General features: G+C 68.4%; 106 protein-coding genes, 1 tRNA gene and 3 pseudogenes (2 of these 110 running past the window's edge). 60 read left to right on the top strand and 50 right to left on the bottom strand.

Annotation, left to right across the window (positions count from 1 at the left end; all coding sequences use genetic code 11):
- The 5 genes from addB to hslU all read left to right on the top strand — a co-directional run.
- Positions 1-1,988 carry the 3' portion of a double-strand break repair protein AddB gene (gene addB, locus LOKHON_RS03480; protein ID WP_017927790.1) on the top strand. 970 nt of this gene lie to the left of the window's left edge, so the window shows 1,988 of its 2,958 coding nt (coding positions 971-2,958); the start codon falls outside the window, past its left edge; it ends in the stop codon at positions 1,986-1,988.
- Positions 1,985-5,356, top strand: a complete 3,372-nt coding sequence (gene addA, locus LOKHON_RS03475) for a double-strand break repair helicase AddA (protein WP_017927791.1) — start codon at positions 1,985-1,987, stop codon at positions 5,354-5,356. The genes addB and addA overlap by 4 nt, the downstream gene beginning before the upstream one ends.
- Positions 5,357-5,413: 57 nt before the next feature.
- On the top strand, positions 5,414-5,734 hold the full coding sequence (trxA, locus tag LOKHON_RS03470; protein ID WP_017927792.1) for a thioredoxin: 321 nt from the start codon (positions 5,414-5,416) through the stop codon (positions 5,732-5,734).
- Positions 5,735-5,939: 205 nt separating this feature from the next.
- The gene (gene hslV, locus LOKHON_RS03465) at positions 5,940-6,494 is read left to right on the top strand and encodes an ATP-dependent protease subunit HslV (protein WP_017927793.1); all 555 of its coding nucleotides are present in this window, start codon (positions 5,940-5,942) and stop codon (positions 6,492-6,494) included.
- A gap of 74 nt (positions 6,495-6,568) precedes the next feature.
- Positions 6,569-7,867: an ATP-dependent protease ATPase subunit HslU gene (hslU, locus tag LOKHON_RS03460; protein ID WP_017927794.1), complete on the top strand. Its 1,299-nt coding sequence runs from the start codon at positions 6,569-6,571 to the stop codon at positions 7,865-7,867.
- On the opposite strand, the gene LOKHON_RS03455 is transcribed toward hslU, so the two are convergent.
- Entirely contained in the window at positions 7,864-8,652 is a 789-nt protein-coding gene (locus LOKHON_RS03455; RefSeq protein WP_033315439.1) for a metallophosphoesterase family protein, read from the bottom strand. The genes hslU and LOKHON_RS03455 overlap by 4 nt on opposite strands.
- On the bottom strand, positions 8,649-9,587 hold the full coding sequence (locus LOKHON_RS03450; RefSeq protein WP_017927796.1) for a diacylglycerol/lipid kinase family protein: 939 nt from the start codon (positions 9,585-9,587) through the stop codon (positions 8,649-8,651). Before LOKHON_RS03450 ends, LOKHON_RS03455 begins: the two co-directional genes overlap by 4 nt.
- Positions 9,588-9,707: 120 nt before the next feature.
- On the opposite strand from LOKHON_RS03450, the gene LOKHON_RS03445 reads away from it, so the two are divergent.
- The gene (locus tag LOKHON_RS03445; protein ID WP_017927797.1) at positions 9,708-10,955 is read left to right on the top strand and encodes an MFS transporter; all 1,248 of its coding nucleotides are present in this window, start codon (positions 9,708-9,710) and stop codon (positions 10,953-10,955) included.
- Here LOKHON_RS03445 and LOKHON_RS03440 read toward each other — a convergent pair.
- The 3 genes from LOKHON_RS03440 to LOKHON_RS03430 are packed head-to-tail and all read right to left on the bottom strand — an operon-like array spanning position 10,952 to position 13,238.
- Entirely contained in the window at positions 10,952-11,551 is a 600-nt protein-coding gene (locus LOKHON_RS03440; RefSeq protein WP_017927798.1) for a Smr/MutS family protein, read from the bottom strand. The two genes, LOKHON_RS03445 and LOKHON_RS03440, sit on opposite strands and share 4 nt — an antisense overlap.
- Positions 11,551-12,582: a murein transglycosylase A gene (gene mltA, locus LOKHON_RS03435; RefSeq protein ID WP_017927799.1), complete on the bottom strand. Its 1,032-nt coding sequence runs from the start codon at positions 12,580-12,582 to the stop codon at positions 11,551-11,553. The genes LOKHON_RS03440 and mltA overlap by 1 nt, the downstream gene beginning before the upstream one ends.
- Positions 12,579-13,238: a Tim44/TimA family putative adaptor protein gene (locus LOKHON_RS03430; protein ID WP_017927800.1), complete on the bottom strand. Its 660-nt coding sequence runs from the start codon at positions 13,236-13,238 to the stop codon at positions 12,579-12,581. Before LOKHON_RS03430 ends, mltA begins: the two co-directional genes overlap by 4 nt.
- Before the next feature lie 141 nt (positions 13,239-13,379).
- On the opposite strand from LOKHON_RS03430, the gene LOKHON_RS03425 reads away from it, so the two are divergent.
- Positions 13,380-13,877 carry an FxsA family protein gene (locus tag LOKHON_RS03425; protein ID WP_017927801.1) on the top strand — a complete coding sequence of 166 codons (498 nt, stop codon included), beginning with the start codon at positions 13,380-13,382 and terminating at the stop codon, positions 13,875-13,877.
- Positions 13,878-13,931: 54 nt separating this feature from the next.
- A complete protein-coding gene (secB, locus tag LOKHON_RS03420) occupies positions 13,932-14,477 on the top strand; it encodes a protein-export chaperone SecB (protein WP_017927802.1) in 546 nt (181 codons plus the stop codon).
- Positions 14,478-14,480: 3 nt separating this feature from the next.
- Here the strand turns inward: secB and dnaQ are convergent, their stop codons facing one another.
- The 4 genes from dnaQ to LOKHON_RS03400 are packed head-to-tail and all read right to left on the bottom strand — an operon-like array spanning position 14,481 to position 17,179.
- Positions 14,481-15,170 carry a DNA polymerase III subunit epsilon gene (gene dnaQ, locus LOKHON_RS03415; protein ID WP_017927803.1) on the bottom strand — a complete coding sequence of 230 codons (690 nt, stop codon included), beginning with the start codon at positions 15,168-15,170 and terminating at the stop codon, positions 14,481-14,483.
- Positions 15,163-15,756: a dephospho-CoA kinase gene (gene coaE, locus LOKHON_RS03410; RefSeq protein WP_017927804.1), complete on the bottom strand. Its 594-nt coding sequence runs from the start codon at positions 15,754-15,756 to the stop codon at positions 15,163-15,165. Before coaE ends, dnaQ begins: the two co-directional genes overlap by 8 nt.
- Positions 15,753-16,583, bottom strand: a complete 831-nt coding sequence (locus LOKHON_RS03405; protein WP_017927805.1) for a shikimate dehydrogenase — start codon at positions 16,581-16,583, stop codon at positions 15,753-15,755. The genes coaE and LOKHON_RS03405 overlap by 4 nt, the downstream gene beginning before the upstream one ends.
- Positions 16,580-17,179, bottom strand: coding sequence for a Maf family protein (locus LOKHON_RS03400; RefSeq protein ID WP_017927806.1), 600 nt, complete (start codon positions 17,177-17,179; stop codon positions 16,580-16,582). Before LOKHON_RS03400 ends, LOKHON_RS03405 begins: the two co-directional genes overlap by 4 nt.
- 419 nt (positions 17,180-17,598) lie before the next feature.
- Between LOKHON_RS03400 and hemJ the strand changes: the two genes are divergently transcribed.
- The 7 genes from hemJ to LOKHON_RS03365 all read left to right on the top strand — a co-directional run bounded on the left by hemJ (position 17,599) and on the right by LOKHON_RS03365 (position 24,932).
- Positions 17,599-18,048 carry a protoporphyrinogen oxidase HemJ gene (hemJ, locus tag LOKHON_RS03395; RefSeq protein WP_017927807.1) on the top strand — a complete coding sequence of 150 codons (450 nt, stop codon included), beginning with the start codon at positions 17,599-17,601 and terminating at the stop codon, positions 18,046-18,048.
- Positions 18,049-18,191: 143 nt separating this feature from the next.
- Positions 18,192-19,466, top strand: a complete 1,275-nt coding sequence (rho, locus tag LOKHON_RS03390) for a transcription termination factor Rho (RefSeq protein ID WP_017927808.1) — start codon at positions 18,192-18,194, stop codon at positions 19,464-19,466.
- Positions 19,467-19,491: 25 nt separating this feature from the next.
- Positions 19,492-20,778 (top strand): tRNA uridine-5-carboxymethylaminomethyl(34) synthesis GTPase MnmE, encoded by a 1,287-nt coding sequence (gene mnmE / locus LOKHON_RS03385; protein WP_017927809.1) that lies wholly within the window; start codon positions 19,492-19,494, stop codon positions 20,776-20,778.
- 12 nt (positions 20,779-20,790) lie between these two features.
- The gene (gene mnmG, locus LOKHON_RS03380; protein WP_026147395.1) at positions 20,791-22,647 is read left to right on the top strand and encodes a tRNA uridine-5-carboxymethylaminomethyl(34) synthesis enzyme MnmG; all 1,857 of its coding nucleotides are present in this window, start codon (positions 20,791-20,793) and stop codon (positions 22,645-22,647) included.
- Positions 22,648-22,673: 26 nt separating this feature from the next.
- The gene (gene rsmG / locus LOKHON_RS03375) at positions 22,674-23,267 is read left to right on the top strand and encodes a 16S rRNA (guanine(527)-N(7))-methyltransferase RsmG (RefSeq protein WP_051059637.1); all 594 of its coding nucleotides are present in this window, start codon (positions 22,674-22,676) and stop codon (positions 23,265-23,267) included.
- Complete coding sequence (locus LOKHON_RS03370) at positions 23,260-24,042, top strand: ParA family protein (RefSeq protein ID WP_017927812.1); 783 nt, start codon at positions 23,260-23,262, stop codon at positions 24,040-24,042. The genes rsmG and LOKHON_RS03370 overlap by 8 nt, the downstream gene beginning before the upstream one ends.
- An 8-nt stretch (positions 24,043-24,050) precedes the next feature.
- The gene (locus tag LOKHON_RS03365; RefSeq protein WP_017927813.1) at positions 24,051-24,932 is read left to right on the top strand and encodes a ParB/RepB/Spo0J family partition protein; all 882 of its coding nucleotides are present in this window, start codon (positions 24,051-24,053) and stop codon (positions 24,930-24,932) included.
- A gap of 6 nt (positions 24,933-24,938) precedes the next feature.
- On the opposite strand, the gene hemW is transcribed toward LOKHON_RS03365, so the two are convergent.
- From hemW to rph, 3 genes are read right to left on the bottom strand one after another with little or no spacing between them, the layout of a single operon-like run.
- Entirely contained in the window at positions 24,939-26,102 is a 1,164-nt protein-coding gene (gene hemW / locus LOKHON_RS03360; RefSeq protein WP_017927814.1) for a radical SAM family heme chaperone HemW, read from the bottom strand.
- Positions 26,092-26,700, bottom strand: coding sequence for a non-canonical purine NTP pyrophosphatase (locus LOKHON_RS03355; protein ID WP_017927815.1), 609 nt, complete (start codon positions 26,698-26,700; stop codon positions 26,092-26,094). Before LOKHON_RS03355 ends, hemW begins: the two co-directional genes overlap by 11 nt.
- On the bottom strand, positions 26,700-27,407 hold the full coding sequence (gene rph / locus LOKHON_RS03350; protein WP_017927816.1) for a ribonuclease PH: 708 nt from the start codon (positions 27,405-27,407) through the stop codon (positions 26,700-26,702). Before rph ends, LOKHON_RS03355 begins: the two co-directional genes overlap by 1 nt.
- Before the next feature lie 135 nt (positions 27,408-27,542).
- Here rph and hrcA point away from each other — a divergent pair, with 135 nt between their 5' ends.
- Positions 27,543-28,607, top strand: a complete 1,065-nt coding sequence (gene hrcA / locus LOKHON_RS03345) for a heat-inducible transcriptional repressor HrcA (RefSeq protein ID WP_026147397.1) — start codon at positions 27,543-27,545, stop codon at positions 28,605-28,607.
- Positions 28,608-28,623: 16 nt separating this feature from the next.
- The gene (locus LOKHON_RS03340; RefSeq protein ID WP_017927818.1) at positions 28,624-29,184 is read left to right on the top strand and encodes a nucleotide exchange factor GrpE; all 561 of its coding nucleotides are present in this window, start codon (positions 28,624-28,626) and stop codon (positions 29,182-29,184) included.
- Between the two features lie 115 nt (positions 29,185-29,299).
- Here LOKHON_RS03340 and mutS read toward each other — a convergent pair whose 3' ends face one another.
- Positions 29,300-31,954, bottom strand: coding sequence for a DNA mismatch repair protein MutS (gene mutS, locus LOKHON_RS03335; protein WP_017927819.1), 2,655 nt, complete (start codon positions 31,952-31,954; stop codon positions 29,300-29,302).
- Between the two features lie 142 nt (positions 31,955-32,096).
- On the opposite strand from mutS, the gene LOKHON_RS03330 reads away from it, so the two are divergent.
- From LOKHON_RS03330 to LOKHON_RS03305, 6 genes and pseudogenes are all read left to right on the top strand, one after another.
- Positions 32,097-34,358 (top strand): NADP-dependent malic enzyme, encoded by a 2,262-nt coding sequence (locus tag LOKHON_RS03330; protein WP_017927820.1) that lies wholly within the window; start codon positions 32,097-32,099, stop codon positions 34,356-34,358.
- A complete protein-coding gene (locus tag LOKHON_RS03325) occupies positions 34,355-35,227 on the top strand; it encodes a ribokinase (protein ID WP_017927821.1) in 873 nt (290 codons plus the stop codon). The genes LOKHON_RS03330 and LOKHON_RS03325 overlap by 4 nt, the downstream gene beginning before the upstream one ends.
- Before the next feature lie 18 nt (positions 35,228-35,245).
- Positions 35,246-36,016, top strand: coding sequence for a sulfite exporter TauE/SafE family protein (locus tag LOKHON_RS03320; RefSeq protein ID WP_017927822.1), 771 nt, complete (start codon positions 35,246-35,248; stop codon positions 36,014-36,016).
- 72 nt (positions 36,017-36,088) lie between these two features.
- Entirely contained in the window at positions 36,089-36,877 is a 789-nt protein-coding gene (locus tag LOKHON_RS03315) for a hypothetical protein (RefSeq protein ID WP_017927823.1), read from the top strand.
- An 84-nt stretch (positions 36,878-36,961) separates the two neighbouring features.
- Positions 36,962-37,789 carry a flagellar motor protein MotB gene (locus LOKHON_RS03310; RefSeq protein WP_017927824.1) on the top strand — a complete coding sequence of 276 codons (828 nt, stop codon included), beginning with the start codon at positions 36,962-36,964 and terminating at the stop codon, positions 37,787-37,789.
- A 72-nt stretch (positions 37,790-37,861) separates the two neighbouring features.
- Positions 37,862-39,088, top strand: a pseudogene (locus LOKHON_RS03305) (flagellar hook protein FlgE); the annotation flags it as partial.
- Positions 39,089-39,111: 23 nt separating this feature from the next.
- Here the strand turns inward: LOKHON_RS03305 and LOKHON_RS16425 are convergent.
- The 3 genes and pseudogenes from LOKHON_RS16425 to LOKHON_RS03295 form a co-directional block, all read right to left on the bottom strand.
- A pseudogene (locus tag LOKHON_RS16425) lies at positions 39,112-39,252 on the bottom strand (flagellin N-terminal helical domain-containing protein); the annotation flags it as partial.
- A 221-nt stretch (positions 39,253-39,473) separates the two neighbouring features.
- Positions 39,474-39,806 carry a hypothetical protein gene (locus LOKHON_RS03300; protein ID WP_017927826.1) on the bottom strand — a complete coding sequence of 111 codons (333 nt, stop codon included), beginning with the start codon at positions 39,804-39,806 and terminating at the stop codon, positions 39,474-39,476.
- Complete coding sequence (locus LOKHON_RS03295) at positions 39,803-40,075, bottom strand: rod-binding protein (RefSeq protein WP_017927827.1); 273 nt, start codon at positions 40,073-40,075, stop codon at positions 39,803-39,805. The genes LOKHON_RS03300 and LOKHON_RS03295 overlap by 4 nt, the downstream gene beginning before the upstream one ends.
- A gap of 108 nt (positions 40,076-40,183) precedes the next feature.
- On the opposite strand from LOKHON_RS03295, the gene LOKHON_RS15835 reads away from it, so the two are divergent.
- Positions 40,184-41,317: a flagellar hook-length control protein FliK gene (locus tag LOKHON_RS15835; protein WP_017927828.1), complete on the top strand. Its 1,134-nt coding sequence runs from the start codon at positions 40,184-40,186 to the stop codon at positions 41,315-41,317.
- Positions 41,318-41,327: 10 nt separating this feature from the next.
- Positions 41,328-41,993 (top strand): flagellar hook capping FlgD N-terminal domain-containing protein, encoded by a 666-nt coding sequence (locus LOKHON_RS03285; protein WP_017927829.1) that lies wholly within the window; start codon positions 41,328-41,330, stop codon positions 41,991-41,993.
- Here the strand turns inward: LOKHON_RS03285 and ubiB are convergent.
- Positions 41,990-43,516, bottom strand: coding sequence for a 2-polyprenylphenol 6-hydroxylase (gene ubiB, locus LOKHON_RS03280; RefSeq protein ID WP_026147398.1), 1,527 nt, complete (start codon positions 43,514-43,516; stop codon positions 41,990-41,992). The two genes, LOKHON_RS03285 and ubiB, sit on opposite strands and share 4 nt — an antisense overlap.
- Entirely contained in the window at positions 43,513-44,310 is a 798-nt protein-coding gene (gene ubiE / locus LOKHON_RS03275; protein ID WP_425412359.1) for a bifunctional demethylmenaquinone methyltransferase/2-methoxy-6-polyprenyl-1,4-benzoquinol methylase UbiE, read from the bottom strand. The genes ubiB and ubiE overlap by 4 nt, the downstream gene beginning before the upstream one ends.
- Before the next feature lie 30 nt (positions 44,311-44,340).
- Between ubiE and mutM the strand changes: the two genes are divergently transcribed.
- The 17 genes from mutM (at position 44,341) to ccoS (ending at position 62,914) form a co-directional block, all read left to right on the top strand.
- Positions 44,341-45,192, top strand: coding sequence for a bifunctional DNA-formamidopyrimidine glycosylase/DNA-(apurinic or apyrimidinic site) lyase (gene mutM, locus LOKHON_RS03270; RefSeq protein ID WP_017927832.1), 852 nt, complete (start codon positions 44,341-44,343; stop codon positions 45,190-45,192).
- A gap of 70 nt (positions 45,193-45,262) precedes the next feature.
- Positions 45,263-46,039, top strand: a complete 777-nt coding sequence (locus tag LOKHON_RS03265; protein WP_017927833.1) for an enoyl-CoA hydratase-related protein — start codon at positions 45,263-45,265, stop codon at positions 46,037-46,039.
- 84 nt (positions 46,040-46,123) lie between these two features.
- On the top strand, positions 46,124-46,390 hold the full coding sequence (rpsT, locus tag LOKHON_RS03260) for a 30S ribosomal protein S20 (RefSeq protein ID WP_017927834.1): 267 nt from the start codon (positions 46,124-46,126) through the stop codon (positions 46,388-46,390).
- Between the two features lie 863 nt (positions 46,391-47,253).
- Positions 47,254-48,618: a chromosomal replication initiator protein DnaA gene (dnaA, locus tag LOKHON_RS03255; RefSeq protein WP_017927835.1), complete on the top strand. Its 1,365-nt coding sequence runs from the start codon at positions 47,254-47,256 to the stop codon at positions 48,616-48,618.
- A 133-nt stretch (positions 48,619-48,751) separates the two neighbouring features.
- Entirely contained in the window at positions 48,752-49,870 is a 1,119-nt protein-coding gene (gene dnaN, locus LOKHON_RS03250; RefSeq protein ID WP_017927836.1) for a DNA polymerase III subunit beta, read from the top strand.
- A 49-nt stretch (positions 49,871-49,919) separates the two neighbouring features.
- Complete coding sequence (gene recF / locus LOKHON_RS03245) at positions 49,920-51,020, top strand: DNA replication/repair protein RecF (RefSeq protein WP_017927837.1); 1,101 nt, start codon at positions 49,920-49,922, stop codon at positions 51,018-51,020.
- Complete coding sequence (locus tag LOKHON_RS03240; RefSeq protein WP_017927838.1) at positions 51,017-51,451, top strand: VOC family protein; 435 nt, start codon at positions 51,017-51,019, stop codon at positions 51,449-51,451. Before recF ends, LOKHON_RS03240 begins: the two co-directional genes overlap by 4 nt.
- Positions 51,448-52,068 (top strand): LysE family translocator, encoded by a 621-nt coding sequence (locus LOKHON_RS03235; RefSeq protein ID WP_017927839.1) that lies wholly within the window; start codon positions 51,448-51,450, stop codon positions 52,066-52,068. The genes LOKHON_RS03240 and LOKHON_RS03235 overlap by 4 nt, the downstream gene beginning before the upstream one ends.
- Before the next feature lie 79 nt (positions 52,069-52,147).
- Entirely contained in the window at positions 52,148-54,562 is a 2,415-nt protein-coding gene (gene gyrB / locus LOKHON_RS03230) for a DNA topoisomerase (ATP-hydrolyzing) subunit B (RefSeq protein ID WP_017927840.1), read from the top strand.
- A 581-nt stretch (positions 54,563-55,143) separates the two neighbouring features.
- Positions 55,144-56,745, top strand: a complete 1,602-nt coding sequence (ccoN, locus tag LOKHON_RS03225) for a cytochrome-c oxidase, cbb3-type subunit I (RefSeq protein ID WP_017927841.1) — start codon at positions 55,144-55,146, stop codon at positions 56,743-56,745.
- Positions 56,746-56,812: 67 nt separating this feature from the next.
- Positions 56,813-57,514 (top strand): cytochrome-c oxidase, cbb3-type subunit II, encoded by a 702-nt coding sequence (ccoO, locus tag LOKHON_RS03220; protein ID WP_033315474.1) that lies wholly within the window; start codon positions 56,813-56,815, stop codon positions 57,512-57,514.
- A 10-nt stretch (positions 57,515-57,524) separates the two neighbouring features.
- Complete coding sequence (locus tag LOKHON_RS03215; RefSeq protein WP_017927843.1) at positions 57,525-57,722, top strand: CcoQ/FixQ family Cbb3-type cytochrome c oxidase assembly chaperone; 198 nt, start codon at positions 57,525-57,527, stop codon at positions 57,720-57,722.
- Positions 57,719-58,630, top strand: a complete 912-nt coding sequence (ccoP, locus tag LOKHON_RS03210) for a cytochrome-c oxidase, cbb3-type subunit III (protein ID WP_017927844.1) — start codon at positions 57,719-57,721, stop codon at positions 58,628-58,630. Before LOKHON_RS03215 ends, ccoP begins: the two co-directional genes overlap by 4 nt.
- 102 nt (positions 58,631-58,732) lie before the next feature.
- Positions 58,733-60,157, top strand: a complete 1,425-nt coding sequence (gene ccoG, locus LOKHON_RS03205) for a cytochrome c oxidase accessory protein CcoG (protein WP_026147400.1) — start codon at positions 58,733-58,735, stop codon at positions 60,155-60,157.
- Entirely contained in the window at positions 60,154-60,603 is a 450-nt protein-coding gene (locus LOKHON_RS03200) for a FixH family protein (protein ID WP_017927846.1), read from the top strand. Before ccoG ends, LOKHON_RS03200 begins: the two co-directional genes overlap by 4 nt.
- Positions 60,600-62,756 carry a heavy metal translocating P-type ATPase gene (locus LOKHON_RS03195; protein WP_017927847.1) on the top strand — a complete coding sequence of 719 codons (2,157 nt, stop codon included), beginning with the start codon at positions 60,600-60,602 and terminating at the stop codon, positions 62,754-62,756. Before LOKHON_RS03200 ends, LOKHON_RS03195 begins: the two co-directional genes overlap by 4 nt.
- Positions 62,753-62,914 carry a cbb3-type cytochrome oxidase assembly protein CcoS gene (ccoS, locus tag LOKHON_RS03190; RefSeq protein WP_017927848.1) on the top strand — a complete coding sequence of 54 codons (162 nt, stop codon included), beginning with the start codon at positions 62,753-62,755 and terminating at the stop codon, positions 62,912-62,914. Before LOKHON_RS03195 ends, ccoS begins: the two co-directional genes overlap by 4 nt.
- 309 nt (positions 62,915-63,223) lie before the next feature.
- On the opposite strand, the gene LOKHON_RS03185 is transcribed toward ccoS, so the two are convergent.
- From LOKHON_RS03185 to LOKHON_RS03160, 6 genes are all read right to left on the bottom strand, one after another.
- Entirely contained in the window at positions 63,224-64,159 is a 936-nt protein-coding gene (locus tag LOKHON_RS03185; RefSeq protein WP_017927849.1) for an N-carbamoyl-D-amino-acid hydrolase, read from the bottom strand.
- Positions 64,156-65,412 carry a Zn-dependent hydrolase gene (locus LOKHON_RS03180; RefSeq protein ID WP_110549210.1) on the bottom strand — a complete coding sequence of 419 codons (1,257 nt, stop codon included), beginning with the start codon at positions 65,410-65,412 and terminating at the stop codon, positions 64,156-64,158. Before LOKHON_RS03180 ends, LOKHON_RS03185 begins: the two co-directional genes overlap by 4 nt.
- Entirely contained in the window at positions 65,412-66,647 is a 1,236-nt protein-coding gene (locus LOKHON_RS03175; RefSeq protein ID WP_245631422.1) for a diaminopropionate ammonia-lyase, read from the bottom strand. The genes LOKHON_RS03180 and LOKHON_RS03175 overlap by 1 nt, the downstream gene beginning before the upstream one ends.
- 77 nt (positions 66,648-66,724) lie before the next feature.
- A complete protein-coding gene (locus tag LOKHON_RS03170) occupies positions 66,725-67,756 on the bottom strand; it encodes a TRAP transporter substrate-binding protein (RefSeq protein ID WP_017927852.1) in 1,032 nt (343 codons plus the stop codon).
- 58 nt (positions 67,757-67,814) lie between these two features.
- Positions 67,815-69,089 carry a TRAP transporter large permease gene (locus LOKHON_RS03165; protein ID WP_017927853.1) on the bottom strand — a complete coding sequence of 425 codons (1,275 nt, stop codon included), beginning with the start codon at positions 69,087-69,089 and terminating at the stop codon, positions 67,815-67,817.
- Positions 69,090-69,092: 3 nt separating this feature from the next.
- Positions 69,093-69,647, bottom strand: coding sequence for a TRAP transporter small permease (locus tag LOKHON_RS03160; RefSeq protein ID WP_017927854.1), 555 nt, complete (start codon positions 69,645-69,647; stop codon positions 69,093-69,095).
- Between the two features lie 174 nt (positions 69,648-69,821).
- Between LOKHON_RS03160 and LOKHON_RS03155 the strand changes: the two genes are divergently transcribed.
- The 3 genes from LOKHON_RS03155 to LOKHON_RS03145 all read left to right on the top strand — a co-directional run bounded on the left by LOKHON_RS03155 (position 69,822) and on the right by LOKHON_RS03145 (position 72,408).
- Entirely contained in the window at positions 69,822-70,685 is an 864-nt protein-coding gene (locus LOKHON_RS03155; protein ID WP_017927855.1) for a MurR/RpiR family transcriptional regulator, read from the top strand.
- 231 nt (positions 70,686-70,916) lie between these two features.
- Positions 70,917-71,999: a PAS domain-containing protein gene (locus LOKHON_RS03150; protein ID WP_017927856.1), complete on the top strand. Its 1,083-nt coding sequence runs from the start codon at positions 70,917-70,919 to the stop codon at positions 71,997-71,999.
- A 7-nt stretch (positions 72,000-72,006) separates the two neighbouring features.
- Positions 72,007-72,408 (top strand): response regulator, encoded by a 402-nt coding sequence (locus LOKHON_RS03145; protein ID WP_017927857.1) that lies wholly within the window; start codon positions 72,007-72,009, stop codon positions 72,406-72,408.
- A gap of 60 nt (positions 72,409-72,468) precedes the next feature.
- On the opposite strand, the gene LOKHON_RS03140 is transcribed toward LOKHON_RS03145, so the two are convergent.
- The 9 genes from LOKHON_RS03140 to LOKHON_RS16325 all read right to left on the bottom strand — a co-directional run bounded on the left by LOKHON_RS03140 (position 72,469) and on the right by LOKHON_RS16325 (position 80,642).
- Positions 72,469-73,491, bottom strand: coding sequence for an aspartate-semialdehyde dehydrogenase (locus LOKHON_RS03140; RefSeq protein WP_017927858.1), 1,023 nt, complete (start codon positions 73,489-73,491; stop codon positions 72,469-72,471).
- 104 nt (positions 73,492-73,595) lie between these two features.
- Positions 73,596-73,672, bottom strand: a tRNA-Pro gene (locus tag LOKHON_RS03135).
- A gap of 54 nt (positions 73,673-73,726) precedes the next feature.
- Positions 73,727-74,692: a DMT family transporter gene (locus tag LOKHON_RS03130; RefSeq protein WP_017927859.1), complete on the bottom strand. Its 966-nt coding sequence runs from the start codon at positions 74,690-74,692 to the stop codon at positions 73,727-73,729.
- Between the two features lie 106 nt (positions 74,693-74,798).
- Positions 74,799-75,905, bottom strand: coding sequence for a 3-isopropylmalate dehydrogenase (gene leuB / locus LOKHON_RS03125; RefSeq protein ID WP_017927860.1), 1,107 nt, complete (start codon positions 75,903-75,905; stop codon positions 74,799-74,801).
- Between the two features lie 201 nt (positions 75,906-76,106).
- Complete coding sequence (locus LOKHON_RS03120; RefSeq protein ID WP_342670084.1) at positions 76,107-76,883, bottom strand: endonuclease/exonuclease/phosphatase family protein; 777 nt, start codon at positions 76,881-76,883, stop codon at positions 76,107-76,109.
- Positions 76,884-77,210: 327 nt separating this feature from the next.
- Positions 77,211-78,044, bottom strand: a complete 834-nt coding sequence (locus tag LOKHON_RS03115; protein WP_017927862.1) for a hypothetical protein — start codon at positions 78,042-78,044, stop codon at positions 77,211-77,213.
- 378 nt (positions 78,045-78,422) lie between these two features.
- Entirely contained in the window at positions 78,423-79,028 is a 606-nt protein-coding gene (gene leuD, locus LOKHON_RS03110; RefSeq protein ID WP_017927863.1) for a 3-isopropylmalate dehydratase small subunit, read from the bottom strand.
- Positions 79,028-80,431: a 3-isopropylmalate dehydratase large subunit gene (gene leuC, locus LOKHON_RS03105; protein ID WP_017927864.1), complete on the bottom strand. Its 1,404-nt coding sequence runs from the start codon at positions 80,429-80,431 to the stop codon at positions 79,028-79,030. The genes leuD and leuC overlap by 1 nt, the downstream gene beginning before the upstream one ends.
- 91 nt (positions 80,432-80,522) lie before the next feature.
- Positions 80,523-80,642 (bottom strand): isopropylmalate isomerase, encoded by a 120-nt coding sequence (locus LOKHON_RS16325; protein WP_211205674.1) that lies wholly within the window; start codon positions 80,640-80,642, stop codon positions 80,523-80,525.
- Between the two features lie 75 nt (positions 80,643-80,717).
- Here LOKHON_RS16325 and LOKHON_RS03100 point away from each other — a divergent pair, with 75 nt between their 5' ends.
- The 7 genes from LOKHON_RS03100 to LOKHON_RS03070 all read left to right on the top strand — a co-directional run bounded on the left by LOKHON_RS03100 (position 80,718) and on the right by LOKHON_RS03070 (position 87,757).
- Positions 80,718-82,142 (top strand): mechanosensitive ion channel family protein, encoded by a 1,425-nt coding sequence (locus tag LOKHON_RS03100; protein ID WP_017927866.1) that lies wholly within the window; start codon positions 80,718-80,720, stop codon positions 82,140-82,142.
- 107 nt (positions 82,143-82,249) lie between these two features.
- Positions 82,250-82,666, top strand: a complete 417-nt coding sequence (gene rsfS / locus LOKHON_RS03095; protein ID WP_425412363.1) for a ribosome silencing factor — start codon at positions 82,250-82,252, stop codon at positions 82,664-82,666.
- On the top strand, positions 82,666-83,136 hold the full coding sequence (rlmH, locus tag LOKHON_RS03090; protein ID WP_017927868.1) for a 23S rRNA (pseudouridine(1915)-N(3))-methyltransferase RlmH: 471 nt from the start codon (positions 82,666-82,668) through the stop codon (positions 83,134-83,136). The genes rsfS and rlmH overlap by 1 nt, the downstream gene beginning before the upstream one ends.
- A gap of 73 nt (positions 83,137-83,209) precedes the next feature.
- Complete coding sequence (gene gpmI, locus LOKHON_RS03085; protein ID WP_017927869.1) at positions 83,210-84,724, top strand: 2,3-bisphosphoglycerate-independent phosphoglycerate mutase; 1,515 nt, start codon at positions 83,210-83,212, stop codon at positions 84,722-84,724.
- Positions 84,721-85,839, top strand: a complete 1,119-nt coding sequence (locus tag LOKHON_RS03080) for a murein hydrolase activator EnvC family protein (protein WP_017927870.1) — start codon at positions 84,721-84,723, stop codon at positions 85,837-85,839. Before gpmI ends, LOKHON_RS03080 begins: the two co-directional genes overlap by 4 nt.
- Positions 85,840-85,895: 56 nt before the next feature.
- Positions 85,896-87,278, top strand: a complete 1,383-nt coding sequence (locus LOKHON_RS03075; RefSeq protein WP_017927871.1) for a S41 family peptidase — start codon at positions 85,896-85,898, stop codon at positions 87,276-87,278.
- Positions 87,275-87,757, top strand: a complete 483-nt coding sequence (locus LOKHON_RS03070) for an RNA pyrophosphohydrolase (RefSeq protein ID WP_017927872.1) — start codon at positions 87,275-87,277, stop codon at positions 87,755-87,757. The genes LOKHON_RS03075 and LOKHON_RS03070 overlap by 4 nt, the downstream gene beginning before the upstream one ends.
- A gap of 54 nt (positions 87,758-87,811) precedes the next feature.
- Here the strand turns inward: LOKHON_RS03070 and LOKHON_RS03065 are convergent, their stop codons facing one another.
- The 9 genes from LOKHON_RS03065 to dapD form a co-directional block, all read right to left on the bottom strand.
- Positions 87,812-89,077: a lytic murein transglycosylase gene (locus LOKHON_RS03065; protein ID WP_017927873.1), complete on the bottom strand. Its 1,266-nt coding sequence runs from the start codon at positions 89,075-89,077 to the stop codon at positions 87,812-87,814.
- Between the two features lie 97 nt (positions 89,078-89,174).
- Entirely contained in the window at positions 89,175-90,689 is a 1,515-nt protein-coding gene (locus LOKHON_RS03060; RefSeq protein ID WP_017927874.1) for an FAD-dependent oxidoreductase, read from the bottom strand.
- 80 nt (positions 90,690-90,769) lie between these two features.
- Positions 90,770-93,034 carry a ribonuclease R gene (rnr, locus tag LOKHON_RS03055; RefSeq protein ID WP_026147403.1) on the bottom strand — a complete coding sequence of 755 codons (2,265 nt, stop codon included), beginning with the start codon at positions 93,032-93,034 and terminating at the stop codon, positions 90,770-90,772.
- A gap of 51 nt (positions 93,035-93,085) precedes the next feature.
- A complete protein-coding gene (locus LOKHON_RS03050; RefSeq protein ID WP_017927876.1) occupies positions 93,086-93,514 on the bottom strand; it encodes a GNAT family N-acetyltransferase in 429 nt (142 codons plus the stop codon).
- Positions 93,511-94,659 (bottom strand): succinyl-diaminopimelate desuccinylase, encoded by a 1,149-nt coding sequence (gene dapE, locus LOKHON_RS03045; RefSeq protein ID WP_017927877.1) that lies wholly within the window; start codon positions 94,657-94,659, stop codon positions 93,511-93,513. The genes LOKHON_RS03050 and dapE overlap by 4 nt, the downstream gene beginning before the upstream one ends.
- A 79-nt stretch (positions 94,660-94,738) precedes the next feature.
- Complete coding sequence (locus LOKHON_RS03040; protein WP_017927878.1) at positions 94,739-95,104, bottom strand: hypothetical protein; 366 nt, start codon at positions 95,102-95,104, stop codon at positions 94,739-94,741.
- Between the two features lie 114 nt (positions 95,105-95,218).
- The gene (locus LOKHON_RS03035) at positions 95,219-95,473 is read right to left on the bottom strand and encodes a GlsB/YeaQ/YmgE family stress response membrane protein (protein WP_026147404.1); all 255 of its coding nucleotides are present in this window, start codon (positions 95,471-95,473) and stop codon (positions 95,219-95,221) included.
- 127 nt (positions 95,474-95,600) lie between these two features.
- On the bottom strand, positions 95,601-96,629 hold the full coding sequence (locus LOKHON_RS03030) for a sodium:calcium antiporter (RefSeq protein WP_017927880.1): 1,029 nt from the start codon (positions 96,627-96,629) through the stop codon (positions 95,601-95,603).
- Positions 96,630-96,728: 99 nt separating this feature from the next.
- A complete protein-coding gene (gene dapD / locus LOKHON_RS03025) occupies positions 96,729-97,565 on the bottom strand; it encodes a 2,3,4,5-tetrahydropyridine-2,6-dicarboxylate N-succinyltransferase (protein ID WP_017927881.1) in 837 nt (278 codons plus the stop codon).
- 90 nt (positions 97,566-97,655) lie between these two features.
- On the opposite strand from dapD, the gene LOKHON_RS03020 reads away from it, so the two are divergent.
- The gene (locus tag LOKHON_RS03020) at positions 97,656-98,507 is read left to right on the top strand and encodes an LOG family protein (protein ID WP_017927882.1); all 852 of its coding nucleotides are present in this window, start codon (positions 97,656-97,658) and stop codon (positions 98,505-98,507) included.
- A 151-nt stretch (positions 98,508-98,658) separates the two neighbouring features.
- Here the strand turns inward: LOKHON_RS03020 and LOKHON_RS03015 are convergent, their stop codons facing one another.
- From LOKHON_RS03015 to serB, 6 genes are all read right to left on the bottom strand, one after another.
- The gene (locus LOKHON_RS03015) at positions 98,659-98,871 is read right to left on the bottom strand and encodes a hypervirulence associated TUDOR domain-containing protein (RefSeq protein ID WP_017927883.1); all 213 of its coding nucleotides are present in this window, start codon (positions 98,869-98,871) and stop codon (positions 98,659-98,661) included.
- 61 nt (positions 98,872-98,932) lie between these two features.
- Positions 98,933-99,727 (bottom strand): hypothetical protein, encoded by a 795-nt coding sequence (locus tag LOKHON_RS03010; RefSeq protein ID WP_017927884.1) that lies wholly within the window; start codon positions 99,725-99,727, stop codon positions 98,933-98,935.
- Positions 99,728-99,767: 40 nt separating this feature from the next.
- Positions 99,768-100,955: a dual-specificity RNA methyltransferase RlmN gene (gene rlmN / locus LOKHON_RS03005; RefSeq protein WP_033315441.1), complete on the bottom strand. Its 1,188-nt coding sequence runs from the start codon at positions 100,953-100,955 to the stop codon at positions 99,768-99,770.
- Between the two features lie 111 nt (positions 100,956-101,066).
- Positions 101,067-101,606 (bottom strand): invasion associated locus B family protein, encoded by a 540-nt coding sequence (locus LOKHON_RS03000; RefSeq protein ID WP_017927886.1) that lies wholly within the window; start codon positions 101,604-101,606, stop codon positions 101,067-101,069.
- A 311-nt stretch (positions 101,607-101,917) separates the two neighbouring features.
- Complete coding sequence (locus tag LOKHON_RS02995) at positions 101,918-102,241, bottom strand: YciI family protein (RefSeq protein WP_017927887.1); 324 nt, start codon at positions 102,239-102,241, stop codon at positions 101,918-101,920.
- A gap of 73 nt (positions 102,242-102,314) precedes the next feature.
- The gene (serB, locus tag LOKHON_RS02990) at positions 102,315-103,187 is read right to left on the bottom strand and encodes a phosphoserine phosphatase SerB (RefSeq protein WP_017927888.1); all 873 of its coding nucleotides are present in this window, start codon (positions 103,185-103,187) and stop codon (positions 102,315-102,317) included.
- A gap of 159 nt (positions 103,188-103,346) precedes the next feature.
- On the opposite strand from serB, the pseudogene LOKHON_RS02985 reads away from it, so the two are divergent.
- The 7 genes and pseudogenes from LOKHON_RS02985 to LOKHON_RS02955 all read left to right on the top strand — a co-directional run bounded on the left by LOKHON_RS02985 (position 103,347) and on the right by LOKHON_RS02955 (position 110,361).
- A pseudogene (locus tag LOKHON_RS02985) lies at positions 103,347-104,502 on the top strand (phosphoserine transaminase).
- An 87-nt stretch (positions 104,503-104,589) separates the two neighbouring features.
- The gene (gene serA, locus LOKHON_RS02980) at positions 104,590-106,185 is read left to right on the top strand and encodes a phosphoglycerate dehydrogenase (RefSeq protein ID WP_017927890.1); all 1,596 of its coding nucleotides are present in this window, start codon (positions 104,590-104,592) and stop codon (positions 106,183-106,185) included.
- 210 nt (positions 106,186-106,395) lie between these two features.
- Positions 106,396-107,448, top strand: a complete 1,053-nt coding sequence (gene mnmH, locus LOKHON_RS02975) for a tRNA 2-selenouridine(34) synthase MnmH (RefSeq protein ID WP_017927891.1) — start codon at positions 106,396-106,398, stop codon at positions 107,446-107,448.
- A 51-nt stretch (positions 107,449-107,499) separates the two neighbouring features.
- The gene (gene pncA, locus LOKHON_RS02970; protein ID WP_017927892.1) at positions 107,500-108,102 is read left to right on the top strand and encodes a bifunctional nicotinamidase/pyrazinamidase; all 603 of its coding nucleotides are present in this window, start codon (positions 107,500-107,502) and stop codon (positions 108,100-108,102) included.
- Positions 108,102-109,388 carry a nicotinate phosphoribosyltransferase gene (gene pncB, locus LOKHON_RS02965; RefSeq protein ID WP_017927893.1) on the top strand — a complete coding sequence of 429 codons (1,287 nt, stop codon included), beginning with the start codon at positions 108,102-108,104 and terminating at the stop codon, positions 109,386-109,388. Before pncA ends, pncB begins: the two co-directional genes overlap by 1 nt.
- A gap of 9 nt (positions 109,389-109,397) precedes the next feature.
- Entirely contained in the window at positions 109,398-109,637 is a 240-nt protein-coding gene (locus LOKHON_RS02960) for an Lrp/AsnC ligand binding domain-containing protein (RefSeq protein WP_017927894.1), read from the top strand.
- Positions 109,638-109,824: 187 nt separating this feature from the next.
- Positions 109,825-110,361 carry a CBS domain-containing protein gene (locus LOKHON_RS02955; protein WP_017927895.1) on the top strand — a complete coding sequence of 179 codons (537 nt, stop codon included), beginning with the start codon at positions 109,825-109,827 and terminating at the stop codon, positions 110,359-110,361.
- On the opposite strand, the gene arfB is transcribed toward LOKHON_RS02955, so the two are convergent.
- Positions 110,358-110,768: an alternative ribosome rescue aminoacyl-tRNA hydrolase ArfB gene (gene arfB, locus LOKHON_RS02950; RefSeq protein WP_017927896.1), complete on the bottom strand. Its 411-nt coding sequence runs from the start codon at positions 110,766-110,768 to the stop codon at positions 110,358-110,360. The two genes, LOKHON_RS02955 and arfB, sit on opposite strands and share 4 nt — an antisense overlap.
- 345 nt (positions 110,769-111,113) lie before the next feature.
- Positions 111,114-111,568: the 3' portion of an esterase-like activity of phytase family protein gene (locus LOKHON_RS02945; protein ID WP_110549202.1), read on the bottom strand. It continues 394 nt past the right edge of the window; only the last 455 of its 849 coding nucleotides appear in the window; its start codon lies beyond the right edge, outside the window; its stop codon occupies positions 111,114-111,116.

The following is a 111,568-nucleotide window of genomic DNA, read 5'->3' as shown; positions in this document are numbered from 1 at the left end:
CGCTGCTCGAAGCGCCATCGCCCCGGATGGAGGCCGAGACCATCGCGCTGCGGATGCGCGCCGCCATCGACGAGGGCAAGACCGTGGCGCTCGTCACCCCCGACCGGATGCTGACCCGGCAGGTCTCGGCGGCACTCGACCGCTGGGATCTCGTGGCCGATGACAGCGCGGGCGTGCCGCTGCCGCTGACGCCGCCGGGGCGGTTTTTGCGCCTGGTGGCCGAGATCATGGGCGAACGGCCCGGCCCGGCGGCGATCCTGTCGCTCCTCAAGCACCCCTTGTGCCATTCGGGCCGCGACCGCGGCCAGCATCTTTTGCGCACGCGCGAGCTGGAACTGTGGCTCAGACGCGAAGGCGCGGCCTATCCCGACGACGCGGTGCTGCGGCGCTGGGCCGAAAAGACCGGCGCGCGCGATCCGGGGCGGATGGGCTGGGCCGACTGGCTCTGCGCGGCGCTGGATCTCGTGCCGAACGGCGCGGACAAGCCGCTTTCGGAGCATCTCGCCTGCCATCTGAAGCTGGCCGAATGCCTCGCCTCCGGGCCGGGCGCAGAGGGCAGCGGCGGGCTGTGGGACGAGGCGGCGGGCCGCGCCGCGCGGCAATGCTGCGACGGGCTGGCCGAACAGGCCGACGCGGCGGGCGAGATGGGCACGCGCGACTACCGCTCGCTGTTTCTCGGCGTGATGCGCAAGGTCGAGGTGCGCAACCCCGATACCGGCCACCCCCAGGTTCTGATCCGTGGCACGCTGGAGGCGCGGGTGCAGGGGGCCGATCTCACCATCCTTGCGAGCATGAACGAAGGCGCGTGGCCCGAGGCGCCGCCCGCCGATCCGTGGCTCAATCGCAAGATGCGCGCGCAGGCCGGTCTGCTGCTGCCCGAACGCCGGATCGGCCTGTCGGCGCATGACTACCAGCAGGCGGTGGCGGTGCGCGAGGTCTGGATCACCCGCTCGACCCGGTCGTCGGATAGCGAAACCGTGCCCTCGCGCTGGATCAACCGGCTGACCAACCTGCTCGAAGGTCTGCCCGACCAAGGCGGCCGCACGGCCCTGGCCGAAATGCGCGCGCGCGGCGCCGATTGGCTGGCGCGCGCCACGGCGCTGTCGGTGCCGCAGGCGCGTGTGCCCTCCGCCCGCCGCCCCAGCCCGCGCCCGCCCCTCTCGGCGCGGCCCGACAAGCTTTCGGTCACCGCGATCCGCACCCTGATCCGCGACCCCTACGCGATCTATGCCAGCCGCGTCTTGCGGCTGCACGGCCTCGATCCGCTGACGCCGAACCCCGACGCGGCGCTGCGCGGCACGGTGCTGCACGAGGTGTTCGAGCGGTTCCTGAAGGAGGGCATCGCGCCCACCGATCCCGGCGCCAAGGCCCGGCTGATGGAGGTCACGGAGGAGGTGCTGAACGACCAGTGTCCATGGCCGACCGTGCGCCGTCTCTGGATCGCGCGGATCGCCCGGATCAGCGACTGGTTCCTGACCACCGAGGCCGCGCGCCAGACGCTCGCCGCGCCGCGTCATTTCGAGATCGACGGGGCCGCGCGGATGGAGGATCTGAACTTCACCCTGACCGCGCAGGCCGACCGGATCGACGAGGGGCCAGACGGCTTTCGGATCTACGACTACAAGACCGGCGCGCCGCCCAGCGTGGCGCAGCAGAAGGTCTTTGAAAAACAGCTCCTGCTCGAAGCGGCGATGGCCGAGCGCGGCGGGTTCGAACAAAAGGGCGCGCGTGCGGGCCGGGTCGCGGGGGCCTCTTATATCGGGCTGGCGGGCAAGGGCACGACCGTGGACGCGCCGCTCGACGAGATCCCCCCCGACCAGGTCTGGGCGCAGCTGCGCGCGCTGATCGCCCGCTGGCAGGAGCCGCAGCGCGGCTATTCGGCCCGCATGGCGATGATGAGCGACAAGGACCGCAGCGATTACGATCATTTGTCGCGCTTTGGCGAATGGGACTTTTCGCAGCCCGCCGAAGGGGAGGATGTCGGATGATCCGCGACGACGCGACCGAGCGGCAGGTCCGCGCCGCCGACCCGGCCAATTCGACCTGGCTTTCGGCCAATGCCGGGTCGGGCAAGACCCGCGTGCTCACCGACCGGGTGGCGCGGCTGCTTCTGGACGGCACCGATCCGCAGAACATCCTGTGCCTGACCTACACCAAGGCCGCAGCCAGCGAGATGCAGAACCGGCTATTCCGCCGCCTTGGCGAATGGGCGATGATGGAGGACGCGGCGCTGCGCGAGGCGCTGGAACGGCTGGGCACGCCGCAGGCGATCACGCTGCGTTCCGCGCGCACGCTGTTCGCCCGCGCGATCGAGACGCCGGGCGGCCTGCGCATCCAGACGATCCATTCGTTCTGCGCGGGGCTGCTGCGCCGCTTTCCGCTGGAGGCCGGGGTCAGCCCGCAATTCACCGAGATGGAGGACCGCACCGCGCAGCTTCTGCGCGCCGAGGTGGTCGACGCCATGGCCTCGGGGCCGGAACGCCCTCTCGTCGACGCGCTGGCGTTGCAGGCGCCCGAGGGCAATTTCGACGCGCTCTTGTCCGAGATCACGGCGCGGCGCGAGACGTTCCTGAACGATGCCGACGACGCCGCGCTGGCGGCGTATTTCGACGTGCCCGCCGGTCTGACGCTGGGGCGCTACTACGACGTCTGTCTCGAGCCGGACGATTTCGACACGCTGGGCGCGCTCAGGCTGCTGCTGCGGCAGGGCACCGCCAACGATCTCAAGGCCGCAGGCAAGCTCGACAGGGTCGACCTTCGGGCCGCGCCGGATGCGGCCCTGCTCGACCTTCTCGAAGGGCTGTTCCTGTTCGGCGCGAAGGCCGCGGCGCCGTTCGGCGCCAAGATCGGCAAGTTTCCCACCAAGAAGCTGCGCGAAAGCGACCCGGCGCTGATCGAGCGGCTCGACGACCTGATGGCCCGGATCGAGGAGGGGCACGCGACCCGGCTGGCGCTGGTGGCGCTGGAAAAGACCCGCACTCTCGACGCCTTCGCCCGTGCCTTCGTGCCCGCCTATGAACGGCGCAAGCTGTTGCGCGGCATGCTCGATTTCGACGATCTGATCGGCAAGGCGCGCCGTCTTCTGACCGATCCGGCGGTGGCGCAATGGGTGCTGTTCCGGCTCGATGGCGGCATCGACCACATCCTCGTGGACGAGGCGCAGGACACCTCGCCTGCGCAATGGGCGGTGATCGAGCGGCTGGCGCAGGAATTCGCCGCCGGCGAAGGCGCGCAGCCCGAGCGCCGCCGCACGATTTTCGTCGTCGGCGACAAGAAGCAGTCGATCTATTCGTTCCAGGGCGCCGATCCCGAGGGCTTCGACCGGATGCAGGCGCATTTCGCGGAGCGGCTGGAGGCGGCGGGGGCGGGTCTGAACCGGCTCGATCTCGAACATTCCTTCCGCTCCTCGGAAGCCATCCTGCGCGCCGTCGACGCGACCTTCGTGGGCCCGCATCGCGAGGGTCTGGGCGGCGAGGTGCCGCACCGCGCGTTCAAATCGGCGATGCCGGGCCGGGTCGATCTCTGGCCGCCGGTGGAAAAGCCGGAAAAGGACGAGGAGGCGCCCGACTGGACCGATCCGGTCGACCGTCCGGGCGACACCGACCCCTCGGTGGTGCTGGCGCGGCGCATCGCCGACGAGGTGGTGCGGATGAAGGCCGAAGAGACCATCCCGGTCGAGCGCGGCCATTCGGGCGTCTATGACCGCCGCCCCGTGAGCGAGGGCGACGTGCTGATCCTCGTGCAGCGGCGCTCGGCGCTGTTTTCCGAGATCATCCGCGCCTGCAAGGCGGCCGGGCTCAACGTGGCGGGGGCCGATCGGCTGCGCATCGGCGGCGAGCTGGCGGTCAAGGACATCGCGGCGGTGCTGCGCTTTCTCGCGCTGCCCGAGGATGACCTGTCGCTTGCCTGCGCGCTGCGCTCGCCGCTTCTGGGTTGGAGCGAGAGCGATCTCTATGCGCTTGCCCATGGCCGTCCCGGCCATCTGTGGCCCCGGCTGCGCGACGCGGGCGAGAGGTTCCCGGACACCATGGCCGTGCTCGACGACATGCGCCGCCAGGCCGACTTCCTGCGGCCCTACGACCTGATCAACCGGCTGCTGTTGCGCCATGATGGCCGCCGCCGCCTGCTCGCGCGGCTGGGCCCCGAGGCCGAGGACGGGATCGACGCGCTGCTGTCACAGGCGCTGTCCTACGAGCAGGCGGAGGTGCCGGGCCTCACCGGGTTTCTCGAATGGCTGGAGACCGACGAGCTGGAGATCAAGCGGCAGGCGGAATCCGCCGGGGACCGGCTTCGGGTGATGTCGGTGCATGGCGCCAAGGGCCTTGAGGCGCCGATCGTGATCCTGCCCGACGCGGCCAAGCGCGAGGTCCGGCTGCGCGACCGGCTTTATGACGCGGGCGCGGCGCAGCTTTGGGCCGGGCCCGCCGCCGAGATGCCCGAACCGATGCAGGCGCTGCGCGAGAGCCTGATCGACGCGCAGGAGCGTGAACGCCGCCGCCTGCTCTACGTGGCGATGACGCGGGCCGAAAGCTGGCTGATCGTCTGCGCGCCCGGCGAGACCGGCGATGCGGGGCAAAGCTGGCACGCCACGGTGGCCGAAGGTCTGGAGCGGCTCGGGGCAAAGACCATGCCGATGCCCGGCGGCGAGGGGGTGCGGCTGGCCCATCTCGACTGGGCCTGTGGCGATCTGAAACCGCCCCGCGCCGCCGCCGCCGAATTGCCGCCGCCGCCCGCCTATCCGCCCGTGGCCCTGCCCGAGGCGGAGGCCGCGACGCTGTCGCCCTCCGATCTCGGCGGTGCGAAGGTGATGCCGGGCGATGCGGAGCCGGTGGATGGCGACATAGCGCGGGCACGCGGCACGCTGATGCACCTGCTGCTCGAACACCTGCCCGCCCTGCCCGCCGATGACCGCGAGGCGCAGGGCCGCCGCCTTCTGGACAATGCCGAAGAGACGGCGGAGCTGGACGAGACAGAAACCCTGCTGGCGGACGCGCTGGATCTCGTCGCCGCGCCGGGGTTTGAGGCGATGTTCGCGCCCGGCACGCTGGCCGAGGCCGGGATCACCGCCGGGGTGCCGGCGCTGGGCGACCGGCGGCTGCATGGTGCGGTCGACCGGCTGGTGATCGAGCCCGACCGCGTGCTCGCCATCGATTTCAAGACCAACCGCGTGGTGCCGGATCGGCCCGAGGACACGCCAGAGGGCATCTTGCGGCAGATGGGCGCCTATGCGGCGATGCTGGCGCAGCTGTGGCCCGACCGTCGGATCGACGTGGCGGTGCTGTGGACGGCCCAGGCCCGGCTGATGCCCCTGCCCCACGATCTCGTGATGGCCGCCTTGCGCCGGGCCGCCCATTGACGCGCCAAGGCCGCGTCCTTACGTCTCTGATCCAACCTGAGACCCAAGGAGAGCCCGATGGCCACCGTTGCAGTCAATGACGCGAATTTCGACGCCGAAGTGCGCCAGTCCGATGTCCCCGTTGTGGTGGATTTCTGGGCGGAGTGGTGCGGCCCCTGCAAGACGATCGGCCCGGCGCTCGAAGAGCTGTCCGAGGAATATGGCGACCGCCTGAAGGTGGTGAAGGTCAACGTGGACGAGAACCCGAATTCCCCCGCCCAGCTGGGTGTGCGCGGCATTCCGGCGCTGTTCCTGTTCAAGGATGGCGAGATCGTCTCGAACCGTGCCGGCGCCGCGCCGAAGGCCGCGCTCAAGGGCTGGATCGACGAATCGATCTGATCGCCCCGACATGACGATGATCAAGGCGCCTTCGGGCGCCTTTTTCATGCGCGGATCAGGCTCTGATGCTGTCCGATCCCCGGGCAAACTTGCCCTTCGCGCCCCCGACCCCCATATCGGCCCGGACGGTGACGGGGCCCTCCCTTTCACCATTCGATAAAATACGCATGGCGCGCGGATTGCCCCGCGCCCGACAGGAGGCAAGATGAGCGACGACTTCCCCGGCTGGCATGGCACGACGATCATCGGTGTGCGCAAGGGCGGCAAGGTGGTGATCGCGGGCGACGGCCAGGTGAGCCTCGGCCAGACCGTGATCAAGGGCACCGCGCGCAAGGTGCGCAGGCTTTCCCCCGGCGGCTACGAGGTCATCGCGGGCTTCGCGGGATCGACGGCGGACGCCTTCACCCTGCTGGAGCGGCTGGAAAAGAAGCTCGAGGCGACGCCCGGGCAGCTGGCGCGCGCCAGCGTCGAGCTGGCCAAGGACTGGCGCACCGACAAGTACCTGCAAAAGCTCGAGGCGATGCTGATCGTGTCGGACGGCAAGGATCTTCTGGTCATCACCGGCGCGGGCGACGTGCTCGAGCCCGAGCATGACGTGACCGCGATCGGATCGGGCGGCAACTTCGCGCTCGCCGCGGGCCGCGCGATGATGGACACCGATCTCGACGCCGAGGAGGTGGCGCGCCGCGCCATGGCGATCGCGTCGGACATCTGCGTCTACACCAATGGCAAGCTGACGGTCGAAACGCTCGAAGCGTAAGTTTCCTCGACGAAACTCACCAGGATCCTTCGAAGGATCCTGGCGTGCATCGACCCCCGGACAAGGACCCCCATATGAGCGACCTGACCCCCCGCGAGATCGTCTCCGAGCTCGACCGCTTCATCATCGGCCAGAAGGAGGCCAAGCGCGCCGTCGCCGTCGCCCTGCGCTCGCGCTGGCGGCGCAAGCAGCTCGGCGCGGATCTGCGCGACGAGGTGTATCCCAAGAACATCCTGATGATCGGCCCCACCGGCGTCGGCAAGACCGAGATCTCGCGCCGTCTGGCCAAGCTGGCGCATGCGCCCTTCCTCAAGGTCGAGGCCACGAAGTTCACCGAAGTGGGCTATGTCGGCCGCGACGTGGAGCAGATCGTGCGCGACCTGGTCGAGGCCGCGATCTTCCAGACCCGCGAGCAGATGCGCGAGGACGTGAAGTCCAAGGCGCATGAGGCCGCCGAGAACCGCGTCATCACCGCCATCGCCGGCACGGATGCGCGCGACCAGACCCGCGAGATGTTCCGCCGCAAGCTCAAGGATGGCGAGCTCGACACCACGATGATCGAGATCGAGGTGACCGACAGCTCCAACCCGATGCAGGGCATGGACATCCCCGGCCAGCCCGGCGGCATGATGAATCTCGGCGATCTCTTCGGCAAGGCGATGGGCGGTCGCAAGGTGAAGAAGCGGGTGACGGTGGCCGAAAGCTACGACCTGCTGATCGCCGACGAGGCCGACAAGCTTCTCGACGACGAAACCGTGACCAAGGCCGCGGTCGAGAATGTCGAGCAGAACGGCATCGTGTTTCTTGACGAGATCGACAAGGTCTGCGCGAAATCCGACGCGCGTGGCGCCGATGTCAGCCGCGAGGGCGTGCAGCGCGACCTCTTGCCGCTGATCGAGGGCACCACGGTGTCGACCAAGCACGGCCCGATCCGCACCGACCACATCCTGTTCATCGCGTCGGGCGCGTTCCACGTGGCCAAGCCGTCGGATCTTCTGCCCGAGCTTCAGGGCCGCCTGCCGATCCGGGTGGAGCTGCGCGCGCTGACCGAAGAGGATTTCGTCCGCATCCTGACAGAGACCGACAACGCGCTCACCCGGCAATACACGGCGCTGATGGGCACCGAGGAGGTGACGGTCGAATTCACCGAAGGCGGCATCGCGGCGCTGGCGCGCATCGCGGCCGAGGTGAACCGCTCGGTCGAGAATATCGGTGCGCGGCGTCTCTACACCGTGCTGGAGCGGGTGTTCGAGGAGCTGAGCTTTACCGCGCCCGACCGCGCGGGCGAGACGATCATTGTCGACGAGGCTTTCGTCGAGGCGCATCTGGGCGAGCTGTCGCGTTCGACCGACCTGTCGCGCTACGTGCTCTAGACCTCGCGCCAGACCCCTTTCGCCTTGGCGAAACGGGCGGTCTGGATGATCTCGAAACGGGGCCGGTGCTCGGCCCCGTATCGCTCCACCTTGATCCGTTCGGGTTCGATGTGGAGCAGGTTGAAGTTGTTGGTCTCCTCGCGCAGACGCGACGACAGCCCCGTGCCCGCCTGCACCAGAAGCACCCCCGGCGCCGCCGTCAGCGGCGCCACGGCGGCGTTGTGCAGATGCCCCGACAGCACCACGTCGGCGCCGCAGCGCCCCAGGCAGGCCACGGCGGCGCGCGCGCCGCGCATCAATCGTTTCTCGGTGCCCGGATCATGTTCGAGCGGGTGGTGCATCATCGCCAGATGGGTGCGCCCGTTCGGCGCCCCGGCAAAGGCGTCGCAGACCCGGCGGATGGTGCGCTGGCTGATCTTGCCCGATTGCCACGCGAAGCGGTTCACCGTGTTGACCCCGAGCAGCGCCACCTCTTCATCGGTGAATTCCGGCTCCAGCTCGGGGCTGATCATGTGGCGATAGCGGTGAAACGGCTTGACGAAGCGCAGCCACGGATTGTCGATCGGCGTGTCGTGATTGCCCGGCACCGTGAGCACCGGCGGTTCCAGCCGGGCGATGAAATCGGCAGCCTGCGCGAATTGCCTTTCGCGGGCGCGCTGGGTCAGGTCGCCGGAAAAGGCCACCATGTCGGGTGCGAGCCGGTTGATCGTCTCGACCAGCGGGTCGAGCAGGTCCGCGCGGGTGCGGCCGAAATGCAGATCGGAGATGTGCAGCACGCGTCTCATGCCACGGCCTCGTCCGCGTGGTGGGGCGTGATGATGCGGAAGGCGTTGCGCACCATCTCGAACTCCAGCGGGCCCTCCATGGTGAATTTCTCGCCGTCGCAGGCGACGAGCTGGCGCCTGCGCTTGAGATGAATCGTCATCCGGTCGGTGCAGATCAGCTCGAAATCCTCGCCCAGCCGCATCTGTTTGACCGCGAGCCGCACCGCGTCCGACATCAGCCCCAGCCGTCCCTCATCGGGGGCCACGAACACCGCGAACCCGCCCTCGCGGATGCAATCGGCGCCCTGCAGCCCGAAATGGTCGAGCTGGAACGCCGAGCGCGCGGCAAAGACCAGCGGCGTGCGAAACCGCCGCCGCGTGCCGTTCGCCTCGAGCTCGACCTTGAGCGGGCGGCGAAAGCGCCAGAACGTCTTGAGCACCGACCAATGCGCCGCGATGCGCCTGCGGCCCCAGCGGCGATAGACGGTCTCGCGCTCCTTGAGGATCGCCGGGTAGACGCCGATGCTGGCATTGTTGAGAAACACCCGGCCATTGACCGTGCCGAGGTCGATAGGCTGCGAATGTCCCCCGGCGATGATGCGGGCCGCGCGCTCGGGGTCTTCGGGGATGCCGTAGCCGCGCGCGAAGAAGTTGAACGTGCCCAGGGGCAGCACGCCCAGCGCGCTGTCCGACCCCTTGAGCGCGGAGGCCACGGCCATGATCGTGCCGTCGCCCCCCGCCGCCACCACCGTGGCGCAGCCGTCGCGCACCGCCTGCCGCGCCGTCTCGGCGATGTCGCGGCCCTTCACGTGATAGAGCGCGGCCTCGGGGCCGAGCACCTTCATCGCGCGATCGATAGCCTCGGCCTCGCGGCTGTTGCGGCCCGATCGGTCATTGCAGATCACGCGGATGCCGCCCCGGTCCGGGGCGGGTCGGGCGGCGGTCGGGTCGGACATGTCCGGCGGGCTCCTGAAAGGGTTCGGGGGACAAACGCTTGGAGTCTCGGAAGGTTTCGAAGCGTATCGGCTTCCCCCCCGGCGCGATCGCTGGCACCAATGCCGCGAAAGGTATCTCTCATGTCCCTGATCCGTTTCCTGCGCGATAACGCGCCCTTTCTCGCCGCCGGCGCGCTGCTGAGCTTTGGCTCCTCCTTTGGCCAGACCTTCTTCATCTCGGTCTTCGCGGGGGACATCCGCGCCGCCTTCGATCTGAGCCATGGCGCATGGGGCGGGATCTACACGCTTGGCACCACCGCCTCGGCGCTGGTGATGATCTGGGCGGGCGGGCTGACCGACCGGTTTCGCGCGCGCGCGCTCGGCCCCGCGGCGATGGCGCTTCTGGCGCTGGGCTGTCTCGGCATGGCGGTGCTGCCGGGCGGCTGGGCCGTGGCGTTGCCGCTGGTGATCTTCGTGCTGCGCTTTGCCGGGCAGGGGATGATGACGCATATCTCGGTCGTGGCCATGGCGCGCTGGTTCGCCGCCGGGCGCGGCAAGGCGCTGTCGATCGCCTCGATGGGCGTGGCGCTGGGGCAGGCGGTGCTGCCGGTCGTGTTCGTGGCCGGTCTGGCGGTGGCCGACTGGCGCCTGCTCTGGGCCGCCGCCGCCGGGCTGTCGCTGGCGGCGATGCCGCTGGCGCTGTGGCTGCTGCGGCGCGAGCGCACGCCGCAGAGCATCGCGCAGCACAGCCAGTCGCTCGGCATGGAGGGCCGCCACTGGACCCGGAACGCGGCGGTGACGCATTGGCTGTTCTGGATGCTGGTCCCGGCGCTTCTGGGCCCGCCGGCATGGGGCACGGCGCTGTTCTTCCAGCAGGTGCATCTCGCCGAGCTGAAGCCATGGAGCCTTGGTCAATGGGTGGCGCTGATGCCGCTGTTCACCGCCGCGACGATCGGCGCGAACCTCGTCACCGGCGCGGCGCTCGACCGGTTCGGGACGGCGCGGCTGATGCCGTGGCTGATGGCGCCTTGGACGGTGGCGTTTCTCGTGCTGTCACAGGCCGACGGGCTTGGCATGGCGGCGCTGGGGCTCGCCATCGCGGGGATCGGCGGCGGGGTGCAGGCGGTGCTGCCCGGCGCCTTCTGGGCCGAGTTCTACGGCACGCGCCATATCGGCGCGATCAAATCGGCGGCGGCGGCGGTGATGGTGTTCGGCACGGCGATCGGGCCGGGGGTCAGCGGGCTGCTGATCGACCGCGGCATCGGCTTTCCCGACCAGATGCTCGGTATCGCGGCCTATCTCGGCGGGGCGGGCCTTCTCCTGGCTTGGGGCGTGCGCCGGGCCGCGCGGCTGCTGCCCGTGGCCGGCGCGGCGCGGCGGGCCGCCTAGCGGGCGCGGCGCAGATAGACGTAATAAGCGCCCTCACCGCCATGGCGGATATGGGCGGGCGTGATCTGCAGCACCGCCTGGCGCAGCGGCGACAGGCCAAGCCATTGCGGCACCTGGTGGCGCAGCACGCCGTGGCGCACCGGCATCGGCGCCTCGTAATCCCTCTCGCGGCCCTTGCCGGTGATCACCAGCACCAGCCGCCGCCCCATCGCCTGGGAGGACAGGATGAAGGCCACCAGCTCGGGATGCGCCTCCGACAATGTCATGCCGTGCAGGTCGAGCCGGGCCTCGGGCCTGAGCTTGCCGCGGGTCATCTTGCCATGCGCCTTGGCGTCCATCGCCACGGGCGCGCGGCGCAGCCGGTCGCGCAGGCCCGGCAGCAGGTCGTCGGGGCGCTTGGGATCGGCCTTCTGGCCGACCTTGAATTGCGGCAGGGGCGCGGTGCCCGCCGGGTCGGGCGGGGCGGGAGCCGGGGTCTTCGGCGCCTGTTTGGCTTCGGAGGGCGCGCGGCGCTTGTGCATCGGCGCCGCCTGACGCGCGACGCTGTCCCACAACGCCCGTTCATCGGGCGACAGATGGCGCGGCTTGCGGGGCATCAGGCCGGGTCGGCCAGGGTCTGCGGCAGCATGTCCCAGGCGCGCTGCACCGGCAGCAGCACCACCATCCGGCCGGTGTCGCGGGTCCGGCCCGCGCGCTTGCCCGCCAGTCGCCCGGTGCCGAAGAAGATATCGGCGCGCTGGGCGCCCTTGATCGCCGAGCCGGTGTCCTGCGCCACCATTAGCCGGCGAAGACGGTCCTCGCCCTCGGTCTCAATCCAGACCGGCGCGCCGAGCGGCACATGGGCCGGGTCCACCGCGAGGCTGCGCATCGGCGTGATCGACCGGTTCATCGCCCCCAGCGGCCCGCGCTCGGCCGGGACCTCGTTCACCTCGCGAAAGAACACGTAGGAGCGGTTGGTCCACAAGAGTTCCTTGCCATCGACCGGGTTGCGGCGCACCCAGGAGCGGATCACCGCCGCCGAGACCTGGTGCGGCTCGTAGATGCCGCGCGCCACCAGCTCCTGGCCGATCGAGGAATAGGGCTGGCGGTTGGCGGCGCCGTAGCCGAGCCGGATGACATCGCCATCGGGCAGCCGCACCCGGCCCGAGCCCTGGATCTGCAGAAAGAACAGGTCGACCGGGTCGACATAGGCGATCTCCAGCCCGCGGCCCGACAGCGCGCCGCCCTGATCGATCTCCTGCCGGGTGAGCCATGGCCCCTCGGGCGGCAGATCCTCGGGCACGCGGTAGACCGGCGCGACATAGCGCCCGTCGGGCACCTCGGAGCCGCGCAGCTCGGGCTCGTAGTAACCGGTGAACAGCGCCTCGCGCCCGTCCTCGATCAGCACCGGCTGGAAGAACAGCTCGAAGAAGCTGCGCGCGTCGTCGGTCTCGCGCGCGAGACCGCACAGCGCCTGCCAGTCGCGGTCGCGCAGGTCGCCGCAGGTTTCGACGAAAGCGGTCAGCGCCGCGCCATGATCATCGGTGGCCCAGCCGCGCAGCTGCTCGAAGCCCAGAAGCTTCGGGCTTGCGGCCGCCCCGAGCGGCAGCCCGAAGGCCAGCGCCAGTGCCGCCGCCAGCCGGGTCATTCCCCGGTCGCCACCAGTTTCCAGTTCGGATCGTCGCTGCCCATGATCCGGCCAAAGGTCCAGACGTCGCGCTGGCGCTTGATCTCGGTGGTCGAGCCCTCGACCACCTCGCCGGCCATGTTGCGCACCACGTAGGTCAGCTCGCCGGTGAAGCGCACCGCGATCTCGCCCTCGCGGCTGGCGGCGTCGAAGCTCGCATCGCGCACCGCGATTTCGCCAAGCCCCACGAAGGTCGCCTCGACCTTGAGCCCTTCGCGCTCGCGCGCGGCGATCACCTCGGCAAAGGCCTCGTGGACATCATCGGACAAAAACGGCTTCACGCTTTCGAGATCGCCGTTCTCGAAGGCCATCAGGATCATCTCGTAGGCGCCGCGCGCGCCCTGCAGAAAATCGTTCAGGCCGAAATCCGGGTCGGCGGCCTTCATCGCGTAGAGCGCCTTTTCGGCGTCGCTGCCCTCGGGAACGTGATCGGTGATGTCACGGTCGGGGCCGCCTTCGATCACCTCGAATTCGGGCCGGGACCGGCGTTTTTCGCCCTGTGCCGGCAGGCGCGGCTTCTCGAAGCCTTCCCGCGTTCCCAGCACGCCGCGCAGCCGCAAAATCAGGAAGATCGCGATGCCTGCGAGCACCAAGAGCTGGATGATGGGAGAGTTCATTCGGCGCCTCTTGTCAGCACGGGTCTCGCACCGGACCCGCGTGGCACCTATGTAAGCCACGCAACCGTTCAAGTCCACCGACCCCCAGGGCCACGAATCGTCGCGGGGGCGGCGCATCAACTGACCTTCGGGAGACCGCCCATGTGGCTCTTCATCGCTTTTCTTGCCGTGCCGCTGATCGAGATCGGCCTGTTCATCCAGGTCGGCGGGCTGATCGGGCTGTGGCCCACGCTCCTGATCGTGGTGCTGACCGCGATCGCGGGCACCGCGCTGGTGCGCGGGCAGGGGCTGCAGGCGATCGCCCGGCTGAAGCGCTCGATGAAAGAATTCTCGGACCCGTCGCGGCCCCTGGCCGACGGCGCGATGATCCTGTTCGCGGGCGCGCTTTTGCTGACGCCGGGCTTTTTCACCGACGCGGTCGGCTTTGCGCTGCTGATCCCGGCGGTGCGGGGCCGGGTGTTCCGGCTGCTCAAGGACAAGGTGAAGGTCGCGCGCTTTGACATGGGCCAGCCGCCGCATCCCCGCGATCCCCGTGGCCCCGCCTCGGACGCGCCGCGCGACACGGTGATCGACGGCGATTTCCACGAACTGGGCGAAGGCCGCAAGCCGACGCATCCCTCTGGTTGGACCCGGCATTGAGGGGGCCCGCGGAGGCTGCTAGATACAGGCGCAACTGACACCGGAGGACCCCAGATGACCGACACGCCCGACGCCCCCGCAACCCCCCAGCCCGAGGGGCAGGCGACGCAACAGCCCAAGGTGACGCAGCGCGTCGTGGCCCAGTACATCCGCGACATGTCCTTCGAGAACGCGCTGGCGCAGAAGGGCCTGTCGGGCGATCTGCAGCCCGAGGTCTCGGTGCAGGTCAACCTCGACGCGCGTAAGCGCGGCCAGGAAGGCCAGTACGAGGTGATCACCAAGCTCAACATCACCTCGAAAGCCAAGGAATCGGGCGATCCGCTGTTCATCTTCGAGATCGAATATGCCGGCGTGTTCCAGATTTCCGGCGTGCCGGACGACCAGCTGCACCCCTACCTGCTGATCGAATGCCCGCGCATCACCTTCCCCTATCTGCGCCGGATCGTCTCGGACGTGACCCGCGATGGCGGTTTCCCGCCGCTGAACCTCGAGCAGATCGATTTCCTGCAGCTTTATCGCAACGAGCTTCAGCGCCGCGCCCAGGCGCAGCAGGCCCAGAAGGCCGCCGAGGCCGAGCCGGGCCCGTCGGGCACCGCCTGACGCCTAGCTGAACTTCTTCCAAAGCGCGCCGTCGCCCAGACCGCCGACGAACTCGGCATGGGCGGCGGCCTCCTCCCCGGTGATCCGCGCAGGCAGCGGCGCCGGGCGCGGACGCGGGCGCCATTCAGCCTCCGCCCCGCCGCCGGAGCCGCCCTGCGCCACGTTCAGCGCGAAATCCGGCTGCCGCCCGCCGATCAGCTCCAGATAGACCTCGGCGAGGATCTCGCTGTCGAGGAGCGCGCCGTGCAGCGTGCGCGAAGCGTTGTCGATGCCGAAGCGGCGGCACAGCGCGTCGAGCGAGGCGGGCGAGCCGGGAAACCGCTTGCGCGCGATGGCCAGCGTGTCGAGCGCGCGATCCATCGGGATCTTGGGCTTCTTCACCCATGACAGCTCGGCGTTGAGGAATTTCATGTCGAAGGCGGCGTTGTGGATCACCAGCCGCGAGTCACCGATGAAATCGATGAAATCCTGCGCGATGGCCGCGAATTTCGGCTTGTCGCGGAGGAAGTCGTCGCCCAGCCCGTGGATCTCGAACGCGCCTTTCGGCATCGAGCGTTCGGGGTTGATGTATTGATGATAGGTGCGGCCCGTCGGCATGTGGTTGAGCAGCTCGACCGCGCCGATTTCGACGATGCGGTCGCCCTCGGCGGGCTCGAAGCCGGTGGTTTCGGTGTCGAGAACGATCTCACGCATCGCGCAGCTGCCTCCTGATCCGGTCGATGACCTCTCGCACGGACCTTTGGGCCGCGTCGAGGGTCACGGTCTCGATCAGGTAATCGGCCAGGCGGCGTTTCTCAACATCCGGCATCTGCCGCGCGAGGATCGCGTCGAGCTGGGCGCGCGTCATGCCGGGACGGGCGAGCACGCGGGCGGCCTGAAGCTCCGGCGGCGCGCTGACGACGACGACGGCGTCCATTTCGGCCTCGCCACCGGTTTCGTAGAGGAGGGGGATGTCGAGCACGGTGATGTCGGCGGTCTGGGCGGCGACGAACGCCTCGCGGTCTTCCTGCACCAGCGGGTGCACGATCGCCTCGATCCGAGGCAGGGCCGATGGGTCGGCGGCAATGATCCGTTTCAGGGCCGCGCGGGAAACGGCGCCGTTCTCGACCGCCCCGGGAAAAGCCGCGCGCATCGGCGCGACCGCCGCACCGCCCGCGGCATAGAGCCGGTGCACGGCGGCATCGGCATCCCAGACCGGCAGGCCTTCATCGGCGAACATCGCCGCCGTGGTCGATTTGCCCATGCCGATGGAGCCGGTGAGACCGAGCCGGAAGGTCATCCCAGCACCGCCGCGCGGGTGGCCTCCGTGACCTGTGGCGTCGCGCCAAACCAGCGCGCGAACCCCGGCACCGCTTGGTGCAGCAGCATGCCCAAGCCGTCGACCGTGCGGCAGCCGCGGTCGCGCGCGGCAATGAGCATCGGCGTGTCGAGCGGGGTGTAGACGATGTCGGTCGCCAGCGCCGAAGCGGGCAGGGCGGAGAGGTCGAGATCGAACGGGTCCGCGCCCTGCATGCCGAGCGAGGTAGTGTTCACGACCGTCGCCGCGCCGTCCAGCGCAGGCGCGGTTTCGGCCCAGTCGATGACACGGATCGCCGGGCCGAAGGCCTCGGCCAGCGCTTCGGCCCGGGCGCGGGTGCGGTTGGCGAGCCGGATCTCGGGCGCGCCCGCCTCGATCAGCGCGTCGAGCACGGCGCGCGCCGCCCCGCCCGCGCCCAGCACCACCGCCGGGCCATCGGCGGCGGCCCAGCCGGGCGCGGATTGGCGCAGGTTGGAAATGAAGCCATGGCCGTCGGTGTTGTCGGCATGGATGCCGTCATCGCGGAAGGTCAGCGTGTTGGCCGCACCGATGCGGGCGGCGCGGTCGCTCACCTGATCGGCGATGCCGAGCGCCGCGATCTTGTGCGGCAGTGTCACGTTGGCGCCGCGAAACCCCATGCGGGGCAGGGCGCGCACGACCTGTTCGAAGTCATCGGGCTCCACGTGCAGCGGCGCGTAATGTCCCTCGATCCCGAGGGTTTCGAGCCAGTGCGCGAAAAGACGCGGCGACCGGGAATGAGCGACCGGAGCGCCGATCACGCCCGCCAACGGAATGCGATGCGCGCTCATCTCTTCAGATCTCCTCTCAGCACCAGCCAGTTGATCAGCTCCACGAGCGGCAGCCCGAGAACCGTGAAGTAATCGCCCATGACCCGCACGAACAGGCGCACGCCCTCTTCCTCGAGCTTGTAGCCGCCAACGGAGTGGCGAATGGAGTCCCAGTTGCGATCGACGTAATCGCGCAGGTAGTCCTCGGAGCAATGCGCCATGTCGAGGCGGACCACACCGACATGGCGCCAGATCGGCTCTCCGTCGAGGCAGACCACCGCCGCCGACAGCAATTGATGCGTGCGGCCCGACAGCCGGGTGAGCTGGTCGAGCGCGTGCTCGGGGCTCTCGGGCTTGGAGAACACCGCGCCATCGAGCGCCAGCACCTGATCGCAGCCCAGCACCAGCGCGCCGGGGGTGCGCGACGACACCCTGAGCGCCTTCATCTCCGCCAGCTTGTCGGCGAGATCGCGCGGCGGCGCGCCCTCGGCCAGAAGCGCGGCCTTGAGCGCGGCTTCGTCGATGCGCGCCTTTTCGACCGTGAAGGGGATCGCGGCGCCCTTCAGGAGGCTGGCGCGGATCTCCGATCCTGAGGCGAGAACGAGCGATTGGGTCATGACGGGGCCTGTGGACGACTCTAGGGAGGAATCGGGCTCGAATCATGAGCACGACTCGGTGGACGGTTGTGACCGCTCCCGCGACTCGGGACAAGCGGGGTGAGTCGCCCTCGCGACTCAGCGACTTATCCACGGGGGACGAGAACAAGAGGCGGCGCGGGGGTCTTTGTGGGTAAAAGCACGAGTCAAGATTGCGACTCCGGGCTTGTCGGCGGCAAGGCGTATATTTTTTTCGTTATATATCAGTTGAGTAAGTGATGTAGCCGAGTCGTTCCAACAGGCCAGAAGAGTCGATCATCCTGTGGACGACTCTGAGGACATGTCCTCAATCCCTGCTTATCCACCTCCCTACTATCATCATCATCTTTTCTTTTATCCTTATTCATTTGAGAAGGGGCCGGTCTGAGAGAGGGACCGAGATGACCGACTTCGCCGCTTTCGCCTATCCGTGGATAAAGGCGGGACACATCGTGTCCTTCGTCGCCTGGATGGCGGGGATGTTCTATCTGCCGCGATTGTTCGTCTATCACGCGGAGCGGGCCAAACCGGGATCGGAGCTCGACCAGACGTTCCAGGTCATGGAACTGAAGCTCATGAAGCTGATCATGGGCCCTGCGATGATCTCGACCTGGGTTTTCGGGCTGGTGCTGATTTCGTTCGGCGTGGTCGACTGGTCCCAGCCCTGGCCGTGGATCAAGGCGGTGGCGGTGCTGGCGATGACGGGGATGCAGGGCTGGCTGTCGAAGCGGCGCAAGGATTTCGCCGCGGGCAGCAACAGCCGTTCGGGCCGCCAGTTCCGCATCGCCAACGAGGTGCCGACGGTGCTTTTGCTGGTGATCGTGGTCGCGGTGGTGGTCCGTCCGTTCTGACGCCTTCGGCACCGAGACCAGCGCGACGTTGACGCGCGACTTATCCACGCCTAAGACTTCTCCCCGCTTGCCCGTCCGGGCGAAGCGATTCCATTTTCACGACCCATAAGAGCGGCCCGCGGGCTGCCACAGGACCGTTTCCCATGTCCCAGGACCGCCTGAACCTCGCCGATCTCAAGGCGCAGAGCCCGAAGGATCTTCTGTCGCTGGCCGAAGAGCTGGAGATCGAGAACGCATCCACCATGCGCAAGGGCGACATGATGTTCGCCATTCTCAAGGAACGCGCCGAGGAGGACTGGGTCATCGGCGGCGATGGCGTGCTCGAGGTGCTGCAGGACGGCTTCGGCTTCCTGCGCAGCCCCGAAGCCAACTATCTTCCCGGTCCCGACGACATCTACGTCTCGCCCGACATGATCCGCCAGTTCAGCCTGCGCACCGGCGACACGGTCGAAGGCGTGATCCAGGAGCCGAACGAGAACGAGCGGTATTTCGCGCTGGTCAGCGTCGAGAAGATCAACTTCGAGGCGCCCGAAAAGGCGCGCCACAAGGTGGCCTTCGACAACCTCACGCCGCTTTACCCGGATGAGCGGCTGAAGATGGAGATTGAGGAGGAGGCCGCGACCAAGGATCGCTCGGCCCGGATCATCGATCTCGTCTCGCCGATCGGCAAGGGGCAGCGTTCGCTCATCGTGGCGCCGCCGCGCACCGGCAAGACGGTGCTGTTGCAGAACATCGCCCACTCGATCGAGAAGAACCACCCCGAGTGCTATCTCATCGTGCTCTTGATCGACGAGCGGCCCGAGGAGGTCACCGACATGCAGCGCAGCGTCAAGGGCGAGGTCGTCTCCTCGACCTTCGACGAGCCCGCGACGCGCCACGTGGCGGTGTCCGAGATGGTGATCGAGAAGGCCAAGCGTCTCGTCGAGCACAAGCGCGACGTGGTGATCCTGCTCGATTCGATCACGCGCTTGGGCCGCGCCTTCAACACCACCGTGCCGTCTTCGGGCAAGGTGCTGACGGGCGGTGTCGACGCCAACGCGTTGCAGCGGCCCAAGCGGTTCTTCGGTGCGGCGCGCAACATCGAGGAGGGCGGCTCGCTCACCATCATCGCGACCGCGCTGATCGACACCGGTAGCCGCATGGACGAGGTGATCTTCGAGGAGTTCAAGGGCACCGGCAACTCGGAGATCGTGCTCGACCGCAAGGTGGCGGACAAGCGCGTCTTCCCGGCGATGGACATCCTCAAATCCGGCACCCGCAAGGAGGATCTGCTGGTCGAGAAGACCGATCTGCAAAAGACCTATGTGCTGCGCCGGATCTTGAATCCGATGGGCACCACGGATGCGATCGAGTTCCTGATTTCGAAGCTGAAGCAGACCAAGACCAATTCGGACTTCTTCGATTCCATGAACACCTGACGCGGCGCGCGCGAGGATTTTTCCCATGGACACGATCTATGCCCTGGCCACGGCGCGGGGACGCGCCGGGGTGGCCGTCATCCGCATTTCGGGCCCGGAGGCGCGGCGCGCGGCCGAACGGATGGCCGGTGCCTTGCCCGCGCATGGGCGGGGCCTGCGGATCCTGCGCGACGGGCAGGGTGAGGTGCTCGACCAGGCGCTGGTGCTGACCTTTGCCGAAGGGCGCAGCTTTACCGGCGCGGCGGTGGTGGAGCTGCATCTGCATGGCAGCCGGGCGGTCATCAACGCCGTTCTGGCGCGGCTCTCCGAGCTTGAGGGGCTGCGGCTGGCCGAGGCCGGGGAGTTCACCCGGCAGGCGCTCGAGAACGGGCGTCTCGACCTGTCGCAGGTCGAGGGGCTTGCCGATCTCGTCGATGCCGAGACCGAAGCGCAGCGGCGTCAGGCGATGCGCACCATGGCCGGCGGGCTTGGCGAAAAGGCGGATCTGTGGAAGCGGGACCTGCTGCGAGCGATGGCGCTGCTCGAGGCGGTGATCGATTTCGCCGAAGAGGACGTGCCGGTCGACGTCACGCCGGAAGTTGTCGAGATTCTCGATCGCTGCGATGCGGCGATGCGGCGCGAAATGGACGGTGTCGGCGTGGCCGAACGGATCCGCGAAGGGTTCGAGGTGGCCATCATCGGCGCGCCGAACATGGGAAAATCCACGCTTCTCAATCATTTGGCAGGTCGAGATGCGGCCATCATCTCGGATGTGCCGGGGACCACACGCGACGTGATCGAGGTGCGTATGGAGCTGCGCGGCCTGCCCGTGACGCTTCTGGATACGGCGGGTCTGCGCGACTCCGACGACGCGGTCGAGGCGATCGGGATTGCCCGCGCGCGCAGCCGGGCGGCCTCGGCCGATATCCGGGTGCATCTGGTCGCGCCGGACGACACGGTCGAGTCGGTCGAAAGCGGGCCCGATGACATCGTGCGGATCGCGCGGGCCGACATGTTCGACGATGCGCGTCCGGGGGTGTCGGGCCGCACCGGCGCGGGCGTGTCCTCGCTTCTCGACGAGATTTCTGCGCGGCTTGACCAAAGAAGCCAGGGCGCCGGGGTGGCGATCCGCGAACGGCACCGACTCGCATTGCGCGACGGGATCGATTATATCGCGCGCTGTCGTCTGATCCTGCCGGAGGGAAGCGCCGCGCTCGACCTGGCTGCCGAAGAGCTTCGGCTCGCCGTCAGGGCGTTGGACAGCCTCGTGGGCCGTGTCGACGTCGAAGATGTGCTCGGCGAAATCTTTTCGAGCTTCTGTATCGGGAAATAGGAGTTGTTTCACGTGAAACACGAATCCTACGACGTGATTGTTGTCGGCGGCGGCCATGCCGGTGTCGAGGCGGCGGCGATCGCCAGCCGCATGGGGGCGCGGGTGGCTCTCGTCACCATGAAGATCGATACGGTCGGGGCGATGTCCTGCAACCCGGCGATCGGCGGGCTTGGCAAAGGCCATCTCGTGCGTGAGGTCGATGCGCTTGATGGTCTCATGGGGCGCGTTGCCGATGCGTCCGGCATCCAGTTCCGGCTGTTGAACCGCAGGAAAGGCCCCGCAGTTCAGGGGCCGCGGCTTCAGGCGGATCGCCGCATCTATCGCGACCGCATGCAGGCCGAGCTGCGAAAGATCGATCGTCTCGACCTGATCGAAGGCGAAGTTTACGACCTGGTGGAAACGGGAGGGCGCATCCGCGGCGTCGACCTGGCCGATGGACGTCGGCTTGGCGCGCGCAGTGTCATTCTCACGACCGGAACGTTCTTGCGTGGCGTGCTGCATTTCGGCTCGGAAACCCGACCCGGCGGTCGGGTCGGTGACGATGCGTCCACGCGGCTGGCCGACCGGATCGACGGCTTTGGCTTGAACATGGGGCGGTTGAAGACCGGCACGCCGGCGCGGCTCGATGGAAAGACGATCGACTGGGCGCGGCTCGAGGCGCAGCCGGGGGATGACGCGCCGGTCATGCTGTCTTTTCTCAACCGCGCGCCCGAGGCGCGGCAGATCTCTTGCGGGATCACGCAGACGAACGAGCAGGCGCATGACATCATTCGGGAAAACCTGAGCCGCTCGGCAATGCACAGCGGCAATATCAGCGGCTCCGGCCCGCGCTATTGCCCGTCGATCGAAGACAAGGTGGTGCGCTTTGCTGAAAAGCCGAGCCATCAGGTCTTTCTCGAACCCGAAGGGTTGAGCACCGATACCGTCTATCCGAACGGCATTTCGACCTCTCTGCCGGTCGAGGTGCAGGAAAGCTTCATCCGTTCGATGCTGGGTCTTGAAAACGTCCGCATCGAGCAACCTGGCTATGCGATCGAATACGACTACATCGATCCCCGCGCCTTGACGCGCGGGCTCGAGCTGAAGGATGTGCCGGGGCTGTATCTGGCGGGGCAGATCAATGGCACGACCGGGTATGAGGAAGCCGCTGCCCAAGGCTGTGCAGCCGGCATGGCCGCGGCTTGCGAGGTTCTCGACCGGGAGACACCGCAGTTCAGTCGCACCAGCAGCTATATCGGGGTGATGATCGACGATCTCGTGACCCGAGGTGTGACAGAGCCTTATCGGATGTTCACCTCCAGAGCCGAATTTCGGCTCTCATTGCGTGCCGACAACGCGGATCAGAGACTGACCGGGCAGGGTCGGGATCTTGGTTGCGTCGGGGATGCGCGTTGGGCGGAATTCTCGGCCAAGATGGACGCGATCGAAGCGGGGCGGCTGGCCTTGGAGAACATGCGTTTTCCGACGGCGCGGCTGGCCGCGCTCGGTGCCAATCTCAACCCGGATCGCCCGGCGAAATCCGGTCTCGAGGCCCTCGCACTCGCGGAGGTCGACATGGCGATGTTGCGGCAGGTGGAGCCGTCCTTGGCGGATATCGACGACCGCACGGCCCAGCAGTTGAAGAACGACGCGACCTACAGCGCGTATATGCAGCGGCAGGACCGGGACGCCGCGGCGATCCGACGCGACGAGGCGCGCCGGATTCCCGATGACTTGGATTACGCCTCCATCACGGGCCTTTCGAACGAGCTTCGCCAGAAACTTGAACAGGCGCGGCCCGGCTCGATCGGCGATGCCGGAAAGATCGAAGGCATGACAGCAGCCGGTCTTCTGCTCCTGATGAACGCCAGCCGCCGGGCTGCGGCGTGATGCAAAATGCGCGGAGCACCGTCCCCATGGATGTTTCACGTGAAACACGAGAGAGGCTGTCGGATTTCGCGGCGTTGGTGCGAAAGTGGTCGCCAGCGATCAATCTCGTATCGAAATCCGATCTGCCACATATCGAATCGCGGCACATCGCGGATTCACTGCAGCTGGCTCCCTATATTCCCCAAACCTCCGGGATTTGGGCGGATTTCGGGTCCGGCGGGGGCTTTCCGGGCATCGTGGCGGCGATCGTGGCATCGGAAACGGCCCCGGATCTGCGGTTCCATCTGGTCGAAAGCGATCAGCGCAAATCGACCTTCCTGAGAACCGCGGCGCGGGAGCTTTCGCTCAACGTAACGGTACATTCCGAGCGGATCGAAACGCTCGCGCCGCTGTCGGCCGACATCATCAGCGCGCGCGCGCTCGCGCCTTTGAACATGCTTCTGGGGTATGCCGCGCGGCACCTGTCCACCGGGGGAAGCTGCCTGTTCCTGAAGGGGCAGATGCACGAGGCAGAAATCGAAACGGCGCGGGAGCATTGGCGGTTCGATTGCGACAGCCAGGTCAGCCGAACGGACCCAGATGCCCGCCTCTTGCTAGTGAGCCATCTGCACCATGCCTGACACCTGCCGCATCATCGCGCTCGCGAACCAGAAGGGCGGCGTCGGCAAGACCACGACCGCCATCAATCTCGGGGCGGCGCTCGCGAAATCCGGTCGCCGCGTCCTGCTGGTCGACATGGACCCGCAGGGCAATGCCTCCACCGGGTTGGGGCTGTCCGCAGGGGACCGTCGCTCCACCACATACGACCTGTTGCTTGGAGACGACCCCGCTGCCGAGGGCATCCATGGCACGCAGGTCTACGGGCTCGACATCATCCCCGCGACGACCGATCTCAGCTCCGCGGATGTCGATCTCATGTCCTCGGGCGGTCGCAGCCGCGTGTTGCAGCGCCGGATGACCGAGCTTCTCGCCGATCGTCAGGATTACGATTACGTCCTGATCGACTGCCCCCCGGCGCTGAACCTTCTGACGATCAACGCGATGGTGGCCGCCAAATCGATCATCGTGCCGCTGCAAAGCGAATTCTTCGCGCTCGAAGGCCTGTCGCAGTTGATGCTGACCCTGCGCGAGGTGCGCGCCAGCGCCAATGACGCGCTTCGGATCGAGGGCATCGTCCTGACCATGTATGACCGGCGCAACAACCTGTCGCAGCAGGTCGAATCCGACGCGCGCGAGACGCTCGGCGACCTGGTGTTCAGGACCGTCATCCCCCGCAATGTGAGGTTGAGCGAAGCCCCCTCGCATGCCATGCCGGTTCTTGATTACGATCCAGGCTGTGCAGGCGCCAAGGCCTATCTGGACCTGGCTGCGGAAGTGATCCAACGGGAAGGATGAGGCCGAACATGGCGGAAAAGCAGAAGACACGTGGTCTCGGGCGGGGCTTGTCCGCGCTGATGGCCGATGTGACGCAAGACCAGACCACCGCAGAGCAGGCAAGGCATCCCGACATGATGGTTCCGATCGAAAAGATCCGTCCCAACCCGGATCAGCCGCGTCGACATTTCGACGAGATCGCGCTCGACGAGCTCGCGGCCTCGATCCGCGAAAAAGGCGTGATCCAACCGTTGATCGTGCGCCGCGACCCCAAGCAGGAGGGCTATTTCGAGATCGTCGCCGGCGAACGCCGCTGGCGCGCCTCACAGATCGCCAAGCTGCACGAGCTGCCGGTTCTGATCCGCGAATACAGCGACACCGAGGTGCTCGAAGTCGCGATCATCGAGAACATCCAGCGGGCCGATCTGAACGCTATCGACGAGGCCGCGGGATACCGCCAGCTGATGGACCGCTTCGGTCATACGCAGGAACAGCTCGCCAGTGCCCTTGGCAAGAGCCGCAGCCATATCGCCAACCTCATGCGTCTGCTGTCGCTTCCGGCCGACGTGCAGGAGCTTTTGACGACGGGTCAGCTCACCGCCGGTCACGCCAGGACGCTGGTCGGCAACGAACATGCTTCGTCACTGGCCAAGCAGATCATGCTCAAGGGCATGTCGGTGCGCGACGCGGAATCGCTGGTCCGCAAGCCGGGCAAGACGCCGGCGACGAAAGCCGCGCGCAAGCCCGGCAAGGATGCCGATACGCTTCAGATCGAAAGCGAATTGTCGGCGGCGCTCAGGATGCCGGTAAGCATCGACCACGATACGCAAGGCGAAGGTGGGCGCATCGCCCTGCGGTACCGGGATCTGGAACAGCTCGACGATCTTCTGCGGCTCCTGTCGGGGAACTGACCCCGCTCAGGCGAGCAATTCGCGCAGAATGCCATTCAGGATCGGTCGGCCCGCCTCGGTCGCAACCAGCCGATCCTGTTCCCGGCGCAGCAGCCCCAGCTCGACCAGCCCGTCCACCCGCCGCGCAAAACCGGCGGCGTCCGGGCAGCCTTCCATCGACACTTCGACGCCCTCGCGCAGCCGCAATCCCATCATCAGCCGCTCTTCGAACCCCTCCAGCGCGTCGAGATCCACCCGGTCCAATTCGCCGCCCTGACCGTTTTCGACCTTCGAAAGCCATGCGCCCGGCGCTTTCGGCGCCTCGGTCGCGTATCGGCGCCCCTCGAATTCAAGCCGCCCATGCGCGCCGGGTCCGATCCCGATCCAGTCGCCAGACCGCCAGTAGATCAGGTTGTGCCGGCTTTCGGCGCCGGCAACCGCGTGGTTTGAAATCTCGTAGGCCGGAAGGCCCGCGGCCGCGGTCAGCTCCTGCGTGATTTCGTACATCTCGGCCGAACGATCCTCGTCTGGCAGGCCGCGCAGACCGCCGCGGGCAAGCCTGTCGCCAAAGGCCGTACCATCCTCGACCGTCAGCTGGTACAGCGACAGGTGATCCGCGCAAAGGTCCAGAGCCTGGCGTAGCTCGGCGCGCCAATCCTCGGGCGTCTGGTCCTGCCGGGCATAAATGAGGTCGAAACTGACCCTATCAAAGGCGTTTCGCGCGATATCAAAGGCCTTCAGACCCTCATCGACACTGTGCAGGCGGCCCAGTTTGCGCAGATCCCCGTCATTGAGAGCCTGCATCCCCATGGAGACCCGGTTGACCCCGGCCTGCCTGTAACCGGTAAAGCGATCCGCCTCGATCGAGGTCGGGTTGGCTTCGAGCGTGACTTCGAAATAATTGCGCAGTCGCCAGTTCCGGCCGATCCGGTCAAGGATCGCCCCGACGATACGCGGCTCCATCAGGCTCGGTGTGCCCCCGCCGAAAAAGACCGAACCAAGGATCCTGTCGCCGGTCTGTTCGGCCAGCCGGTCAAGCTCGGACAGATAGGCGGCGGCCCAGCGATCCTGATCGATCCTCTGCGCGACATGGCTGTTGAAGTCGCAATAGGGACACTTGGCCTGGCAAAAGGGCCAATGCAGATAGAGACCGAACCCGCCCCTTTGCCAGTTTTCGACCCTATTCTCCAAGACAGGCCCGCAATTTCTCCACCGCGCGCGCCCGGTGGCTCATGCCGTTCTTCGTTTCGGCATCCATCTCGGCAAAGGTCACGTCATACCCTTCGGGCACGAAGATCGGATCATAGCCATGGCCGCGTGCCCCGCGCATCGGCCAGACGACCTGACCCTGCGCATGACCTTCGAAGACTTCTTCATGCCCGTCGGGCCAGCACAGCACCAGCGTGCAGCAGAACCGCGCGCCATGCGGGGCAGGGTGGTTGCCCGCCGTCAGCTCGCGATGCACCCGCTCCATGGCGATGTCGAAATCGCGGCCCTCGCCGGTTTCGGCCCAATCGGCGGTGTGCACGCCGGGCTGACCGCCAAGGTCGAACACCTCGAGCCCGCTGTCATCGGCCAGCGCCGGAAGACCGGTCGCCGCGACGGCGGCACGGGCCTTGATCCGGGCATTGCCGACGAAGGTGTCTTCGGTCTCCTCGGGCTCGGGCAGGCCGTGATCGGCATTGCCGGTCACGGTGACGCCGAACGGCGCCAGAAGCGCGCGAAACTCGTCGAGCTTGCCCGCGTTATGCGTGGCGACGACCAGCGATTTTTCGGTAAAGCGGCGCATCAGGCGGTGGCCCGCAGCTGTGCCTGCGCCAGCTCGGCACAGCCCGCCTCGGCAAGATCCATGAGCTGCGTCATCTGACCGCGCGAAAAGGTCGACCCCTCGGCCGACATCTGCACCTCGATCAGCTTGGCGCCGGACACGACGAAATTGCCGTCGACGCCCGCCTCGCTGTCCTCGGCATAATCGAGATCGAGCACCGGCTGCCCCGCATAGAGCCCGCAGCTCACCGCCGACACCGGATCGCCCAGCGGGTCGGTCTTGACCAGCCCGGCGCTCATCAGCTTTTGCACGGCCAGCTTCATCGCCACCCAGCCGCCGGTGATCGAGGCGCAGCGCGTGCCGCCATCGGCCTGGATCACGTCGCAATCGATGGTGATCTGCCGCTCGCCGAGCGCATGGAAATCGACGCCGGCGCGCAAGGAGCGGCCGATCAGCCGCTGGATCTCCTGCGTGCGGCCCGACTGCGCCGATTTCGCCTCGCGCCGCATCCGGCTGTTGGTGGCGCGCGGCAGCATGCCGTATTCCGCCGTGACCCAGCCCTGGCCGGAATTGCGCTTGAAGGGCGGCACCCGCTCCTCGACCGTGGCGGTGCAGATCACGTGGGTGGCTCCCATGCGGATCAGGCAGGAGCCCTCCGCGTGACGGTTGAAGCCCGTTTCGATCTCGACGGCGCGCAGCGCGTCGGGGGTCCGGCCGGAGGGGCGCATGGTGTCATCCTTTCCTGTGTCGGGCTTGCGCATACGCCTTGCAGGGCGCAAATCCAAGGCCGGCATGGACCCGCATTGACCTCGACCCGGTGCCGCTTCTAATGTGCCATGCCCCAGACAGGACCCGAACCCGCGATGTCAGACCGATCGCCCCGAATCGAGGACATGAACGACCGCTCCCGCGAGGTGTTCCGCCGCGTGGTCGAAGGCTATCTCGAAACCGGCGCGCCGGTCGGATCGCGCACCCTGACCCGGCACATGTCCGAAAAGGTCTCGGCCGCGACGATCCGCAACACCATGCAGGATCTCGAACATCTGGGCCTGCTGGGCAGCCCGCATGTCAGCGCCGGCCGCATCCCGACCCAGACCGGCCTGCGCATGTTCGTCGATGGGCTTCTGGAGGTCGGCGATCTGGAGGCCGACGACCGTCGCCGCATCGACCAGTCGATGCACGAATCCGACGGCGACGTGACCAGCCTGCTCGACCGGGTGGGCCACGCGCTGTCGGGGATCACCCATGGCGCCTCTCTGGTGCTGACGCCCAAGCACGAGGCGCCGATCAAGCACGTCGAATTCGTCTCGCTTTCGACCGACCGGGCACTCGTGGTGCTGGTCTTTGCCGACGGCCATGTCGAGAACCGCATCTTCACGCCGCCGCCGGGCCAGACGCCCTCCTCGATGCGCGAGGCGGCGAATTTCCTCAACGCCATCGCCGGCGGTCACACGTTGCGCGAACTGGCCGGCGTGATCTCGCGCGAGATCGCGGCAAGGCGGCGCGAAATCGACCGGCTGGCCGCCGATCTGGTGGAATCGGGGCTCGCCACATGGGTCAATCCGGGCGAACAGGGCGAACGGCTGATCGTGCGCGGGCGCGGCAACCTGCTCAGCGGACCGGGAGAGGAGGCCGATCTCGACCTCGTTCGTTCGCTGTTCGACGACCTTGAACGCAAGCGCGACATCGCGCAGTTCCTCGACCTCGCGGAGGAGGGCGACGGGGTGCGGATTTTCATCGGCTCCGAGAACAAGCTTTTCTCACTTTCGGGTTCATCTCTGGTCGTTTCTCCTTATATGAACGCCGACCGGAAGATCATCGGCGCCGTGGGCGTCATCGGGCCGACCCGGCTCAATTACGGGCGGATCGTGCCCATCGTGGACTACACAGCACAGCTGGTCGGACGCCTCGTCTCCGACCGCTCCTGAAGGGGAAAGACAGCATATGGCAGAACAGGACGAACCGCGCAGCCTCGACGAGCTGGCCGCAGAGGTCGACGAGAACGGCGAGGTCGGCGTCGCGCCTGAGCAGGGCTCGGACGATCTCGAAATCCTCAAGCGCGAACGCGACGAGATCCGCGACCGTTTCGTGCGCGCGCTCGCCGATGCCGAGAACACCCGCAAGCGCGCCGAGCGTGACCGCCGCGAAGCCGAGAATTACGGCGGCTCCAAGCTCGCCCGTGACATGCTGCCGGTGCATGACAACCTGCGCCGCGCGCTCGACGCCATCGCCGAGGATCAGCGCGAGGCGCAAAAGGCGCTGATCGAGGGGATCGAGCTGACCATGCGCGAGCTGCTCAGCGTCTTCAAGAAGCACGGCATCCACCCGATCGACCCGCAGGTCGGCGACAAGTTCGACCCGCAGATGCACCAGGCGATGTTCGAGGCCCCGGTCCCCGGCACCAAGGCGGGCGAAATCATCCAGGTCGCGGCGCAAGGCTTCCTGCTGCATGACCGGCTGTTGCGCCCGGCGCAGGTCGGCGTGTCTTCCTTTAAGGAAAGCTGATAAAAATCCGGAACTTCTGCCTTCCGCCTGTGTTGGGTCGGCAAGTTCGATTTGAAGAGTGCGACAAAGGCGCGGCCCTCGGTGGCCGCGCCTTTCTTTTGCCCGCGCCCCGCCGTCAGCCGCGCCCGGAGGCCTGCGGCAGCAGCCCGTGCAATTCGTAAAGCAGCTCCAGCGCCGCGCGCGGGGTCAGCTCGTCTGGATGCGTTCCGCGCAGCCGTTCCTCCACCTTTGAGGGCGCGGCGGGGGCCGTTGCGGATGCGGGCGGCATCGCCGCGAAAAGCGGCAGATCGTCGATCAGCGTCTGCTTGCGCCCGCCGCCTTCGCGTTCGCCCTGTTCCAGCGCCTGAAGCACCACCCGCGCCCGCTCCACCACCGAGGCCGGCAGCCCCGCGAGCCGCGCCACCTGCACGCCATAGCTGCGGTCGGCGGTGCCGCGCCGCACCTCGTGCAGGAAGATCACCTCGCCCTGCCATTCGCGCACCGCCACGGTCGCGGTCGCCACGCCGTCGAGCTTGGCGGCAAGCTGCGTCATCTCGTGGTAATGGGTGGCAAAGATGCCGCGGCAGCGGTTCACGTCGTGCAGATGCTCCAGCACCGCCCAGGCGATCGACAACCCGTCATAGGTGGCGGTGCCGCGCCCGATCTCGTCGAGAATGACGAGCGCCCGGTCGTCGGCTTGGTTCAGGATCGCCGCCGTCTCGACCATCTCGACCATGAAGGTCGACCGCCCGCGCGCCAGATCGTCGCTCGCACCCACGCGGCTGAAGATCTGACTGACGATGCCGATATGCGCCGAGGCCGCGGGCACGAAGCTGCCGATCTGCGCCAGCACCGCGATCAGCGCGTTCTGCCGCAGGAAGGTCGATTTGCCGGCCATGTTCGGGCCGGTCAAAAGCCACAGCGGCGCATCGCCCAGGTCGCAATCATTGCCGACAAAGCTTTCGCCCGCCCGGCGCAGGGCCTGTTCCACCACCGGATGCCGCCCCGCTTCGACGTGAAACGCCCGGCTGTCGTCGAGCGTGGGTCGGCACCAGTCGGCGCTGCGCGCCAGATCGGCGAGCCCGGCGGCAAGGTCGATCTCCGACAGCGCGCGCGCCAGCTGGCCGAGCGGCCCCGCCTGGTCGAGGATCGCGGCCCGAAGCCTGTCATGGATCCGTTTTTCCAACTCCAGCGCATGCCCGCCCGCGTTCAGGATGCGGGTTTCGATCTCGTTGAGCTCCACGGTCGTGAACCGCACCTGGTTCGCGGTGGTCTGGCGATGGATGAACCGATCCGACAGCGGCGGTGCCAGCATCTTCGCGGCATGGGTCGCCGTGGTCTCGATGAAATAGCCCAGCACGTTGTTGTGCTTGATCTTCAGGCTCTGAATTCCGGTTTCGGCGGCGTAGTCCGCCTGCATCCCCGCGATCACGCCGCGCCCCTCGTCGCGCAGGCGGCGCGCCGCGTCGAGATCCTCGTCGAAGCCCGCCGCGACGAAACCGCCATCGCGCGCCAGAAGCGGCGGCTCGGCCACGAGAGCCTGGTCCAGCAATTCGTGCAGTTCCTCCTGACCGCCGAGGTCGCGCGCGGCATCGGCCAGCGGGCCGGGCAGGTCGCGCCCGTCGGTCAGCGCCGCGATCCGGTCGGCCACGTCGAGCGTGGACCGGATCGCCGCCATGTCGCGCGGCCCGCCGCGTTCGAGCGCGAGCCGCGACAGCGCCCGGTCGAGATCATGCGCGCCGCGCAGGGCGTCGCGCAGATCCCCGCGCAGCCGGTCGTCTTCGGTCAGATGCGCCACCGCCGCCTGCCGCGCCGTGATGGCGGGCAGCGCGCAGGAGGGCGAGGCCACGCGCCGTTCCAGAAGCCGCGCGCCGCCCGCCGTCACCGTGCGGTCGATCGCCTGCAGCAACGACCCCTCGCGCCCGCCGCCCATCGCATGGGTCAGCTCCAGCGACCGCCGCGTCGCCGCGTCGATCCGCATCGCCGACATCCGCGCTTCCTGCTGCGGCGGGCGCAGGAGCGGCAACCGGCCCTTCTGCGTCAGGTCGAGATATTCCACCAGCGCCGCCATGGCCGAAATCTCGGCGCGCGAGAACGACCCGAACGCATCGAGCGAGGCGACCTTCCACAGCTTGGCAAGCCGCGCCGCCCCGCCCGCGCTGTCGAACGCGCCGCGATGCAGCGGCGTCACCGCCAGATCGAAATTCGATGTGACCTCGGCCAGCTCCTGCTCGGCGCTCTCGGCCACCAGCAATTCGCGCGGCGTCAGACGCGCCAGCTCCGGGCCAAGCGCCAGACGGTCGCAGCCCAGCACCGACAGCGCCCCGGTGGAGATGTCGACCCAGGCCAGCGCGCAATCGTCGCGCAGCTCGGAGAAGGCGGCGAGGAAGTTGTGCCGCCGCGCGTCGAGCAGGCTCTCCTCGGTCAGCGTGCCGGGGGTGACGAGCCGGACCACGTCGCGCTTGACCACGGATTTCGATCCGCGCTTCTTGGCCTCGGCCGGGTCTTCGAGCTGCTCGGCGATGGCGACGCGGAACCCCTTGCGGATCAGCGTGAGCAAATAGCTCTCGGCGGCATGCACCGGGACACCGCACATCGCGATGTCCTCGCCCATGTGCTTGCCGCGCTTGGTCAGCGCGATGTCGAGCGCCTCGGCCGCCGCCACCGCGTCGTCGAAGAACATCTCGTAGAAATCGCCCATCCGGTAGAACAGCAGCGCATCCCGATGCGCCGCCTTGATCTCCAGAAACTGCGCCATCATCGGCGTCACGGTGCCGGCCTGCGTGTTCATGCGTATCCCCCGGGAGTGCAGCGGCGCGACACTAGCTTTTGCGGGCCCCGTGCGAAACCCCGCAGCGCGCTGACGCAAGGGCGTTGCGCCGCGCCGCAGCATCCCGTTATGCCTGTCCGTCCAGATCGAGAGGGACGTAACGATGGCCAAACCCCGTTTCACGCGCGAGGACGCGCTGAGCTTTCACAAGGTGCCGCAGCCCGGAAAATGGGAGGTGACGGCCAGCGTCCCGATGACCACCCAGCGCGATCTGAGCCTCGCCTACAGCCCCGGCGTCGCCATCCCCTGCGAGGTGATCGCCGAAAGCCCCGAGACCGCCTATGACTACACCAACAAGGGCAACCTCGTCGCGGTGATCTCGAACGGCACCGCCGTTCTGGGCCTCGGCAATCTCGGTGCGCTGGCCTCCAAGCCGGTGATGGAGGGCAAGTCGGTGCTGTTCAAGCGCTTCGCCGACGTGAACTCGATCGATCTCGAACTGGATACCGAGGATCCCGACGCCTTCTGCGCCGCCGTGAAGCTGATGGGGCCGTCCTTCGGCGGCATCAATCTCGAAGACATCAAGGCGCCCGAATGCTTCATCATCGAGCAGCGCCTGAAGGAAGAGATGGACATCCCCGTCTTTCATGACGACCAGCACGGCACCGCCGTGATCTGCGCCGCAGGCCTCATCAACGCGCTGCACATCTCGGGCAAGAAGATCGAGGATGTGCGCATCGTGCTCAACGGCGCGGGCGCGGCGGGCATCGCCTGTCTCGAACTCCTGAAGGCGATGGGCGCGCGGCACGACAACTGCATCATGTGCGACACCCGCGGCGTGATCTGGCAGGGCCGCACCGAGGGCATGAACCAATGGAAATCGGCCCATGCCGCGAACACCTCGCTGCGCACGCTCGAAGAGGCGATGGACGGGGCCGACGTGTTCCTCGGCGTGTCGGCCAAGGGGGCGGTGACGCAAGCGATGGTCAAGAGCATGGCGCCCAACCCCGTCATTTTCGCCATGGCCAACCCCGACCCCGAGATCACGCCCGAAGAGGCGCATGAGGTGCGCGAGGACGCGATCGTCGCCACCGGGCGCTCGGATTACCCCAACCAGGTCAACAACGTCCTCGGCTTTCCCTACCTGTTCCGCGGCGCGCTCGACATCCACGCCCGCGCGATCAACGACGCGATGAAGATCGCCTGCGCCGAGGCGCTGGCCGAGCTGGCGCGCGAGGAGGTGCCCGACGAGGTCGCCGTCGCCTATGGCCAGAAGCTGAGCTTCGGGCGCGACTACATCATCCCGACGCCCTTCGATCCGCGCCTGATCCACCGCATCCCCCCGGCGGTCGCCCGCGCCGGCATGAAGACCGGCGTGGCGCGGCGCGAGATCGAGGACATGGAGCATTACGAGCAGGCGCTGAAGGGCCGGATGGACCCGACCGCGAGCGTGCTGCGCGGGCTCAACGCGCGCGCCCGCGCCGCGCAGGCCACCATGATTTTCGCCGAGGGCGACGATCCGCGCGTGCTGCGCGCCGCCGTGCAGTACCAGCGTTCGGGCTTCGGCAAGGCGTTGGTGGTGGGGCGCGAGACGGACGTGGCCGAAAAGCTCGCCGCCGAGGGCATGGCCGAGGCCGCGTCCGAGCTGGAGGTGGTCAACGCCGCCAACACGCCGCATCTCGATACCTACAAGTCGTTCCTCTACGAACGGCTGCAGCGCAAGGGTCACGACCAGCACGACATCCATCGGCTCGCGGGGCGCGACCGGCATGTCTTTGCGTCCCTGATGCTGGCGCATGGGCATGGCGACGGCATGATCACCGGCGCCACGCGCAAATCGGCGCATGTGATGGAGCTGGTGAACCACGTCTTCGACGCGGGCCCGCATGACGGCGCGGTGGGCGTTTCGGTCTTGATGCACAAGGGGCGGATCGTGCTGATCGCCGACACGCTGGTGCATGAATGGCCCGACGAGGAGGATCTCGCCGACATCGCGACGCAGGGCGCGCAGGTCGCACGCGAGCTGGGGCTGGAGCCGCGCGTCGCCTTCGTCAGCTTCTCGACCTTCGGCTACCCGGTCTCCGAACGCGCGACCAAGATGTACCGCGCGGCGGAGGTGCTCGACGGGCGCGGCGCCGATTTCGAATACGAGGGCGAGATGGCGGTCGACGTGGCGCTGAACGCCAAGGGGCAGGAAAGCTATCCCTTCTCGCGGCTCACCGGCCCGGCCAACGTGCTGGTGGTCCCGGCGCGGCATTCGGCCTCGATCTCGGTCAAGCTGATGCAGGAGATGGGCGGCGCCACGGTGATCGGCCCGATCCTGTCGGGCGTCGACAAGCCGATCCAGATCTGCTCGACCATCTCGACCGTGGGCGACATCGTCAACATGGCCGTCATGGCCGCCTGCAAGGCCAAGCACGCATGACCATCTGGAACCTCGGGTCGATCAACGCCGACCATGTCTATGCCGTGCCGCACATCGCCGCGCCGGGAGAGACGCTCGCCGCCAGCGCCCTGAACCGCGGCCTTGGCGGCAAGGGCGCCAACATGTCCGTCGCCGCCGCCCGCGCGGGCGCGCGGGTCGAACATCTGGGCGCGGTGGGCACGGATGGCGGTTGGATGGTCGCGCGGCTGGAGAGCTACGGCGTCTCCTGTACCCATGTGCAGCGCCGCGAGGGCCCGAGCGGCCACGCCATCATCGCCGTCGATGCCGAGGGCGAAAACGCGATCACGCTCTGGCCCGGCGCCAATCGCGAGATCGACCTCGATGTTGTGAAACGGGCTCTCGAACAGGCCAAGCAGGGCGATATCCTCGTCGCCCAGAACGAGACCAACGGACAGGTCGAGGCGGCGGCGCTGGCGCGCGCGCGCGGGCTCACCGTGGCCTATGCCGCTGCCCCGTTCGAGGCGGAGGCGGTGCGCGCGGTGCTGGGGCATCTCGACTTTCTGGTGCTCAACGAGATCGAGGCGCGGCAGCTGTCGGAGGCGCTGGGCACGCCGGTGGAGCGCCTCGAGGTGCCGAACGTCGTCGTGACGCTGGGAGCGCGGGGCTGCGACTGGATCGAAACCGCTTCCGGCGCGCGCCACCATGTCGACGCGCCGAAGGTCGAGGCGGTGGACACCACCGGCGCGGGCGACACCTTCACCGGCTACCTGATCGCCGGGCTGGCGGAGGGCAGGCCGATGCGGCAGGCGCTGGAGCGCGCCAGCCGGGCCGGGGCGATCAAGGTCGGGCGGCGCGGCGCCGCCGATGCGATCCCCACCGCCGAAGAGGTCGACCGGGCGGCGCTCTAGGCCCGCGCCGGAGCGCATATGCAGGATTTCGTCTTTTCAGATCCATGGGCGCTGCTTGCCGCCTGCCTCGCGGTGGTGCTGGTCGGGTTCTCCAAGGGGGGATTGGGCGGCGCGCTGGCGCTCTTGGGCGTGCCGATCATGGCGCTGGCGATCCCGCCGGTGCAGGCGGCGGGCATCCTGCTGCCGGTGCTGCTGGCGATGGACGCGATCAGCCTGTGGGCGTGGCGCGGCACCTATCACGCGGGCACGCTCAAGCGGATGCTGCCCGGCGCGGTGGTCGGCATCGGCATCGGCTGGCTCACGGCGGCGCTGGTCTCCGACGGGGCGGTGCGGCTGATCGTCGGGGCGCTGGCGTTGATCTTCGCCGCACGCTGGCTGCTGTCGGGCAATGTGCGCCGCGCCGCGCCGCGCGCCGAGAACACCGCGCGCGCCTCGCTCTGGGCCTCGGTCGCGGGCTATACCAGCTTCGTGGCGCATGCGGGCGGGCCGCCGTTCCAGGTCTACGCCATGCCGCTCGGGCTCGATCCCAGGGTCTATACCGGGACCAGCGTGATCTTCTTTGCCGTGGTCAACGTCATCAAGGTCGTGCCCTACGCCGCGCTGGGCCAGTTCGACCCGGCCAATCTCATCTCCGCCGCCGCGCTTTTGCCGCTGGCGGTTCTGGCGACGCTGTCGGGGGCCTTCGTCGTGAAACGGATGCGGGCGGAGGTGTTCTACCCGGTGATGTACGCGCTGGTGGTGCTGGTGGGGCTCAGGCTGTGCTGGGACGGCCTCGTTGCGCTGATATAGCGCATAAGGGGCTTTGACGGGTCGCATGGCGGCGCGCATCCTGCGGGTCAGAAGATCACGAGGTGCCCGCGCATGCAGTTTTCCGTTCAGTTCGACACCCCCCGCGACACCGGGGATGACAGCGGCCCGGCCCTCGTGGGCTGGTGCCTGACCGAAACCAAGGGCGGGATCATCTATGCCCCGCCCGAACGGGTCCGCTCGGTCGATCTCGACCGGCGCCACGCGAAATCGGCCTCGCGCTGCCCGGCGGTGATCAATCTCGAAAGCCGCTACTTCCTGATCCGCTGCCCCTTCGACATCCATGTCGGCTTCGAGCGCGACGACAAGGGCCGGCCCGCTTTGCGCAATCTCAGCGGCACGGCCAGCGCCATCCGCGGCTCCAAGCTCGGCGAGAAGCTCCGCATTGTGTCCGAACCCGAATGGCGCCACGCTGGCGTGCCGACCCTGCAGCTGTCGCTGCCCTACCTGTTTCTGAGCGACGCGCGGGTCTATCTGTCGCAGGTCGCGCCCTTCATGCATTATACTCCCGCGCCATTGCCCGGCACGATCTTCGGCGGGCGGTTTCCGATCAATGTCTGGCCGCGCCCGCTGATGTGGGCCTTCGAATGGCACGAGCCGTCGAAACCGCTCAAGATCGCGCGCGGCGACCCGCTGTTTTATGCCGGGTTCGAGACGACGCCGCAGGAACGCGGCATCGCCATGGTCGAAGCCCAGCGCACGCCCGAGCTTCTGGACTATCTCGACCTGATCTCGGGCGCGGTGAGCTATGTCAGCCAGACCTTCTCGCTGTTCGAGGCCGCCGAGGCGCGCCGCCCCGAAACGCTGGTGACGCCGGTGGCGCGGCGGCCGCGGCAGGGCTGACGGATGGCGCGGGCCGGAGGTTAAACCCCGGCTTAACCCCGCCGCGTTATCTCCTTGGGCCGGGCCTGCCCGAGGAGACGCCGCATGACCGCCCAGAACGCGCCGATCATCATCAAGCGCAAGAAGATCATCGCCGGGGGCGGCCATCACGGCGGCGCCTGGAAGGTGGCCTATGCCGATTTCGTCACCGCGATGATGGCCTTCTTCATGCTGATGTGGCTTCTCAACGCCACCACCGAACAGCAACGCAAGGGGCTGGCCGACTACTTCGCGCCGACCATCGCGATCAGCCGCACCTCAGGCGGCGGTGCCGAGCTGCTCAATGGCGACACGCTGAGCCAGAGCGAAACGCTCAGCGCCTCGGATCCCGGGGCGGCGGGGCCGCTCGGCCTGACGCCGGAGGCGGCGCTGCCGACGCCGCCGGGCGACGGCGCCGCGCTGGCCGAGGTGGCGGCGCTGCGCGACATCGAGGAGATCCTGCTGGGCCGCGGCGGCGAAAGCCTCGTCGCGCGCGAGGCGCTGCGCCACGTCGTCACCCGGCTCACCGACGAGGGGCTGGTGATCGAGATCTTCGCCCGGCCCGGCGCGCCGATCTTTGCGCCGGGCGACACCGTGCCGCTGCCCGTCACCGACGCGCTTCTGGGGCTGGTGGCGCAGGCGGCGTCACTGGTCGAGAACGAGGTCGCGGTGGCGGCGCATCTCGCGGCGCGGCCCGTGGTGCTGGCCGACAACCCGGTCTGGAGCCTGTCTTCGGGCCGGGCCGAGGCGGCGCGCCAAACGCTCGAGGCGGCGGGGCTCGCGCCCGCCCGCATGGCCCGCGTCACCGGTCTTGGCGATCGCAGCCCGGCGCCCGAAGGCCCCGCCGCGCCGCGCAGCGACCGGATCGAGATCACGTTGCTGCGGCGCCATTAGCACCGCCTTAAACCCGGCGCTGTAGGTCTGCAAAGGACAGCGCGCTTCCCGTTTCACCGAGAAAGGCCCGACATGACGATTTCCTCCTCTCTCAGCGCCGGGATCTCCGGCCTCGCGGCGAACGCGCACCGGCTGGCGACGATTTCGGACAACATCGCCAACTCGGCCACCTATGGCTATCGCCGTGCCATCACCGATTTCCATTCGCTGATGATGGGCAGCGGGCCGGGCCGCTACGTCGCGGGCGGCGTCGCCACCACCTCGCAGCGGCTGATCGACGAAAGCGGCGCGCTGTCCTCGACCTCGAACCCCACCGATCTGGCGGTGCGCGGGCGTGGCTTTCTGCCGGTCAGCGCCGCGGCGGCGGGGGGCGAGGGGCTCGATTTCCGGCTGACCACCACCGGGTCGTTCCGCGCCGACGAGGCTGGCGTGCTGCGCACCCCCGACGGGCAGACGCTGCTGGGCTGGCCCGCCGGGCTCGACGGGACGGTCGGCGCCTTTCCGCGCGACACGCCGGGCGGGCTGCAACCGGTGCGCGTGCCGGCGGGCCAGCTGTCGGGCATCCCGACCACCCAAGTGACGCTTGCCGTCAACCTGCCCGCGACCGAAACGCAGGACGGGGCGGCGGGGCTGCCCGAGGAGCTGACGGTGGAGTATTACGACAATCTCGGCACCACTCAGCAGCTTGGCCTGACCTTCATTCCGACCCTGCCCGCGGCGGGCGGCGCGCCGAGCAACCAGTGGACGATGCAGATCACCGACGGCGCCGATGGCGGCGCGCTGGTGGGGGAATACGCGCTGAACTTCGATGACGGGCGCGACATGGGCGGCACGCTGACATCGGTCACCGGGACCACCGGCGGGCCCTATGATCCCGAAACGGGGCTGTTGTCGATCGACGTGGCCAGCGGCCCGGTGTCGATGAATATCGGCGCGGCGGGCGTGCCGGGCGGCATGACGCAGCTCGCCGGCCTGTTCTCGCCCATCACGATCGCCCGCGATGGCGCGGCCACCGGCAACATGACCGCGATCGAGGTCGATCCGGGCGGGTTCGTGCATGCCTATTACGACAATGGCGCCAGCCGCCGCCTGTACCAGGTGCCGCTGGTCGACGTGCCCAACCCCAACGGGCTGGAGACACATGACGGGCAATCCTATTCGCTCACCCGCGAGAGCGGCGACATGCTTTTGTGGAACGCGGGCGACGGGCCGACGGGCGATGTCGTGGGCTTCGCGCGCGAGGAATCGACCGTCGATGTCGCCTCCGAACTGACCCAGCTGATCCAGACCCAGCGCGCCTATTCCTCGAACGCCAAGGTGATCCAGACCGTCGAGTTGTCCTTGGCCGAGGAGACCGATTTGCCGGTCGAGATCTCGGTCTGGGTCTTGGAGAGGTCGGAATTGATCCCCTTGAGGGTCTGCAGCGCGACCATCGCGCCGTTGTTGGTCAGAATGCTGGACATATATGTGGTCCCAAAGCTCGGCGGCCATCGCGCGCCGGGTTTCATCAAGGGCCCGGGCGCAAAGGCGGCGGGCGGCTGGACGCATGTTCTGGCGTCGCGCGGACCGGGATCTGCCCCGCCGCGATGCGTCCCGCATTTCGGGGACGGGTCGGTTGTCGCAGGCCGGGCTTAAGCCGGGCCTAACGCGGCGCGGAGAATGCGGCGCATTCGATGCGAATGCCTCACGCCTTGTGGCGCAGCGCGGGGGTGGCGGCGGGCGCGCGGGGGCGCCCGTCACGGCCATAGGTGGCAAAGCCACCCTGCGCGGCGCGCAGCGCCCCGGCTCGGGCGTGCCCCTCGCGCAAACCCGACAAAGCCGCCTCGAGAAGCCGCGCGTTGCGCGCGAGATCGGCGGCGAGCGTGGTGAGCGCGGTCATGTCCGGCTGTGCCGACAGCTGCTGCCATAGCGTTTCCTTGGTGTCGCGGATCGGGCCCAGCTCTTCGAACCGCCCCGACAGGAGCGCCGCGCGTTCCGCCGCGAGCAGCGCGGCCAGGCCTCTACGTTCGGCGCTCATCGCGCGTCGGCCATGGCGGCATAAAGCCTCTGTGCAAGGCCGATGCCCCCGGCTGCCACCATGCGGTCGGCCTGTGCCTCGAAGAGAAAGGAGCGAAACTGTGCCTCGCCCGCGCCACCGCCGAATCCCGCTGCGGGCGCGCCGGGGTCCGACATGCGCAGCAGCTCTGACAAAAAACCGGTTTCAAGCGCCTGCGCGGCTCGCCACAGCGGGTCGGCAGGGGGCGGGGTGGCGGGCCGTGGCGGAAAGGTGGCGATGGCGGGGGTCATGGCGAAATCCTTGGCTGGGCATCGGTCGCGATCATTCCGCGGCGCGGTAAATATTCGGTAAGCCTTCTGCCGCATGCTGGGTCCGACCGTTTTTGCGAAGGATCCCGCATGCTCGACCCGCGCCCCCCCGACAGCCGCGGCCCCGTCAGTTCGCCCGCCCGTGCCATGCCGCCGCCGGGAGGCGATGGCTTTGCGGCGCTGGTCACGGCCGCCGACGCGTCGGCGGCGTTGCGGCAGGAGGAAAAGCGTCCCGATGCCGCGGATTCCGACGGGGACGCGGCGGCGGTGCAGTTGCCGGCCTGCGAAGGCGGCATGCCCTGCGCGCGGGAGACCCTCCCGGCGGGGGCCGAGGGGCGCCTTGGAGTTGCGCCGCACATGGCGGTGACATCGACGCGGTCGGGCCGTGGCCCGGAAGAGGCGACCGGCGCGGCACGACAGGAGCCCGGCCCGGCGGAACCGGGGCTGGCGCAGCCGGTGGCGCGGACCCAGCCGGAACCGGGTCCTTTGACGGCACCGCCAGTCGCCCCGCGCGGTGCCATTGCGGATGCGGCGGGCGGCAGCGCGGCGGCGGCCATGGCGCTGGCGCAGCCGCTGGCCCCGGCACGAAACCGCGGCGCGGAATCGCCGCAGGCGGCGGGCGGTGCCCCGCCATCCACGGGTGAAACCGATGGGCGCGGCGCGGCATCACCGGCCCTGTTCCCGGTCGGCGGGGCGGGGAATGCGCCCGATCCGGGCACCGGCGGGCGGGGCGATGCGCCGATGGCGGAGGGCATCGCGGTGATGGCGCGGCAGCAGCGCGCCGCCGGCACCATGCCGGACGGCCACGCTGCCGCACCGCCGCCGCGGCCCGTGGCGCAGCAGCTGGCGCAGCCCGTGGTGGCGGTCATCACCGCCGCTTCGGAAGGACAGATCGAGCTGCGGCTCGACCCGGAGGAGCTGGGCCATGTGGCGCTCCGGATGCGGGCCGAAGGCGACCGGCTGACGCTCGTCATCGCCGCCGAGCAGCGCGACACGACGGAGCTGATCCGGCGGCACCTGCAGGAGCTGTCGCAGGAATTTCGCGCGCTGGGCTACCGTTCGATCGGCTTCAGCTTCGAAGGGGGGCAGGGCGGTCATGCGGGCGCGGGGCGCGATACGCGCGCGCCTGACCGCGCGCCCGCGCAGGAGCCGGCCGGCCCGCCGCCGATCCTCGTGCCGTTATCCGCCGGGCCGCCGCGTCCGGGTCTCGACCTTCGCCTCTAGGAGCCTGCAGATGAGCCTGATCCCCGACGCCGCCAGCGCCACGAGCCTTGCCCCCGCGCAGGGGGCGGCGCCTTTGAGCGCCTCCGGCGCTTCGGATTTCGAGATGTTTCTCAAGATGCTGACCGCGCAGATCCGCAACCAGGACCCGCTGGAGCCGATGGAGTCGGCGGATTACGCGGTGCAGCTCGCGACGTTTTCGGGCGTCGAGCAGCAGGTGAAGACCAACGACCTGCTCGCCGGGCTGGCGGCGGGGCTGGGGCAAGGCGGGCTGGGGCAGGCAGCGGGCTGGGTCGGGCGCGAGGTGCGCGCCCCGCTGACCGCCGCCTTCGACGGCACGCCGCTCGCGCTCGAATTCGAAACGCGGGCGGGGGCCGATGCCGGGGTGCTGGTGGTCAGCGACGCGGAGGGGCGCGAGGTGGCGCGGCACGACACCGGGGCGGGGCCGCAGCGGTTCGACTGGGGCGGCACGGATGCGCAGGGCGCGCCGCTGCCGCTTGGACGCTATGGCTTTGCGATCGTCAGCCGTTCTGGCGGCGAGGAAATCGGCCGCGACGTGGTCGAAACCTATGGCCTGGTGCGCGAGGTGCGGCTCGGGGCCGAGGGCGCGGTGCTGCGGCTCGATGGCGGGGGCGAGGTGCCGATGGCGGCGGTGAGCGCGCTGCGCGCGGCGTCCTAGACCAGCGAGGCGACCCAGCCCGCCGCCGCCGTCAGCGCCGCGCCGACGGCGATCCAGCCGATCGGTGGCAGGTCGCGGCGGCGCGGTTCGGGCTCGGGGTGGCTCTGCCGCACCAGCGCCGCCTCCGCGAGCGCCGGCAGGCGCGGCCCGAAGCGCGACAGCACCTGCACCGTGCGGCCCAGATCGCGGGCGACGGATTTGGGGCCGATGCTTTCGCGGATGTAATCCTCGACCACCGGGCGCGAGGCCTCCCAGATGTTGATATGCGGGTCGAGCGTGCGGGCCACGCCTTCGACCACCACCATGGTGCGCTGCAGCAGGATCAGCTCGGTGCGGGTTTCCATGCCGAAACGCTCGGTCACCTCGAACAGGTAGTTCAAAAGCCGCGCCATGGAGATGCGGCTTGCATCCATGCCGAAGATCGGCTCGCCCACCGCGCGCAAGGCGCTGGCGAAGGCGTCGACGTCGCGGTCGGCGGGGACGTAGCCGGCTTCGAAATGCACCTCGGCGACGCGTTTGTAATCCTTGCGGATGAAGCCGAAGATGATCTCGGCATAGACCCGGCGGGTGTATTCGTCGATCCGCCCCATGATCCCGAAATCGAGCGCGATCAGCGTGCCGTCGGGGCCGACCTTCAGGTTGCCCTGATGCATGTCGCCGTGAAAGAACCCGTCGCGCAGCGCATGGGCGAGAAACAGCTGCAGCACCCGCGCGGCGAGGCGTTTGCGATCATGGCCCGCCGCATCGATCTGCGCCACCTCGGCGGCGCCGATGCCGTCGACCCAGCCCATCGTCATCACCCGTCGCCCCGACAGGTGCCAGCGCAGGGTCGGCACGGCAAAGCCCTGATCCTTGGCGGTGTTGGCGGCGAATTCGGCGGCGGCGGCGGCTTCGAGCCGCAGGTCCAGCTCGCCCAGGACCACGCTTTCGAAATGCGCGATCACCTCGACCGGACGCAGCCGCCGCGAGGCGGGCGACAGCCGTTCGATCATCCGGGCGGCGAAGTAGAACGCCTCGATGTCGCGGCGGAACGCCTTCTCGATGCCGGGGCGCAGCACCTTCACCGCCACCGTCTCGCCGGTCTCGGCGAGCCGCGCGCGGTGCACCTGCGCGATCGAGGCGGCGGCGACCGGATCGGAGAACTCGGAGAACAGCTTGTCGACCGGCTGGCCCAGCTCGATCGCCACGGCACGCTTGGCCTGCGGGGTCGGAAAGGGCGGCAGGCTGTCTTGCAGCACCCGAAGCTGCACCGCCAGCTCGTCGCCGACCACGTCGGGGCGGGTCGAGAGGATCTGGCCGAACTTGATGTAGGCGGGGCCCAGCGCGGTGATGGCGCGGGTCGCGGGCGGCATTTCGGGGTCGCCCTCGTAGCCGAGCCAGCGGAAGGGGGCGGCGAACAGCCGGATCGCCACGCGCAGCGCGCGCGGCGCGTCCATCGCGTCGAGCACCACGGCCATCGCGCCGGTGCGCTCGAAGGTGGCGCCGGTGCGGATCAGCCGGATCAGGTTGTGCGGGCCCCTCAGAGCTTCCACCCCGAATGCAGGCAGGCGACGCCCATGGTCAGGTTGCGGTACTTCGCCTGTCCGAAGCCCGCCTGGCGCAGCATGCCGAGAAAGGTTTCCTGATCGGGGAAGCGGCGGATCGATTCCACGAGATACTGGTAGCTGTCGCGGTCGTTCGCGATCATCTGGCCCATCGCCGGGATGACGTTGAAGCTGTAGAGGTCATAGGCCTTCTGCATCAGATCGTTGGGGATCTGGCTGAACTCCAGCACCATCAGGCGGCCACCGGGGCGCAGCACGCGATAGGCTTCGTCGAGCGCCTTTTGCGGGCGGGTGACATTCCTGATGCCGAAGCTGATCGTGTAGACATCGAAGCTGTTGTCGGGAAAAGGCAGCGCCATCGCGTCGCCGACGACCCAGTCGAGGCTGTCTTCCAGACGTTCGGCCTCGGCGCGCTTGCGCCCCTCGACCAGCATGGATTCGGTCAGGTCGCAGACCGTGGCGTGGCCTTCGCCCGCGCGTTTCAGAAACCGGAACGACACGTCGCCGGTGCCGCCCGCCACGTCGAGCAGGCGCTGGCCGCGCCGGGGCGCCAGCCAGTCCATCATCGCGTCCTTCCACAGCCGGTGGACGCCGCCCGACATCACGTCGTTCATCACGTCGTAGCGCGAGGCGACGGAGGTGAAGACGCCGCGCACGCGGTCGGCCTTTTCGTCCTCGCGCACCGTCTGGTAGCCGAAATGGGTGGTCTGGTCGTCGCTCAAGGGTCTTGTCCCGTGCCGGTGGCGTGCCTTGATAGGGCTCAGAGGCGGCATATAGCCCGCGACGGCCGAAAGAAAGAACCCATGCCCGAATTGCCAGAGGTCGAGACGGTTCGCCGCGGGCTTGCCCCGGCGATGGAAGGCGCGGTGATCGAAACCGCCCATGTGAACCGGCCCGACCTGCGCTGGCCGTTTCCCGAACGCATGGCCGACCGGCTTGCGGGGCAGCGGGTGACGCGGCTGCGCAGGCGGTCGAAATACATCCTCGCGGACCTGGCGGGCGGCGAGACGCTGATCGTGCATCTGGGCATGTCGGGGCGGATGACCGTGTCGGGGGTCAGGCTCGGACGGTTTCACGTGGATCACCCCGCACCCGCCAAGCATGACCACGTGGTGCTGGAGATGGAGGGCGGGGCGCGGATCACCTTCAACGATCCGCGCCGTTTCGGGGCGATGGATCTCGCGGCCACGGACCGGCTCGACGCGCACCGCCTGCTGCGCGGGATCGGGCCCGAGCCCTTGGGCAACGGTTTCGACGAGGCCTATCTGGTGGAGCGGCTCCGGGGGCGGATGGTGCCGGTCAAGACCGCGCTTCTGGATCAGAAGATCGTGGCGGGGCTGGGCAACATCTATGTCTGCGAGGTGCTGCACCGCGCGGGCATCGATCCGCGCCGCAAGGCGGGGCGGATCTCGGCGGCGCGGGTGGCCGGGCTGGTGCCGATCATCCGGGTGGTGCTTGAGGAGGCGATCGCCTCCGGCGGCTCCTCGCTCAAGGATTACCGGCAAGCGGATGGCGCGATGGGCTATTTCCAGCACGGGTTCCGGGTCTATGACCGGGCGGGCGCGGCCTGCCCGACCCAAGGCTGCGACGGCGTGGTGGAGCGGATCGTGCAATCGGGGCGTTCGACCTTTCATTGCCCGCGCTGCCAGAGGTGACCGGGCAGAGGTGACTTGAACGCCGCAGCCGCGCGCGGCAGGTTTCGCCAAAGCACCCCGGAGACCGCGCATGGCCTATACCACCATTCTCGTCGAGACCGCCGACGACATCGCCACCATCACGCTCAACCGCCCCGAGGCGATGAACGCCATCAACTCGACCCTGCTGCGCGAGCTGGTGGGCGCGCTGGAGGAGGCGGACCGGTCCGACAAGGTGCGTTGCATCGTGCTGACCGGCTCGGACAAGGCCTTTGCCGCCGGGGCCGACGTGGCCGAGATGGCCGATCTGTCTTTTGTCGAGATGTATCGCCGCGCGCTCTATGCGGGCGACATGGCGCGGCTGGCGCGCATCCGCAAACCGGTGATCGCCGCGGTGTCGGGTTACGCGCTGGGCGGCGGTTGCGAGCTGGCGATGGCCTGCGATTTCATCATCGCCGCCGATACCGCCAAGTTCGGCCAGCCGGAGGTCAATCTCGGCATCATGGCGGGGATGGGCGGCAGCCAGCGGTTGACCCGCGCGGTGGGCAAGCCCAAGGCGATGGACATGCACCTGACGGGCCGCTTCATGTCGGCCGAGGAGGCCGAGCGCGCCGGGTTGGTGAGCCGGGTCGTGCCGGCCCGGCAGCTGGCGACGGAGGCGCGCGCCGCCGCCGAGAAGATCGCGGCCAAGAGCCAGCTGTCGGTCATCGCCATCAAGGACGCGGTGAACCGCAGCGAGGAGGTCGGGCTGACCGAGGGGCTCGCCTATGAGCGCCGGCTGTTCGAGGCGCTGTTCTCGACCGAGGACCAGGCCGAGGGCATGGCGGCGTTCCGCGAGAAGCGCGAACCGCAATACCGCGACCGCTGAAGGGGCGGAAGGGTTGACTGCGCGGCGACTCGGCCTTAGAGACGCGGCTTCAGAACAGTTACCCCGCAAGTGGATTCTCGACACATGGCCAACACGCCCCAGTCCAAGAAGCGCGCTCGCCAGAACGAGCAGCGCTTCGCGATCAACAAGATGCGCCGGTCGCGCATCCGCACCTTCCTGCGCAAGGTCGAAGAGGCGATCGCCTCCGGCAAGCAGGACGCCGCCCAGGCCGCCCTGCGCGAAGCTCAGCCCGAGCTGATGCGCGGCGTCACCAAGGGCGTGGTGCACAAGAACACCGCCGCCCGCAAGATGTCGCGCCTGTCGTCGCGCGTGAAGGCGCTCGCCGCCTAATATCGCCGAAAGGCGAAGGAATTCAAAAGGGTGCCCCGAAAGGGGCACCCTTTTTTCGTGTTTCGCGAGATGATTCCCGCGCGCGGCCATGGCGGTAGATCCCGCGACGGCCTGCGCGCGCGAATGGCTGTCATGCGTTTTCGGAATGACGATTCCCGGCCCCCGGCAGAGGGGGAATTCGGCCAGGCGGTCAAGGGTGGGGCGGTATCCAGGTACCCCGATGCCGTTGCGACAGGGCGGCGGAATCGATGGCCGTGACCGGCGCGGCGCTGTCAAGTTCGGGCGCGGGGACGGGCCCGGCAAATCGACGCCGATGTGACCCTTCGGCCCGGCGCACGGCCCCGGCCCTTAGGATTCAGGGGAGTCGCGAAACCCCGCCGGATTCGATTTGGTGGAGTCTTCCGTCAAGCGCGTTGTTCGGTTGATGACCTCCGAGCGCTGGCGCTAACTTACCCCTGCGATTCACATCGTTCCTGGGGGAACATGGGTGAGTCGGCACCACGGTGGTCCGAAGGCCAGCTGCACGGCCGATCAGATCGGACCCGCGAACGGGGTGCCAGCTCTCTTGAGCGTGACGGGCGCACGGCTTTGGCCGTGCCATTGGCCGTCTCGCGATTGTCTGCATTGCGGCCGCCATCCCGGCGGGCGTCACTGCCGTCATGTCCCGATCCCGGGCCGAACTGCGAGTGCGGGTCGGCGGGTTTGCCCGTCCCCCGTTCGGGCCCGGAGGTTAGGTCAGTCCGGTGCGGAACAGCGTCGGCGCATGCGCGCCGGCGGCCGCACCGGCTGTGCCCGATGGTGAATGGCAAGACCGGGCGCGGCGGGCGCGTCCGGGGACGATGAAGGCAGGTCGGGGACAGGTCATGACGAACGAAATCTGGGCGCAGGTCAGCGAAGAGCTCAAGCAGGCGGTGGGCGCCAACAACCACACCACCTGGATCGCGCCGCTGCGCTTCGAGGAGCTGGTCGACGGCGTCGCCCGGTTTCACGTGCCCACCACCTTCCACGGCAACTACGTCCTGCAGAATTTCGGCGACCAGATCCTGACGCAGCTGGCCCGCGCCGGCATCACCGTGCAGCGCCTGATCTTCGCCCAGTCGGCCAACCTCGCCGCGGCGCCCCGTCCCGCCGCCGCCACTGCACCCCAGCCGAGCGCCCCCGCGCAGGTCGCCGCCGAGGATGACGACACCCATTCGGCCACGCTCGACCCGCGCTTCACCTTCGACCGCTTCGTCGTCGGCAAGCCCAACGAGATGGCCCATGCCGCCGCCCGCCGCATCGCCGAAGGCGGCTCCTTGGGCTTCAACCCGCTGTTTCTCTATGGCGGCGTCGGGCTTGGAAAGACGCACCTGATGCACGCCATCGGCCACGAGCTGAAGGCCAGCCAGCCGCATCTCAAGGTCGTGCTCACCTCCGCCGAGCAGTTCATGTACCGCTTCATCACCGCGCTGCGCGACAAGCGCATGATGGACTTCAAGCAGCTGTTCCGCTCGGTCGACGTGCTCATGGTCGATGACATCCAGTTCCTCGGCGGCAAGGATTCCACGCAAGAGGAGTTCTTTCACACCTTCAACGCGCTGATCGACGCCGGAAAGCGGATCATCATCTCTGCCGACCGCGCGCCCGGCGCGATGAAGGACGTGGAGGAGCGGATCACCTCGCGCATGGGATCGGGGCTCGTGGTCGACCTCTTCCCGACCGATTTCGAACTGCGCGTCGGCATCCTGCAGGCCAAGGCCGACTACTACCGCGCGCAATATCCCGGCATCGTGGTCCAGCCCGGCGTGTTCGAGTTCCTCGCGCAGCGCATCTCCAACAATGTGCGCGTGCTCGAAGGCGCGCTGACCCGGCTCTTTGCCTTCGCCTCCCTGGTCGGGCGCGAGATTTCGCTCGAAATGACGCAGGATTGCCTCGCCGACATCCTGCGCGCCTCGGATCGCAAGATCACCGTCGAGGAGATCCAGCGCCGGGTGTCTGAGCATTACAACATCCGGCTGTCGGACATGATCGGGCCCAAGCGGGTGCGCAATTACGCCCGGCCGCGGCAGGTGGCGATGTATCTTTCGAAAAAGCTCACCTCGCGCTCGCTGCCCGAGATCGGTCGCCGCTTCGGCGGGCGCGACCACACCACCGTCATGCACGGGGTCCGCAAGATCGAGGAGCTGAAGGCCACCGACAGCCAGATCGCCGACGACCTCGAACTGCTGCGCCGCGCGCTCGAGGAATGAGGCCGCGACGACGCCGCCGGGAGTGACGCCGCGCGGGCTGTGCCACCGCCGCTGAAAAGGCTTGAGGACGGGCTGAAAACAGGTAGTTTTCCAGTCCCGGCCAAGCCCGGGCGACAACAGCGGAGCGATGCACATGAAACTCTCGATCGAACGCGGCGTTCTGCTCAAGGCCGTCGCCCAGGCCCAGTCCGTGGTCGAACGGCGCAACACCATCCCGATCCTCGCCAACGTGCTGATCGAAGCCGAAGGCGACACGGTGCGCTTTCGCGCCACCGATCTCGACATCGAGGTCGTGGATCGCGCCCCGGCCACCGTCGACACCGCCGGCTCCACCACCGTTGCCGCCGTGCTGCTCAACGAGATCGTGCGCAAGCTGCCCGACGGCGCGCTCGTCACGCTCACCGATCAGGGCGGCAACGGCCGGCTCACCATCGAGGCGGGGCGCTCGAACTTCCAGCTCGCGACGCTGCCGAAAGAGGATTTCCCGGTGATGGCCTCCTCGGAATACGAGGCGAGCTTTACCGCCCCCGCGCCGGTGCTGCGCCGCCTGTTCGACAAGGCCAAGTTCGCGATCTCCACCGAAGAGACGCGCTATTACCTCAACGGCGTCTACATGCATGTGGCCGAGGGCGATGGCGGCCGCGTGCTGCGCTGCGTCGCGACCGATGGCCACCGGCTGGCGCGGATCGACGCCGAGCTGCCCGAAGGGGCCGAAGCCATGGCCGGGGTGATCGTGCCGCGCAAGACCGTGAACGAGCTGCGCAAGCTCTTGGATGACGACGAGGCGCAGATCGAGGTTTCGGTCAGCGAGACCAAGGTGCGGTTCACCACGCCGAACATCACGCTCACCTCCAAGGTCATCGACGGCACCTTCCCCGATTACAGCCGGGTGATTCCGCAAAACAACGCCAAGCGGCTCGAGGTCGACGCGACCGAATTCGCCAAGGCGGTGGACCGGGTCGCCACAGTGAGCTCCGAGCGTTCGCGCGCGGTGAAGCTGTCGCTCGAAGAGGACCGGCTGGTGCTTTCGGTCAACGCCCCCGATTCGGGTGCCGCCGAGGAAGAGCTGGCCGTGGCCTATGGCGACGAGCGGCTGGAGATCGGGTTCAACGCCAAGTATCTGCAGGAGATCGCGAGCCAGGTGGACCGCGAGAACGCGGTGTTCCTGTTCAACTCCTCGGGCGATCCGACGCTGATGCGCGAAGGCGATGACCTGAGCGCGGTCTATGTCGTCATGCCGATGCGCGTGTGACGCCGTCGGGATCTGCGTATTTGAGGAATGGTGAAGGGGAGGGCCGCGCGTGAGAGCGGCCGTCACCGCTCTGGAGCTGTCGCATTTCCGGTCGCACAAACGGGCGCGGCTCGCGCTTGACGGGCGGCCGGTCGCCATCCACGGGCCCAACGGCGCGGGCAAGACCAACCTGATCGAGGCCGTGTCGCTGCTCTCGCCCGGGCGCGGCATGCGGCGGGCAGGGGCCGAGGAGATCGCCCGGCGGCCCGAGCGGCTCGGCTGGAAGGTCTGGGCCGAAATCGAGGCCGAGGGCGCACCGCACGAGATCGAAACCCGCGCCGAGGCCGGGCAGAGCCGCAGCGTGCAGATCGACGGCAAGACCGTGCCGCAGGTGGCGCTCGCGCGCGTGTTGCGGGTGCTGTGGCTGGTGCCCTCGATGGATCGGCTCTGGATCGAGGCGGCCGAGGGGCGCCGCCGGTTTCTCGATCGCGCGGTGCTGAGCTTTGATCCCGGCCATGCCGAAAGCGTGCTCGATTACGAAAAGGCGATGCGCGAGCGCAACCGGCTTTTGAAGGACGGGGTGCGGGATGCGCATTGGTACGGCGCGCTCGAGGGGCGCATGGCGCAGGCGGGCGCGGCCATCGCATCCGCACGCCGCGCCGCGATCGAACGGCTCATGGCGGCGCAGGACGAAACCGAAACCGCCTTTCCCACCGCCGATCTCGCGCTGGCCTATCCCGACGACACGCCGGAGGAGGCCGAGGCCCTGCGCGCGGGCTTTGCCGCCATGCGCGCGCGCGACATGGCCGCCGGGCGCACCCTGATCGGGCCGCACCGGGCCGATCTCGACGCGCTGTGGCGCGCCAAGGGGGTGGCGGCGCGCGATGCCTCCACGGGGGAGCAGAAGGCGCTGCTCATTTCGCTGATCCTCGCCAATGCGCGCGCGCTGGCCGCACAAGGGGGGGCGCCGCCCGTGCTGCTGCTCGACGAGGTCGCGGCGCATCTGGACACGCGCCGCCGCGCGGCGCTCTATGACGAAATCTGCGCGCTCGGGCTTCAGGCCTTCATGACCGGCACCGAGCCGGGGCTGTTCGACGCCCTGGACGACCGCGCGCAGCGCATCGAAGTCACCGAGACCGCCGGAGTCTCGCAGATCAGGAACGAGACATGACACCGCAACGCGTGACGCTCATCACCCTCGGCGTGACCGACATGGACCGGGCCAAGGCATTCTACGCAGCGCTCGGCTGGGTGCCGCATGCGTCGAGCCAGCCTTCGGTGACATTCTACCAGATGCACGGGCTCGTGCTCGGGCTGTTCGGCCTGTCGGATCTGGCCAAGGATCAGGGGCGGTCGGGGCTCGCGCTCGGCATGGGGGCGATGACGCTGGCGCAGAATTTCGAGGATCGCGCCGGCGTGGACGAAGCGTGGCAGGCCGCGCTCGATGCGGGCGCGACCGGGCTCAAGGCCCCCGAGGAGGTGTTCTGGGGCGGGTATTCGGGCTATTACGCCGACCCCGATGGCCATGTCTGGGAAATCGCGCATAACCCGTTCTGGCCGCTGGCGCCGGATGGATCGCTGACCCTGCCGGAGGCGGAGTGACGCTCGCCGCGCAGGATCTCGCGCTGTATGCGGGGGCGCTGTTCGTGCTGTTTCTCACGCCGGGGCCGGTCTGGGTCGCGCTGACGGCGCGGGCGCTGTCGGGCGGGGTGCACGCGGCATGGCCGCTGGCGCTCGGCGTGGTGGTGGGCGACGCGCTCTGGCCGCTGCTGGCGATCCTCGGGGTAAGCTGGGTGCTGTCGGTCTATGGCGGCTTTCTCGAACTGCTGCGCTGGGTCGCGAGCGCGATGTTCCTGGCCATGGGGGTGATGCTGTGGCGCCATGCCGGGGCCGCCATCGCCACCGACAACCGCCTGACCCGGCCCGGCATGTGGGCGGGATTCGCCGCCGGGCTCGCGGTGATCCTCGGCAATCCCAAGGCGATCCTGTTCTACATGGGAATGCTGCCCGGCTTCTTCGATCTTTCGGCCCTGACCCGGGCCGACATCGCCGCGATCTGCGCGATGTCCTTCGCGGTGCCACTGGCGGGGAACCTCGTTCTCGCCGTGTCGATCCACCGCGCGCGGGCGCTTTTGACCTCGCCGCGGGCGCTGAGACGGACCAACCGCGTGGCAGCCGCGATGCTGGTCGGCGTGGGGCTGCTCATCCCCCTGTCGTAGCGCAAAATATGGGGGAAAATCGTGACATCCTCCACCACGGGTCGTATATTCCGCCGGAAACGTCCCGAGGATTTCCCCCATGGCTGAACCCGCTTTGCAACCCAACGCCTACGGCGCCGATTCCATCAAGGTTCTCAAGGGCCTGGATGCGGTCCGCAAGCGTCCGGGCATGTATATCGGCGACACCGATGACGGCTCGGGCCTGCACCACATGGTCTACGAGGTGGTCGACAACGGCATCGACGAGGCGCTGGCCGGTCACGCCGACTTCGTGCAGGTCAAGATCCACGCCGACAACTCGGTCAGCGTGCGCGACAATGGCCGCGGCATCCCCACCGACATGCACCGCGAAGAGGGTGTCTCGGCGGCCGAGGTCATCATGACCCAGCTGCATGCCGGCGGTAAGTTCGACCAGAACTCCTACAAGGTGTCGGGCGGCCTGCACGGCGTCGGCGTCTCGGTCGTCAACGCGCTGTCGGACTGGCTGGAGCTTCGGATCTGGCGCGATGGCAAGGAACACGTCGCCCGCTTCGAGCGTGGCGAAACCGTGAAGCATCTCGAGGTGGTGGGCGACACAGAGCAGACCGGCACCGAGGTGCGGTTCCTCGCCTCGACCACGACGTTCTCGAATCTCGACTACGTGTTCGAGACGCTGGAAAAGCGCCTGCGCGAGCTGGCCTTCCTCAACTCCGGGGTGCGCATCATCCTCGAGGATGACCGCCCGGCACAGCCGCTGCACACCGAGCTGTTCTACGAAGGCGGCGTGCGCGAGTTCGTGAAGTATCTCGACCGCTCCAAGCACGCCGTCATGCCCGAGCCGATCTGGATCGAGGGCGAAAAGGACGGCATCGGCGTCGAGGTGGCGATGTGGTGGAACGACACCTTCCACGAAACCGTGCTGCCTTTCACCAACAACATCCCGCAGCGCGACGGCGGCACCCACATGGCGGGCTTTCGCGGCGCGCTGACGCGGACCATCAACGCCTATGCGCAGTCCTCCGGCATCGCCAAGAAGGAGAAGGTGTCCTTCACCGGCGACGACGCGCGCGAGGGGCTGACCTGCGTGCTGTCGGTGAAGGTGCCGGACCCGAAATTCTCCTCGCAGACCAAGGACAAGCTCGTCTCGTCGGAGGTGCGCCCGGCGGTGGAGAACCTCGTGGGCGAGAAGCTTTCCGAATGGTTCGAGGAAAACCCCAACATCGCCAAGCAGATCGTCGGCAAGATCATCGAGGCGGCGCTGGCGCGCGAGGCCGCGCGCAAGGCGCGCGAACTGACCCGCCGCAAAACCGCGATGGACGTGAACTTCCTCGCCGGCAAGCTCAAGGACTGCTCCGAGAAGGACCCGACCAAGACCGAGGTGTTCCTCGTCGAGGGGGATTCGGCGGGCGGCTCGGCCCAGACCGGGCGCGATCGCGGCACGCAGGCGATCCTGCCGCTCAAGGGCAAGATCCTCAACGTCGAGCGCGCGCGCTTCGACCGGATGCTCGGCAGCCAGGAAATCGGCAACCTCGTCATGGCGCTCGGCACCGGGATCGGCCGCGACGAGTTCGACATCAATAAGCTGCGCTACCACAAGATCGTCATCATGACCGACGCCGATGTCGACGGCGCGCATATCCGCACGCTGCTGCTGACCTTCTTCTTCCGGCAGATGCCCGAGCTGATCGAGGGCGGGCATCTCTATATCGCGCAACCGCCGCTCTACAAGGTGTCGCGCGGCAAGTCCGAGGTCTATCTCAAGGACCAGGCCGCGATGGACGAATACCTGATCCATCAGGGCACCGACGGCACGACGCTCCGGCTCGGCTCGGGCGAGGAGATCACCGGCAACGACCTGCGCCGCGTGGTCGAGGAGGCGCGCCAGCTGCGCCGCGTGCTCGACGCCTTCCCGACGCATTACCCGCGCCACATCCTCGAACAGGCGGCGATCTCGGGTGCCTTCGTGCCCGGCGCGGTCGATGCCGACCTGCAGGGCGTGGCCGACAAGGTGGCGAAGCGGCTCGACCTGATCGCGCTTGAATACGAGCGCGGCTGGCAGGGCCGGATCACGCAGGATCACGGCATCCGGCTCGCGCGGATCCTGCGCGGGGTCGAGGAGGTGCGCACGCTCGACGGGCCGATGCTGCGCTCGGGCGAGGCGCGCAAGACCGGCAGCTTCACGAAATCGCTGCAGGAGATCTATGACCTGCCCGCGACGCTGGTGCGCAAGGAGCGGCGCCAGCTGATCCACGGCCCGCTCGACCTGCTCGCGGCGATCTTGGAGGAGGGTCAGCGCGGCCTGACGCTGCAGCGCTACAAGGGCTTGGGCGAGATGAACCCCGACCAGCTGTGGGAAACCACGCTGGACCCCGAGGCGCGGACGCTGCTGCAGGTGCGGATCGAGGATTCGACCGAGGCCGACGATCTGTTCACCAAGCTGATGGGCGACGTGGTCGAGCCGCGCCGCGATTTCATCCAGCAGAACGCGCTCAACGTCGAGCATCTCGACTTCTGAAGCGGCCGAGGGAGCCGGAGACGGAAAACCGGGGGTTTCGGCGCGCGGTTTCCGATCCGGCGTTCGAAGCGCGCCGCGACTGGGCGGCGCGCAAAAGCATCCGCGCACCTCGTGAAGCCAGCGCGGCATTGGCTTGGTATGGCCGGGCGCGGTGACTGCCGCGTGCTCGGCCAGCGTCGCTGCATGTGAAAAAAGCCGCCACGCGACCGGCGGGATGGGGCGCGCCGGCACGACACCATGACCGCCATGGACGCCGCCCGGCCGTCCTTGCGACATCGCACAGCCCGCGACGGGCAGAGCCCCCCGCATATGGCCGGGACCCTGATCGGGCGGTGGCCAAGGGCTGTGGTTCCGTTCGGCCCGCCAGCGCCGGAAAGCGCGGCGCCCGCCGATCTGGACCCGCGCCTGCATCGGCGATCGGCCTGAACCATCCGTCGGGCGGATCCGCGCAGGGACGCACCCGCGAAAGAGCCCGGCCGATTTGATCCATGTCAAAGCCCGCCCATGGCGAAACGTGGCATCGCCCATCGGAATGCCGCGCCGCTCCCCGAGCGCGGTCGAAGCCGAGGGACACGACACGCATGGATTACCTGAAGATCCCCTTGCTGGCTCTGGTCACATTGCTGGCCGCGATCGCGGCCGACTGGGGGCGCGACCCCGCCTATAGCCTGCACGCCGCCATCGTCATGATCGTCGCGGGCGGGCTGCTGCTGCGCGCCCTGCGCCGCACCGGCGAGCCGCGGCCCGCGCCCGACCTGTCGGGCTACATGGACGGACCGGTGCGCGCCGGCGTCATCGCCACCGCCTTCTGGGGCGTCGTGGGCTTTCTCGTCGGCGTCTTCATCGCGCTGCAGCTGGCCTTTCCGGCGCTGAACTTCGACTGGTCCGAGGGGCTGGCGAATTTCGGGCGGCTCAGGCCGCTGCATACCTCGGCGGTGATCTTCGCCTTTGGCGGCAACGCGCTGATCGCGACCTCGTTCTACGTGGTGCAGCGCACCTCCGCGGCGCGGCTCTGGGGCGGCAACACCGCCTGGTTCGTGTTCTGGGGCTATCAGCTCTTCATCGTCTTCGCCGCCACCGGCTACCTGCTGGGATCGACCCAGTCGAAGGAATACGCCGAGCCGGAATGGTATGTCGACATCTGGCTCACCGTGGTCTGGCTCGCCTACCTCGCCGTCTATCTCGGCACGATCCTGAAGCGGCGCGAGCGGCACATCTACGTCGCCAACTGGTTCTTCCTCGCCTTCATCGTCACCGTGGCGATGCTGCACGTGGTCAACAACCTGTCGATCCCGGTCTCGATCTGGGGCTCCAAGTCGGTGCAGCTCTTCGCCGGCGTGCAGGACGCGATGACCCAGTGGTGGTACGGCCACAACGCGGTGGGCTTCTTCCTGACCGCGGGCTTCCTCGGCATGATGTACTACTTCGTGCCCAAGCAGGCCGGCCGGCCGGTCTACAGCTACAAGCTGTCGATCATCCACTTCTGGGCGCTGATCTTCCTCTATATCTGGGCCGGTCCGCACCATTTGCACTACACCGCGCTGCCCGACTGGGCCTCGACGCTGGGCATGGTGTTCTCGGTGATCCTGTGGATGCCGAGCTGGGGCGGCATGATCAACGGGCTGATGACGCTCGAGGGCGCCTGGGACAAGATCCGCACCGACCCGATCATCCGCATGTTCGTGGCCAGCCTCGCCTTTTACGGCATGTCGACCTTCGAGGGGCCGGTGATGTCGATCCGCGCGGTCAACTCGCTGTCGCACTACACCGACTGGACCATCGGCCACGTGCATTCCGGCGCGCTCGGCTGGAACGGGCTGATCACCTTCGGCTGCCTCTACTTCCTGACGCCGAAGCTCTGGGGCCGGGAGCGCATGTATTCCAACGCCGCGATCAACTGGCACTTCTGGCTCGCGACGATCGGCATCGTGCTCTACGCGGCGGCGATGTGGGTCACCGGAATCATGGAGGGCCTGATGTGGCGCGAGGTCGACGACCAGGGCTTCCTCGTCAACTCCTTCGCCGACACCGTCGCCGCCAAGTTCCCGATGTACGTGATCCGCGCGCTCGGCGGCGGTCTCTACCTCGCGGGGGCGCTGATCATGGTCTGGAACATGTGGATGACCGTGCGCGGCGCGCCGGCCCGCACCACCGCCCCCACCGACACCATCGCCGCGGAGTGATCCCATGACCGAGCAAACCACCCAGACCGCCCCGGCGGGCAAGCCCCGGCTGATCGACCGTCACGGCATGATCGAGCGCAACGCCACGCTGCTTCTGGTGCTGTCCTTCGTCGTCGTCACCATCGGCGGCATCGTCGAGATCGCGCCGCTGTTCTGGCTCGAGAACACGATCGAGGAGGTCGACGGCATGCGGCCCTACTCGCCGCTGGAGCTGGCCGGGCGCGACATCTACGTGCGCGAGGGCTGCTATGTCTGCCACAGCCAGATGATCCGCCCGATGCGCGACGAGGTCGAGCGCTACGGCCATTACAGCCTCGCCGCCGAATCGATGTACGACCACCCGTTCCAGTGGGGCTCCAAGCGCACCGGCCCGGACCTCGCGCGGGTCGGCGGCCGCTACTCGGACGAATGGCATGTCGATCACTTCCGCGATCCGCAATCGGTCGTGCCCGAAAGCGTCATGCCGAAATACGACTTTCTCGAACGCCGGCCGCTCTCGGCCGAGGACGCCCCAGCGCTCCTGCGCACCCACCGGCTGGTCGGCGTGCCCTACAGCGACGCGATGATCGAGACCGCCGAGGCCGATTTCCGGGCCCAGGCCGACCCGATGGGCGATCATGGCGGGCTGCTCGAGCGCTACCCGGGCGCGCAGGCCCGCGACTTCGACGGCAACCCCGGTCTGACCGAGATGGATGCGCTGATCGCCTATCTCCAGATGCTCGGCACGCTGGTCGACTTCTCCACCTTCACCGCAGATGCCAGCCGATAGGGGACGCGCGATGGACACCTACTCGATACTTCGACAGATCGCCGACAGCTGGGTGCTGCTGATGATGTTCGGCTTCTTCCTCGGCTGTATCCTCTGGGCCTTCCGGCCCGGCAGCCGGCCGCTGCATGACGACGCTGCGCGGCTGATCTTCTCGCCCGAACCGGAACAGCCGCTGCAGCGCGGCGCGAAGCGGGAGGCCGGGCAATGAGCGGGGGCGAGCGCGACGAGATCACCGGCACCGAGACCACCGGCCATGAATGGGACGGCATCCGCGAGCTGAACAACCCGCTGCCGCGCTGGTGGCTGTGGACCTTCTACGCCACCGTGGTCTGGGGCATCGGCTACATCATCCTGTTCCCGGCCTGGCCGCTGGTGTCGGGCGCGACGACCGGGGTTCTGGGCTGGTCCACACGTGGCGCGGTCGCGGCGCAGATCGGCGCGGTCGAGGCGGCGCAGACCGAAAGCTGGACGGGGCTGCTCGACGCCGATCTGGCGGCCCTGCGCGACGACGACCCCGATCTGCACCGCTTTGCCGTGCAGGCGGGGGCGGCGCTGTTTCGCACCAACTGCTCGCAGTGCCACGGCGCGGGCGCGGCAGGCGCGGTGGGCTATCCGAACCTGCTCGACGACGACTGGCTCTGGGGCGGCGAGATCGAGGAGATCGCCCACACCATCCGCCACGGCATCCGCAACGAGGAAGATCCCGAGACGCGCTTCTCGCAGATGCCGGGCTTCGGCGATTTCCTCGGCCGCGACGAGATCCGCAGCCTCGTCGCGCATGTCCGGGCGCTGCCGGAGGGCGTCGACCCGGAGGCGGGAGAGGGCGGCATGCTCTTCGCCGACAACTGTGCCTCGTGCCACGGCGCGGATGCGCGCGGCGACCGCGCGATCGGCGCCCCCGACCTCACCGACGCCATCTGGCTCTACGGCAGCGATGCCGAGACCCTGACCCGGGTGATCGCGAAAGGCCCCTATGGCGTGATGCCGGGCTGGGGCGGTCGGCTCGACGAGGCCGAACTGCGCGCCCTCGCGGCCTATGTGCACCAGCTCGGCGGCGGCGAGGCCGATGAACGGCAGCTCGGGGCTGGCCCGGCACTGAATGCCGAGCCCGGCTGAGGCGCGCCCGGGAACGACAAGGGCGCTGCCCTGAATTGATCCACGTCAATGCCGCCCCCGCTGCCGCGATGCAGAAGGGGGGCGGCAGACAGGACGGAACAGATGACGTCACGACCATCCTCACTTTACGCCGCGCGGGTGCCGATCTTCCCGCGCCGGGTCTCGGGGTTCTACCGCCGGCTGAAATGGCAGATCATGGCGGTGACGCTGGGGATCTACTACCTCACCCCGTGGCTGCGCTGGGATCGCGGACCGGACCTGCCCGACCAGGCGGTGCTGGTCGATCTCGCGAACCGGCGGTTCTACTTCTTCATGGTCGAGATCTGGTCGCACGAGTTCTACTTCGTCGCGGGGCTTCTGGTCATGGCCGGGATCGGGCTGTTTTTGTTCACCGCGGCGCTGGGCCGGGTCTGGTGCGGCTATGCCTGCCCGCAGACGGTCTGGACCGACCTGTTCATCCTGGTCGAGCGATGGATCGACGGCGACCGCAACGCCCGGCTGCGGCTGCACGCCGCGCCGTGGTCGGCGCGCAAGTGGCGGCTGCGGCTGACCAAGTGGACGGTCTGGGCTCTGATCGGCCTCATGACCGGCGGCGCCTGGGTGTTCTACTTCACCGACGCGCCGACGCTGGCGCGCGATCTGGCGCAGTTCTCCGCCCCGCCCGTGGCCTACGCCACCATCCTCGTGCTGACCGCCACCACATTCGTCTTCGGCGGTTTCATGCGCGAGCAGGTCTGCATCTACATGTGCCCCTGGCCGCGCATCCAGGGCGCGATGATGGACGAGGGCACGCTGACCGTCGCCTATCGCGACTGGCGTGGTGAGCCGCGCGGCAAGCACCGCAAGACCGCCGCCGCCGAAAGCCTTGGCGACTGCATCGATTGCAGCGCCTGCGTCAATGTCTGCCCGATGGGGATCGACATCCGCGACGGCCAGCAGATGGCCTGCATCACCTGCGCGCTGTGCATCGACGCCTGCGACGAGGTCATGGCGCGCACCGGCCGCGACCGGGGCCTGATCGATTACCTCGCGCTGTCGGACGCCCCGCGCGAGGCGGCCGGCGCCGCCCCGCGCCCGGCGCGGCAGCACGTCTTGCGCCCGCGCAACATCCTCTATGCCGCGCTCTGGGCCGGGATCGGCGTGGCGCTGGTGGCGATGCTGTTCATGCGCGCGGATCTCGAGCTGACGGTCGCGCCCGAGCGCAACCCGCTCTTCGTGACGCTGTCGGATGGCAGCATCCGCAACGCCTATGACCTGCGGCTGCGCAACAAGACCGGCACGCCGGTGGATTTCGCCCTGTCTCTGGGCGGCGAGACGGGGCTGGCGCTCTCGGTCGAGGGCGCGGCGCAGCCGGTCGTCACCGTGCCCGCCGACACCCAGGCGCTGGCGCGGATCTACGTGACCGCGCCGCCGGGCTCGGCGCCCGCCACGCACCATCGCAGCGCGCTGCGGATCTGGGCCGAGGCCGCCGATGGCGGCGCGCGCGCCTCGGTCGACACCAGCTTCAACGGGAAAGAAAAATCATGACGAAACGAGAGCTTACCGGGCGCCACGTTCTCGGGCTCTTCACGGGGGCCTTCGCCGTGATCATCGGGGTCAATCTGACCATGGCGACCCAGGCCGTGGGCAGCTTCTCGGGGCTCGAGGTCGACAGCAGCTACGTCGCCAGCCAGAGCTTCGAACGCCGCCGCGCGGCGCAGGAACGATTGGGCTGGGCCGTGCAGGCAAGCCATGCCGACGGCGCGCTGCGGCTGGAATTGCGCGACCGGGAGGGCCGGATCGTCACGCCGGCCCATCTCGCTGTCGCGATCGGGCGGCCGACGGAACGCGCCCGCCCGCTGTCGCTTGAGGCGGCGGATGGCCAGCCGGTCGCGCTCGATCTCACGCCCGGCTTGTGGCGGATCGATGTCGAGGCCGAGGCGGCCGACGGCACGCCGTTCGAGAAACGCATCACCCTGCGGGTCCGGCAATGACCGCGGCCTGCCCGGCCTGCGCGGCCGCGCCGCTGCCCGAAACCGCGCCCACGGCGACGGTCGCGCGGCCCGATCTCGTGCTGCACCTGCCCGATATCCATTGCGCCGCCTGCATCGCCTCGGTCGAGGCGGCGCTGGCGCGGCTGCCCGGCATCCGCGAGGCGCGAGTCAACCTGACCCGCAAGCGGGTGCTGTTGTGCACCGACGGGCGCGACGCGGGCGGCGTGATCGACGCGCTCGCGGCGGAGGGTCACAGGGCGCAGCTTCTGGACACCGACCTGCTGGCCGGGCGCGACAGCACCGGGCGCGACCTGATCCTGCGGATCGGGGTGTCGGGCTTCGCGATGATGAACGTGATGCTTTTGTCGGTGGCGGTGTGGTCCGGCGCGGCGCAGGCGACGGCGCAGCTGTTCCACCTCGTCTCGGCGCTGATCGCGCTGCCCGCCGTCGCCTATGCGGCGCGGCCCTTCTTCGCCTCGGCCCTGCGGGCGGTCTCGGCGGGGCGGCTCAACATGGACGTGCCGATTTCGCTGGCCATCGCGCTGGCGACGCTGGTCTCGCTCATGGGCGCGCTGGAGGGGGCGGAGCGGCCGGGCTGGTTCGATGCGGCCTTGGCGCTGACCTTCTTTTTGCTGATCGGCCGCTATCTCGACCATGCCGGCCGGCAGGCGGCCCGCTCGGCGGCGGCCGAGCTCGCGGCACTGGAGGCGCCGCAGGCCCTGCGGTTGCGCGACGGTCACGAGGAGATCGTGCGAGCGGCCGACCTCGTCGAGGGCGACCTGATCCGCATTCGTCCCGGGGACCGGGTGCCGGCCGACGGGGTGGTGACCGAGGGCGAAAGCGATCTCGACCGCTCTGCCTTGACCGGCGAGAGCCGGCCGCAGGCGATAGGGCCGGGGGGCGAAGTCTCGGCGGGCGAGACCAATCTGAGTGGCCCGCTCATTCTCGACGTGCGGCGCGCCGGGGCGGATACGCGGCTGCGGCGGCTGGCGGATCTGGTCGCCGCGGCCGAGAACCAGCGTTCGCGTCATTCCGGCCTCGCGGATCGCGCCGCCCGGATCTATGCCCCGGTGGTGCACCTGCTGGGCGCGGGGGCGTTTCTCGGCTGGTGGTGGGCCACCGCCGATGCCTGGCATGCGCTCGACGTGGCGATCTCGGTGCTGGTGATCACCTGCCCCTGCGCGCTCGGCCTCGCCGTGCCGGCGGTTTCCACCGTGACGACCGGCTGGCTGTTCCGGCGTGGCATCCTCGTGAAATCCCATACCGCGCTCGAGCGGATGTCCGAGATCGACCTCGTGGTGTTCGACAAGACCGGCACCCTGACGACCGGCGAGCTGGCGCTTGCCGGCGATCCGCCCGACCATGTCCTGGCCCTGGCAGCGGGGCTGGCGCGCGGCTCGGCGCATCCGCTGTCGCGCGCGATCTGCGCCGCCGCCCGCGCGCGCGGTCTTTCGCCGGCACCGGTGGAGCGGCTGCGCGAGCTGCCCGGTCGCGGCGTCGAGGGCGAGCATGACGGCCACAGCGTGGCCTTGGGCAACCCCGGCTGGCTCGGCCTGGCCGCCGATTCCGACGAGACACTGGTCGCGCTGCGCGATGCCAGCGGCGCGCTCTTCGCCTTTTGCTTCGAGGAGACGCCCCGCGCCGACGCGCAGGAGTGCATCGCGGAGCTGCGCGCGCTGGGCTATGATGTCGCGTTGCTTTCGGGCGACGCCCCGGCGCCCGTGACGCGGCTGGCCGATGCCCTGGGCATCGCGCGTTTCGAGGCGCGCATGTCGCCGGAGGAGAAAATGGACTGGCTGCGGGCCCGCCGGGCCGAGGGCCGGACCTGCCTGATGGTCGGTGACGGCCTGAACGACACGGGCGGCCTGGCCGAGGCCCATGCCTCGATCGCACCGGGCAGCGCGCTCGACGCGGCGCGTAACGTGGCGGATCTGGTGCTTCTTCGCGACAATCTTTCCGCGGTTCCGGACGCGCTCGGGGCGTCCTGCGGCGCGGTGCGACGGATGCGCCAGAACATCTGGCTGTCACTGCTCTACAACGCGGTCTCCATTCCCTTGGCGCTGGCAGGTTTCGCAACGCCCTGGCTGGCGGCGCTGGCGATGTCGAGCTCTTCGCTCACGGTCAGTCTCAACGCGGCGAGGCGAATTCGATGAATGTCCTGGTGGTCCTGATACCGGTGTCGCTGTTCTTGGGGGGGCTGGGGCTGCTGGGGTTTCTCTGGACCCTGAAATCGCATCAGTACGAAGACCCGGACGGGGACAAGGCCAGAATACTGAACGACAGATGGGATGCGGCGCCCGAGGACGGGTAGTCGGTCGCGTTGCCCGGCTTTGGCCGCATGGGGCCTTGGCGGCGGTGGCCGCAACGGCGCGCCGGGAGCGGCGCATCCGCGTGAAGCAGCCCTCTGGGTATCCGCGAGACCCGGCATTCGTCCGGGGCCGTGGTCTCGAAAAACCGAAGGTCTGCTGAAATCCGGCCCTGTCCGGGGGGGCGTCAACGCCGCTGCCATGCGGGGAAACGCGCGTTCTGCATGCATTATTGGGTCGCGGACGGATCTCGCGGCGCGCAGGGGCCCTGCGCGCCGTGGGGCTGTCGGCGGGCTAGACCGGCCGGAGGCCGGTCACGCGGCTGCGCTCGCGCTCTTGGGCGCGCAGATGGGGGCGTAATCCTCCGGCTCGCGGTGCAGGGCGAAGTTGAAGATGTTCTCGCGGATCTCCTTGCAGCGATCGAGATCCACCTCCGCCAGCGCCAGCTCGTCGCCGAAGCCCTGCGTCTGGGCCACGACCTCGCCGGTGGGCGCGATGATGCAGGTGCCGCCGATCAGGTCGCAGCCCTCCTCGTGCCCGGCCTTGGCCACCGCCACCACCCAGCAGCCATTCGCATAGGCGCCGGCCTGCATGCACAGGTGGTTGTGGAAGTTCTGCAGGTGGTCGTGCTCGGGCGCGAGCGGGTAGTGCAGCGGCGTGTTGTAGCCCAGCATGACCATCTCGGCGCCGCGCAGGCCCAGAACGCGGAACGTCTCGGGCCAGCGGCGGTCGTTGCACAGGCACATGCCCATCGTGCCGCCAAAGGCGTCATGCACCGGAAAGCCGAGATCGCCATGCTCGAAATAGCGCTTCTCGAGATGCTGGAACGGGCGCCAAGGCTCGTGCTCGAAATGGCCGGGCAGGTGGATCTTGCGGTACTTGCCGACGATCTCGCCGCTGCTGTCCACCAGGATCGAGGTGTTGAAGCGCCGCTTGCGGCCGTTTTCCTGCACCAGCTCGGCATAGCCGAGATAGAAGCCCAGGCCGAGCTCGACCGCCGCGTCGAACAGCGGCCGCGTCTCGTCGCTCGGCATGGCGGTCTCGTAGAAGCGGTCGAGCTCGGCCTCGTCCTCGAGATACCAGCGCGGGAAGAAGGTGGTCAGCGCCAGCTCGGGAAACACGACGACCTCGGCGCCGCGGCTCTTGGCCTTGCGCATCAGCGCGACCATCCGCGCCACGGTCGAGCCGCGCGACTCGTCGCGGGCGATCGGGCCGAGCTGCGCGGCGGCTACAACATATTGTCTGTTCATTGGTCCTGCTCCGCAAGGATGTCCGCCCCGGCGCGCGCGAGCGCCACGCGGAACAGCACGTCGACGCCGGCCCGGATCTCCTCGGGCGCGGTGTATTCGTTGATGTTGTGGCTGAGCCCGTCCTGCGAGGGGACGAAGACCATCGCCGTCGGGCAGTTCGGGGCGAACATCTGCGCGTCGTGCCCGGCCCCGGAGGGCATGCGCCGCACGCCGTGGCCCAGCTCCGCCGCGGCGGTCTCGATCGCGGCCACCAGCCCCTCGTCGAACTCGACCGGGTCGAACCGGGCCAGGCTGCGCAGCTCGACCGTGCAGCCTTCCTCGGCCGCGGCCTTGCGCGCCGTGCTGCGCAGCCGCGTCTCGGCCTCGATCAGCCGGACGTTGTCGGTGTTGCGCAGATCGACGGTCAGCACCGCCTTCTGGGGCACGACGTTGACCAGGTCCGGCTCGAGCCGGAACGCGCCCACCGTCGCCACCTGCGGCGGGCCGAACGCATCGGCGATCGCGCGCGCCTCGAGCGCGATCCGGGCCGCGACCACGCCGGCATCGTGGCGCATCGCCATCGGCGTCGTGCCGGCATGGTTGGAGACGCCCGTCACCGTGAACTCGGTCCAGGAGATGCCCTGCACGCCGGTCACCGCCCCGATGGCGATGCCCTCGCGTTCGAGCACGGGGCCCTGTTCGACATGCAGCTCGAGAAAGCTGTCGGGCTTCAGGGCGAGGGGGGGCGCGTCGCCGGCATAGCCGATGCGCCGCAGCTCGTCGCCGACGCGTTGCCCGTCGATGCCCACGGTGGCGAGCGTGTCGTCGAGATCGAGCGCGCCCTGGGCCACGCCCGAGCCCATCATGTCGGGCGCGAAGCGGGCGCCTTCCTCGTTGGTGAAGAAGCCGACCGCGACGGGGCGGCGCGTCTCGATCCCGGCGTCGTTCAGGGTCTCGACGATCTCGAGCCCGGCCAGGACGCCGAGATTGCCGTCATAGAGCCCGCCGGTGGCGACCGTGTCGATATGCGAACCGATCACGACCGGGGCGGTGTCCTCGCGGCCGCGGCGCACCCCCCAGACATTGCCGATGCAGTCGGTGGTGAGATCGAGACCGAGATCGCGCATCCAGCCGCAGACGAGATCCCGCCCGGCCTTGTCCGCGTCGCTCAGCGCGAGCCGCTTGACGCCGCCGCCGGGCAGGGCGCCGATTTCGCCCAGGGCGCGCAGCCGGCCCATCAGGCGGTCGAGGTCGATGCGAAGATCCGGCGCCATCATGCCACCTTCAGGACTTGCGCGGCGCTGCGGCCGACGAGCTGCTGGTAGAGCACGGGGTCGGTGTCGGCCTCGGTGCCGAAGACCAGCACCCGCGCATCGGGCCCGAGGTCCAGCGCGGCGCGATCCGCCTCGGAGCGCATCAGCGTGAACAGCGCGGCCAGCCCGGCCACCGCCGATTCCCCGGCGACGATCGGCGTGTCGCCGGTGTCCGGCGCCGCCAGCGCCTTCATCAGCGCGATCGCGTCGTCGTCCGACACCGTCACCACCGCGTCGCAGCTGTCGCGCAGCACCTCCCAGGCGTTGATCGAGATCTCGCCGCAGGCCAGCCCGGCCATCAGCGTGTCGAGATCGCCATGCACCGCCGTCGGCACGCCTTCGCGGATGGTCTCGGCCCAGCAGGCCGATTTGATCGGGTCGGCGAGGATGATCTTCGGCCGCGCCGCGCCGTAGCGGCGCTTGAAATAGGCCGCCACCGCGGCGGCCATGCCGCCGACGCCGGTCTGCAGCAGGATGTGGGTCGGCGGCTCGGCCAGCGCCGCGTCGGCCTCGGCCGCCATCAGCTCGTAGCCCTGCATCACGTCCTTGGGGATCTCGGTATAGCCGGGATAGGAGGTGTCGGAGACCACGAACCAGCCCTCGCGCCCGGCGGTGTGCTGCGCCTCGCGCACCGAGTCGTCGTAATTGCCGGTGGTGCGGCGGACCTCGGCGCCATAGGCCTCGATCGCGGTCTTGCGGCCCTCGCTGACGGTGGCGTGGATGAAGATCACGCAGTTGCAGCCGAAGGTCCGCGCGCCCCAGGCGACCGAGCGGCCATGATTGCCGTCGGTGGCGCAGCAGACGGTGATCCCGCGCACCACGTCGCGGTGGTCGCCGCGCAGGATCTCCTCCATCGCGGGCATCTCGCCGCCCCGGCGCGCGGCGATCTCGCGGCGCAGCAGCTGCGCCACGGCATAGGCGCCGCCGAGCGCCTTGAAGCTGCCCAGCCCGAAGCGCGGGCCCTCGTCCTTGTAGTGCAGCGCGGCGATTCCGGCCTCGCGGGCCAGCCCGTCCAGCCGGTGCAGCGGCGTCGTCGCGTAGCCCGGCCAGGCGGTGATGGCGGCGCGCGCCTGCGCGAGGCCGGCCTCGCTCAGGATCGCCTCCTGTGCCGCGCCATAGGCCGCATTCGGGTCGGCCAGCGGATTGCGGATGATCTCGCCATCACAGGCCAGTGTCACGCGACTTGCAGTCTGCACGTCGATCTCCTTCGGGTGTTGTCTTGGGGGTGGGGCCGGTCCCGGACGGCGTCGTCCGGGTCCGGGCGGAACCTTGGTCAGAACTTCGCGGCCTCGACCGAGCTCTGGATCGATTCGAGCATCTGCAGGCCCTTCTCGCCGTATTTCTCCTCGATCAGGGCGCGCACGGCGGGCTGGGTGGCGGCGGCGAACTTCGCCTGCTCCTCGGGGGTCACGACGTTGACCTCCATGCTCTCGGAGAGCTTGGCGAGGCCCTCGTCGGAGGCCTCGATGATGCGCGACATCGAGCGGCCGGCATCGGTGGCGACCTCCGAGGCCCAGTCGACGATCTCGCGATGCGCGTCGCTCAGACCGTCGTAGAAGTCCTGGTTCATCGCCCAGACATAGGGGGTGATGATGTGGTTGGTCAGCGACAGGTAGGTCTGCACCTCGTCGAAATTGGCGAAGGCGATGACCGGGACCGGGTTCATCTGGCCGTCGGCCACGCCGGTCTGCAGCGCGGTGTAGACCTCGGCCCAGGGCAGCGGCGTCGGCTTGCCGCCGAGCGAGGTCACCAGCGCCTCGTGGGTGGGCAGCGTCATCGTGCGGATGCGCAGGCCTTCCATGTCCTCGACCGTCTTGATCGGGCGTTCGCTGTTGGTGAAGGCGAAGAAGCCGCCCGAGTCGAGCAGGCCCAGCACCTTGAGCCCGGTCTCGGCCTCGAGGTCGGCGACGAATTCCTGGCCGAAGGCGCTGTCCTTGTCGATCACCCGGCTGGCGACGCCGATATTGGGAAAGGCGAAGGGGATGTCGAACACGCCGACCAGCGGGTAGTGCTGCGCCACGCCGCCGGCCGAGGAGATCGTCGATTCGACGATGCCGGCGCTGACCTGGTCGATCACCTCGTTGTCCTTGCCGAGCTGGCCGTTCGGAAAGAGCTGGACCTCGATCTCGCCGTTCGAGGCGGTCTCGACCAGCGACTTGAAGACCGAGGCCATGGCGCCGGAATGGCTCTTGAGCGGGTCTTCGGGGTTCAGGTGGGCGAGCCGCATCGTCACGTCCTGTGCCAGGGCGGGCAGGGCGACGCTGCCGGCAAGGATCGCGCCGAGGGCGAGGGTCTTCAGTTTCATGGTCAGGCTCCCAGTTGGCAGGTTTCTTGGTTTGGTTGTTATCGGGGTCGAAACGGGCTCACAGGCCGAGCAGGCGCGGGATGAACAGCGTCAGGTCGGCCCAGTAGGCGACGACGAGCAGCACCGCGAATTCGGCGAGGATGAAGGGCCACAGCGCCGAGGTGATCGCCTCGACCCTTTCCCTGGTCACCGAGGCGAGAACGAACAGGCAGGCCCCGACCGGCGGTGTCATCAGCGAGATGTTGAGCGCGAGGATGATCATGATGCCGGCATGCACCGGGTCCATGCCGATCTGCAGCGTCAGCGGCGCCAGCACCGGCGCGAGGATGATCAGCGTCGCGTTGATGTCCATGAACAGACCGATCACCAGCAGCAGCCCGAGGATGAGCGAGATCACCACGGTCGGGTTCTCGGAGACCGACAGCACCGCCTCGGCGATGGCCTGCGGGATCTGGTTGAAGGCCATCCACCAGCCCAGGATCGTGGCCGAGGCGATGATCAGGAAGATGACGCCGGTGATGCGGGTGGTGCGCACCGCGATCTCGTAGAGATCCTGCCAGCTCAGCGCGCGGTAGACGACGCCGCCGACGACCAGCGCGTAGAAGACGGCGATGGCGGCGGCCTCGGTCGGGGTGGCGATGCCGCCCAGGATCGAGCCGAGGATGAAGATCGGCAGGATGGCGGCGAGCCAGCTTTCGCGGAGCGCCGCCCAGACCGAGCGGATGCTCGGCTTCTGCGTGCCCTTGGGCAGGTTGAGCCGCTTGCCCAGCAGGGCGATCACGATCATGCAGATCGCGCAGATCAGCAGCCCCGGCAGGATGCCCGCCGCGAACAGCCCGGCGATCGAAACCCCCATCAGGGAGCCGTAGATGATCGCCAGGGTCGAGGGCGGGATGGTCGGGCCGATGATCGACCCGGCCGCGGTCACGGCGCAGGCGAAGCGGCGGGTGTAACCGGCCTTTTCCATCGCCGGGACCAGCGTGTTGCCGAAGGCGGCGGCGTCGGCGGTGGCCGAGCCGGTGATCCCGGCGAACATCACCGAGGCCACCATGTTGGAATGCGCCATGCCGCCGCGCATCCAGCCGACCAGCGAATCCGCCAGCTTGACCAGGCCCAGCGTGATGCCCGAGCGATTCATGATCTCGCCGGCGAGGATGAAGAAGGGCATCGCGAGGAAGGGGAACAGGTCGAGCCCGGCAAACAGGCGGTCCGGCGCCATCGCCATGAATCTCGGGCCCATGCTGAAGATGCCGATCATCCCCGCCACCCCGATGGTGAAGCCCACGGGCAGGCCGATGACCAGAAGGCCGAAGAAGCTACCGAGTACGAGCATGTCCTAGTTCTCCGTCGGCGCGAGCGCGTCCGCGTTCAGCCCGGCCAGCGCGTCGCCGGTCCGCTCCGGCGCCTCGCTGGCATGAAAGTCGTGAATGGCGGTGAGCAGCAGCTGGATGCAGGCCAGCGCCGCGGCGAGCGGCACGCCCATGAACGGGTAGGCCTTGGGCATGTCGAAGATCATGGTCTGGCGCTTGAAGCCGCGCTCGACGAATTCGAGCCCGTACCAGAACAGCAGCGCGAAGAAGGCGAAGGCGATCAGGTCGAAGCCGACCGCGAGGTAGCGCCGCCCCTTGGCCGGGAACCTGGCGAACAGGAATTCCACCCCGATATGCTCGCGGTAGGCGATGCCCGAGGACACCGCGAGCAGCGCCATCCAGATCATCAGGTACCGCGCGAGCTCCTCGGTGAAGGTCAGCGGGAGCGGTATGGCATAGCGCACCAGCACCCCGAGCCAGACATCGAGAACGAGCAGCACCAGCAGCCCGACGCAGGTGATCTCGACCAGCTTGTTGAGCTTGAGACTTGCGGCCCTTGCGGCCACGGCGACCTTTGGCATCCCATCCTCCCGGCAACGCGATAGCGCAGCGCTACGCGACGTTGCGGCAAGATTGGAACCAGTTTTCCAGTCTGTCAAATCTTTTGGAAAGTTTTTTCTATTGACCTCAAAAGATGGGCAGGTTTTTAAGGGAAAGGTACAGATTTTGAGCGGTATGCGAGGACGGCGGACAAGATGAAGGTCACGATCAGCAAGCCGGCCGACATCGTCGGTGCCATCCATGCCGCCTATGAGGGACTCAGCGCCCGCGAGAAAGAGGTCGCCGACCACATTCTCGCCGCGCCGGGCGATATCAGCATGTATCCCGGAAGCGAGCTGGCCGCGCGGGTGGGGGTGTCGAATTCGACGATCACGCGATTCGTGAAGCGGGTGGGGTTCGAAAGCTACGAGGAAATGCGGCTGGCCGCCCGCGAGGCACGCCAGACCGGGTCGCCGCTCTTCACCGAAAGCCAGGTGGCGGAGGCGGCGGAAAACGGCGTCGTCGGCCGCTTTGCGGATGCGGAGGCCGCCTGCCTGAGAGGCGCGCTGGCCGATCTGTCCGCGGACAAGATGCAGCAGGTCGTCGCGGCGCTTCTGGAGGCGCGGCAGGTGGCGTTCATGGGGTTCAGGAACAGCCATTTCCTCGCCAGCTATGCCCGGCGGCTGGTGTTCCAGTTTCGCGGCGGCACCAGCCTGATTCCCTCCTCTCCCGGCGAAAGCATCGCCGAGCGGATTGCCGATCTGGGCAAGGGCGACATGGCGGTCGTGGTGGCGATGCGGCGCACCGTGCGCCCCATGCGCGACTACGTCGAGGCGCTGCAGGCCTCCGGGGTGCGGATCCTGCTGGTCACCGACCCCTCGGTGCGGATCCTGCCGACCTGTGCGGAGTGGACGATCACCTGCCCGGTGGAGAACCCGCACGTCTTCGACAGCTATGCGGGCCCGATGGCCGCGCTGCGGCTGATCGCCTTCGAGGCGTTCCAGCGCTCCGGCGCCAAGGGCCGCGCCCATCTCGCCCGCATCGAGACGGTCCATGAGCGCCTCGACGAGCTGAGCTGACATCGCGGGCGCGGGGCGGGAGCGGTTTTCGCGGTGATGAACGCGGCGTGACGGAAAACGATCCGCCGCGGCGGCCCGGGCCCCATGAACGCGTCCGGCATGGCGGCGCGCGGCCCGTCCGTCCCCATTCACCGGGCAGGGGGGGTGAATTTTTTGCGCGCGGCCCTATCTGACACCGCTGAACGTGGCGCGTGGCACCGGCCCCGCCATCGAAACGAGGACGCGCAGCACATGAAAGATCAGGCCCATCGCAGCCCGGCGCAAGGCGAAACCCGCGCGCAGCAGTTCGAGAACGCCCGCAGCCAGGCCGGCCAAGTCAGCCTGAGCGGCGAATCCGGCGTGCTGTTCGAGCAGGCGATGGCCCAGACCCGCATGGCGATCACGCTCGCCGATCCGAACCGCGAGGATGCGCCGCTTGTCTTCGTCAACCGCGCCTTCCGCGAGCTGACCGGCTATTCCGAGGAGGAGATCATCGGCCGCAACTGCCGCTTCTTGCAGGGGCCGGGCACCGATCCGGCGCAGGTGCGCAAGCTGCGCGAGGCGATCGCCTCCGAAGAGGTGGTGATCGTCGAGCTGCTGAATTACCGCAAGGACGGCACGCCGTTCTGGAACGCGCTGCATCTGGGGCCGATCTACAATGACGACGGCTCGCTGCGCTACATCTTCGGCTCGCAATGGGACGTGACCGACGTGCACGCCGCGCGCGCCGACGAAAAACACGCGCGGATGATGGAGCGCGAGATCAGCCACCGCATGAAGAACATGTTCGCGGTGATCTCCTCGATCGTCACCATGACCGGCAAGCTCGACGGCGCCGAGGGGCTGGCCGAGAAGATCAACGCCCGGATCCGGTCGCTGGGCCGCGCGCATGAGGCGATGCTGGAGGTGTCCTTCACCGAGGGGCCGACCGATCCGCGCAAGCTGTTTCGCGACCTGCTCCATCCCTATGCGCCGATGGGGGCCGGGAGCGTCACGCTCGTGGGGGGCAAGGTGCCGCTCGACAGCAATGTCGTCTCGGTGCTGGCGCTGTCGCTGCACGAGCTGGCGATCAACGCGGTCAAGCACGGCGCCTTCTCGGTGCCGGACGGTCATGTCCGGCTCGACTGGAGCCTCGAAGAGGGTCCCGATGGCGAAGCGAGGCTCGGGCTCGGCTGGACCGAGACCGGCGGCCCCGCGCCGGGAAACGGCGCCGCGCGCAAGGGCATCGGCATGACGATCATTTCACGGATGCTCGCGCTCGGCGAGGGCGACATCCAGTACGACTGGCGGCCCGAGGGGCTGCATGTCGAAATCCACTTTCCGACCAGCCTGTGAGGTCCCGATGAACATGATGGACCGCCAGACCGATTCCGCAGCCTCTCCCCTGTCCGGCAAGACCGTTCTCGTGGTCGAGGACGAGGTGCTGATCGCCATGGACATCAACGAATGCCTCGAAGAGGCGGGGGCGCATGTCGTCTATGGCCGCAACCTGCGGCAGGGGATGCAGCGGCTGGAACACGAGGTCGACGTGGCGCTGCTCGACGTGTCGCTCGGTCACACCGAGACCTGCCTGCCGATCGCCCAGGCGTTGCGCGAACGCGGCGTGCCCTTCGTGCTGCATTCGGGCGATCTGCAGCGGCTGGGCGAGACGATTTCCAATATCGGCGCGCCGGTGCTGGAAAAGCCCTGCGACACCTCCGAGATCCTGCAGGCCTTACAGGGGGCGATGCAGCGCGTGGGCTGACGCGCCGGCGTCGTCAAGAAAAGGGGGGCGGCCCGCGATGCGGGGCCGCCCCTTGGCCTGTCAGCCCTTCTTCAGGGCCTTCTGGCCGAGCACTTCGGCGATCTGTACCGCGTTGAGCGCAGCACCCTTGCGCAGGTTGTCGGAGACGCACCACAGGTTCAGGCCGTTCTCGACCGTGCTGTCCTGGCGGATGCGGCTGATGAAGGTGGCGAAATCGCCGACGCATTCGACCGGGGTGACGTAGCCGCCATCCTCGCGCTTGTCGACGACCATGATGCCCGGCGCCTCGCGCAGGATGTCGCGCGCCTCGTCCTCGTCGAGGAAGTCCTCGAACTCGATGTTGAGCGCCTCGGAATGGCCGACGAAGACCGGCACGCGCACGCAGGTCGCGGTGAGCTTGATGGCGGGGTCGAGGATCTTCTTGGTCTCGACGACCATCTTCCACTCTTCCTTGGTGCCGCCGTCCTCCATGAAGACGTCGATATGCGGGATCACGTTGAACGCGATCTGGCGCGGATAGACCGAGGGCTCGACCTCCTGACCGGGGACATACATGCCCTTGGTCTGGTTCCACAGCTCGTCGATCGCCTCCTTGCCGGTGCCGGAGACCGACTGGTAGGTCGAGACGACGACGCGCTTGATCTTGGCGCGGTCATGCAGCGGCTTGAGCGCGACAACCATCTGCGCGGTCGAGCAGTTCGGGTTCGCGATGATGTTCTTCTTGGTGTAGCCGAGCACCGCGTCGGCGTTGACCTCGGGCACCACCAGCGGCACGTCGGGGTCCATGCGGTAGAGCGACGAGTTGTCGATCACCACGCAGCCCTGCGAGGCGGCCTTGGGGGCGTATTCCTTGGTCGCCTCCGAGCCGATCGCGAAGAGCGCCATGTCCCAGCCGGTGAAGTCGAATGTGGCGAGGTCCTTGGTCTTCAGGGTTTTGTCACCGAAGCTCACCTCTGTGCCGAGCGAGCGGCGGCTGGCGAGAACGGCGATTTCCTCGATCGGAAAGGCGCGCTCGTCCAGGATGTTGAGCATTTCGCGACCCACGTTGCCCGTGGCGCCGACGACGACGACCTTGTAGCCCATGATTGGGAGCCTCCTGAAAGTTCGTGCGCTGCCTACACGTTTCGCGACGGAAGGGGAAGCGCCCGGAACGCTCCGGCGCAACAAGATGTCATGAAGGGGGAAAATGGTCGGAGTGAGAGGATTCGAACCTCCGACCCCCTGCTCCCGAAGCAGGTGCGCTACCAGGCTGCGCTACACTCCGACCGTGGCGCCGACCTAACGCCTCGCGTGGGGCTTTGCAAGGGGGTCCGCGCGGTCAATCCGCGCGGAAACGCCCGGGCCGCAGGAATCGTTTCAGCACGCTGGCGCGCGGGGCGCTGCCGGTTTCGTAGCGCAGGCGGGTCTGCGAGACCGGGCGATGCGCCGAATTGCCGCCGCGCCCCTCGCGCGCCACGATATAGATCCCCGAAGCGATGATGATGCCCGCGCCCAGCGCGGTCGGGCCATCGGGCAGCTCGGAAAAGAACAGCGCGCCATAGGCGGTGGCCCAGAGAATCTGGCTGTACTGCATCGGCGCCACCACCACCGCCTCGCCGGTGGAATAGGCCGCCACCATGATCCGTCCCGCGGTCCAGCCCAGCACCGCGATCAGCGCCATCAGCCCGAGATGCTCGATCGGCATCGGTTCGTAGACGAAGGGCAGGGCGAGGCCCATCACCACGAAATTCGCGATCATCGGATAAAGCAGCAGCACGATCGGGCGTTCGTCATGGCCGATCTTGCGCACCACGATCGACGCGGTGGAGCCGCCCAGCGCGGCGCCCAGCGCCGCGAGATGGCCAAGACCCAGCTCGGTCTGGCCGGGCCGGAGCACCACCAGCACGCCGATCAGCCCGACCAGCACCGCCAGCCAGCGCCGCAGGCCGACGCTTTCGCCCAGCACCGGGATCGCCAGCACGGTGATGATCAGCGGGCTGGCGAAGATGAGCGCGTAGACCGGCGCCAGAGGCAGCACCGAAAACGCGTAGAAGGCGCAGGTCGCCGTCAGCAGCCCGGCGGCGGTCCTGAGCGCGACCCACCACGGGTGGCGCGGGCGCAGCGTGCCGGGCTCGGGGTCGCCGATGATCATGACCATCGCCAGCGGAAAGGCGAGCGTGACCGAAAAGAAGATGAGCTGGAACGGCGAATAGGCCCCGCCGAGCACCTTCACCACCACGTCATGCGTGGCAAAGACCCCAAAGGCGAGCAGGGCGAGCAGCGCCCCCTTCGCATTCTGTCCCATGCGGCATCCCTTCGTTCACGCGGCGGCAATCATGGCCAGCAATGGCCGAGCCGTGCCGGGGATGCAAGGCAGGGGCGAACGGGCTGTCCCGTCCGCCCCGGGCCGATCAGAGCGAGGCGTCGAGCGCCGCGAGGATCGCGTCGCCCATCTCGGTGGTCGAGATCGGGCTGCCGCCCTCGGGGCCGAGCAGGTCGGCGGTGCGCAGCCCGTCGGCCAGAACCTGTTCCACCGCCTTTTCCAGCCGCTCGGCTTCGGCGCCCTGGTCGAAGCTGTAGCGCAGCGCCATGGCGAAGCTCAGGATGCAGGCGATCGGGTTGGCCTTGCCCTGGCCCGCGATGTCGGGGGCGGAGCCGTGCACCGGCTCGTAGAGCGCCTTGGGGCGGCCATTGGCCATCGGCGCGCCCAGGGACGCGGAGGGCAGCATACCCAAGCTACCGGTCAGCATCGCGGCGGCGTCCGACAAAAGGTCGCCGAACAGGTTGTCGGTGACGATCACGTCGAACTGCTTGGGCCAGCGGCACAGCTGCATGGCGCCGGCATCGGCATACATGTGGCTGAGCTCCACGTCCGGGTACTCGGTCGCGTGGATCTCGGTCACGACCTCGCGCCACAGCACGCCCGATTCCATGACATTGGCCTTCTCCATCGAGCAGACCTTGTTGCCCCTGCGGCGGGCCAGTTCGAAGGCGGAACGCGCGACGCGGGCGATCTCGCTTTCGGTATAGCGCTGGGTGTTGACGCCGACGCGCTCGTTGCCCTCCTTGTGGATGCCGCGCGGCTCGCCGAAATAGACTCCGCTCGTCAGCTCGCGCACGATCATGATGTCGAGCCCGGCGACCACGTCGCGCTTGAGCGAGGAGAAATCGGCCAGCGCGTCGAAGCACTGCGCCGGGCGCAGGTTGGAGTAGAGATCCATCTCCTTGCGCAGGCGCAGAAGGCCGCGCTCGGGCTTCTGGCTGAAGTCGAGCGTGTCGTATTTCGGCCCGCCCACGGCGCCGAGCAGCACGGCGTCGGCGTTCTGGGCGCGCTCCATCGTGGCATCGGTGAGCGGCGTGCCATGCGCGTCATAGGCCGCGCCGCCGACGAGATCCTCCTCGACGTCGAAGGCCAGATCGCGCTTGGCGCCATACCAGCCGATGATCTTCTTCACCTCGTTCATGACTTCGGGACCGATGCCGTCGCCGGCGAGGATCAGAAGGGAAGGATTGGTCACGTGCGCGCTCCGGTTTGAAACGAATGGAATGGCGATGCGGTAGCCCGCAAGCGCCCTCGGGTCAAGTTGGGGCGCGGCGCTTCGGCGCCGCGGCGGCGGATGAGGCGCGCCATGCGTATTTGAAGAATGGTGAAAGGGATGCGGCGCCGTGACCTTTCACCATTCTTCAAATACGCATGGCGACCGGCCGGTGACGCGGGCTCAGTCGAAGGTCAGGTCGACCCAGACCAGCCGGTGCGCCGAGGCGCGCGCCGCGATGTCCGCGAGATCGCCCGCCGCAGGCCAGACCACGCCTGCATCCGCCACGTCGAGCCCCTCGCGCGATGGCAGGACGTAATCGACGCGCAGGTTGCCGGGCCCGTCTGGCGGGTCGTCCCAATCGGCGGTGTCGAGACCGGGATCGCCCGACTGCGCCGGGTCGGCATGCGCCCGGCCCCCGGCGCTGCGGGGCGCGGGATCGACAAGCCGCCGATCGGCAAGCAGGGCACGCATGGTCGCGCGCCGCCCCGCGCCGTCGGCGGGATCGAGATTGGCCAGCCCGATGATGGCGAAGGGGGCGGGCGGCACCGGGCCGAGATCGCCGTCGAGCAGCCGCTGCCAGAGCCGGATTTCGTCGCGGTTGCGCAGCCCGTTGAGATCCTCTGGCCCGTCGAAGACCGGCGGCGTCGCGGCAAAGGCCATCAGCGTGACCGGGCCATCCGGCGTCTTGACCGGCACCACCCAGTGGCCGGTGCTGGACAGAAGCCGCGCCGCCTGCGCCCCGGCGGAGGGAAAGGGCGCGCCGTTTCGCCGGGGCTGGGTGGCGCCGGGCAGGTCGCGCCAGAGCAGGTCGCCGAGATCGCGCGCCGCACCGATCGGATGGCGCGACAGCAGCGCCATCGCGCCGTCGCCGGTGAAGCGGCCATAGCCCTGCGCGTCCCGCGCCCGCCCGGTGCGGCCATCGCCGTCGAGATCGTGCCCCCGAGGGCAGGCCCGCATTCGAGGGCGGCGCGAAGAGGTGCGGGTAGACCGGCCCGCCCATCTCCCGCAGCAAGGCGGCAAAGGCGCTGAGCGCCGCGCCCTGCGCGTCCCAGTCGAAACCGGTGAGCAGCACGATGTCGGGGTGCGGGCATGGGCGATGATGCGGGCCGCCGTCCAGCACCTGCGCCTCGCGCGCGAGAATGTCGCGCAACAGCAGGCCGGGCCCGTCACGGCTCAGCCCCGGATCATAGGTGGCGAGGCGGAGGGGGTCGGCGGGGGCGGGCCCGGCCAGCAGGGTGGCGGCAAGGGCCACGACAAGGGCGCGGCCTGCGCGCCCCTTGCCTTTCACGCGGGCATCAGCCCGGCTTCGCGCGCCGAGGCGCGTTCGCGCTGGGCGCCGATCATGTCGGCGACACGTTGCAGCGCCACGCCGCGCATCAGCAGGCTCGCGGGGAGAAAGGCCCAGCCCGTCAGCATCCAGATCATCGTGTGCGGGTTCGACAGATCGAGCGGCCCGAGCAGAGGCACGCCGATCGAAAGCAGCGCCGGCACCACGAAGGGCAGCAGGAAGCCCAGCACGAGGTTGAACTGCCCGTCGCGGCGCAGCCGCCAGATCACGTCCGGCCCCGAGGTCGGGTCGAAGGTCGGCAGGTTGATCCAGACGTTGAAATTGCCCGACCGCATCGGCCAGCCGCGAAACCGCAGCAGCGCCGCGAAGCTCGCCAGCGAGCCCAGCGACAGCAGGTAGCTCAGCGCGGCGCCGCTGCGGACCTGGTCTGCCAGCGCGGCGGGGGTGCCGTCGGGCAGGGTCAGCATGACGAGCCGCACCGGCGAATAGGGAATGTCGAGCGCGTGGCCCAGCGGCGCGGCCAGCGCCGCGACGAGCGCGGTGAAGGTCGAGGGTTCGGTGCCGTCGCGCGCCAGCAGCGACAGCAGGAACACCGACAGCGCGATGGTGGCAAAGCGGATCCGGTTGAAGGGCGGCGCGTCGCGGAATTCAACCAGGCTCGGCGAAAGCGACGTGTATTCGACCGCCGTGAACAGCCCCGCGCCGAGCGCGATCAGCGCCACGATTTCGGGTGTGCCGGAGCCGCCCGCCTGCAGCAGCAGCGATGGTGTCGCGATCAGCAACATCACCAGCACCGCCCGCAGGATTCCCCCTGTCAGTCGCGTGACCATAGTCTGCCCATTCCTGCGCCGGGCGGCCACGTTCGAATGTCGCGGCTCTGTTCCGGCGTGTCTCGGCCCTTGTGGGCCGTTATGCCTCAATCCTGCCACTATTTGTGCCCTTTCCCATGCCAGGCGGCAACGCATGCCTCTCAGGAAGCATTTGAACTGCGGCGCTTTTGCGACGGAGTCGGTGCCGGAATGGACCCATAATGGGACCATCCCCCCGTGGTTCAGGTCTTATGGATAGCCCATCTGGTAGGCCATCGCGCCGAACCTACCAAGAAGGGTGGTAACAAGCTGACCTTACGGCATAATTCGTTCGTATATGTCACAATCGACAAGGGGCGGCCCGCCAGGCCGCCCCAATCTCGCCCGAATCCGGGTCGGTCAGACCCAGGGGCGCGCCTGTCCGGCCTGCGCTTCGAAGCTGTCGATGGCCGTGGCCTTTTCCAGCGTCAGGCCGATGTCGTCGAGCCCTTCGAGCAGGCAGTGCTTGCGGAAGGGGTCGACCTCGAAGGCGAAGCTCTCGCCCTCGGAGGTGGTCACGGTCTGGTTCTCAAGATCGATGTCGAGCCGGGCGTTGGAGCCCTTTTCGGCGTCGCGCATCAGCACGTCGATCTGCTCCTGCGGCAGGGTGATCGGCAGGATGCCGTTCTTGAAGCAGTTGTTGAAGAAGATGTCGGCGAAGGAGGTCGAGATCACGCATTTGATCCCGAAATCCTTGATCGCCCAGGGCGCGTGCTCGCGCGACGAGCCGCAGCCGAAATTGTCGCCCGCGACGAGGATCTCGGCATTGCGGTAGGCCGCGTTGTTGAGCACGAAATCCGGGTTCTCGGAGCCGTCGTCGAGATAGCGCATCTCGGCGAAGAGGTTCACGCCGAGCCCCGACCGCTTGATGGTCTTCAGGAACTGTTTGGGGATGATCATGTCCGTGTCGATGTTGACCAGCGGCATGGGGGCGGCGACGCCCGAGAAGCTTTCGAACTTGTCCATCACAGGATCTCCCGCACGTCGGTCAAATGTCCGGTGATCGCGGCGGCCGCCGCCATCGCCGGGCTCATCAGGTGGGTCCGGCCACCCTTGCCCTGCCGGCCCTCGAAATTGCGGTTCGAGGTCGCGGCGCAACGCTCGCCGGGGGCGAGCTGGTCGGGGTTCATCGCAAGGCACATCGAGCAGCCCGCGAGGCGCCACTCGAAGCCCGCCGCCTTGAAGATGTCGGCGAGACCCTCTTCCTCGGCCTGCGCCCGTACGAGGCCGGAACCCGGCACCACCATGGCGCGCATGCCGTCCTTGATCTTCTTGCCCTTCAGGATCGCGGCGGCGGCGCGCAGATCCTCGATCCGGCCATTGGTGCACGACCCGATGAAGACCGTGTCGATCTCGATCTCGCTGAGCTTCTGGCCCGCCTTGAGGCCCATGTAGTCGAGCGCGCGGCGGGCGGCGTCGACCTTGCCGCCCTTGAAGCTTGAGGGTTCAGGCACGACGTCGGTGATCGGCAGCACGTCCTCGGGCGAGGTGCCCCAGGTGACGAGCGGCGCGATCTCCTCGCCGGGGATGGTGATGACCTTGTCCCAATGCGCGTCGTCGTCGGAATAGAGCGTCTTCCACCACTCCATCGCCGCTTCCCACTGCGCGCCCTTGGGCGCATGGGGCCGGCCCTTGACGTAGTCGAAGGTGGTCTGGTCGGGCGCGATCAGGCCGGCGCGGGCGCCGCCTTCGATCGCCATGTTGCAGACCGTCATCCGGCCTTCCATCGACAGCGACCGGATCGCCTCGCCGCAATATTCGATGACATAGCCGGTGCCGCCGGCGGTGCCGGTGCGGCCGATCACCGCCATGGTGATGTCCTTGGCGGTGACGCCGGGCGCGAGTTGGCCGGTGATCTCCACCTTCATGTTCTTCGACTTCGACTGGATCAGCGTCTGGGTGGCGAGCACGTGCTCGACCTCCGAGGTGCCGATGCCATGCGCCAGCGCGCCGAAGGCGCCATGGGTGGCGGTGTGGCTGTCGCCGCAGACCACGGTCATGCCGGGCAGGGTCCAGCCCTGTTCGGGGCCGACGATGTGCACGATGCCCTGGCGCACGTCGGAAACGGGGTAGTAGTTGATCCCGAAATCGCGGGCGTTCTTGTCGAGCGCCTCGACCTGGATGCGGCTGTCCTCGTTCTCGATGACCTTGTCGCGGCCTTCGGTGGTGGGGACGTTGTGGTCCGGCACGGCGATGGTCTTTTCGGGCGCGCGCAGCTTGCGGCCCGCGAGGCGCAGGCCCTCGAAGGCCTGCGGGCTGGTGACCTCGTGCACGAGGTGACGGTCGATGTAGAGCAGGCCGGTGCCGTCCGCGTCCTGCTGGACGAGATGCGCGTCCCAGATCTTGTCGTAGAGTGTCTTGCCGGTCATGCGAGGGATCCTCTTGCGGCTGGATTGGAGTGACGGGGCGCGCAGGGACGCGCGCCTGAAGGGTCGAGCGGAGGCGAACCGCTCCGCCGCGTCAAAGCCGCGCGAGGATCGTGCGGGTCGCGCCGAAGAACCGCCAGGGCAGCCGCGCGCGATCATCCATGTCGAAGACCCGTGTCATGCCGTCCAGATACTCCGTCGGACCCTGCGGCACAAGAGGCTCGCGCGGCTGGACCGGGCGCGGGTGGCGCTACATCCTCGCGGGGATCGAGACGGGAGAGAGCGCGCGATGGAGCCGGAGACCGGGCTGGAGGAGGTGGCGGACGCCGCGGGAGAGGGGGCGGGCGAAGCCGCCGAAGACATGGCGCAGCAGGCGTCCGAGGCGCCGCAGGTCATCGCCGCCGCGGCGGGCGATCTCAGCGACCGGCTGCTGAGCGATGCCGAACGGGTGATCCACGGCGTCATGCAGCCGTGGAACGCGTGGCAGCTCGTCATCCTCGTCGGGGTCTTTGCGCTGGCGCATCTGGGCCGGGCCTGGCTCGGGCCGAAGCTGCATGACTGGATGCGCGCCCGCGAGGGCTGGCCGCGCTGGCGGATGCGTTACGCGGTGACGCTGCACCGGCGGCTGCGCGCGGTGTTGTTCGTGGGTCTGGTCTGGATCGCGGTGGCGGCGGTGCGGCAGCTCGATCCGGCGGGCGGCGCGGCGGTGCTGCGCATCGTGGCCAATCTCGCCACCGGCTGGCTGTTCGTGGCGCTGGTGGCGCGGCTGATCGCCAACCCGCTCTTGCGCGGTCTCGTGCGCTACGGCGCCTGGACCTGGATCACGCTGCGCATTCTCGACCTGACGACAGAGACGGCGCGGCTGCTCGACAGCCTCGCGGTGCAGGCCGGGGATCTGCGGATCTCGGCGCTTCTGGTGGTCAAGGCGGCGCTGGTGCTGGGCGTGGCCTTCTTCGTGGCGCGGCTTCTGGCGCAGACCTCGGCGCACCGGATCGAGACCAACCGCGAGATCAGCCCCTCGATGCAGGTGCTGGCGGTCAAGCTCAGCCAGCTGTTCTTCTACGGCATCGCGGTCTTCGTGGGGCTGCGCGCGGTGGGGGTGGACCTGACCGGGCTCGCGGTGCTGTCGGGCGCGATCGGCGTGGGCCTGGGCTTTGGCCTGCAAAAGGTGGTGTCGAACCTCGTCTCGGGGCTGATCATCCTGCTGGACAAGTCGATCAAGCCCGGCGACGTGATCTCGGTCGGGCAGACCTTCGGCTGGATCTCGACGCTGGGCGCGCGCTATGCCAGCGTCGTCACCCGCGACGGCAAGGAATACCTGATCCCGAACGAGGACCTGATCACCACGCAGGTGGTCAACTGGACCCATTCCAACAATTCGGTGCGGCTCGACCTGAATTTCGGCACCGCTTACGGCGACGACCCGCACGAGGTGCGCCGGGTGGCGATCGCGGCGGCGGCGGGCTGCGGACGGGTTCTGGCGCAGCCCGCCCCGGTCTGCCATATCACCGCCTTCGGCGATTCGAGCGTGGACTACATCCTGCGCTTCTGGATCGACGACGCGACGGCGGGGCTGACCAATATCCGCGGCGACGTGTTCCTCGCGCTGTGGGACGCGTTCAAGGCCGAGGGCATCTCGATTCCCTTCCCCCAGCGCGAGGTGCGGGTGCTCGACGGCTCCGCCCTGCGTGTCGCGCGACCCACTGCCGAGTGATCGGATGCGAGGTGCGGGATCGTTGAAAACGGCCCCCCCCCTTGTTACATTGAAGCCATGCCCGGCGCCGGGGCGAATTCGGCGGCGCGAAACCGGAGGATGATGACCTGTCCCTTTCCACCCATGCGGCCCAAGCCGCTTCCCGGGGCGCGGGCCTGATGGCCGGGGCGCCCTCCGCGACGAGCGAAAAGCTGCTGGCAGCGATCCTCGTCTCCCTCGATGACGACAAGGCCGAAGAGGTCGTGCAGATCGATCTGCGCGGGCGCTCCGAGATGGGCGATTACATGGTGATCGCCTCGGGCCGCTCCTCGCGCCAGGTCGCCGCCATCGCCGAACACCTGACCGACAAGCTCAAGCAGGAGTATGGCGTGCTCTCGAAGACCGAGGGCAAGGAAACCGGCGACTGGGTGCTGATCGACACCGGCGACGTGATCGTCCACGTGTTCCGGCCCGAGGTGCGCGAATTCTACCAGCTGGAGAAGATGTGGGCGCCCCAGGGGGCGGCCGCCGACAATTTCCGCTGATGCGCGTCAGGATCTGCGCGGTGGGCCGGATGAAATCCGGCCCCGAACGCGCCTTGGTCGATGACTACACCACCCGGTTCGACCGGACCGGGCGGGCGCTGGGCCTCGGGCCGCTCACCATTTCCGAAGTGGACGACCGCAAGGGCGGCGGCATGGCCGGCGAGGCCGCGCTGCTCGACCGCGCCATTCCGAACGGCGCCGTGATCTGCGCCATGGACGAGCGCGGGCGCGAGATGACGTCGCCCGATTTCGCCGCGATGCTCGCGGGGTGGCGCGACCAGGGCCGCTCGGAGGTGGCCTTCGTGATCGGCGGGGCGGACGGGATCGACCCGGCCCTGCGCGCGCGCACCGACGCCATGCTCTCCTTCGGGCCGATGGTCTGGCCGCACATGCTGGTGCGCGCCATGCTCACCGAGCAGCTCTACCGCGCCGCCTCGATCCTCGCGGGGTCGCCCTATCACCGGGTCTGACCCCGCGTCAGTGGACATCCCCGCCGCTTTGCCTCAGGACTGGCCACGAGATTTCCCCCAGGAGGCTTTCCCGATGGCGACACCCAAACCCGTGGTCCTGTGCATTCTCGATGGCTGGGGCCTGCGCGAGGATACCACCGGCAACGCCCCGGCGCTGGCCCGCACCCCGGCCTTCGACCGGATCATGCAGGGCCCGAACGCCACGCTCACCACGCATGGTCCCGATGTCGGCCTGCCGTCGGGCCAGATGGGCAATTCCGAGGTCGGCCACACCAATATCGGCGCGGGCCGGGTCGTCGCCATGGATCTCGGCCAGATCGATCTCGCGATCGAGGACGGCTCGTTCTTCGAGGCCGGGGCGATCGTCGATTTCGCCAAGACGCTTCAGGATTCGGGCGGCACCGCGCATCTGTTCGGCGTCGTGTCGGATGGAGGCGTGCACGGGCATCTCGACCACATCGTCGCCGCCGCGAAGGCGCTGCGCGACCGCGGCGTGGCGGTGACGCTGCACGCGATCACCGACGGGCGCGACGTGGCGCCGTCTTCGGCGGATGCCTATATCGAGGATCTGCTCGAAAAGCTGCCCGAAGGCACGCAGATCGCCACCGTGATCGGGCGCTATTTCGCGATGGACCGCGACAACCGCTGGGACCGGGTGCAGACCGCCTATGACGCCATCGTCAACGGCGAGGGGCCGACCGCCGCCGATCCGCTCTCGGCGGTGAAGGGGGCCTGGGAGGCAGGCAAGACAGACGAGTTCATCCCGGCCACGGTGATCGAGGGTTACGCCGGCATGCAGCCGCAGGACGGCTTGTTCTGCCTCAACTTCCGCGCCGACCGGGCGCGCGAGATCCTCGCCGCCATCGCCGATCCCGGCTTCGACGGCTTCGAGCGCGGCGAAGCCCCGGCGCTGGCCGCGCGGCTCGGCATGGTGGAATATTCCGATCGGCACGTGGCGTGGTACGAGACGGTGTTTCCCAAGCGCGACATCGCCAACACGCTGGGCGCATGGGTGGCGTCGAAGGGGCTTTCGCAGTTCCGTCTCGCCGAGACCGAGAAATACCCGCATGTCACCTTCTTCCTCAATGGCGGCAAGGAAGAGCCCGAGCCGGGCGAGGACCGCTTCATGCCCAAATCGCCCAATGTCGCGACCTATGACATGCAGCCCGAGATGTCGGCGGACGAGGTGACCGAGGCCTTCGTCGGCGCGATCGAGAAGGGCTACGACCTGATCGTCACCAATTTCGCCAACCCCGACATGGTCGGCCATACCGGCGATCTCGACGCCGCGATCCGCGCCTGCGAGGCGGTGGATCAGGGGCTGGCCAAGGTCTGCGCGGCGCTGGAGACGGCGGGCGGCGCGATGATCGTCACCGCCGATCACGGCAATTGCGAGGTGATGATCGACCCCGAGACGGGCGGCGCGCACACCTCGCACACGCTCAACCCGGTCCCCGTCGCGCTGTTCGGCGGGCCCGAGGGCGCGCGGTTGCGTGACGGGCGCCTGGCCGATCTGGCGCCGACGCTGCTCGATCTCATGGGGCTCGACCTGCCGCCCGAGATGACCGGGCGCAGCCTCATCGGATGAAGGCGGCGCTGGTCCTCGCATGGGCGCTGATCGCGGCGCCCGCCGCGGCCCAGGACACCGCGTCGGCGGCGCGCATGGCGGCGGCCCGGCTGGCCGAGGCCTCCGCGCAGCTCGACGCCGCCGAGGCCGCGCGCGACCGGGTCGCGGCGCTGACCGAAACGGTGCGCGCCTATGAGGCGGGTCTCGCGGCGCTGCGCGACGGGCTGCGCCGCGCCGCGATCCGCGAACGCGCCATCGCGGTCGAGCTCGACGCCAAGCGCGACGAGATCGCGGCGTTGCTCGGCGCGCTGCAATCCATGTCGCGCGCGCCCGCGCCCTTGTTGCTGCTGCATCCGGCGGGACCGCTCGGCACGGCGCGCGCGGGGCTCGTGGCGTCGGAGATCACGCCCGCGCTGCAATCGCAGGCCGCGGCGCTGCGCGCCGACCTGCAGGAGGCCGCCGATCTCGCGATATTGCAGCAAGGCGCGATCGCCACGCTGGAAGAGGGGCTCGCGGGGGCGCAATCCGCGCGCAGTGCACTGTCCGAGGCGATCTCCGAGCGCAGCGACCTGCCGATGCGCTTTACCGAGAATCCGGTGGCGACCGCGCTGCTGATCGCCTCGACCGACACGCTCGATGCCTTTGCCTCGGGGCTGGCGCAGACGGTCGATGCGGAGCTGACGGGCAGCGCGCCCGACGCCACCGATCGCAAGGGAGAGATCCCGCTGCCGGTGCAGGGGCAGGTGCTGCGCGGTTTCGGCGCGGCGGATGCGGCGGGCGTGACCCGGCCCGGACTGGTGATCGCCACCGCGCCGCGCAGCCTGGTGACCGCGCCAGTGGCCGCGACCTTGCGGTTTCGCGGCGAATTGCTCGATTACGGCAATGTCGCGATTCTCGAACCCGCCGCCGGGGTCCTGGTGATTCTCGCCGGTCTGGCCGAGGTCTATGGCCGTACCGGGGAGATCCTGCCCGCCGGGGCGGCGCTGGGGCTGATGGGCGGAGACCCGCCCGAGGCGCACGAAATCTTGACCGAAACGGCGCAGGGTGGTGGCGCGCCGCGGCCGGAAACGCTTTATCTGGAGGTACGGGAGGGGGACGCCCCCGTCGACCCCGGGACATGGTTCGCGCCGGGTTGACCGGCGCGCGCCCCATTTGGCGGCCAAGGGGGCCGCAGGCAGAGGGAAAGTTGCGCATGAGGAAACTTCTACTGGCGGCGCTTGGCGGAACCGCGCTCGGGCTCGTCGTCACGACCCAGGTCGCAGGTCCCCTCGTGGCCCAGGAAGCCGAGCGCAACGCCAGCGTCTATGAACAGCTCGACCTGTTCGGCGACATCTTCGAACGGATCCGCGCCGAATATGTCGAGGAGGTCGAGGAAGGCGAGCTGATCGAGGCCGCGATCAACGGCATGCTGACCTCGCTCGACCCGCATTCGTCGTACCTGTCGCCCGAGGATGCCGCCGACATGCGCACACAGACGCGCGGCGAGTTCGGCGGGCTCGGGATCGAGGTCACGCAGGAGGAGGGAATCGTCAAGGTCGTCTCGCCGATGGACGGCACCCCGGCCGATGCCGCCGGTATCCTCGCGGGCGATTACATCACCGCCGTGGACGGCGAGAGCGTGCTCGGGCTGACGCTCGACGAGGCGGTCGACCTGATGCGCGGGCCGGTCGGCTCCGAGATCATCGTCACCGTGGTGCGCGATGGCGAGGACGAGCCGTTCGACGTGTCGATCATCCGCGACACGATCAAGCTCAACGCCGTGCGCGCGCGCACCGAAGGGCAGACCATCGTGATGCGCGTCACCACCTTCAACGACCAGACCTTCCCCGACCTGAAATCGGGCCTGAAGGAAGAGATCGAGAAGGCCGGCGGGCTCGACAACGTCAACGGCGTGGTGCTCGACCTGCGCAACAACCCCGGCGGGCTGCTCAACCAGGCGATCTACGTCTCCGACGCCTTCCTCGAAGCGGGCGAGATCGTCTCGACCCGGGGCCGCGACGTGGTCCAGTCCGAGCGCAACAACGCCACGCCCGGCGACCTGATCGACGGCAAGCCGATGGTGGTGCTGGTCAATGGCGGTTCGGCCTCGGCCTCGGAGATCGTGGCGGGCGCGCTGCAGGATCACCGCCGCGCCATCGTCGTCGGCACCCAGAGCTTCGGCAAGGGATCGGTCCAGACCGTCATGCCGCTGCGCGGCGACGGCGCGATGCGGCTGACCACGGCGCGGTATTACACCCCCTCGGGCCGCTCGATCCAGGCTCTGGGCATTTCGCCCGACATCATCGTCGAGCAGCCGCGGCCCAAGCCGGTCGACGAGACCGAGGAGGAGACGACACCGCGCGCGCTGCGCTCGGAGGCCGACCTGCGCGGCAGCCTCGACAATGACAGCCTGTCCGAGGACGAGATCCAGCAGCTCGAAGAGGATCGCGAGCGCGCCGAAAAGGCCGCCGAGCTGCGCGAGCAGGACTATCAGCTCGCCTATGCGATCGACATCCTCAAGGGGCTTCAGGCGCTGGGACCGCGGGCGCTGCCCGATCCCGAAAAGCGCGCCGAGGCGGAGGAAACCGCGCAGTGAGGCCCGCATCGATCGCCGCCCTGCCGTTCCGCCCCTGCGTCGGGGTCATGCTGGTCAATGCCGAGGGCAAGGTCTTCGTCGGTCAGCGGATCGACCGCGACCAGGGAGCCTGGCAGATGCCGCAGGGCGGCATCGACCCGGGCGAGGACGTGACCACCGCCGCGCTGCGCGAGCTGGGCGAGGAAACCGGCGTGTCGCCTGACAAGGTGATCATGGTCGCCCAGACCGAGGAGCCGTTGCGCTACGACCTGCCCGCCGACGTGGTGCCGCATATCTGGGGCGGGCGCTATCGCGGCCAGGCCCAGACATGGGTGCTGATGCGGTTCACGGGCGCGGACGCGGATATCAACATCGCCACCGATCACCCGGAGTTCAGCGCCTGGAAATGGATCGAGCCCGCCGGGCTGGTCTCGGCCATCGTGCCATTCAAGCGGCGCGTCTACGAGCAGGTGCTGGAGCAGCTCGGCCCGCTGATCTAGATTTGGCGTTTGGTGGCGCGGCGCCCCGCCGGACGGGGGGCGCCGCCGCCGGGATCAGCGCAGCCGGTTCAGCAGGGCCTCCGATGCAAAGCCGTCCACCGGCAGGCCGTTGGCCTGCTGGTAGCGGCGGATCGCGGCGACGGAATTCGGCCCGATGATGCCGTCGGCGCCGCCGGTGTCATAGCCGAGCGCGGTCAGGCGGCTCTGGATCTCGGCGCGTTCGGCCCGCTTCAATGCCCGGCCCGTGGCCATCTTGGTGCGCAGCGGCCCGGCGCCCGCGATTCGGTCGCCCAGATGTCCCACCCCGATCGCATAGGCATCGGCGGCGTTGTAGCGTTTGATCACGTCGAAGTTGCGGAAGGTCATGAAGGCCGCGCCCTGCGCGCCCTCGGGCACGAGGATCTCGGCGGCGCCGAAATCGCGGATCTGCCCGCCGGCCGCCGCCCGCACGCCGAGCGCCTGCCATTCGGCGGCGCTTTTCTTCGTGCCCCCCGCGAGGCCGAAGTCGAAGCCCGCGGGCAGCACCACCTCGACGCCCCATGGATGGCCCGTGCGCCAGCCGAAATTCGACAGGTATTTCGCCGTGGAGGCGAGCCCGTCGGTCGGATCGTCCGACCAGATGTCGCGCCGTCCGTCGCCGCGGAAATCGGCGGCATAGGCCTCGTAGCTGGTCGGGATGAACTGGGTATGCCCCATCGCGCCGGCCCAGCTGCCGGTCATCTTTTCGGGCGCGACGTCGCCGTTTTGCAGGATCTTGAGCGCCGAGGTGAGCTGCTGCTCGAAGAACCGGCCGCGGCGGCCTTCATAGGCCAGCGTGGCGAGCGCCGAGATCACCGGCACCTCGCCGCGCCGCTTGCCGAAATTGCTCTCCATGCCCCAGACCGCGAGCACGGTCTGACGGTCGACGCCGTAGCGGCCTTCGATCTCCGACAAGAGGCTCGAATACTGTGCCAGCATCGCGCGGCCCGTCTCGACGCGGGTGTCCGAGGCGGCGGTGGAGAGGTATTCGCCCAGGCTCTTGGTGAACTCGGCCTGGTTGCGGTCCTTTTCGATCACGCCGGGGATGTAGCCGGCGCTGGCGAAGGCGCGTTCGAACGTGGCGCCTGAGACGCCCGCCGACAGGGCACGGGCGCGGTAATTGCCGACCCAGTCGGAAAAACCTGCATTGGGTCGGGGTCGCATGTTCTCGTCCATCTGTTCCGCGCGTGCCGGCGGCCGGGGCGAGCTGTCGAGCGGTCCCGAGACCGCCCCGCAGGACGCCAGCGCCGCGAGTGAGACGCCCAGAAAGCCCGCCCGTCCGAATATCGTCAAGTTCCGCACCGCCTGCTCCTTTTGGTTTGTGACAGCCCTACCGCGCCCGGGGGCGTTAGGGCAGCGGGGCAATCGCGCGGGGGGACACGCTGCGGCAAGAATTCGCTCAAATCGGCAGCGGCCCGCCCGCGCGGATCATCTCGGCATGGGCGCGCGCGATCTCGGCATCGCGGCCCGCGCCCAAGAGCGCCATGACCCGGCCATCCTTGACGTAGCGCGCGACGAAGTCGCCGGTGGCCTCGCCATCCATGCGGATCTCGTCCCAGCCCTCGGCATGGCCGAGATAGCGGTATTGCCGCCCCAGGGCGGTCCAGAAGAACGGCACGTCGTCTTCGCCCGGTTCATGGCCCATGATCGCCCGCGCCACCCGCGCGCCATGCTGGCGCGCCACCCGCCAATGTTCGATCCGCACCGGGCCCCACGGCCCCGGCACGCGGGCCACGTCGCCCGCGGCATAGACGCCCGGCATGCCCTCGAGCCCGAGATCGGCGCCGGTGCGCAGGCCGCCATCCTCATCGGGCGACAGCCCCTCGATATCCGTGGCGGGGCGCACGCCGATGGCCAGAAGCGCGAGGTCGGTCTCGATCCGCTCGCCATTGTCGAGCTTTACCGCCGAGACCCGGCCCTCGCCCTCGAAGCCCGCGACCTGCGCGCCGGTGACGAAGCGCACGCCCTTTGCCTCGTGTTCGGCCCGGATCGCGCGGCCGATTTCCTCGCCGACGATCCTGGCAAGCGGCACCTCCTCGCGCAGCGCGACCGTCACCTCCAGCCCACGCTTGGCGAGGCTGAGCGCCGCCTCCATGCCGATGAAGCCGCCACCCACGAGCACGGCGCGCTGCGCCTGCCCGGCGGCCTCGGCCAGCGCCCCGGCCTGCGCGCGGCTGCGCAGGTAGTGCAGCCCGCCGAGATCGGCGCCGGGCAGGTCGAGCCGGTTCGCCGTGCCGCCGGTGGCGATCACCAGCGCGTCATAGGCGTGGGTGGCGCCGGTTGCGGTGCGGATCTCGCCCGCCTGCGCGTCGATTGCCGCGACCCGGCCCTCGACGAAGTCGATGTCGCGCTCGGCCAGCGCCTCGGGGCCGGTGAGGGTCAGCCGGCGCGGCGGGTCGCCGCCGGCGATCATCGCCTTGCTGAGCAGCGTCCGGTCATAGGGGGGCTGCGCTTCGGGCGAGATCATCTCGATCACGCCCTCGAAGCCTTCCTCGCGCAGCGTCAGCGCGCAGGCATCGGCGGCGGCCCCGGCGCCCGCGATCACCACGCGGCGGGCAGTATCATTGCGCCGAACGTGGGCGGGGACAGGGTGGGGGTCGACACCCTCGGGGATGTCCACGAAGGCGTGGCCGTCGCGGATCTCGATATCGTAGCGGCGCAGGTCGCCATGGCCCGGCGGCTGGGTCTGCCTGCCGGTCGAGACATCGAAGCAGGCGTGGTGAAAGGGGCAGATCAGCCGGTCGCCGTCGAGATGACCCTTGGAGAGCGGCAGGCCGAAATGCGGGCAGGCATGGGCCAGCGCCGTGACCTCCGACCCGCGCCGGATCACGAGGATCGCGGTCTCGCCCGCCATGACCTTGAGCGGGCGGTTCTCCTCGAGATCCGCGACCGCGCCGATATCGTGCTGTGCCATGGCGTGCCCTCCGCTGCCTGTGCACTGGGCGAACCAGCGGCAGCAGGGCGGAGTTCCACGCACGGGCCCCGGCGCGGGGGTCAGCGTTTGCGGGTGACCTTGCGCTTTTCCTTTTTGGCTTTCACAGCCGCCTTCTTCTTGGCGACGCCCGCCTTGCGGCGCGGCGGCTTGCCGGGGCGGCGCGAGGGGCCGCGCGGCATGGTCGCGCCGTCGATCTCCACCAGCTCGGCGATCAGCCCGCCGGAGATCGGCGCGGCCTCGACCAATCGGGCGGTGACGCGCTGGCCCAATGCGATGACCCGGCCGCTGTCGGACCCCATCAGGGTCTGGTCCTCGGCGTCGTAGTGAAAGAACTCGGCCCCGAGCGAGCGGATCGGCACCAACGCGTCGGCGCCGGTCTCGTCGAGCTTCACGAAGACGCCGAAGCGGGCGATGCCGCTGATCCGGCCCGGCAGCTCGGCGCCGATCCGGTCGGACATGAAGGCCGCGAGGTAACGGTCGGTGGTGTCGCGCTCGGCCAGCATGGAGCGGCGCTCGGTGTCGGAGATCTGCTTGGCGGTCTCGTCGAGCCGTTCGAGATCGGTGTCCGACAGCCCGTCCTTGCCCCAGCCATGCGCCGAGATCAGGCCGCGATGCACGATCAGGTCGGAGTAGCGCCGGATCGGCGAGGTGAAATGCGCGTAGTCGCGCAGCGCGAGGCCGAAATGGCCGAAATTCTCGGCGTTGTAATAGGCCTGCGTCATCGAGCGCAGCGTGGCGAGGTTGATCAACTCGTCCTGCTCGGTGCCCTGCGCCTGTTCCAGAAGCCGGTTGAGATGCGCGGTCTTGAGCACCTGACCCTTGGCCAGCGTCAGCCCCGATCCCTTGACCACCTCGCGCAGCGCATCGAGCTTGTCGGGGTTGGGCTCCTCGTGCACGCGGAACAGCAGCGGCTGGCGCTTGGCGATCAGCGTTTCGGCGGCGCAGACATTGGCCAGCACCATGAATTCCTCGATCAGCCGATGCGCGTCGAGCCGCTCCTTGAAGGAAATGGACGTCACCTGTCCCATCTCGTTCAGCTCGATCCGCCGTTCGGGCAGGTCCAGCTCCAGCGGCTGGCGCCGCTCGCGCGCCTGCTTGAGCGCGCCGTAGGCGGCCCAGAGCGGGCGCAGCACCGGGTCGAGCATGGTGGCGGCGCGATCGGTCGGATCGCCGTCGATCGCGCTTTGCGCCTCCTCGTAGGACATCGAGGCGGCCGAGCGCATCAGCGCGCGTTCGAAGCGGTGGCCGATCTTCTCGCCGGTCGCGTCGATGCGGATGCGCGCGACGATCACCGCGCGCGGCACGCCTTCGTGCAAAGAGCACAGATCGCCCGACAGCCGGTCGGGCAGCATCGGCACGACCCGGTCGGGGAAATAGGAGGAGTTGCCACGCTTGCGCGCCTCGCGGTCCAGCTCGGAGCCCGGCGTGACGTAATGGGCGACGTCGGCGATCGCGACCCAGAGGATATGGCCGCCCTCGTTGTCGGGCGCGTCGTCGGGCTGGGCCAGCACCGCGTCGTCGTGGTCGCGCGCATCCGAAGGGTCGATGGTGATCAGCGGCAGCTCGCGCAGATCGGTGCGGCCCTTGAGACCCGCGGGCTTCTTGGCGTCGGCCTCGGCGAGCACCTGATCGGGGAAATGGTCCGGGATGCCGTGCTGGTGGATCGCGATGAGCGAGACGGCGCGCGGCGCGGTCGGATCGCCCAGACGCGACATCACGCGGGCTTTCGGCAGGCCCATCCGGCCCTTCGGCCCGGCCTGCTCGGCCTCGACCAGCTCGCCGTCCCTGGCGCCGTGCTCGGCGCCCTCGGGGACGATCCACTGCTTGTCGACGCCCTTGTCGATCGGCACGATCCGCCCGCCTTCGGACGACTTCTTGAAGATGCCCAGGATACGCAGCGGGTTGGTGCCGATCTTGCGGATCAGCCGCGCGGTGTAGTCCTGGTCCTCGCCGGGCGTGGCGGTGAGCTTGGCGAGGATGCGGTCGCCCGCGCCCATCGCCGCATCGCTCTCGCGCGGCAGGATGAGGACTTTCGGCTCTTCGCCGTCGCCATGCCATTCGAGCGGGCGGGCCCAGAGATCGCCATCCGTGTCGGGCGGCAGCACCGACAGCACCGAGACCGGGGGCAGCCGGTCCGGGTCGCGGTAGGTCTTGCGCTTTTTCTGCAGGTGCCCTTCATCCTCGAGCTCGCGCAGCACGCGCTTGAGGTCGATCCGCGCCGCGCCCTTGATGCCGAAGGCACGGGCGATGTCGCGTTTCGCGGTCTGGGTCGGGTTGTCGGAGATCCATTGCAGGATCTCCTCGCGGGAGGGCAATCTGTTCATGGCGTGCAGGTAGCACGCGCATGGGGGGTCGTCACGCGATCACGTGAACCCTCAGCGATCGAGCCGCTTTTCCATGTCGCGATGCGGGATGCCCGCGTCGTCATATTCGGGGCCGTAAGCGGCATAGCCGAGCTTTTCGTAAAAGGGCAGGGCATGGGTCTGGGCCGAGAGGTAGAGCCGGGTGATGCCGGGGCGCGAGCGCAGCGCCGCTTCGGCCTGCCGCATGATCGCGGCACCCAGACCCGTGCCGCGATGGTCACGGAGCACCGCGACGCGGCCGATCTTGCCGGTTTCGCCCCGGATCAGCAGCCGTGCGGTGCCCACGGGCACGCCGTCGCAGGTGGCGATCAGGTGGATTGCCTCGGCGTCGAGCCCGTCCATCTCCTCGGCCTCGGAGACGTTCTGCTCCTCGATGAAGACGGTGCGGCGCAGCGCGTGGCACTGGCTGAGATCGGTGGTCTCGGAGATCTCGTGTTTCACGTGAAGTAGTCCTTCAGGATCCGGGTGTAGACCGATTTCAGCCGGTGGATCTGGTCGATCTTCACCCGCTCGTCGACCTGGTGCATGGTCTGGCCGACAAGGCCGAATTCCACCACCGGGCAATGGTTCTTGACGTAACGCGCATCCGACGTGCCGCCCGTGGTCGACAGCGCGGGCGTGATCCCGGTTTCGGTCTCGACCGCGCGCGCCACCATCGCCGAGAGCGGTCCCGGCGGCGTCAGGAACGCCTCGCCCGAAACCTTCACCTCGATGCCGATCTCGACGCCGAATTCCTCGGTGACCCATTTCGCCTCGGCCCAGAGCCATTCCTCGAGGCTGCGGCCCGTATGCAGGTCGTTGAAGCGGATGTTGAGCGTGGCGCGGGTCTGGCGCGGGATCACGTTGGTCGCCGGGTTGCCGGTGTCCATCGTCACCACCGCCAGCGTCGAGGCGTCGAAATGATCGGTGCCGGTGTCGAGCGCGTGGGAGGAGAGCCGGTCGACCAGCCGCGCCAGGGCCGGGATCGGGTTGTTGGCGCGGTGCGGATAGGCGGCATGGCCCTGTGTGCCGGTGACGGTGACAAAGGCGTTGAGCGAGCCGCGCCGCCCGATCTTGATCATCTCGCCAAAGCGTTCGGGGCAGGTCGGCTCGCCGACGAGGCAGAGGTCCATGCGTTCGCCGGTCTCGTCCATCCAGTCGAGCAGGGCGGCGGTGCCGTCGACGCCGTCGCCCTCCTCGTCGCCGGTGATGGCGAGGATCACGGCCCCTTCGGGCGGCGTGTCCCGCACGAAATCGATGGCGGCGGCGACGAAGGCGGCCACGCCCGATTTCATGTCGCAGGCACCGCGCCCGTAAAGCTGGCCGTCCTTTTCCTCGGCGCCGAAGGGATCGACAGACCAGTCGGCGATATTGCCGACCGGCACCACGTCGGTATGTCCGTTGAAACCAAAGCTCTTCGCCGCGCCCTTCGTCCCCCAGCGGGCGAACAGGTTGGCGATGCCGCCGCGATCGACACGGGTGCAGTCGAAGCCGGCCTGCTCCAGCATCCCTTGCAGCAGCACCAGCGCGCCGCCTTCCTCGGGGGTGACCGAGGCGCAGCGGATCAGCCGGGCGGTCAGGTCGGCGGGGTCGGTGGTCTGTGGCATCCGGTCACTCCTTCGGTTGACGAAGGGGTAGCGCGGCGGCGAAGCGGTTTCAATCGCCCCGGGGCGCACGGGCGCCGCCCTAGTGCACCGTGTCCGAGCCGCCCTTGGCGTTCTCGAAGAACGGCGTCATCTGCGCCACGATCACCGAGTTCTCGTCGCGGGCGCGATCCATCAGCGCGCGCTCCTCGGCGTCGATGTCGTGGCCTTCGGCCAGCCGTTCTTCGAGCGTGCCGTAGCCGGTCACGTCGAGCGGCGCGAGATCGGCCTGCTTGAGAATGGCGACGGTCTCGCGCACCGCCTCGGCCTCATCGACGCCCGAGGCATAGCACATCAGCGCGGCGCCGGTGGCCGCCTCGGGAAGCCCGTCGCCCGACTTGCGGCCGACCTCGACCAGCAGGGTGTAGACCTGCTGCACCCGCTTGGGCTTGTCCTGCTTTTCGGCCATCCGCGCCTCCATCATGCGATCGGGACGCAGGTGGCATCGCGGGGCCGGATGCGCAAGACCCCGCGCCTTGCGGCGCGGGGTCTCGTTTCGTCTTAGGGCGGGCCGGGCCGCGGCCTAGTGTTTGCCGCGAATCAACCGCGCCACGAAGATCAGCAGGCAGGCGCCGATCACCGCCACCACGAGCTGTCCGATCCAGCCGCCCAGTGTCGAGCCGGTGATCGCCACGAGGATCCAGTTGGCGACCAACGCGCCGACGATCCCGAGGATGATGTTCATCAAGAGGCCCATGTCGGCCTTCATGACCTTTTCCGCGATCCACCCGGCCAGCCCGCCGAGAATGATGCTCATGAACCAGCCAATACCCGTCATGTCGTTTCACTCCGTACCAAGCGCCCCCGTCGCGGGGGCTGTTGCGGCGGCAACGACCTGCTTGCGGAATCGTTCCCGCCCGACCGTCCTGACATGGCGATCGCGTCGATCCTGCATCGGCGCGGGGTCATCCGACCACCTCGATCGTCGCCGCGATGCCGTAGACCGCCAGCATGGCGACGCTTTCAAAGCCGATCCGGGCCGGGCCCTGGCGTTGCCGGGCGATCAGCCCGGCCAGCAGGATGCCGGTCATCAACAGGCCGGTGCCGAGCCAGTAGAGATCGGTCGTGCCGACCGCGTGGTAGAGCGAGCCTTCGCGCAGGCTCACATCCGAAGCGACGAGGAACAGCGTGTCGAAGGTGTTGCCGCCGATGATGCCACCCACGGCGAGCTGCAGCGCGCCGCGCCGCACCGCGACGATGGTGGTGACGAATTCGGGCAGGGAGGTGACGACGGCGGTGATGAGCGAGCCGACGAGGCTCGACCGCAGGCCGAAGCGTTCGATGAAGGCACCGCCCACTTGGCTGATCACGAAGCCGCCCAGCCCCATGATCGCCACGAGCGCCGCGAAGCGCAGCGCCGGTCCCATGGCCGAGCGGCCCGCCTCGGCTTCGTCTTCGGGCGCGTCGGTGCGGGTCTCGGCGGTCATCACCGGCCGCCACATCGGCTCTTCGGAGACGTGGGCCGACACGCGTACCCCGTAGAGATAGGCGAGGAACAGCACCACGGAGACGGGGTGCACGCCGAGATAGGTGATGTCGGGCCCGGCGATGGCGCACAGCGGCAGGCTGAGCAGGATCATCAGCATCACCGCCTGGAACAGGTTGGCGGGTTCGGCGGCGGCGTGTTCGAGGTTGGCGCGGCGGTAGATCAGGTCGGCGATGGCCAGAAACAGGGTCTGCGCCGCGATGCCGCCCACCGCGTTGGAGAAGGCGAAGGAGGCGTCGCCGTCGAGCGCGGCGTTGACCGAGACCACCACGCCGGCGAGCGAGGTCGCGCCGCCGAGGATGATGCCGCCCGCCATCGCCTCGCCCATCCGGGTGCGGTCGGCGATGACGTCGGCCAGATGGGTGGCGCGGATCGAGGAAAAGATCACCGCCGCGCCGGCGAAGGCGAAGACGAGCAGGAGAAGCGGGAGTGACAGGTTCGCGATCATGCCGGCCCAAGGCGCGCGGCGGGCCGGGGGTTCCGTTCGCATGAAAGCAGAAAGGGGCGCCGAAGCGCCCCCTTGCCGGTCTTTCGCGGTGCCGCGCGATCAGTCGCGCAAGAGCTCGTTGATGCCGGTCTTGGAGCGGGTCTGCGCGTCGACCTTCTTGACGATCACGGCGCAGTAGAGGTTCACGCCGCCCTTCGAGGGCAGCGAGCCCGAGACCACGACCGAGTAGGGCGGGATCTCGCCATAGCTCACTTCGCCGGTCTCGCGGTCGAAGATCTTGGTGGACTTGCCGATATAGACGCCCATGCCGAGCACCGAGCCTTCGCGCACGATGCAGCCCTCGACCACCTCGGAGCGGGCGCCGATGAAGCAGTTGTCCTCGATGATGGTCGGGTCGGCCTGCAGCGGCTCGAGCACGCCGCCGATGCCGACGCCGCCCGACAGGTGCACGTTCTTGCCGATCTGCGCGCAGGAGCCGACGGTGGCCCAGGTGTCGACCATGGTGCCGCTGTCGACATAGGCCCCGAGGTTCACGAAGGACGGCATCAGCACCACGCCCGGCGCGATGTAGGCCGATTTGCGCACCACCGCGTTCGGCACGGCGCGAAAGCCCGCGTCGCGCCAGCGGTTTTCGCCCCAGCCGGCGAACTTGCTGTCGACCTTGTCCCACCAGCCGCCGCCCTGCGGGCCGCCCGGCTGCATTTCCATGTCGCGGATGCGAAAGCCCAGGAGCACCGCCTTCTTGGCCCACTGGTTCACGGTCCAGTCGCCATCCGCGCCCTTTTCGGCCACGCGCAGCGCGCCCGAATCGAGCGCGTTCAGCGTATCCTCGATCGCCTCGCGGGTTTCGCCGCCGGTCTGGGGGGTGATCGTGTCGCGCGCCTCCCAGGCGGCCTCGATCGCGGTTTCGAGCTGGGCGGTGTTCGTGTCGGCCATGGGGCGGGCTCCGGTTTGTTATGCGGCTCGCCTGCGGCTATAGACCGGATGCGGCAATCGGCGCAACGCGCCCACCTCGAAGGGGACGGCATGACCAAGGACAGACGACAGCTGCTGCGCGACAGCCAGGAAGACCAGCGCACGGCCGGGCAGGTGCCCCAGACGCCGCAGACGACATCGCCCTCCTACCGGCTCGCCTTCACGGATTCGGAGTTTCTGCTGCGCGACGAGCTGCGCCCGGTGCGCTGGCAGCTCGAACTGCTCAAGCCCGAGCTGTTGATGAACGAGGCGGGGGTGAACTCGACCGTGGTGCTGTTCGGCGGCGCGCGCATCCCCGAGCCCGCCAAGAAGGACACGGCGCGGACCCAGACCCTCGCCGATCTGTCGGCCTTCTACGAAGAGGCGCGGCTGTTCGCGCAGCGCGTGACCGAATGGTCGCTCGAAGAGGGTGGCACCGACCACGTGATCGTCACCGGCGGCGGCCCGGGCGTGATGGAGGCGGGCAACCGCGGCGCCGAGGAGGCGGGCGGCCGGTCGATCGGGCTCAACATCGTGCTGCCGCACGAGCAGGCGCCGAACCCCTATGTGACGCCGGAGCTGGCGTTCAATTTCCACTACTTCGCGATCCGCAAGATGCATTTCCTGATGCGCGCCGAGGCGGTCTGCGTGTTTCCGGGCGGCTTCGGCACGCTCGACGAGCTGTTCGAGACGCTGACGCTGATCCAGACGGGCCGGATGCGGCGGGTGCCGTTTTTGCTGTTCGGGCGCGCCTTCTGGGAACGCATCGTCAACTGGGACGCGCTGGCCGAGGCGGGCACCATCGCCGACGAAGACCTGCAGTTGTTCAAGTTCGTCGAAACCGCCGACGAGGCGATCGAGGCGATGCGCAGCTGGAGCCATGCGGATGAGCGTCGAGAGCATATTCCCGGCCGCAAGGAGTGACCTTCGCCGCCGCGGGCGGGGGCAAGGCCGGGATTTGCGTATTTGGAGAATGGTGAAAGGGGCGGCGCGCGCCTTCGGTCTTGATGCGCGCGCCTTGCCGTTCACCATTCCATAAATACGCATGGCGCGCCGCAGGCCCCGCGCGCCGCGCTCAGGCCTTCGAGAGCTCCGAATCGCCCTTGAGCACCTCGTCGCCATCCTCCTGCTCGATCAGGTAGGCGGGGTCGTCCTCGCTGGCGTTGCGGGTGATCTCCGACCCGTTGATCTTCCTGATGATCTTTTGGGTGTAGACCTTGGTGATCTTGCCGGTACCGGTGCCGTTGCCCCAGTTCCATTTCACCTTGTCGCCTTCCGAATAGCTCATGGCCGTGCCTTCCTGTGATGGATGCACGGCCAACAGCCCGCCTGCGCGCCCGGTTCCCGCGTCAGGCGGTCGCGCGGCGGGGCTGTGCCTGGGGCGCGCGGGCCTGCTGCGCCGCTTGCGCCAGCATCCGCAGCTCGGCCTGGTTGCGGCCGATGCGCATGCGCAGCGCCTCCGGCAACGCCTCGGCCGATTTGCCCTGTGCCTGCGCCGCCAGCTCGCGGGTCTGCGCCATCAGCGCGGTGGCCCGCATTTCGCGGTTGGCCTTGGAGCGGGCGGGCACGAGGAACATCGGCGTCAGCGTCTTCAGCTCGGGCTTCTCGGCGATCAGCGCGTCATAGCCGGGCTGGTCGCTGATCGCGGTGATCTCGTGGTGAAAGCCGACCTGTCCGGGCACCAGCACATAGGCCTGCAGGTTGCGGCTGGCGTTGCGCAGCCGCAGCACCGAATGCTCGACATGCATCTTCAGCGTGAAGGAGGCGACCGGCTTGAGCGGGTCGAACTCCTTGGGCAGGGTCTTTTGCGGCATGCCCAGAAGCCGCGCCATCGCTTTCAGCACATCGAGCGAGGAGCGCACGTCGAGCGCCTTGAGAAACCGCTCGCCCGAGGTTTTCGACGCGCTTTCGTTCTTGGCATGGGTGTCGCCCTTGGCCACGTAGAACGAAATGCCGTTGGCGAGCGGGACCGCGCCGGTCTGGGTCATCGGGCCGGTGGGCTTGCCCTCCTGCGCCGCCGCGTCCCACGTGTAGACGTCGCGCCAGACCGCCTTGACGATCACCGGGTCGGTGAGGATGGCCTCGCGCAGGGCCCCCTCCACCGCCGTCACCTCGAACTCGATCCCGTTGAGCTTGATCTTCACCGCTCTTCTCCCCCGAATGGCGCCCGGTTGATCCGGCGCCTTATCCCTGAACCTCGGCCGCGATCTGGGCGCGGCTCTTGCGCGACCGCTCGGTCGCGGATTTCAGCTGGCCGCAGGCGGCCATGATGTCCTCGCCGCGCGGCGTGCGGATCGGGCTGGCATAGCCCGCCTTGTAGATGATGTCGGCAAAGGCGCGGATCCGGTTGTTCGACGACCGCTCATAGGGCGAGCCGGGCCATTCGTTGAACGGGATCAGGTTGATCTTCGCCGGGATGCCCTCGATCAGCTTGACCAGACGATGCGCGTCCTCGTCGCTGTCGTTCACGTCCTTGAGCATCACGTATTCGAACGTGATCCGCTCGGAGTTCGACAGGCGCGGATAGGCCTTGAGCGCCTCCAGAAGCGTCTCGATGTTCCATTTCTTGTTGATCGGCACCAGCTTGTCGCGCACCGCGTCGGTGGTGGCGTGGAAGCTGACGGCCAGCATGCAGCCGATCTCTTCGGCGGTGCGCGCGATCTCGGGCACCACGCCGGAGGTCGACAGCGTGATCCGGCGGCGCGACAGGGCGATGCCCTCGCCATCCATGGCGATCTTCATCGCATCGCGCACGCCCTCGAAGTTGTAGAGCGGCTCGCCCATGCCCATCAGCACGATGTTCGACAAAAGCCGGCGCTCTTCCTTGGGAACGCCCGGCCGCGGCCATTCGGCGAGGTCGTCGCGCACCAGCATCACCTGTCCGATGATCTCGCCCGGCGTCAGGTTGCGCACCAGTTTCTGGGTGCCGGTATGGCAGAACGAACAGGTCAGCGTGCAGCCCACCTGGGAAGAGATGCACAGCGTGCCGCGCTCATCCTCGGGGATGTAGACGGTTTCGACCTCGTGGCCGCCGGCGATCCGCACGAGGTATTTGCGCGTGCCGTCGGTCGAGACCTGCTTGGAGACGATCTCGGGCAGGCCGATGGTGAAGTTCGCGGCCAGCAATTCGCGGTAGGGCTTGGCGAGATTGGTCATCTCGTCGAAGCTGCGCACGCCCCAATGGTAGATCCACTGCCAGATCTGGTTCACCCGCATCTTCGCCTGCTTTTCCGGCGTGCCGGCGGCGATCAGCGCGTCGCGCATCGCCTCGCGGCGCATGCCGACGAGGTTGGGCAGACCTTCCGGCGCCTTGCGCGGGATGGTCATCATGTCTTGCGTGATCGGGGACGTCGGGGCGACGGGGGCGGTCATGGGTGTACCTCGGGGCCGGGGGTGCCCGGCTCATATGGGAAAGCGGGCCCGGTCATCAAGGACAACCGGCCCCGCCTTCGGTTTAACATGCCACGCCCGCGGGCGCGGATCTCAGCTGGTGCAGCGGCTCGATGCCTCGTCCACCGCGGCGGTGAAGCCCAGCAGCGAGAAGGTGTCCTTGGTCTGGGTGCCGCGTCCCGACATGCCGGTCACGACCGCCTCGGCGCCGCGCTTCATCGCGGCGACGATCTTGGCGTCGTCCTGCGGCGTCGCGGGCCAGGCCCAGTCGCCTTCGGTGAACAGCTGGAAATCATTGCCGCCGACCTCGAGCGTCACGGTCGAGCCCGACGCGAAGGGATAGCCACCGGTGAAGGTCACCTGGCCGTTCACGCCCTGCGCCGGGCGGTAGAACACGAACAGCAGCGTTTCGCCGCGGTTCACGGTCACCGGCTTGCCGTCCTTGGTGTTGAGCTGGCTCTTGGGGGCCGAGACGCCGAAGCATTCGACCGGATCGGTTTCCTGAAACACGCTCCAGTCGGTTTCGGCGGCGACGCGGTTCGACGCCTCCTGCGCGGCGGCGCTCGTGGCGGCGGCGGCGATCATCGCGCTCGCCGACAGGGTCCCGATCGCGCGGAAAAGTCGTGACATCATGTAGCAGCCTCCAGCTGTCTGGCCTCTTGGATGCCCCCGGCGCCTTTTCGACTGGAAGGGGCGGGTTCAACTCGATGATCGGAGGCTTATCAAGAACTGTGCCCCATGGGAAAGCCCCGCGCGGTCACATGTCTGCGCGGATTCCCGCCCAAAGCCGGGGCGAATCGCGCGAAACCGGAACCGTGGCCTCGCTGCAACGGCGCCGCCGCGAGGCCGTTCCGCCGCGTGGGGCAAGGCCGCGCGCAGGGTCCGCGCGCACGGGCCGCGCGCCCGCCTTCATGCGCGTGGATTCCGCCCGGCGGGGCCAGGGCTCACATTTCGAGGGCTTCGCAGACCTCGACGCTGCCGCCATCGGCGACCATCGGGCAATCCTTGGCCATGGCGATCGCCGCGTCGATGTCGGGCGCGGTGACCAGGGTGTAGCCATAGACGGGATTGGCACCACCGTCATGGGTCACGCCGCTCTGGCTCACGGTATGCGATTTGCCCGCGGGCGCGCCCTCGTCGACGATGTGGGAACGGATGCCGTCCATCCAGCCCTGCCAGCGGGCCATCGCCTCGCGGCCCGCTTCCTCGCTCTCGGGCGGGCTCATCCCGTTGCCGTGGTAGATATACATGAAACGTTTGTCGGCCATGTCGGTCTCCCGCAGGTGACGGGGCCTGTTCGCCCCGCCGCCAGTTTCGGGCCGCCGGTCGATTCGTGCAAGATCAAATGGCGAACATTTCCTTGCGGTAGCCTTGGATGTAGAGCAGCGCCGTCAGGTCGCCGTGGTTCACCCGCACCTCGCATTGTTCGGCCACCACCGGCTTGGCGTGCAGCGCCACGCCGGTGCCCGCAAGGCCGAGCATGCCCAGATCGTTGGCCCCGTCGCCCACCGCGATGACGTCCGCGGGCGTGACCCCGAGCCGGGTGGTGATCTCGTGCAGCGCCTGTATCTTGGCCTCGCGCCCGAGGATCGGGCGGGCGACCTCGCCGGTGAGCCTGCCGCCCGAGGCGAGGAGCGTGTTGGCGCGGTGCTCGTCGAAGCCCAGCGCCGCGGCCACCTTTTCGGTGAAGGCGGTGAAGCCGCCCGAGACCAGCGCCGCGTGGCCGCCATTGGCCTTCATCGTGGCGATCAGGGCGCGCCCGCCGGGCATGTGGGTGATCCGGCTTTCGAGCACGCGGGCGATGACGCCTTCGTCGAGATCCTTGAGCAAGCCCACCCGCTCGACCAGCGCGCCTTCGAAATCGAGCTCGCCGTTCATCGCCCGCGCGGTGATCTCGGCCACGCGCTCGCCGACGCCGGCTTCGGCGGCCAGCTCGTCGATGCATTCCTGCTCGATCATGGTGCTGTCCATGTCGGCGAGCAGCATCTTCTTGCGCCGTCCTTCGGTCTTCTGAACCACGAGGTCGACGCCGCCTTGCTGCAGCTCGGCCCAGACATCCCAGCGATTGGAGGGAATCTCGGGCATGCCGAATTCCACCGCTTCGCCGGGCGCGAGCCAGTCGAGCGCGCTGCCGCCCCATGCGCCGCGCAGCGCCTCGGCGAGAGCGGGGTCGATCGGGGTGCCGGGGGCGGAGAGCAGGAGCGCTGTGAACATGGGCAGAAGTTTCCGATAGTGGCGCGGGCGGGGCCGCTTGCGACGTTTCGCGCTGCCTTAGCGGCAATTTCGATGTTGTGAAAGCACTGGGCAGGGCGTATCTGCATCCGCGGGACACCCCTCCCCAACGAGGGGCGCTTATCTGCAAGGATACCAGCAATGGCAAACACGACTCCGGACCTGCGTCCGGCGAACCCGCGTTTTTTCCTCCGGCCCCTGTGCCAAACCCCCCCATTGGAGTCTCGACAAGCTCGCCGACGCACCGCTCGGCCGCTCGCACCGCGCCGCCGTGGGCAAGGGCAAGCTGGCCGCCGCGATCGACCAGACGCGCGAGATCCTCGGCGTGCCCGCCGATTACCGCATCGGCATCGTGCCCGCCTCGGACACCGGCGCCGTCGAGATGGCGATGTGGTCGATGCTCGGCGCCCGCCCGGCCACCATGGTCGCGTGGGAAAGCTTTGGCGCGGGCTGGGTCACGGATGTCGTGAAGCAGCTGAAGATCGAGGCCGAGGTGAAGACCGCCGAGTATGGCCGGATCGTCGACATGGCGTCTCTCGACTATGACACCGACGTCGTGTTCACCTGGAACGGCACCACCTCGGGCGTGCGCGTTCCCAATGGCGACGCGATCCCGGCCGACCGCGCGGGCCTCACCATCTGCGACGCCACCTCGGCCGCCTTCGCGCAGGAGCTGCCCTGGGACAAGCTCGACGTCACCACCTTCTCCTGGCAGAAGGTGATGGGCGGCGAGGCGGCGCATGGCATGCTGATCCTGTCCCCCCGCGCCGTCGAGCGGTTGGAGAGCTACACCCCCGCATGGCCGCTGCCGAAGATCTTCCGCATGACCAAGGGCGGCAAGCTGATCGAGGGCATCTTCAAGGGTGAGACGATCAACACGCCGTCGATGCTCTGCGTCGAGGATTACCTCGTGGCGCTCGACTGGGCGCGCGAGGTCGGCGGGCTGGAGGGGCTGAAGGCCCGCGCCGATGCCAACGCGCAGGCGATCTGGGATTTCTGCGACGGCCGCGACTGGATCGCCAACCTCGCCGAGGATGACGCGACGCGCTCGAACACCAGCGTCTGCCTGAAGTTCACCGATGACCGCATCGCGGACGGCGCGGCGTTCGCCAAGGCCGTGGCCAAGCGGCTTGAGAAGGAAGGCGTGGCGCTCGACATCGGCGCCTATCGTGACGCGCCCGCGGGCCTGCGCATCTGGTGCGGCGCCACGGTGGAGACGAGCGATATCGAGGCGCTGCTGCCCTGGCTCGACTGGGCCTTCCACGCCGAGATCGCGGCGCAGGCCGAAGCCGCCTGAGACCCTGACCTTCACGGGGCGCGCGCTGCGCCCCGCATCCCCCCATTCCCCGGACGCGATGCGTCCGACCGCCACAGGAGCATCCAAATGCCCAAGGTTCTGATTTCCGACGCCCTTTCCGACGCCGCCGTGCAGATCTTCCGCGATCGCGGCATCGAGGTCGATTTCCAGCCGAAGCTCGGCAAGGACAAGGAAAAGCTGGCCGAGATCATCGGCGACTATGACGGCCTCGCCATCCGCTCGGCCACCAAGGCGACCGAGAAGCTGATCGAGAAGGCCACCAACCTGAAGGTCATCGGCCGCGCCGGGATCGGCGTCGACAATGTCGACATCCCGGCGGCGTCGAAGAAGGGCATCATCGTGATGAACACGCCCTTCGGCAACTCGATCACCACCGCCGAGCACGCCATTTCCATGCTGATGGCCGTCGCGCGCCAGATCCCCGAGGCCAACGCCTCGACCCATGCGGGCAAGTGGGAAAAATCGCGCTTCATGGGCGTCGAGGTCACCGGCAAGACGCTCGGCGTGATCGGCGCGGGCAATATCGGCTCGATCGTGATCGACCGCGCGCATGGGCTGAAGATGAAGGTCGTGGCCTACGACCCCTTCCTCTCGGAAGAGCGCGCCACCGAGATCGGCGTCGAGAAGGTCGAGCTGGACGCGCTGCTGGGCCGCGCGGACTTCATCACCATGCACGTGCCGCTGACCGACCAGACGAAGAACATCCTGTCCAAGGAGAACATCGCCAAGCTCAAGCCGAACGTGCGCATCGTCAACTGCGCCCGCGGCGGGCTGGTGGACGAGGCGGCTCTGGCCGAGGCGATCACCGAAGGCCGCGTCGCCGGTGCGGCGTTCGACGTCTTCGCCGAGGAGCCCGCGACCGAATCGCCGCTGTTCAACCTGCCCAACGTCGTCGTCACGCCGCACTTGGGCGCCGCGACCTCCGAGGCGCAGGAAAACGTGGCGCTGCAGGTGGCCGAGCAGATGTCGGACTACCTGCTGACCGGCGCCGTGACCAACGCCATCAACATGCCCTCGATCACCGCCGAGGAGGCGAAGATCATGGGGCCGTGGATCGGCCTGTCGGGTCACTTGGGCAACTTCATCGGCCAGATGACCGACGAGCCGATCAAGGCGATCAACATCCTCTATGACGGCGTCGTCTCGGAGATGAACCTCGCGGCGCTGAACTCGGCGCTGGTGGCGGGCATCATGCGCAAGGTGAACCCGGACGTGAACATGGTCTCCGCCCCGGTGATCGCGAAAGAGCGCGGCATCCAGATCTCGACCACCAAGCAGGACCAGTCGGGCACCTTCGAAGGCTACGTCAAGGTCACGGTCGTCACCGAAAAGCGCGAGCGTTCGGTCGCGGGCACGGTGTTCTCGGATGGCAAGCCGCGCTTCATCCAGATCAAGGGCATCAACATCGACGCCGAGATCGGCCGCCACATGGTCTATACCACCAACCGCGACGTGCCGGGCATCATCGGGGTGCTGGGCACGATCATGGGCGAGAACGGCGTCAACATCGCCAACTTCACGCTGGGCCGCAACGACCGCGCGGGCGAGGCGATCGCCATCCTTTACGCCGACGAGGCGGTGGAAGAGCCGACTCTGCAGAAGCTGCGCGACACCGGCAAGTTCCAGCAGGTCAAGGCGCTGACCTTCGACGTCGAGGAGTAAATCCGCCGCGAGGCATGGGGCAGGGGCCGCGGCGCAGCACGCCGCGGCCCCTTCGTCGTTCCAAGCCCCGATGCGCCGCCATGCGTATTTGCGGAATGGTGAAATGACATGGCGCGCCTCCCTTTTCACCATTCTCCAAATACGCAAATCCGACCTTCGGCCCCCGCGCGCCGCTTCCCGCTCCGGCGCAGCCCCTGTAGAGAGGCCCGCATGAGCATCCGTTTCGACACCATCGCCGCCTTTCTCGACCACGGCTTCGACGACGTGATCGACGTGCGCAGCCCCGCCGAGTTCGCCGAGGACCACGTGCCCGGGGCGATCAACCTGCCCGTGCTGTCGAATGCCGAGCGGGCCGAGGTCGGCACGATCTACAAACAGGTCTCGCCCTTCGACGCGCGCAAGATCGGCGCCGCGATCGTGTCGCGCAACGCCGCCGATCACATCGCCGGTCCGCTCGCGGACCGCGAATACCGCTGGCGGCCGCTGGTCTATTGCTGGCGCGGCGGGCAGCGGTCGAACTCCTTCGCCTCGATCCTGACCCAGATCGGCTGGCGCGCCGAGGTGGTGACGGGCGGCTACCAGTCGTGGCGCCGGCTGGTGCATGACGCGCTTTACGTCGCAGAGCTGCCGCACCGGCTGGTGTTGCTCGACGGCTTTACCGGCACCGCCAAGACCGCGCTCTTGCCGCGCGTGGAGGCGCGGGGCGGGCAGGTGCTCGATCTCGAGGGGCTGGCCCATCACCGCGGATCGCTCCTGGGCGGCGACCCCGAGGAGCAACCCGCGCAGAAGGGCTTCGAGAGCCGGCTCGCCGAGCGCCTCGCCAGGCTCGACCCCGAGCGCCCGGTGCTGGTCGAGGCCGAAAGCTCCAAGATCGGGCGCATCACCCTGCCACCGGCGCTCTGGGCCGTGATGACGCAGGCCCCGCGTATCGAGATCACCGCGCCGATCGGGGCGCGGGCCGAATTTCTCGCCCGCCAATACGAGGATGTCAGCGCCGATCCGGCCCGGCTGTCGCGGCTGCTCGACCAGTTGCGCGCGCATCGCGGGCACGAGGTGGTCGATGGCTGGCAGGCGCTTTTGGCGCAGCGGCGCATGGTGGAGCTGTCCGCCGCGCTGATGGCCGAGCATTACGACCCGGCCTATGCCCGGTCGCGCGCCGCCCATGATCCGCAATTCGCGGCCAGCGTGGCGGCGGCGACGCTCGACGCGGCGGGGCTCGATCGCGCCGCCGACGAGATCGCGGCGGCGATGCGCGCCATTTGACGCAGGCGCGGGCGCGGCTTACCTCGGTTCTGTAGAGCTGAGGAGACCGCCATGCGCCCCGCCAACGAGGCATTGATCGTCATCGACATGCAGAACGACTTCTGCCCCGGCGGCGCGCTGGCGGTGGCCGAGGGCGATGCCATCGTTCCCGGCATCAACGCGGTCATGGACGAATTTCGCGCCGTGATCCTCACGCAGGACTGGCACCCCGCGGACCATTCGTCCTTTGCCAGCCAGCACGCGAATGCCGCGCCGATGTCGATGACCGAAATGCCCTATGGGCCGCAGGTGCTCTGGCCCGATCATTGCGTGCAGGGCAGCCAAGGCGCGGCGTTTCACCCAGACCTACGCACGGATGCCGACCTGATCATCCGCAAAGGGTTTCGCCGCGGGATCGACAGCTACTCGGCCTTTTTCGAGAACGACCGCGAAACCCCCACCGGGCTGCACGGCTACTTGTCCGAGCGCGGCATCACCGCGATCACGCTTGCAGGGCTCGCCACCGATTTCTGCGTGAACTACTCGGCTCTCGACGGCGCGAAGCTCGGCTACGAGGTCACGGTGATCGAGAAGCTTTCGCGCGGGATCGACCTCGACGGCAGCCTTGAGGATGCGCGCCAGTCGATGCGCGTCGCCGGCGTGAGGCTCGCCTGATGGACATCGCCACCCGCGTCTGGAACCACAAGTGGAAGATCGACCCGATCGTCCGTTCGCTGATCGACACCGATTTCTACAAGCTGCTGATGTGCCAGTCGGTGTTCCGCAACCGGCGCGACACGCAGGTCACCTTCAGCCTGATCAACCGCACGAAATCCGTCCGCCTCGCCGAGCTGATCGACGAAGGCGAGCTGCGCGAGCAACTCGACCATATCCGCTCGCTCTCGCTCACCCGCGGCGAAAGCACCTGGATGCGCGGCAACACCTTCTATGGCAAGCGGCAGATGTTCCGGCCCGATTTCATGGATTGGTTCGAGAATCTCCGCCTGCCGCCCTACCATCTCGAAAAGCGCGACGGGCAATACGAGCTGACCTTCGAAGGCAGCTGGCCCGAGGTGATGCTGTGGGAGATCCCGGCGCTCGCGGTGCTGATGGAGCTGCGCTCGCGCGCCGTGCTCAACGACATGGGCCGGTTCGAGCTTCAGGTGCTCTATGCCCGCGCCATGACCCGCACATGGGAAAAGGTCGAGCGGCTGCGCGGCACGCCGGGGCTGCGCATCGCCGATTTCGGCACGCGGCGGCGGCATAGCTTCCTGTGGCAGGACTGGTGCGTGCAGGCGATGCTGGAGGGGCTGGGCGGCAGCTTTGCCGGGACGTCGAACTGCCTGATCGCCAAGAACCGCGACCTGGAGGCGATCGGCACCAACGCGCATGAGCTGCCCATGGTCTATGCCGCACTTGCCGAGGATGACGAAAGCCTCGCCCGCGCGCCCTATGACGTGCTGGCCGACTGGCATGACGAGCACGAAGGCAACCTGCGGATCATCCTGCCCGACACCTATGGCACCGAAGGCTTTCTCAATCGCGCGCCCGACTGGCTGGCGGGCTGGACCGGCATCCGCATCGACAGCGGCGACCCGGCGACCGGGGCCGAAACCGCGATCCGCTGGTGGCAGGAACGCGGCGAGGATCCGCGCGAGAAACTGGTGATCTTTTCCGACGGGCTCGACGCCGAAAAGATCCTCGACCTGCATGCGCGGTTTTCGGGCCGGGTCAAGGTGAGCTTTGGCTGGGGCACGATGCTGACCAATGATTTCAAGGGTCTGGCGGGCGATGCGCTCGCGCCCTTCAGCCTCGTCTGCAAGGCCGTCGCCGCCGAGGGGCGGCCGACCGTGAAGCTGTCGGACAACCCCGAAAAGGCGATGGGCCCGGCGTCCGAGATCGCCCGCTACAAGCGCGTCTTCGGGGTCGGCCCGCAGGACGCCATTCCCGTCACCGTCTGAGGTATTCCCATGTCGCTTCCGCTTTTCGTCCAGATCCGCTGCAAACCCGGCACTACCTACAAGGTGGCCGACGCCATCGCGCTGAAGGAGATCCATTCCGAGCTGTATTCGACCTCCGGCGCCTTCGATCTCATGGTGAAGATCTACGTGCCCGAGGGCGAGGATATCGGCATGTATCTCAACGAGCACCTGATGGGCATCGAGGGGATCGAGCGGACGCTGACGACGCAGACGTTCCGGGTGTTCTGACCGGTCCGGCCACGCGCAAGGCAGGCCGCCATGCGCCGGGCGGCCTGCCCGATTTCGAAACCGGCGCGGCGAAGCGTTCGACCCGATCGCAGCGCATGGGCAGCATCATCACAAGGGCGTGACCCTGCGTCATCCACGGGCCTTCCGGCCTAGCTCAGTTCGAAACGTCATTCGAAAGGAGCCAGCCATGGCAGCCACCGACCACGCGGGGATGCGCCTCAGGGACCGCCCGGAATTCACCAGCAAGAAACGCCCCCTGACCCGTACCCGGGATGTCATGGTGTCCGATGCAGTGGCCGAGATGACCGAAAAGGGCTTTGGCTCGGTCGTCATCGTCGATGGCGACGAGAAGGTCATCGGCATCGTCACCGAGCGCGACCTGATGCGCAAGCTGATCAACAAGGGGCTCGACCCAAAGACCACGCCGCTGGGCGACATCATGACCACCGAGCTGCGCCTGGCCAACGAGAATGACGAGGTGCTCAACTGGCTGCGGATCATGTCGAACGAACGGTTCCGCCGCCTGCCGGTCGTCGACAGCGAAGGCCGCCTGAAGGCCGTGTTCAGCCAGGGCGATTTCGTCTCCTACACCTGGCCCGACCTGATCTATCAGGCCAAGAACCTCGCCCGCGCGCATGTCAGCCAGAACTACGGCATCTGGATGATCGGCGGCGGCATCATGCTCTACACGATCCTGATGATCCTGCTGGTCAGCAATCTCTAGGGATCGCGGCGCAGCGCCTTCACCTCGCCGCGCTGCTTCTTCGCCTCCAGCCGCCGCCTGACGCTGCCCTTGGTCGGCTTGGTCGGAATTCGCCGCTTGGGGACCTCGATTGCGCGGCGCACCAGCTCGGCCAGCCGCTCGCGGGCGATCTCGCGGTTGCGGGGCTGGTGGCGGGTGTCCTGCACGAAGATCAGCACCGCGCCGTCATTGGTCCAGCGGCGGCCCGCCAGCCTTCTCAGCCGCCGTTTTACCGGATCGGGGAGGTTGGGCGAGCGCTCCGCCTCGAAGCGCAGCTCCACGGCCGTGCTCACCTTGTTGACGTTCTGCCCGCCGGGGCCGGAGGCGCGGGTGAACTGCTCGGTCAGCTCCCAATCCTCGATGGTGATGCGGTCGTCGATCCTCAGCATGGTCCCTCTCCCGGAGCGTCGCGCCACAGATAGCGCGGGCGCGCGCGACATACAAAAAGGGCCGTTCCCGGCGATGGGGAACGACCCTTCGAAGATCAGGAGGTGGGCCGGTTAGACCGTGGTCCACCTGGGGTCACATGCGGCCAAGGGCTGCCTCAGCCACGCACTCCCCAAGCTGTCCCGACACATTTCTCCAATACCCTTCTCGACACTGGATCACCTCCTTTCGCTATGTTTCGCCTGATCCAAAGCTGGCATGGAAGGCGGCTTCGTCAAACAGAAATTTATATGACATTACGTGGGGGAAGCCGAACTGTGGTCAATCCTCCGCAGTCGCGACGGTCGTCATTCGTCCAGTGCGTATTCCACGAACTCCGTGGTCTGGAAAAAGCGGAAATTGTCATCCGAAAGCATGGTGAGCCGGATCCGGCCCGCATCGTCGCGCCAGACCGAGAGGCCTTCGAGGTTGTCATGCACCCCGACGCCGGTCTCCAGAAGCACGGTTTCGCCGCTGCCGTCGGGCGCGAAACGCCGCACCCGGCTGCGAAAGCCGATGCCCACGAAATCGCGCTCCAGCAGGTAGAAATTGCCGTCCGGTCCGAAATCCGCCCCGGTGACGAGAAAGCTGTCGCGCCGCGGGATCGTGAAGGGGATCGACCAGTCCCCGTCCTGCCAGCGATAGACCGGGAAGGGCCGGTCGATGCGGCCCGAACGCTCCGGGATGGTATAGAGCGCGCCCGCCGTGTCGATCGCCAGCGCCTCCAGCGCGCTGTTGAGCTGCATCCGCTCGAACGCCTTGG

The organism is Limimaricola hongkongensis DSM 17492 (assembly GCF_000600975.2).
Taxonomy (GTDB): Bacteria; Pseudomonadota; Alphaproteobacteria; order Rhodobacterales; family Rhodobacteraceae; genus Limimaricola; species Limimaricola hongkongensis.
Note: the sequence above shows the minus strand (reverse complement) of the source record. Positions and strands in the feature narration are given on the sequence as shown.

Excerpts from the sequence above, each read along its gene's own strand:
- LOKHON_RS03315 (WP_017927823.1), top strand. The coding sequence starts at position 36,089 with ATGCAGTTTTCCGTTCAGTTCGACACCCCCCGCGACACCGGGGATGAC.
- LOKHON_RS03400 (WP_017927806.1), bottom strand. The coding sequence starts at position 17,179 with ATGACCCAATCGCTCGTTCTCGCCTCAGGATCGGAGATCCGCGCCAGC.
- gpmI (WP_017927869.1), top strand. The coding sequence starts at position 83,210 with ATGGCGACACCCAAACCCGTGGTCCTGTGCATTCTCGATGGCTGGGGC.
- LOKHON_RS03130 (WP_017927859.1), bottom strand. The coding sequence starts at position 74,692 with ATGGGACAGAATGCGAAGGGGGCGCTGCTCGCCCTGCTCGCCTTTGGG.
- LOKHON_RS03195 (WP_017927847.1), top strand. The coding sequence starts at position 60,600 with ATGACCGCGGCCTGCCCGGCCTGCGCGGCCGCGCCGCTGCCCGAAACC.
- LOKHON_RS03170 (WP_017927852.1), bottom strand. The coding sequence starts at position 67,756 with ATGAAACTGAAGACCCTCGCCCTCGGCGCGATCCTTGCCGGCAGCGTC.
- ccoO (WP_033315474.1), top strand. The coding sequence starts at position 56,813 with ATGATCGAGCGCAACGCCACGCTGCTTCTGGTGCTGTCCTTCGTCGTC.
- LOKHON_RS02995 (WP_017927887.1), bottom strand. The coding sequence starts at position 102,241 with ATGGCCGACAAACGTTTCATGTATATCTACCACGGCAACGGGATGAGC.
- mnmH (WP_017927891.1), top strand. The coding sequence starts at position 106,396 with ATGAGCATCCGTTTCGACACCATCGCCGCCTTTCTCGACCACGGCTTC.
- secB (WP_017927802.1), top strand. The coding sequence starts at position 13,932 with ATGACCGACACGCCCGACGCCCCCGCAACCCCCCAGCCCGAGGGGCAG.
- LOKHON_RS03115 (WP_017927862.1), bottom strand. The coding sequence starts at position 78,044 with ATGGTCACGCGACTGACAGGGGGAATCCTGCGGGCGGTGCTGGTGATG.
- rpsT (WP_017927834.1), top strand. The coding sequence starts at position 46,124 with ATGGCCAACACGCCCCAGTCCAAGAAGCGCGCTCGCCAGAACGAGCAG.
- mutM (WP_017927832.1), top strand. The coding sequence starts at position 44,341 with ATGCCCGAATTGCCAGAGGTCGAGACGGTTCGCCGCGGGCTTGCCCCG.
- LOKHON_RS03000 (WP_017927886.1), bottom strand. The coding sequence starts at position 101,606 with ATGATGTCACGACTTTTCCGCGCGATCGGGACCCTGTCGGCGAGCGCG.
- coaE (WP_017927804.1), bottom strand. The coding sequence starts at position 15,756 with ATGACCTTCCGGCTCGGTCTCACCGGCTCCATCGGCATGGGCAAATCG.
- dnaQ (WP_017927803.1), bottom strand. The coding sequence starts at position 15,170 with ATGCGTGAGATCGTTCTCGACACCGAAACCACCGGCTTCGAGCCCGCC.
- LOKHON_RS03425 (WP_017927801.1), top strand. The coding sequence starts at position 13,380 with ATGTGGCTCTTCATCGCTTTTCTTGCCGTGCCGCTGATCGAGATCGGC.
- LOKHON_RS03120 (WP_342670084.1), bottom strand. The coding sequence starts at position 76,883 with ATGCGGGCCTGCCCTCGGGGGCACGATCTCGACGGCGATGGCCGCACC.
- LOKHON_RS03320 (WP_017927822.1), top strand. The coding sequence starts at position 35,246 with ATGCAGGATTTCGTCTTTTCAGATCCATGGGCGCTGCTTGCCGCCTGC.
- dapE (WP_017927877.1), bottom strand. The coding sequence starts at position 94,659 with ATGCCACAGACCACCGACCCCGCCGACCTGACCGCCCGGCTGATCCGC.
- LOKHON_RS03295 (WP_017927827.1), bottom strand. The coding sequence starts at position 40,075 with ATGACCCCCGCCATCGCCACCTTTCCGCCACGGCCCGCCACCCCGCCC.
- dapD (WP_017927881.1), bottom strand. The coding sequence starts at position 97,565 with ATGGCCGACACGAACACCGCCCAGCTCGAAACCGCGATCGAGGCCGCC.
- dnaA (WP_017927835.1), top strand. The coding sequence starts at position 47,254 with ATGACGAACGAAATCTGGGCGCAGGTCAGCGAAGAGCTCAAGCAGGCG.
- LOKHON_RS03015 (WP_017927883.1), bottom strand. The coding sequence starts at position 98,871 with ATGAGCTATTCGGAAGGCGACAAGGTGAAATGGAACTGGGGCAACGGC.
- rlmN (WP_033315441.1), bottom strand. The coding sequence starts at position 100,955 with ATGACCGCCCCCGTCGCCCCGACGTCCCCGATCACGCAAGACATGATG.
- LOKHON_RS03080 (WP_017927870.1), top strand. The coding sequence starts at position 84,721 with ATGAAGGCGGCGCTGGTCCTCGCATGGGCGCTGATCGCGGCGCCCGCC.
- LOKHON_RS02960 (WP_017927894.1), top strand. The coding sequence starts at position 109,398 with ATGTCGCTTCCGCTTTTCGTCCAGATCCGCTGCAAACCCGGCACTACC.
- rsmG (WP_051059637.1), top strand. The coding sequence starts at position 22,674 with ATGGATGTTTCACGTGAAACACGAGAGAGGCTGTCGGATTTCGCGGCG.
- LOKHON_RS03340 (WP_017927818.1), top strand. The coding sequence starts at position 28,624 with ATGGCAGAACAGGACGAACCGCGCAGCCTCGACGAGCTGGCCGCAGAG.
- serB (WP_017927888.1), bottom strand. The coding sequence starts at position 103,187 with ATGTTCACAGCGCTCCTGCTCTCCGCCCCCGGCACCCCGATCGACCCC.
- LOKHON_RS03370 (WP_017927812.1), top strand. The coding sequence starts at position 23,260 with ATGCCTGACACCTGCCGCATCATCGCGCTCGCGAACCAGAAGGGCGGC.
- mnmE (WP_017927809.1), top strand. The coding sequence starts at position 19,492 with ATGGACACGATCTATGCCCTGGCCACGGCGCGGGGACGCGCCGGGGTG.
- LOKHON_RS03020 (WP_017927882.1), top strand. The coding sequence starts at position 97,656 with ATGACCAAGGACAGACGACAGCTGCTGCGCGACAGCCAGGAAGACCAG.
- addA (WP_017927791.1), top strand. The coding sequence starts at position 1,985 with ATGATCCGCGACGACGCGACCGAGCGGCAGGTCCGCGCCGCCGACCCG.
- LOKHON_RS03150 (WP_017927856.1), top strand. The coding sequence starts at position 70,917 with ATGAAAGATCAGGCCCATCGCAGCCCGGCGCAAGGCGAAACCCGCGCG.
- LOKHON_RS03455 (WP_033315439.1), bottom strand. The coding sequence starts at position 8,652 with ATGAGACGCGTGCTGCACATCTCCGATCTGCATTTCGGCCGCACCCGC.
- hslV (WP_017927793.1), top strand. The coding sequence starts at position 5,940 with ATGAGCGACGACTTCCCCGGCTGGCATGGCACGACGATCATCGGTGTG.
- LOKHON_RS03445 (WP_017927797.1), top strand. The coding sequence starts at position 9,708 with ATGTCCCTGATCCGTTTCCTGCGCGATAACGCGCCCTTTCTCGCCGCC.
- dnaN (WP_017927836.1), top strand. The coding sequence starts at position 48,752 with ATGAAACTCTCGATCGAACGCGGCGTTCTGCTCAAGGCCGTCGCCCAG.
- LOKHON_RS03310 (WP_017927824.1), top strand. The coding sequence starts at position 36,962 with ATGACCGCCCAGAACGCGCCGATCATCATCAAGCGCAAGAAGATCATC.
- hslU (WP_017927794.1), top strand. The coding sequence starts at position 6,569 with ATGAGCGACCTGACCCCCCGCGAGATCGTCTCCGAGCTCGACCGCTTC.
- ccoN (WP_017927841.1), top strand. The coding sequence starts at position 55,144 with ATGGATTACCTGAAGATCCCCTTGCTGGCTCTGGTCACATTGCTGGCC.
- LOKHON_RS03060 (WP_017927874.1), bottom strand. The coding sequence starts at position 90,689 with ATGGCACAGCACGATATCGGCGCGGTCGCGGATCTCGAGGAGAACCGC.
- LOKHON_RS03300 (WP_017927826.1), bottom strand. The coding sequence starts at position 39,806 with ATGAGCGCCGAACGTAGAGGCCTGGCCGCGCTGCTCGCGGCGGAACGC.
- LOKHON_RS03185 (WP_017927849.1), bottom strand. The coding sequence starts at position 64,159 with ATGAACAGACAATATGTTGTAGCCGCCGCGCAGCTCGGCCCGATCGCC.
- LOKHON_RS03075 (WP_017927871.1), top strand. The coding sequence starts at position 85,896 with ATGAGGAAACTTCTACTGGCGGCGCTTGGCGGAACCGCGCTCGGGCTC.
- gyrB (WP_017927840.1), top strand. The coding sequence starts at position 52,148 with ATGGCTGAACCCGCTTTGCAACCCAACGCCTACGGCGCCGATTCCATC.
- hrcA (WP_026147397.1), top strand. The coding sequence starts at position 27,543 with ATGTCAGACCGATCGCCCCGAATCGAGGACATGAACGACCGCTCCCGC.
- LOKHON_RS03040 (WP_017927878.1), bottom strand. The coding sequence starts at position 95,104 with ATGGCCGAAAAGCAGGACAAGCCCAAGCGGGTGCAGCAGGTCTACACC.
- LOKHON_RS03140 (WP_017927858.1), bottom strand. The coding sequence starts at position 73,491 with ATGGGCTACAAGGTCGTCGTCGTCGGCGCCACGGGCAACGTGGGTCGC.
- LOKHON_RS03285 (WP_017927829.1), top strand. The coding sequence starts at position 41,328 with ATGAGCCTGATCCCCGACGCCGCCAGCGCCACGAGCCTTGCCCCCGCG.
- LOKHON_RS03145 (WP_017927857.1), top strand. The coding sequence starts at position 72,007 with ATGAACATGATGGACCGCCAGACCGATTCCGCAGCCTCTCCCCTGTCC.
- pncA (WP_017927892.1), top strand. The coding sequence starts at position 107,500 with ATGCGCCCCGCCAACGAGGCATTGATCGTCATCGACATGCAGAACGAC.
- LOKHON_RS03240 (WP_017927838.1), top strand. The coding sequence starts at position 51,017 with ATGACACCGCAACGCGTGACGCTCATCACCCTCGGCGTGACCGACATG.
- LOKHON_RS03035 (WP_026147404.1), bottom strand. The coding sequence starts at position 95,473 with ATGACGGGTATTGGCTGGTTCATGAGCATCATTCTCGGCGGGCTGGCC.
- rlmH (WP_017927868.1), top strand. The coding sequence starts at position 82,666 with ATGCGCGTCAGGATCTGCGCGGTGGGCCGGATGAAATCCGGCCCCGAA.
- rho (WP_017927808.1), top strand. The coding sequence starts at position 18,192 with ATGTCCCAGGACCGCCTGAACCTCGCCGATCTCAAGGCGCAGAGCCCG.
- LOKHON_RS03365 (WP_017927813.1), top strand. The coding sequence starts at position 24,051 with ATGGCGGAAAAGCAGAAGACACGTGGTCTCGGGCGGGGCTTGTCCGCG.
- LOKHON_RS03450 (WP_017927796.1), bottom strand. The coding sequence starts at position 9,587 with ATGTCCGACCCGACCGCCGCCCGACCCGCCCCGGACCGGGGCGGCATC.
- ccoS (WP_017927848.1), top strand. The coding sequence starts at position 62,753 with ATGAATGTCCTGGTGGTCCTGATACCGGTGTCGCTGTTCTTGGGGGGG.
- leuC (WP_017927864.1), bottom strand. The coding sequence starts at position 80,431 with ATGACCGGCAAGACACTCTACGACAAGATCTGGGACGCGCATCTCGTC.
- LOKHON_RS03100 (WP_017927866.1), top strand. The coding sequence starts at position 80,718 with ATGGAGCCGGAGACCGGGCTGGAGGAGGTGGCGGACGCCGCGGGAGAG.
- ccoG (WP_026147400.1), top strand. The coding sequence starts at position 58,733 with ATGACGTCACGACCATCCTCACTTTACGCCGCGCGGGTGCCGATCTTC.
- LOKHON_RS15835 (WP_017927828.1), top strand. The coding sequence starts at position 40,184 with ATGCTCGACCCGCGCCCCCCCGACAGCCGCGGCCCCGTCAGTTCGCCC.
- LOKHON_RS03160 (WP_017927854.1), bottom strand. The coding sequence starts at position 69,647 with ATGCCAAAGGTCGCCGTGGCCGCAAGGGCCGCAAGTCTCAAGCTCAAC.
- hemJ (WP_017927807.1), top strand. The coding sequence starts at position 17,599 with ATGACCGACTTCGCCGCTTTCGCCTATCCGTGGATAAAGGCGGGACAC.
- pncB (WP_017927893.1), top strand. The coding sequence starts at position 108,102 with ATGGACATCGCCACCCGCGTCTGGAACCACAAGTGGAAGATCGACCCG.
- LOKHON_RS03430 (WP_017927800.1), bottom strand. The coding sequence starts at position 13,238 with ATGAACTCTCCCATCATCCAGCTCTTGGTGCTCGCAGGCATCGCGATC.
- leuD (WP_017927863.1), bottom strand. The coding sequence starts at position 79,028 with ATGGACAAGTTCGAAAGCTTCTCGGGCGTCGCCGCCCCCATGCCGCTG.
- LOKHON_RS03165 (WP_017927853.1), bottom strand. The coding sequence starts at position 69,089 with ATGCTCGTACTCGGTAGCTTCTTCGGCCTTCTGGTCATCGGCCTGCCC.
- LOKHON_RS03215 (WP_017927843.1), top strand. The coding sequence starts at position 57,525 with ATGGACACCTACTCGATACTTCGACAGATCGCCGACAGCTGGGTGCTG.
- LOKHON_RS03265 (WP_017927833.1), top strand. The coding sequence starts at position 45,263 with ATGGCCTATACCACCATTCTCGTCGAGACCGCCGACGACATCGCCACC.
- LOKHON_RS03180 (WP_110549210.1), bottom strand. The coding sequence starts at position 65,412 with ATGGCGCCGGATCTTCGCATCGACCTCGACCGCCTGATGGGCCGGCTG.
- LOKHON_RS03200 (WP_017927846.1), top strand. The coding sequence starts at position 60,154 with ATGACGAAACGAGAGCTTACCGGGCGCCACGTTCTCGGGCTCTTCACG.
- ubiE (WP_425412359.1), bottom strand. The coding sequence starts at position 44,310 with ATGCCGCCTCTGAGCCCTATCAAGGCACGCCACCGGCACGGGACAAGA.
- LOKHON_RS03355 (WP_017927815.1), bottom strand. The coding sequence starts at position 26,700 with ATGCGCCGCTTTACCGAAAAATCGCTGGTCGTCGCCACGCATAACGCG.
- LOKHON_RS03325 (WP_017927821.1), top strand. The coding sequence starts at position 34,355 with ATGACCATCTGGAACCTCGGGTCGATCAACGCCGACCATGTCTATGCC.
- LOKHON_RS03440 (WP_017927798.1), bottom strand. The coding sequence starts at position 11,551 with ATGCCCCGCAAGCCGCGCCATCTGTCGCCCGATGAACGGGCGTTGTGG.
- LOKHON_RS03155 (WP_017927855.1), top strand. The coding sequence starts at position 69,822 with ATGAAGGTCACGATCAGCAAGCCGGCCGACATCGTCGGTGCCATCCAT.
- LOKHON_RS02955 (WP_017927895.1), top strand. The coding sequence starts at position 109,825 with ATGGCAGCCACCGACCACGCGGGGATGCGCCTCAGGGACCGCCCGGAA.
- mltA (WP_017927799.1), bottom strand. The coding sequence starts at position 12,582 with ATGACCCGGCTGGCGGCGGCACTGGCGCTGGCCTTCGGGCTGCCGCTC.
- rnr (WP_026147403.1), bottom strand. The coding sequence starts at position 93,034 with ATGAACAGATTGCCCTCCCGCGAGGAGATCCTGCAATGGATCTCCGAC.
- rph (WP_017927816.1), bottom strand. The coding sequence starts at position 27,407 with ATGCGCCCCTCCGGCCGGACCCCCGACGCGCTGCGCGCCGTCGAGATC.
- LOKHON_RS03030 (WP_017927880.1), bottom strand. The coding sequence starts at position 96,629 with ATGATCGCGAACCTGTCACTCCCGCTTCTCCTGCTCGTCTTCGCCTTC.
- ccoP (WP_017927844.1), top strand. The coding sequence starts at position 57,719 with ATGAGCGGGGGCGAGCGCGACGAGATCACCGGCACCGAGACCACCGGC.
- serA (WP_017927890.1), top strand. The coding sequence starts at position 104,590 with ATGCCCAAGGTTCTGATTTCCGACGCCCTTTCCGACGCCGCCGTGCAG.
- LOKHON_RS03405 (WP_017927805.1), bottom strand. The coding sequence starts at position 16,583 with ATGAGCGCGCATCGCATTCCGTTGGCGGGCGTGATCGGCGCTCCGGTC.
- arfB (WP_017927896.1), bottom strand. The coding sequence starts at position 110,768 with ATGCTGAGGATCGACGACCGCATCACCATCGAGGATTGGGAGCTGACC.
- LOKHON_RS03330 (WP_017927820.1), top strand. The coding sequence starts at position 32,097 with ATGGCCAAACCCCGTTTCACGCGCGAGGACGCGCTGAGCTTTCACAAG.
- trxA (WP_017927792.1), top strand. The coding sequence starts at position 5,414 with ATGGCCACCGTTGCAGTCAATGACGCGAATTTCGACGCCGAAGTGCGC.
- mutS (WP_017927819.1), bottom strand. The coding sequence starts at position 31,954 with ATGAACACGCAGGCCGGCACCGTGACGCCGATGATGGCGCAGTTTCTG.